Origin of the sequence: Occultella kanbiaonis, assembly GCF_009708215.1 — a bacterium.
In the GTDB taxonomy this organism is placed as follows: domain Bacteria; phylum Actinomycetota; class Actinomycetes; order Actinomycetales; family Beutenbergiaceae; genus Occultella; species Occultella kanbiaonis.
Map to the genome: position 1 here is coordinate 228,389 of NZ_CP046175.1, position 114,315 is coordinate 342,703.

Sequence of the window (114,315 nt, forward strand, 5' to 3'; positions counted from 1 at the left end):
CTGCACCGCAACGGCGAGCTCTACTCGATCCCGCTGGTGTGGGGTAAGTGGTCGGCGATGGACCTGTTCGTCTACAACCGGTCGTTGCTGGCCGCGAGTGGCTTCGATGCGGCGCCCACCACCTGGGGTGAGCTTGAGGAGATCGCCCGTGCGGTCACGGCCGACGGCGGCGGCCAAGTCTTCGGGATGGCGCCCGAGCAGGCCTCCGGCATCGTGCGCATGTCGCGCCAAGGCGTCCCTTACTCGATCCCCGGCGACGGCATCAACCTGATGACCGGCGAGCCGGACACCGCGAACCCGACGATGATCGAGGCCGTCGAACTGATGCGTCGCATGAACGCCGAAGGATCGTTGATCACCGGCTGGGAGAGCTGGGACAGTTCGCGCTCCTACACCGAGTTCGCCGCCGGCAGCTTCGCCATGTACACGGCCCAGTCGTGGCACATCGCCGAGATCCGCAACCTGAACCCCGACATCGAGATGGGCATCGTCGCTGTTCCGGTCCCGGACTCGGGACGCGCCTCCTACACGCCGATCACCCAGCAGTTCGACCCGCTGTGGTCGATGTCGTCGGAGACCGAGCATCCCGAGGAGGCCTGGCTGGTCCTGGACTTCCTCGCGTCCGCGGACTTCTACCGTGCCTACTACGAGGAGTTCGGGACCCTCACCGCCATGCAGAGCGTCTGGGAGGACGAGATCCAGGCCAACCCGGACCTGTCCGAGGTGTTCGGGGTCGCGGAGTCCACGATGCAGGTCGTCCCGAACCCGAAGCTCGCCAGCGAGGGTGGCGCCACCATCCTCAATGCCCGGGCCGAGCGACCCGAACTCCGCTTCACCGACTCGGCGCTGGAGTCGATGATCAAGAACGAGGACTTCGCGCCCAAGGCGGCCGCGCTCGACGAACAGCTGCGTACCTTCCTCGACGAGATCTTCGCCACCGGGGACGCGTCGGTCGAGGACATCAGTTTCCCCGACTGGGATCCGCTGCAGCCGTACGACGCAGCGAACTGAGGTCGACCACATGACCGCACGGACTCGGCGAACGGCGGCCAAGCGGCGGGAGCACCTCTGGTGCTACGTGCTGCTGCTGCCGCTGCTGGTGGCGTTCGGAGGGTTCACCCTGTGGCCCATCGTCGCCAGCTGGTGGTACTCGCTCTTCGACTGGGACGGCGTCGGCAATCCCACCGAGTGGGTCGGGTTGGCCAACTTCGTCGAAGTGCTGACCGCCCCGGACTTCTGGCGTGCCTTCTGGCACACGTTCCTGTTCTCGCTGGTCGCGATCCTGATCGAGCTCCCGCTTGCGCTCGCGTTCGCGATCCTGCTGAACAATGCCAGGCTCCGTGGCCGGAACCTTTACCGCCTCGCCCTGTTCGTGCCGGTCGTCACGACGACGGCGGTGGTCGGCATCGTCTTTGTCGCCCTCCTCGACCCGGTGCGGGGGGCCGTCAACGAGATCCTGCTCGCGGTCGGGCTCGTCGACGCCCCGATCAACTTCCTCGGATCGACGACGACGGCGCTGCCCACCCTGATGGGGATCGACCTCTGGAAGGGGTTCGGCATCTCGCTGATCTACTGGCTCGCGGCTCTGCAAACGGTGCCGAAGGACCTGATCGAGGCCGCACAGCTCGACGGCGCACGCCGGGCGAGCATCGTCCGCCACATCATGGTGCCGGTGATGGCGCCGATCGCGATCGTCATCATGTTGCTGCTGTTCCAGCGCAGCCTCGGCACCTTCGACCTCGTGCAGGCGATGACCGCCGGCGGGCCGGTCTATTCGACCGACGTCGTGCCGACCTACATCTACCGCTATGCGTTCTCACCCGAGATGCAGGCCCCACGGTACGGGTTCGCCTGCGCGGCCGGCGTGGTGTTCGGTCTGCTCACGCTGGTCCTCACCCTGCTTCAGGCGCCGGCGCTGCGATACCGAAAGCGAGTCGCCGTATGAGCACCACGGTCACGTCGGGCACCTCGGCCGCACCGGCGGATCCGACCCGCACCCCGGACGGGCTGCCGAAGCTGTACCACGGCAGGAAGTCCGGGTGGCGCTGGCGTCCGCAACTGTCGCACCTGTTCCTCGTCCCGTTCTGTCTGGTCTGGGTCTACCCCTTCATCTGGATGTTCTCGGCGGCCTTCAAGTCGCAGCGCGAGATGCTGCTCGGCGGACTGAGCCTCATTCCGGAGGAGCCCACCCTCGACAACTTCTCGCGGGCCTGGACGACCGCGAAGTTCGGTGAGTACACCGTCAACACGATCATCTTCACGGTGCTTGTCGTGGCCATCGTGCTCCTGGTGACATCGTTGGCCGGATACGCCCTGTCCCGCCCCGGGCTACCGTTCAAGAAACTGATCATCGGCATCCTGGTCGCGACCATGTTCATCCCGCACGGCTACACGATCATCCCCGTGTTCCTGCTCGTGAACGAGCTGGGACTGGGCAATAGTCTGCTGGGTGCCGCGCTGGCGCAGGCGGCGCCGGTCCATGTGGTCCCGGTGCTGCTGTTCATGGGCTTCTTCGGGGGCATGCCCTCGGAGCTGGAGGATGCGGCCAAGGTCGACGGTGCCGGGTTCTTCCGGACCTTCCTCTCGATCATGCTGCCGCTGGCCAAGCCGGTGATCGGGACGGTCGCGCTCATGAACTTCATCAGTGCGTGGAGCGCATTCTTCGTGCCGCTCGTGTTCACCCTCGGCAATCCGGGTCTGCGCACGCTCGGGGTCGGCATGTACAACTTCTTCGGCCAGGAGTCGACCGACTTCGCCGGTCTCGCCGCTGGCGCGACGATCAGCGTCCTGCCCACCATCGTCGTGTTTCTGCTCCTGCAGAAGACCTTCATCGAGGGCATTGCCGGTGCCGTCAAGAGCTGATCGGCCCGTGGTCGTCCATGAAGACGCACCGGCCGGCAACCTTGTTGGCCACGTGCGCGGCGGTCCTGATCACAGCAGCTCAGTCGCAACGAGGCGAGGAGATCACAGATGAGCACGACCCCGACCAGTCCCGGCCGCGCCGGCACCAGATCGGTGCCGCAGGGCCTGCGCGGCATGAGCCGCCGACACGCGATCGGCCTATTGCTGGGCAGCGCGGTGCTGCCGGCCGTGGTCGGCGCCGCCCCGGCATCGGCAACGGCCGATCCGGCAAGGCGGCGGGCCAGCACGGTCGACGATGCGCTGCGCCGTCTCGACCTGCCCGACCTGCGGTACCGCCGGCTGTTCCAGATCGCCAACGACCGATACCGGATGACGTTCGGCTGGGCACGCTGGCACGGCGGGCAGAGCGTCGTGCGCGATCTCGAGGTCCGCCGGGACGGGTCCTGGGTCGCCGCGACGCAGGCGCAGCGCCGGCTGGACGAACAGTGGATCGTTTACCGCCATGGCGCACCTGGCCACCCGCGGTCGACACCCGTCTGGGTCGCCTTCGACCAGGTCACCCAGGTCGGCAGCAACTCGGTCGAGCTGCGGGCCGGCGATCCGGACCTGTTCGAACTCGTCGTCCGGTGGTCCCTTGACGGGGACCATCCGGAGGCGCAGTTCGTCCTCACCGCCCACGAGGCGGGTGAGTACATCGTCGCCTATCAATCGGGTGACGTGACCGACCTCGATGGCGTGGACGAGGTGCTCTGCGGGGCGCAGCAGCACGCGAAGGTCGTACTCGAGGATCCGCAGCCACGTGGCGCCTGGGAGTTGTTCGCGCCGATGGCGCTCACCCAGCGAGAGGTCGGCGGCGGACCGCTCACCTCGGGGGTGTTCGTGCCGGCCGAGGTGCTGGAGTTCGAGCACGAGCAGGCGCTCGGTGGCGATGACCAGCCCTTCGGGATGAGTCTGCGCAACGACTCGCTCGACATCACGCCGACGATCTATGCGCCGCAGCCGGGACTGCGCGCCACTATGGCAGCCGGTGCGAGCCGTGGCTTCACGTTCGGCATCTGTGCCTACGAAGGCCCGCTCTACGACGCATTCGTCGGGCTCGCCCGGGATGCGTATGACTTCCGTGCGTACCGCAGCAATGTCTACGGCTCCTCGCTCACGGACACCGTCCACACCATGCTCGACCTCGCCGTGGTGGAGCCGGACGCTGACGACAGTGAGGACTTCGCACCGTCGTTCTCCGGCTGGTGGAGCCGTGCCAAGGGTTTCATGAACGTCGAGATCACCGACGACGTCCGGGTCGCGGTGGGCGGCGTGCTGCAGTCGGCACACCTGCTCACGTCGACCACCGACGATGCCCCCCTGTACGCCGACCGTGCGCGGCCCATGGTCGAGTATCAGCTCTCCCGCGGCAGCATCGCGTACTCGCCGCTGAGCAAGCCGGGACAGGTGGCGAACCAGCACCGGCTCGGCTACGTCGCCGGGGACGCGATCATGCTCAACGCGCTGTACGAGCTCAGCGGGCATCGCGCCGGCGGGATCCGACGGCTCGGCATCGCGAGCATCGCTGCGGACGAGGTCGGCAGGGACCGGCCACGCTTCGCCGTCGAGTTGGCCGCCTACCAACTCACCGGGGACGAGTCCCACATCACCGCAGCTCTGCGCCTGGCCCGGGACTACATCGAGCACGAGATCGACACCGCATACACGAACGTGCCCGCCGAGGCTGGCTTCGCCATCTCCTACAGCCGGTCCTGGCTGGACCTCGTCGTCCTGTACGAGGCGACCGGTGAGGCGGACATCCTGGCCGGCGCCTACCGCGAGGCGCAGCGCTTCGTCACGCAGACGACCCTGCGCCCTGTGCCCGTCGGCGGGACCGTCACGGTCGGGCAGCCGCCGGTGCGGACGCAGCAGTACGACTGGCCCTCGGACGGCTTGCCCGCCTACCCTCGGACCGCGGTCGACGTCGAGACCGTACCGTCCTGGTACGTCTCGACCACGGGCCTGACGTTCGAACAGCTGACCACGTACAAGGTGAGCACCTCGGCCAGCACGGCGGCGGGCGGCGGATTCGTCTTCAACCCGTGCTGGGCGGGTGCCCTGCTGCGGCTCGGGCACTACGCCGACGACGACCTGATCGTCGACCTCGCCCACAACATGGTGATCGGCCGGTACACGAACTACCCCGGCTACTACAGCCGTGACTTCCAGGTGATCCAGATGAAGCCGGACTTCCCGCTCCTGGGTCCGAGCGGCGTCACCGCGATCTACCCCCACCACATGCCGGCCCAGATCGGGATGACGATCGACTACCTGGTATCCGAGCACCTGGTGCGCTCGGGCGGGCAGATCGACTTCCCGGGGGTGCACGAGGCGGACTACGTGTACTTCCGGTACACGCTGTTCGGTCACGCACCCGGCCGGTTCTATGGCGAGGACGGCGTGTGGCCGTGGTTCCCACGTGGCATCGTCGAGGTCGACAACCCGGCGGTGAACTGGTTGACCGGTGTCGGCAACGGTTCGCTCTACCTCAGCCTCACGAACACCACCGGCGAAGCGCAGGTCGTCGTCGTCAGCCTTGCGACCGACCTCCTGGGGCTGCAGCCGAACGACAGTGTTGACGTCGAGGTGCTGAGCGACCCGTCGGGTTCGACGGCGTCCCTACCGGCGGGCGGATTCGAGGTCACCGTGCCGCCGTACGGCATCGTCGCGGTCGCCGCCCGCGCCATCGACGTCCGCGCACCCTGGCATGTGCCCGCGGTCGATGGCGATCACGGCGCCACGACCTTCCATGCTCGGCCGGCGGATGCCAACCTCGGGGTCGTCCGCGGGGTGCTGCTGCCACGGGCCGGCGGAGGCTCCGGCTACGACGCCTACGTGATGGTCGACAGTCTCGACCCGGTGACGCTCGAGCATCGGATCGACGAGGGTGCCTGGGTGCCGTCGCCGGTGAAGCCATACCCCTACGAGTGGACCATCGGCGTCGATGAGGTCACCGCATCCTTCGGCTATCGCGTCGTCACCGACACGGTCACGACCGACCCGGTGACGCTGAGGCTTCCCGCTGCGCAGACCGGAGGCCTCGGCGCGGACGTGCTGGTGGACCTCGACGCACCCAGCACCACCGTCGCCGGGGGCGATGTCACGGTCCGGGTGACCGTGCGGAACCTGACGTCGGCCACGCTGGTGAGCGCCACCGTCGACCTGGACCTGCCGAGTGGCTGGACGCCGGCGCCGGTTGCCGTGCCGACCGACCCGATCCCACCGGGCGGCACGGCGACCTGGACCTACGACGTCTCCGTGGCGGCCGGCGAGCCGTTCGGTTCTCCGGCGCTCGCGGCCACGGCGACCTGGACCGGTGGCACGGCCCGGTCGGAGCCGTTCCAGCTCGCGGTGCGCGACGCTCGGCGTCTGGTCGGGGTGGTCGCCGGCATCCAGCGCGTGACCGAGCCCAGGCAGCAGTTCACGGTGACCACGACGGTCAGCAATCCCGGTACCCAGGCGGTCGACATCCCGGTCACGATCTCCGGCCCGGGCGGCTGGTCGATCGACGTACCGACCGCACAGGTGAGCGTGCCCGCGGGGGATGTCGGGCGCCACGCGGTGACGGTGACCGCGCCGGCCGAACTGCCGTGGGGGACAAGCCCTCGTTTCACCGCGGCCCTGGACGGCATCTGGTCGGCGAACGTCGCTGTCGCGGTCGCCACCGAGCCGCAGGTGGTCCACGTGCAGAGCCCGTGGCCGCTGTACCAGGAGACCGGGCAGTGGCGCTTCAGCGGTCTCGCCGGCTGGGGTGGTACGCGCAGCCGCTACAACCTCGACGGTCTCACCGGTGGCACCGCGCGCTGGGCACCCGACATCCCAGCGGCAGGATCCTATGAGGTGTCGGTCTGGTATCCCGCCCACACCGTCTCGACCACCCAGGCAGCGTTCGTGATCCGGCACGGAGGCGGTGAGAACACCGTGGTGGTCGACCAGACGTCGGGCGGCGGCGAATGGCGATCGCTCGGGTACTTCGAGTTCGAGGCGGGCCGCACCGGCGACGTCTATCTCGAGGTCCTGGATGCGGGGACCCATCGCACCAGTGCGGTCCGGTTCCGCCCCACGACCGACGCGGATCTCCGGGCGAACCTGCACGTGAGCGCGGCTGACATCGCGACTCCAGGAGGAACGAGCAACGTGACCGTCAGCGTCTCGGCGGCGCCGGCGGCAGCCATCGCCGGCTGCCTCTCCATCGGCGTGCCCGCCGGCTGGCACGCAGAGCCGGGGGCCGTCGACGTCGAACTCGCAGCGGGAGACGAGCAGACGATCGAGGTGGACATCCAGGCGCCGGCGAGCGCCGCCGTCGGGGCACTGCACGAGGTGACCCTCACCTTCGGTGAGCTGACTACGACGGCGATCATCGCCGTCGGCGAGGTCGATCCCGGGAACCGGGTGGTTATCGACACCGGCAGCGGCGCGGGTAGCTACGGCGAGACCGGCGTGTGGGCGCAGTCCAACCTGCGTGGCTGGGACGGCGGCGTCACTCGGTGGATCGCGCCGGCGACCGCCGGGACCGCTGCCTGGACGCCGGCGCTCGGTGCGAGCGGACGCTACCGCGTCAGCGTCTGGTTCCCCGGTGAGATCAACAACAGTGCCCGCGCGGTCTATCGGGTCACCCATGCGGGCGGGCAGGCTGAGGTCGAGCTGGACCAGCGCCAGGGTTCGGCCTGGATCGAGCTCGGGATCTGGGACCTCGACGTGGCGACCGCGACGGTGGCGCTGGCGGGTCTGGACACGGGCAGACTTCGGGCCGACGCGGTCCGTACCGAGCGTTTGGTAACAGCGGAGAATGGGATGGAATGCGACACGTGAATCTTGACCACGACCAGGTGCGAGCCTCGGTGCGACGGGCCCTGGAACTGGTGAGCTCCCCGGAGCAGGTGCTGCGCTGGGAGAGCGCGGAGCTGTCCGGGCAGACCGAGGCGGGGTTCGCCGTCGACCAGGACGCGGACGCGACCCGGGTGAGCTACCACGCGCTGGCGGACGCGATGCGGGCAGCGCTCGCGCTCCGTGAGCAGCCGACGGCGATCCGCGCGAGGCGGGCACTGCGTCGACTGAGCGTGATGATCGACATGTCCCGTAACGCCGTCATGCGGGTCGAGACCGTGGAGCGGTACCTGGCCTGCGCCGCGCTCATGGGCTACTCGACGCTGTACCTCTACCTCGAGGACACCTACGAGGTGCCCGGTCAGCCGTACATCGGTCACGGGCGCGGTCGCTACAGTCAGGACGAGCTCCGGCGCATCGATGACATCGCGCACGGCTTCGGCGTCGAGGTCGTGCCGGTGATCCAGACCCTCGGGCACCTGCGGCAGATCCTGAAGTGGCCGCCGTTCCACGGGATCGGCGTCGCGCCGGAGGTGATCCGCATCGGGGACGACGGTGCGTCGGACCTGATCCGGGCGATGATCACCGCCGCGACGGCACCGTTCCGGTCGGCAAGGGTGCACCTCGGCCTGGATGAGGCCTACGGCTTCGCGGACAGGGCTCCCGACCCGACGGACCGGATGGGCCACTTCCTGCGGCACGTCGACGACGTCACCACGATCTGCCGCGAGCTGGACGTCGAGCCGATGATGTGGAGCGACATGCTCTTCGACGTCGAGCACGGCGCGAAGGACTACTACCGCACCGACCGTACGATCGCGACGCGGACGCTGGAGGCCCTTCCCGACGGCCTCACGCTGGTGTACTGGGACTATTTCCATCACACGGACGCCTACTACGAGCTGAAACTGCGCCAGCACCGACCGCTGCCCACGGTGATGGCCGGCGGATGCGCGAGCTGGGGACGTCTGTGGGCCCGACTGCCGGAGTCGATCACGGCCTGCACCGCCGCCGTCGGCGGGGCGATCGCCGCCGGTGTGGACGAGGCGATGATCACGATGTGGGGCAACGACGGCAACGAATGTGACTACTTCTCGTGCCTGCCGGCGCTCGCCCATGCCGGAGACCGTGCGTACGGTTTGACGGCCGAGCAGACCGACGCGGGTCTCGGGTCCCTCGGCGTGAGCCAGGAACTGTGGGTTGCGGCGTCCGCGATCGACGACCCCTTCGACGACACCGATCGCGCCGGTGCCATCGAGCCGCCGAACCCCAGCAAGTGGTTGCTGTGGCTGGACCCGCTGATCTCGTTCGGGGAGATCGGGCTCTCGGGCGAGGTCGCAGATCGGATGCGCGCGCTCGGCGAGCAGCTGATCCGCACCGAATCCGTCGACGGCCCGGATCGACGGCTCGGTGTGATCGCGCACCTGTGCCACGCCCTCGCGCTCAAGGCGGACCTTCACCTCGCGGTTCGTCCCGCCTACCTGGCCGGCGACCGGCTCGAGGCGAAGCGCCTGGCGACGGATCTCGTACCGGACGTCGAGGCTGCCGTCTCACGCCTGGCGCAAGCGCACCGCGATCGGTGGTTCGCGGACAACAAGGCCTTCGGCTGGGAGGTCCTCGAGCGCCGCTACGCCGGGCTGCTCTCGCGTCTGGCCAGCACCCGACATGCCTTGACCGAGTGGAGCGAGGGCCGCCTGGAAGAGATCGAGACGCTCGAGATCGAACCGCTGCGCGTCGCGCCGGACACCGTCAGTGCGACGGTCCCGTGGACGGTGTTCGCCACGCCGGCCGGGATGGCGTGAGCCGCTCCAGCGGGCTCGGGGAATCGTGGCCGTAGACACCCACGCCTCGCGGTGTAATCATGTAATCCTGTAATCAGAAGGGTGGAGACATGATGACCCGAGACGAGTACGACGAGACCCGCGAAGGACGCGAGCAGGCAGGCGGACGCTGGCGCGGTCGCGGACGAGGTGGTGGCACCGGCGGACGCGGACGTGGTGGCTGGCAGGTCGCCGATCTGCCGGCTGCCGACGACGCCGAGGACTGGTTCCGCGGTCGGCTGCCGAAGGCGTGGTTCAGCGAGGTCGAGGTGACGGTCGACCGCGAGGAGATCCTGGTGGTCGGCACCCTCGCCGAGGAGGCCGACGGCGCCGAGGCGGAGGGCCGGATCAGCCGGTTCCGCGCCGAGACCAGGGCCGAGCGGATCGAGATCGCCGAGGAGGCCCAGGCACGCTACCGGCGCAAGGTCTCGTGGGGTGCGCGACTCGGTGCGAACGGGGCGCTCTTCACCCATGTTGCGGCGCCAGTGATGACGCGCCTGCGTCAGCCCGAGCGGCGGGTGCTCGACACTCTCGTCGACGCCGGGGTTGCGCGGTCCCGCTCGGACGCGCTGGCCTGGTCGGTGCGGCTCGTCGGCGAGCACGCCGACGAGTGGCTCGGTCAGCTCCGGGAGGCGATGGCCGAGGTCGACAAGCTGCGCTCGGACGGGCCCACCGTCTGAGCTCCGCTCTCGGGCCGGTTCGGCCCGGTCCAGTCAGCGGACCCCGGTCACGCCGAGGGACGACGTGATCTGCTTCTGGAACACCAGGAACAGGATCACCAACGGGGCGAGCGCGATCGTGGTCGCGGCCATGACGAGCGTCCAGTTGCCGTTGTACTGGGTCTGCAGGGCGGCGGTGGCCACCGTGATGACGTTCCACTCCGGGGCCGGCGCGATGATCAGTGGCCACATGAAGTTGTTCCACTGGCTCACCACGGTGATCAGCAGCAGGGTCGCGAGGATCGGCTTGTTCATCGGCACCATGACCTGCCACAGCCGCCGCAGCACCCCGGCCCCGTCGATCTTCGCGGCGTCCAGCACGTCGGAGGGGGTGGACCGGAAGTTCTCCCGGAGCAGGAAGATCGCATAGGGGGAGCCGAACAGGAACGGCACCACGAGGCCGGCGAACGAGTTCTTCAGGCCGAGGGTCGTCATCATCGAGTACAGCGGGATGATCGTGACCACCGCGGGGATCATCAGCGTGGACAGGTACACCCAGAACAACGCGTCCCGGCCCGGGAAGTCCAGCTGGGCGAACGCGTACGCGGCCAGGATCGACGTGAGCATCTGACCGATCACGAGCACCAGGACCACCTGAGCGGTGACGGCGATCGGCACCACGAAGTTGTACTGCTCGGAGAACAGCGCCGTGAAGTTCTCGACCGTGGCCGGGTCCGGCAGCGTCAGCGGCCAGGTGGTGTTGAACTGCTTCGGGGTCTTCACCGCCGTCATCGCCGAGAACACGAACGGGCCGAGCATGAGCAGGCCCCCGGCGATGAGGAACGCGTAGGTGAGCACGTTCGCGAAGAGCCGGGACGTGCGCCAGGACGGCGCCCCGGGCCGGGACCCCGGCGTGCGGGGGCGGATGGTCTCGGTCATGACATGTCGTAGGTGATCCGGCGCTGGAAGTAGCGCTGCTGGACGAGCGTGACGCCGACGAGCACCACGAACAGCACCACGGCCATCGCGGCAGCCCGACCGAGCCGCAACCCCACGAACGCCTCGTCGTAGATGCGGGCGGCGATCACGTCGGTGCGGAACGCGGGGCCGCCACCGGTCATCGCGTAGATCGAGTCGAACACCTGGAACGAGGAGATCACCGAGGTGACGGTCACGAAGAACATCGTCGGTCGAAGCAGCGGCAGCGTCACCGAGACGAGCGTGCGGACGCTGCCGGCGCCGTCGAGCATCGCTGCCTCGTACACGGACCGCGGGATCTGCTGGAGCCCGGCCAGGAAGAACAGCGAGATGTACCCCACCGTGGACCAGACCTGCACGAACACCACGGCCGGCAGCGCCAGATCGGGGTCGGTGAGCCACTCGACCCGGCGCCCGATGATCGCGTTCAGCGCGCCGTTGGTGGGGTCGAAGATCCACTTCCACACCACGCCGAGGGCCAGCGGTGCGCAGACCCACGGCAGCACGTACAGCACCCGCAGCCAGCTCGTCCCGGGCAGGCCCCGGTTGATCGCGATCGCGAGCAGCAGACCGATGACGATCGAGGTCGGGATCGCCATCAGGACGAACAGGGCCGTGACCAGGAGCGAGTTCCCGAACCGGCCGGAGGTGAGGATGTAGGCGTAGTTCTCCAGGCCGATCCACTCGGGCGCACTGATCAGGTTCCACCGCATGAAGGACAGGGCCACCACGATCAGCACCGGCAGCAGCAGGAAGCCGATCACGCCGATCAGGCTCGGGAGCAGCATCGCGTACGCCGAACGCGCCTCGTGGCGCTGGCGTGCGTTCATGCGTTCACTCCCCGGCTGTCGTCTGGGAGCGAGCCTAGTCAGATCGTGCCGGTCGCCAGGTCAGACGCGGCGGCCGTCTCGAACCGTGAGGACGGCGCCGTCGCGGTGTCAGTGCAGCGCGACCTGGACGCCGAGGTAGACGAGCACGCCGAGCACGACCGCCCACGCCGCCACGGCCACGACGCCCCAGACGAAGACCCGCGCCTTCGGTGCGCCGAAGCCGACCATCGTGGCGGCGGTGACGTGGCTGGGGAGCAGCAGCGGCCCGAGGAAGCTCACCCCCGGGACGCCCCAACGGTCGAAGACCCGCCGCATGCGCTGCTTCTTGGGGTTCGCGTCCGGGCCCCGATTCCGGGTGACGCCGGCGCGCACGGCCGAGGTGACCGCGATGATCACGGCGAGCGCGATCGCGTTCCCGACCACGGCCGCCGGGATGGCGATCGCGGGGTGGATGCCCGCCACGATCCCGATGATCGAGGCACCCTCCGCCTCGACGTAGGGGATGAGCGCCGCGAGCAGAACGCCCACCCAGCGCAGCAGCGGGGGCAGGGACTCGGTGAACGCCTGGAGGTCGATGAGGAGGTCGGACATCGCGGGGAGCATGCCTTTCGATCGGGGTTGCTTCCAGCCTCCCGGTGGCGCGACGCCCACACCAGGGCGCTCCATCACCGGTTCCGTATGACAACTCTCATGTGGCGCCGTCGCGGTTCGCGCCCGCCCCCAGGTTGGGTGCCGCGACCTGGACGCCGACCACGACCCGCCCGCGAATCGGTCTAGGTTTGGCACCATGACCGTCAGCACGGAACCGCTCGAGGAGGTGCGGCGTGCCGCGGGCGCCCAGGCGTGGAGCGAGCGGGCCGCGGATCTCGCCGTGATGGCGCACGACGCCTCGCACTACCTGCTCCGACCGCAGGCGGTGCTCACCCCGGGCTCTCTGCCCGAGCTGGTCGCGGCCCTGGTGGCCGCGAACGACGCCGGGCAGAGCGTCACGTTCCGAGCCGGCGGCACGTCGCTGTCCGGGCAGGCCGGTGGCTCCGGGGTACTCATCGACGTGCGTCGTCACCTTGCCGAGGTGGAGGTGCTCGACGGCGGAGCCCGGGTCCGGTGTGGACCGGGGGCCGTACTGCGGCGCGTCAACGTGACGCTCGCCCGGTACGGGCGCAAGCTCGGCCCCGACCCCGCCAGCGAGATCGCCTGCACCATCGGCGGCGTGGTGGCGAACAACTCCTCCGGGATGACCAGCTCGCTCACGGCCACGGCCTACCGGACGCTGAGCTCGATGCAGTTCGTGCTGCCCTCCGGGACCACGATCGACACCGCCCGGCCGGACGCGGACGCGCGCCTGCGCGCCCTCGAGCCCGAGCTGCACGCCGGCCTGGTCCGGCTCCGGGACACCGTGCGCGCGGACCCGCGGCTGCGCGCCATCGTCACCCACCAGTTCTCGATGAAGAACACGATGGGCTACGGCCTGAACGCCCTGCTCGACCACGACCGGCCGGCCGACATCCTCGCGCATCTCATGATCGGCTCCGAGGGCACCCTCGGCTACGTCGCCTCCGTGGTGCTGGACACCGTCCCGGTCCTGGCCAGGGCCGCCACCAGCCTGCTCGTGTTCGACTCCATCGAGCGGGCCACCGACGCGCTGCCGGCGCTCCTCGGGGCCGGCGCCCGCGCCGTCGAGCTCATGGACGCGGCGTCGCTGCGGGTGGCGCAGACGGACCGCGGCGCCCCGGCCGCGATCGCGTCGATCCCCGTCGTGGACCACACGGCGCTGCTCGTGGAGTTCCAGGCGCCCGACGCCGCGGCGCTCGCCGAGCTCACCGGGCCGGCGGACCCGGTGATCCGGGGCCTCGACCTCAGCGCTCCGGCCGCCCTCACCCAGAACCCCACCGAGCGGGCCGGCCTGTGGGCCGTGCGCAAGGGCCTGTACGCGGCAGTCGCCGGGGCCCGGCCACAGGGCACCACGAACCTGCTCGAGGACGTCGCCGTGCCGGCGGAGGTCCTCACCGAGACGGTCCGTGGGCTCGGCGCCCTGCTCGCCCGGCACGGCTACGACGACGCGGTCACGTTCGGGCATGCCCGGGACGCGAACCTGCACTTCATGATCAACCCGCACCTGGACGACCCTCGCGAGCTCGCCACCTACGAGGCGTTCACCGAGGACCTCGTGGACCTCATCCTCGGCGCGAACGGCACCCTCAAGGCCGAGCACGGCACCGGGCGGATCATGTCCGCCTACGTACGCCGTCAGTACGGGGACGAGCTGTACGAGGTGATGACCGAGCTCAAGCGGCTCTGCGACCCGCGCGGGATCCTCAACCCCGGGGTGCTCCTGGACGACGACCCGCGCGCACACCTGGACAACCTGAAGACCGTGACGGGAGTCGACCCCGCCGTCGACTCCTGCGTGGAGTGCGGGTTCTGCGAGCCGGGTTGCCCGTCGCGCAACACCACGACCACCCCCCGGCAGCGGATCATCCTGATGCGGGAGATCGCCGCCGCCGGACCCGATCGCCGCGCCGAGCTCGAGGCAGCGTTCTCCTACGACGCGGTGCAGACCTGCGCCGCGGACTCCCTGTGCGTCACGGCCTGCCCGGTCAAGATCGACACCGGCAAAGTGATGAAGTCCGTCCGCGCCGCCGGCCACGGACCCGCCGCCCAGCGAGCGGGTGCTGCCGCGACTGGGGCCTGGGCCGCGGCAACATCCGGGCTGCGCCTTGGCCTGACCGTCGCGGGCGCCGTGCCGTCGTCGCTGCTCGCCGGCGCCACGACCGCCGCGCGGACCGTGCTGCCGCACGAACTCGTCCCGCAACTCGGCGCCGGCCTGCCCGGCCCGGGCTCGGCCCGGTCGAAGCTGGCGGACCTGCCCGCCGTGGGCGGCTCACCCGCCGGACGTGGTCCGAAAGCGGTCGACGGCGGCCCCTCGGTCTCCGGCTCGGCGCTCGCAGACCTGGTCTTCTTCCCGTCCTGTACCGGGGCGATGTTCGGTCCCGAGGGGCGTGGCGAGGGTGCCGCCGCGGCGTTCCTCACGTTGTGTGAGCGGGCGGGTCTTCGGGCCGTGCTGCCCGACGGCGTCGACGGCCTCTGCTGCGGCACCCCGTGGGAGTCGAAGGGCTTCGTCGACGGGCAGGCGGCCATGGCGGCGCGCGTGTTCGACGGCGTGTGGGCTGCGACCGACGACGGCCGTCGCCCGCTCGTCTGCGACGCGTCGTCCTGCACGCACGGCCTGGACGGCCTGGCCGCGCACCTGGACCCGATGCGAGCGGCACGCTGGGACACCCTCGAGCTGCTCGACACCGTCACCTACGCCCGCCGGGAGCTGCTGCCCCGGATCGAGGTGCCGGCCGGCCAGGAACTGGCAAGCCTCGCCGTGCACCCGACCTGCTCCACCGTGCATCTGGGTGCCACCGACGACCTCGTCGCCGTGGCGGGTGCGGTCGCCCGCGACGTGCGGGTCCCGGATGACTGGGGCTGCTGCGGCTTCGCCGGGGACCGCGGCCTCCTACACCCCGAACTCACCGCCGGTGCCACCGAGGCCGAGGCCGCCGAGATCAAGCGCCTCGAGGCCGCGAACGGGCCATTCGCCGGCTACGCCTCGTGCAACCGCACCTGCGAGATGGGCATGACCCGGGCGACCGGGCGGCCCTACCGGCACGTGCTGGAGCTCCTGGAAGAGGTCACCCGCCCGGTCGGTTCGCAGCCGATCACGTACGGTCGGCAGCGTCCGGTGCCCAGAGACTGAGGGCTCCGTGGTCCGAGTGGCGAGCGGGATGCCGCTACCCGGCGCACTTGGCCACCTCGCGACCGCCGTGCCCAGCATCCCGTACTCGTCGCGGGCGCCGCACGCGACACTGACCCATCCGCAGGAAGTTCGACAGGAGTCCAACGCTCGCCATCGGTGCTCGCCCACCAGGCCGCCGACGACGACCGAGGGCTCGACCTTCCAGGTGAGGGAGCCACTGGAGGGAGGCTCGAGCACCGAGCGGCCGATCTTGCACGGTGTACGCGCGGCCGTTGGCACGCTCCGGTCGTAGCGCGGTCATGGATCCCTTCACACGTGCCAGCTCAACGGGCTCGGGTGTCAGATCTGGCGCGGAGCGCTGCCTCGTTCAGTGTCGGTCGGCGCGGCAGAAACAGTGGTGACCGCGATGCTCTCGAGGACTCACTCGCGCGGCGGGACCGCTCGCCAGTGCCCTGCCTGTCTCCCGAGTGACTGCGCACCGGCGAGGTCTCCTCGTGCGGCGCGTCCCGAACCGCGATTGGATGCGTGTGGAAGGGAGAACGACATGGATACCTCGACGATCCTCTGGATCGTGGTTGCCGTGGTAGCAGTGCTTCTGATCATCGCGATCGTGTGGGGCCGCACAAGCCGCAGCCGCAAGGAGCGCGTGCTGGAGCATCAGCGCGAGCAGGCCGCTGACATGCGGCGTGAGGGCGAGGCTGCCGCGCTGGAGGCGCAACGCCGGGAGGCAGAGGTCTCGAGGGCTGCCGCCGACGCGAAGCAGCAGGATGCGAAAGCGGCCGCCGCGGAGGCGGACGCCGCCAGCGCGGTCGCGGATGCCGAGCGTGCCCGCGTCGACGCGGAGAACCGCCGGCGTGAGTCGCAGGTTCGTGACGCCGACGCCCACGCGGCACGTGCGGAGGCCGACGAACGCCTGCGTGAGGCCGACCTGGCCGACCCGGATGTGCCCGACGACCAGGGAACCCCGCCACGGACCGCGGACGAGCCGCGTCCGATGGATGCGCCGGACAGCCGGCCCCGCCGCACCGACGGACCACAGGTCTGAGGGCGCGCCTGGACGAACCACGGTGCCGGTGCAGCACCGGCACCGGTACGCACCGGGCGACCCCTCCAGTAGCGGACCTCCCGACCACGAGCGGTGGCTCGACCGAGGACGCGGGTCCGAACCAGGCAACTACCCTGGATCGATGCGGCGCACCCTTGGTGGTCTCGCGTATCTCGCGGGCCTGCTCTACCCCGTGGTCGAGGTGGTCGCGGCGAGCGCCTGGGCGAACGGCTACAGCTGGTCGTCCAACTTCATCAGCGACCTCGGCCTCACCCAGTGCGTGGACCTCGCACGGGGCCACGTGTGCTCGCCCCAGCACCTCGTGTTCAACACCGCATTCGTGCTCCTGGGCGTCCTTGTCGCGCTCGGTTCGATCGCCCTCGCGCCGATCCTCACGTCACGATGGCGGCGGCCGGTGCTCGCGGTCGCACTACTGCACGCGGCGGGGGTAGTAATGGTCGGCCTGTTCCCCGGGTCGGTCATCGAGGCGATCGGCGGAGATTCCCGCCAGATGGCGTTGCACTCGGCAGGTACCCTGGCCGCGATCGGCGGCGGGAACCTGCTGATGCTCCTCGCCGCCGTGGCGAGCTGGCACACCTGGAAGGGTTACGCCGTCGCCTCCGCATCGCTCCTCTGCGTGGGGCTGGTCGGCATCTCGCTCGACACGCTCGGGCTCGATACTCACGGCCCGGGCGCCGTACAACGCATCACGGCGTACCCAGTCCTCGCGTGGCTTGTTCTCACCGGAGCGGCGGTGCTCATCGGCCGGCCTCCGCTCCCCAGCACCTCGCGAGGCCGGGCGCGCGAGCGCTGATCAGCCCTCCCTTGGTCCAGCATCGCTTGGCTCGCCGTGCCTCCTCGCAGAGGCCGAGGTAGCGTGCAACAACCCGTCGTGAGCATCCGCGACCCCCTCAAGGAAGAGGCCTTCGCCGTGAACACTCCGACTCACCGTAGGCACGGCCCCGACCGCCGGACGTTCCTGCGCTATGCGGCCGGGGTCGGCACCGTCCTGCCGCTGACGGTGCTGACCGCCTGCGGGTCGGACAGCACCCAGGACCCGAACGTCATCCGGATCGCATACCAGCAGTTCGGATCCGGGACCCTGATGGAGGACTGGATCAATCGCACCGCGCAGACGTACACCCAGGAGCACCCCGAACGCACCGTCGAACTGGTGCCGATCGTGGCGGCGGAGAACGACTACTTCACCAAGAACGAGCTACTGATGTCCTCCCCACGCACCTCACCAGACCTGGTGTACGAGGACACCTTCATCCTGCTCTCCGACGTCGGTGCGGGCTATGTCCAGCCGATGACCGAACTGGCCGAACAGTGGGAGCACTGGGAAGACGTAGCACCCGCGTCGCGGGATGCGGTCACCGGTGAGGACGGGGAGATCTATGCGATACCAACACACACCGACACCCGGGCGATCTGGTACAACAAGGAGATCTTCGCCCAGGCGGGGCTGCCCGAGCCGTGGGAGCCGACCACCTGGGAGGAGATCCTCGAAGCGGCCCGCACCATCAAGGAGCAGGTGCCCGAGGTCGCGCCGTTCTTCATCTTCTCCGGCAAGGCCCAGGGCGAGAAGGCCTCGATGCAGGGCTTCGAGATGCTCCTTTACGGCACCGGCGAGGGTGTCGGCCTCTACGACGCCGACACGCAGAAGTGGGTCGTCGGATCCCAGGGCTTCTTGGACGCGCTCACGTTCCTACGAACGGTGTTCGAGGAGGAGTTGACGCTTCCGGTGTCGCGGCACCTCGACCCCAACATCGGTGAGTCCATCTACAGCACCGTGATGCCCGCGGGCGAGCTCGGGATCCTGCTGGACGGGTCCTGGATCTCCCAGAACTGGGTGGAGGACGCACCGAGCCCGTGGCCGGAGTGGACGGAGACGACGGGCCTGGCGCGGATGCCCACGCAGAACGGGGACGGCAACGGCTGGGTCACCCTCGCCGGCGGCTGGTCCTGGGTGCTACCCCAGTACTGCAGCGACACGGAGATCGCGTTCAGTTTCATCGAGGCGCTGCTGACCACGGAGAACTCCGTGCAGCGCGCCATCGATGACAACCACATCACGGTGCGCGCGGATGTCGCCGCGGTCGAGGAGTACCGCACCTACTCGCCTACTGCGGAGTTCTTCACCGAACTGCTCGAGGGTGCGCGATACCGACCGGCGCTGCCGAACTACCCGGAGGTGTCCGCCGCGATCCAGGACGCGATGGAGGTCGTGATGACCATGGCGCAGACGCCGGAGGAGGCTCAGGCGGCATACGACCAGGCCGTCATCGACATCGTCGGCGCCGACAACGTGCAGGAGGAGTCCTGATGAGCGCGACCGCGACGAGCGAGCGCACCGCGACGGCGGCCGCGCCCAAGAAGAAGGGCCGCACCCCGCTGGGCAACGGGCTGACCACGAGGCGGGCGATCCCGATGGCCCCAGCCCTCATCCTGCTGCTGCTGTTCATGGCCGGCCCGATCCTCTACTCCCTGTATCTCGCCTTCACCGACAACGCGATCCGCGGTGAAGGAGCGGCCGAGACCTCATTCGTCGGCTTCGACAACTTCGCCGAGGCGTTCGGTGACAGTGCATTCTGGAACTCGGTCGGGCTGACCATCGTGTTCACCGTGGTGTCCGCCGTGATCGGACAGAACTGCCTGGGCATGCTGCTGGCGCTGTTGATGGAGAAGTCCCACCGCGTCGTCACCTTCGTCGTGACCTCCATCGTGATCGCCGCGTGGATCCTCCCCGAGGTCGTGGCCGGCTACCTGCTCTACACCTTCTTCGCGGACGAGGGCAGCCTGAACGCGATCATCACCTCGCTGGGCCTGCCCCCGCAGGAGATGCTGTTCGCGTTGCCGATCCTCGCGGTGAGCTTCGCCAACGTATGGCGCGGTACGGCCTTCTCCATGCTGGTGTACTCGGCCGCCCTCGGCGCCATCCCCTCGGACATCTACGAATCGGCCGCCATCGACGGCGCCGGGCCGATACGACGGTTCTGGTCGGTGACGATCCCGCTGATGCGCCCGGCCATCGCGACCAACCTGATGCTCATCACCCTGCAGACGCTCTCGGTGTTCGGTCTCATCTTCATCATGACCGGCGGTGGTCCGGCCCAGCGCAGCCAGACGCTACCGCTGTACATGTACGAGCAGGCATTCTCCTACGGCCAGTTGGGCTACGGCACCGCCGTCGCCCTGTTGCTGCTGGGGATCGGGGCGCTCGCCTCCATCGGCTATCTGCGCCTGCTGCCCGAGGAGGAGAAGCGATGACCACCACGGCGTCCACCACGAGGACCGCTACCGCGAAGAGGGTGCCGGCTCGGGCATCCCGATCCGGCAGCGGACAGCGCAGGCGAGGGATGACCCTGGCCGCGACGGTCGTGATGATCGTCATCGGTCTCGCGTTCGTGATCCCACTGCTGTGGGTGGTCCTCGCCTCGTTCGACACCCAGGCCAGCCTCGCCGTGAGCTGGCCTGCCGAGTGGAGTCTGGGTAACTTCCAGGCGATCTGGAACTCCGAGACGACGTTCCGGCCGCTGACGAACTCGCTGATCCTGTGCGGCGGTGCGACCGTGGTGACGATGACGGCGGCCGTGCTGTGCGCTTACCCCTTCTCCCGGTACCGGTTCCGGGCGAAGAGGCCGCTCCTGCTGACGATCATCTTCGCCACCGGGCTGCCCATCACAGCGATCATGATCCCGGTCTACTCGCTGTTCGTCCGGGTGAACCTGATCGATTCGATGGTCGGCGCGATCCTGTTCCTGGGTGCCTCGGCACTGCCTTACGCGATCTTCCTCACCAAGGGATTCATCGATGCGGTGCCGATCCAGATCGAGGAGAGCGCATGGACGGAGGGCGCCGGGATGCTCCGCACCTTGTGGTCGGTCGTGATCCCGCTGATGCGCTCGGGCCTCGCGGTCGCCACCATCTTCACCTTCGTGGGCATGTGGGGGAACTTCTTCGTGCCGTTCATGTTGCTCCTGAGCCCGGACCAACTGCCTGCCGCCGTCACCCTCTACACGTTCTCGTCGCAGTACGGGCAGGTCGCCTACGGGCAACTCGCGGCCTTCTCGATCTTCTACTCCCTGCCGGTGGTCGTGCTGTACCTCTTCATGGGCCGCAGCCTGGGCACCGGCTTCGCCGCCGCCGGCGGCATCAAGGGGTGAGGTGGCGGTCAGTTCGCGCTACCCCCGAACCCGTACACCATGATCGGCGTCAGGGTGCCGGTCCGGATGGACTCAAGGACGGCCAGTTCGTGCGGCACCACGGGCTCGGGCAGCGCATCCAGCGGGAACCAGGCGAGCTCGGCGGCCTTGTCCGCCTCCATCAGCGACGGGTCGCCGGACCAGCTACGGCAGGAGAAGAAGAAGTCGACGCGCTCGTCGATCGCGCGGCCGTTCCCGTGCGTGCGGTGCATGGTGCACAGAGGTTCGAGGTCCGGCTCGGCGACCGTGATCCCGAGCTCCTCCCGGGCCTCCCTGATGGCGGCCGCGTGCACCGACTCATCCGCCTCGACGTGCCCCGCAGCCGCGTGGGCCCAGTGCTCGTCCATGTAGCCGGTGCCGCGTCGCAGGGACAGCAGCACCTCCTCACCGGTGGAAGTCTCGCGGCGGAGCAGGACGTAGGCGGCGGGCACCACCTGGAAGCGATCGGTCACGCGACCACCGTAGCGACGCGGCGCGGGGCCGGCGTCCCAGGTCACCTCTGCTTCGGTTCGATGAGCGGCACGAAGCGGTAGGTGCCGGGTGCCTGCTCGGCGGAAGGGACGCCGTCGGCCATCGTGACGATCGTCATCCGGCCTCGGACGGGAATGATCATCCGGCCACCGTCGGCGAGCTGCTCGGCCAGCGCGCGGGGGACCTTCCGCGCCTCCGCGGAGACCAGGATCCGGTCGTACGGCGCACGCCACGGCCAGCCGAGCACACCGTCGACAGCCACATGGACCTGGGCATGGGTGATGCCGGCCCGGGCCACGTTCTCCCGCCCGAACTCGGCCAGCTGCGGGCGCAGCTCCACGCCGTCGACCTGGCCGGTCGAGCCGACCAGGTGGGCCAGGAGCGCCGTCGTCCACCCGGACCCGCTGCCGACGTCCAGCACCCGCTGGCCCGGTACCACGGCGAGCAGCTCGAGCATGATCCGCACCGTCGTGGGCTGGGAGCAGGTCTGACCGTCGGCCAGGTGCAGTGGTTGGTCCAGGCCGGTGTTGCGGCGCTGGGCCGCGGGCAGGAAGTCCGCGCGCGAGACGGACCGCATCGCGGCGGCGACGACCGCGTGCGCCGAGCCATCCATCGCGCACCTGCTCCCGTTCGGGTCCGTCCAGACTAGCGCCGCACGTTCGCGTCCCGCCGTTGCCAGACGATCAGGTGCGCCGCGGAGAACCTGGGCGAGCACCGTCCACAGGCCAGGGCCCGGGTGGGGCGCCGGAACCGGGCGTGCTCGTGCCCGGCCGGGCAGATCCCGACCCAGGGTGCGGGCACCTCGCCGGCCCCGGCCGGCACCCGGCGATGCGCGGTGCACCCGATCGAGAGGGCGATCCGGCGCCAGTGCGGCCCGTGGCCGGCCCCGTGGCCCGCCATCGCATGGGCGATCTCGTGCAGCAGGGTGTCGCGCACCTGCGTGGGTTCGTGCACCGCGGTCAGGTACCGGCTGATCGTGATCCGACGGCGGTCGTAGCGGCAGGCACCGGCGCGGCGCTTGGCATTGTCGAACCCGAAGGTCCAACCGGTCAGGCCGTGCTCGGCCATGAGTTCGCGGCCGAGCGCGTCGGCATCGCTGAGATCCATTCGATCCTCACTGTCGTAGGAGGGGCAACTACGCACGACGCTAGATGGCGCGTCCGACACCCGCCGCGTTGGCCTGTGGATGGCGCGCGGGGCGCAGGTTCGGCGGGACAATGGTGTCGTGAAAAACCGCAGTTCGATGACCGAACACGCCCTGTCCTTCGACCGGGCGGCCGCGGTGTATGCGGCGACCCGGCCCTCCTATCCGTCGGCCGCCGTCGACTGGCTGGTGCCGGAGACCGCGGAGCGGGTCCTCGACCTGGCGGCGGGCACCGGCAAACTGACCCGGCTCCTGGTCGACCGCGGCGGCTTGGAAGTGGTGGCCGTGGACCCGTCGCCGAACATGCTCGGCGAGTTGCACGTGCACGTGCCCGGTGTGCCCACGTTCGTGGGGACCGCCGAGGACCTCCCGCTCCCGGACAACGCGGTGGACGCGGTGACCGTGGCGCAGGCCTGGCACTGGGTGGACCCGGCCGCCGCGGTACCCGAGATCGCGCGGGTGCTGCGGCCCGGCGGCACGCTCGGCCTGGTCTGGAACTCCCGCGACGAGTCGGTGGCGTGGGTGGCCGAGTTCGGCGACATCCTGGCCCGGCTGCACGAACGCGACGAGCAGGAGGTCGCACCGCACATCAGCGCCCCGTTCGGGCCCGTCGAGAGCCTCCGCATCCCGTGGCAGCAGACGCTGACCGCTGCAGGCCTCCTGGACCTGGTCCGCTCGCGCAGCTACTTCATCACCGCGACACCGGAGCAGCAGGCGGACGTCCTCGGCGCGGTCGGGGACCTGCTCGCGGGCCACCCGGAGCTCGCCGGCCGGGAGAACATCGAGCTGCCGTACCTGGCCGACTGCTTCCGCACCCGCCTGGCCGGCTGAACCGGTGGCCGGGTTGCCTGCGGAGGAAGCCACGGGAGTACGACTGGGCCGAGTGCGTGGAAACCCTCGTTCCATCGTGAGTTGACCGAGGGCTTCAGCGCGCTCGACGACTGGCGTGGGTGAGCCGGTGGGCCGGTGGGCCGGTGGGCCGGTGGGCCAGGGTGCTCAGGCGTCGGCGAGAGCCTTGCGGATCCGCTTGTCCGAGACGGTCATCGGTGTGCCGAGCTGCTGCGCGAAGTAGCTGACCCGCAGTTCCTCGAGCTGCCACCGGATCTCGGCGAGCCGGACCGCGCGGACCGGGTCGTGGGCCGCGGCCTGGGTGGTCGACCACCATGCCTCGTGCAGTTCGCCGAGGGTCCAGGCGCGATCGGCGTCCCGGTTCGGGTTCTCGGCCGCCTTCTCCAGGCGGACGACGGCGGCCCGTAGGTAGCGGGGCAGGTGCACCAGGTGCTCGGGTGGGGTGTCGCGCAGAAACCCCGGGTGGACCAGGGCGGCGTGCTGGTCTCGCACATCGGTGAGCACATTCAGCAGCGCCATCGACGTGGTGGCGCGGATCGTCGCGTCCAGCTCACGGGAGGCGGTCAGGATCCGCACCGTGAGCTCGGCGACGCGCAGCACCTCGTCCTCCAGGGCCGGCTTGATGCGGGCCAGCAGGGCCTCGAACGTGGCCCGGTCCCGGACCCCGGCGAGATCGGTGCCCGCCACCAGCGCCGAGATCGCGGCGATCTGGAGGTCGGCGACGAGGGCGTCGGTGTTCCTGTACGGGCTCGCCGCGAGGGTCAGCGACTGCGCGCCGCTCCACCGGGAGGTGATCCGCCCGCTCGCCAGGGCGGAGCCGAGGTAGAGCAGGCGCAGCACCCCGGCGCGGTGGCTGACCGCCTGGTCGGGGGCGTTCGCGAGCACCCGCAGCGCCACGTCGCCGCGCTCGTCCGCCAGGGCCGGGTAACCGCGGATCTCCAGTCCGGCCGCGCCCACGGAGGACACCGTGTCCGGGATCCGGCCACCGGGGAGGTCGGGCCAGGTGGCCAGGCCGGCCTGCTCGGCCAGGCCAGGGGTCAGCCCGCGGCCACCCGGGTCGCGAGGGGAACCGTCGCCGTCGGACCTGCCCGAGCCGCCGGCCCCACCGCGCGCACGAACCGGGCCGTGACCACCCGGGGCGCCGTGACCACCCGGGGTGCCTTGACCACCCGGGCGGCCCACGCCGTCGGCCACCGCGCCCTGGCCGCGACCACCCGAGGTGCCGTCGGCGCTCAGCCGGCCCTCGCCGTCGGGCCGCGCGCCCTGGCGCAGCGAGGCCGCCTGCGCCTCGGTGAGCGCCGTGCGGACCGCGGTGCGCACGGCGTCCCGGGACTCCCGGGCGAGCTGGCGCTGCAGGAGCACCAGGTCCTTGCCCTCGGCGAGCGTGGCGCCGCGGTCCGTCTGCACTCGGAACGTCATCCGCAGGTGCGGGGGCAGCCGGTCGGGCGCCCAGGAGTCGTCGTCGATCTCCACCTCTCGCAGCGCGCGGGCGGTGTTGGCGAACGCCTCGGCGAACGTGGGTGACCCGGCGGGCGCGGCCTCGGACCAGTCGGGCAGCCGGGCGACGATCTCCCGGGCGACGTCCGGTGCGGGCACGAGCTGGCGGCGCAGCGCCTTCGGCAGCGACCGGATCGTCGCCACCGCGAGCTCGGCGACGAGCCCGGGCACCATCCAGTCGAAGCCGTCCGGGCGGACCCGGTTCAGGACCGAGATCGGGATGTGCACGGTGACGCCGTCGGCCTCGGCGCCCGGCTCGAACTGGTAGGTGAGCGGCAGGGTCAGGTCGTCCTGGCGCCAGGTGTCCGGGAACGCGTTCGCGTCCAGGGCGTCCGCCTCCGGGACCAGCAACTGCGTGGTGAAACTCAGCAGGTCCGGCGTCTCGGTGCGGGCATCCTTCCACCAGGCGTCGAAGTGCCGGGCGGTGGTGACGTCCTCGGGGATCCGCTCGTCGTAGAAGTCGAACAGGCCCTCCTCGTCGATCACGAGGTCCCGACGGCGGGACCGGGCCTCGAGGGACTGAGCCTGCTCGAGGAGGCGGTTGTTCTCGGCGAAGAAGGCGTGGTGGGTGCGCCACTCGCCCTCGACGAGCGCGTGGCGCAGGAAGAGCTCCCGGGCGAGCGGACCATCCACCCGGGCCAGCGGGACGGCACGCTCGTTCACGATCGGCACCCCGTACAGGAGCACCTTCTCCTTGACCATGGCCGCGCCCTGCTTGCTGGACCAGTACGGCTCGGAGTACGTGCGCTTGACGAGGTGCCCGGCCAGCGGCTCGGCCCACTCGGGCTTGATCCGCGCGACCGTGCGCGCGAACAGCCGGGACGTCTCCACGAGCTCGCCGGCCATGATCCAGGCCGGGTTCTTCTTCGCCAGGTGCGAGCCCGGGAAGATCACGAAGCGGGTGCCGCGGGCGCCGGCGTAGTCGCGGCGGCGCTCGTCCCAGGAGCCCACGTGCGAGAGCAGCCCGGACAGGAGCGCCTGGTGCACCCGGTCCGGGTCGGTGGCGTCGCCACGGTGGTGGCTCTCCAGGCCGAGCGGCTTGGCCATCTGCCGTAGCTGGGTGTGCACGTCCTGCCACTCGCGCACCCGCAGGAAGTTCAGGTACTCGGAGCGGCACAGCCGCCGGAATGCCGAGGACCCCAGCTCGCCCTGCTGCTCCTTGAGGTAGTCCCAGAGCTTGAGCAGGGACAGGAAGTCCGAGGTCGGGTCGGCGAACCTGCGGTGCTTCTCGTCGGCCGCCTGCTGGTGTTCGCTGGGCCGCTCGCGCACGTCCTGGACCGACAGGCCGGCCACGATGACCATCACCTCGCGCACGCACCCGAGCCGTCCCGCCTCGACGAGCATCCGGCCAAGGCGCGGGTCGATCGGGAGCTGGGCCAGCGCACGCCCGACCTTCGTGAGCTGGTTGCTCGAGGTCGTGGCGGACTCCGCCTCGATCGCGTTCAGCTCGTGCAGGAGCTGCAGGCCGTCCTTGACGGCGCGCGAGTCGGGGGAGTCGAGGAAGTCGAACCGCGCGACGTCCCCGAGTCCGAGCGCGGTCATCTGCAGGATCACCGACGCCAGTGACGTGCGCAGGATCTCCGGCTCGGTGTACTCGGGTCGGCCCTCGTAGTCCCGCTGGGAGTACAGCCGGATGCAGATACCATCCGCGACGCGGCCACAGCGGCCCGCGCGCTGGTTCGCGCTGGCCTGGCTGACCGGCTCGATCGGCAGCCGCTGCACCTTGGTGCGGTTGGAGTAGCGCGAGATCCTGGCCGTGCCGGGGTCGATCACGTACCGGATGCCCGGCACCGTCAGCGAGGTCTCGGCGACGTTCGTGGCGAGCACGATCCGCCGGGTGGTGTGGCGCTCGAACACGCGGTGCTGCTCCGCGGCGGACAGGCGCGCGTACAAGGGGATGACCTCGACCGCGTTCGCCGCGTGCGCGGAGGCACGCGCACCGCCGGGCGCGACGTACCGCGGCCCGAGGTGCTCGGCGAGCGCGTCGGCGGCGTCCCGGATCTCCCGCTCGCCGGACAGGAACACCAGGATGTCCCCGCCGCCCTCGGCCATCAGCTCGTCGGCCGCCCGGCAGATCGCGGTGTTCTGGTCGATCGCCTCCTCGTCCGGCAGCGGTGGGGCATCCTCGTCCAGCGGGCCGTCGAGCTCGTCGCCCGAGTCCGCCAGCAGCGGCCGGTACCGCACCTCGACCGGGTAGGTCCGGCCGGACACCTCCACCACCGGCACGTCCGTGTGCTGGGGCTGGGCGAAGTACTGGGCGAACCGCTCCGAGTCGATCGTGGCGGAGGTGACGATGACCTTCAGGTCCGGGCGCTTGGGCAGCAGCTGGTGCAGGAACCCGAGCAGGAAGTCGATGTTCAGGGTCCGCTCGTGTGCCTCGTCCACGATGATCGTGTCGTAGCGGCGCAGCAACGGGTCGCGCTGGATCTCGGCGAGCAGGATGCCGTCCGTCATGATCTTGATCAGCGTGGTCTCGGAGACCTGATCGGTGAACCGCACCTGGTAGCCGACCGCACCACCGAGTTCGACGCCCAGCTCCTCGGCGATGCGTTCGGCGACGGTCCGCGCCGCGATCCGGCGGGGCTGGGTGTGCCCGATCGTGCCCGTGATGCCACGGCCCAGTTCCAGGCAGATCTTCGGGATCTGGGTGGTCTTGCCCGACCCGGTCTCGCCGGCCACGATGACGACCTGGTGGTCGCGGATCGCGTCGGCGATCTCCTCCCGGCGGGCGGAGACCGGCAGTTGCGCAGGGTAGGAGATCGTGGGCAGCGCCGCCCGGCGCTTCGCGAGCAACTCGGGGCTCGGCGCGCGGAAGGCGCCCGCGCGGCCACCGGACGTTCCGTGACCACGGCGAGGGCCGCCGTCGGGCCTTCTGCCGGAATTGCGGCCGCGGCCCGAGCGGCGAGCCTCGTCGTCGGAGGGCGGTGCGGTGCGCGGTTGCGCCCCGTCGTCCGTGCCGCCGCTCTCGAGCTTGCCGACGCCAGTGTTCGCAGGCGTGCTGCCTTGCTCGGCGGGTCGCCCTCCGGGGCGCCTCCGGCGGGGTCGCCGACGGCGGGGCGTGCGCCCCGTCTCGTCAGTCGCCTCGGTCACCGCCCCCATTCTCCCCGACTGCGCCAGTGCTTTCTCCAACGGGGACGGTGCAGGGATGCCGCCAGGTCGGCGCCTCGGTCGAGTCGTTCGCCGGTAGCGGCCAAGAACCGGCCTATACCTGCCCTACCGTCACTCCAGAGATGGTTCAGCGGCGTTGTGACTCAGGAGGATCTCCCATGGAACAGGACAGCGGTTCGAGTCAGGATGTGGTGACCTACGGCACGGTGACGCCGTACGTCGTGGTCAAGGATGCGCACGCATTCCTGGACTTCGTCATCGAGGCGTTCGGAGCGGTCGACCGCGGCCGGGTTCCCAACGATGACGGCACGGTCGGCCATGGTGAGGTCGCGATCGGGGATTCGATCGTCATGGCGTTCGAGTCGCGAGCGGGCTGGCCCGAGACTCCCGCGATGTTGTCGATGTATGTCGCCGATTGCGACACGGTCACCGAGCGTGCCGTTGCCGCCGGAGCTCGTCTGGTCACACCGCTGGGTACCAATCCCTGGGGTGACCGTGGGTGCCGCCTGGCGGACCCCTTCGGCAATCTGTGGTGGATCCAGACCCACGTCGAGGATGTCCCGGAGCCCGAGTTGTACGCGCGGATGGCGACCCACGAGTTCCAGGAGACGATGCGGGTCTCCACGACCACGATCGACGCATTCATGCGCGGCCTCGGATCCCGCCGCACCGAGGCGCGGCCCGGCTGACCCGTCGTCGAGGTCGTCACGGGCCGAGCCGCGGGGGGCGGGAAATCAAGTCGATCGCCACCGCGTCCGCCGCCACCATGGAGGGATGGACACCCCGACCCCGATCGACCTCGCGACCTGGCCCCGGCGCCAGCACTTCGAGCACTACCTCCACGCGGTGCCGTGCACGTACTCGATGACGGTCGAGCTCGACGTGACGGAGTTCGTCAGGGCGCTGCGGGACTCTCCCCGGAGGACGTACGTCGCCCAGATCTGGGCGCTCGGCACGATCGTCAACCGGCGTGAGGAGTTCCGGATGTGCCTGGCCGAGTCCGACGCTCCGGCGACCTGGCCGGTGCTGCACCCCTCGTTCACCATCTTCAACGCCGAGCGGGAGACGTTCTCCAGCGCCTGGGCCCCCTACGACGCGGACTTCGGCACCTTCCATGACGGCGCGGCAGATCTGCTCGACCGGTACCGCGACAGCACCGAGTTCTTCCCGCAGGGCGGGCAGCCGCCGAACACCTTCGACGTGTCGAGCCTGCCCTGGGCCTCGTTCACCGGCTTCAACCTGAACATCCGTGACGCCTGGCGACATCTCGCACCGATCTTCACGCTCGGGCGCTACCAGGAGGGTGACGGTCGCGTGTTCCTGCCGCTCTCGCTACAGGTCCACCACGCCGCTGCGGACGGCTTCCACTCGGCCAGGTTCGTGAACGAGCTGCAGGCGCTCCTCGCGGACCCGTCCTGGGTCGGCGGGGAGTAGCCCCGCGCGGCGGTCGGGTACGCAGCTGATGTGTCCACCAATCGGCTCAATGACCAGAAGCCTCAAGGTTCAGCCGCCACACCCGGGTCCGTGACTGCGAGCCCGACGTCGTCGCGATGACCACCACGGTTCGAGCGGCGCGGGCCTGTCCGGCCGTGAACACCTGGTCTGTACGCGCTCCGGGCGCAAGCGCGTCGATCGACCGGCTTGCATGTTCGGCGACGATCCTGATGTCGACCGGATTCTGCTCGAGCGACGTGACCTGGACCGTGACATTGCTCGTGTCCCGTTGCGAGTGACGCACCGCGGTCACACTGCAACGGACCGGTTCAGCGAACGTGTCCGGTTCCAGGCTGGTGACCTGCGTGGTCAGGTCACCCGAGTGAGGCACCCTGAGCAGGTGTTGCTCGCTGACACCTCCCACGAAGTACTTCCGCCCGGTGGGCTCGAGCGTGACCGGGATCGGCACACCCCACGAGATGAGCAGCGAGGTGTCGTTGCGCGTGATCATCACGCTCTCGGCCAGGACGGAGTGCTCTTCCCCGCGCAGTGCCGTCGTGCCGTCGGAGAAGGTCAGGACGTCCTCCTGGCGCAACGTGAGCGGCAGCACCTCCTGCGATGAACCAGCGCCGGTGACCCGCCGGGTCAGCCCACCGGCGAGGAACGTCGTCTCGGTCACGATCCCTGTCTGTGCTGAGATGAGCCGCTGCGTGAAGGTGCCCTCGTGGGCCGACAGCTCGTCCGGCTCGAGCCTGCCGCCGTCGGTGGTCGGGCCGTCGTAGTACGCCGCGTCGAGCCTCGACAGGGCCGGGTCGAGTCCACCGTCGCCGAGAGTGGTCCAGTGTCCGTCGGCGGTGTCGTTCAACGAGTGGATGAACATCCCTGCGCTGGGGTGCCATAGGAACCCGCTTCCGAGTCGCACCATGGACGGACCGCTGCCGGCGTCGCCCCGCTCGCCGGTCACGCCGCCCAGGTAGTACCCAGGTCGGCGCACGAACAGGAGGTTCTGATCGATCGTGCCCACGAGGTGCCGGGTGAAGGTCTCCAGACGCTGGTACGGCAGTGCGGCGAGGAGGGCCTGACGCTCGGAGGCCGTCACGTTGTCCGGTGCCAACGGCCCGTGCAGGAGCGACCGCGGTTCAGTGTTGCCCTTGCTCTTCGGGGTGACCGGCCGGGTGTCGCTCGCCCAGGCCTGCCGTGCTGCGTCCTTCTCCTCCTTCGAGACGAAGAACGTGCCGACCGCAGGAACCTGCGGGATGAAGTCCCGCGCCAGGCCGCTCGTGTCGCCGGCCTCGGACAGCGGGTCGGGCCGAGCGGAGCTGGCGATCCGTCCGCACGCGGATGAGAAGTAGTACGCACCACCGGAGTCCGGCTCGTAGATCAGCGAGAACGTGAGGAACTCGGTGAAGCGCTCGACCGCTGCGACGATCAGCGGATTCCCGGTGTCCCGATAGAGCAACGCGAGATCGGGGAACTGAGTGCCGATGCTGTACCGCTGGTCCAGTCCGAGTGGCTCGTGGAAGTAGCCGGCCGGCGCCTGCGCATGCTCGGCGAAGAGCGAGATTCCAGTGTCGAGGTCGGCGGCCAGGTCCGGAGCGGGGATCGTTCGGGCCGCGTCGGCGACGGCTGCCAGCGCACCGGCGATCTGGTTCGCGTAGCGGATCGGAAGGCTCCAGTGTGGGCGATCCAGATCCATGAGCCACCGAGCAGCGGGTACGGCGGCGGCTTCGATCTCCTGTCGGCGCGCGGGAAGGCGATCCTCGAGCCGGAGATTGCGCAGGGTCGCCAACAGGGCGGACAGGCCGAATCCCGTGGTTGCGAGGCTCTCCTCCTGATAGGTCACCGGCCAGGCCCCGCTGGGACCCTGCAGGGAGAGGTAGTACCCGATGGCGGCGTCGAGGCGGCGCTCGAGGGCATCGTCGAGGTAGTAGGGGTTCCACTCGCGGTCGTTGCAGAGGAACCAGGAGAGGGTCGCCACGTGCTCCATGATCCGAGAGTTGCGTGGATCGTTCGGCGTGCGCCACCAGCCGTCTTCCATCCACCCGAAGAGGTCCGGGTCGTCGTCCACGACGCTGTTCGCGAGCGGCGCGACGATCCCGACGAACTCTCCGAAGACCTGCTCATGTGGAGCGAACAGCTCACGATCGGGTAGCCCGCCAGGCAATGGGTCGACAAGAGGGAGCACCAGACCCGGCGACTCGGCGTGGGCAGGCATGCCCTGCAGGCTGAATCCGGCGCCGAAGCCACTCAACCCGAGCGCCCCCGTCGCGAGGAGCATCGTGCGCCTCGTCAACGCAGGTGTCTTGTCGAGCCGCCCCACCCGAGCCTGGGCTCCCGAAGGCGGCGGCACGTTCGGTGCCTGGGGCCGGACGTGCTCTGGCAGGTTCTGGGTCGTCATCGACTCTCTCCATCTGGCCACTGGGCGCGGGGGTGCGACCTGCGATGCAACGTCACATCATCGCCAGAATATTCGACCCGCCGCGTTGCCGTCAACCGACTCGAGACCGACGCCGACGCCCGGGCGGCTGCGACGCCGCTCGAACCGAGACCCCGAGGAGTGCTAGACGAACCGGATCGACGACCGCAACTGCGGGCGCAGGGCGAACATCGCCTCTTCGGACGGGCGCGGCACGGCGGGATGGCCGCCGGTGATCAGCCGAGCGAGGCCACGGGCCCGGACGGCCAGCCGCGGGGTGCCGCGCCGGCGGACCAGGACCCAGTCCGCGGCGTCGGCGAGCGCATCGTCGGGGAGTACCACCAGCAGCGCGTCGAAGCGGGTCCGCCACGACCTCGCGACCTTCGCCCGTCGCTCAAGCGATGCCATCGGGTGCTCACCGGCGGGCAGGCCGGTGCTGACCAGGTCACCGCGGCGCACCGTCACGGGGGCGCCCCAGTCCTCGGACTGGATCGCCCACAGCCCGGTCGGACCGAGCACGACATGATCGATCTTCGCGGGGTCCGTGGCCGGTGCGTCGGCGTCGCGGGCCCAGCCGCCGCTGCCGGCGCCGGTGGCCACGTCGTTCCAGACGGTGAAGGCGGAACTGAGGTCCCCGAGGGTGCGCGCGGTGCGCTCCTCAGCGAGCGCATCGGCCAGGGCGTGCTGGATCTCGCGTGGCGCCCGGGCCACCAGGTCCGCGGCGTACGGGTCGTCGATCGCGACGCCGCGCCCCACCCATTCCCGCAGCAGGGTGAGGTAGCGCTCGCGCGACCAGCCGCCGGGGTGGCCGTAGGTACGGGCCCGCGACGGCGCGTTCGTGCTGCCCCGGCTCGAGCCGGACGTCCAGACGGGTCCGCCACCGCCGTACACACCGCCCGGCGGGCCACCGGCGCCCGGGGTGCCGCCGGTGTGGGACCAGCCGCCGGTTTGCGGGCCGGTGCCGGCGGGCCGGGAGGAGGCGGGTCCCGACGGATGCGATCCGTTCGATCCCGTGCCACGAGCCGGGGCGCCGCTCGGCGGGTTCGCGCGGTCGTACCGGGCCCGGTGCGCGGGCGTGCCGATCTGCTCCCACGCCGTCTGCACCTCGTGGAAGAGGTCCGGGTCCCCGCCGACATCCGGGTGGGACTCGCGCAACCGCCGCCGGTAGGCGCGCCGCAGTTCCTCGGTGGACGCACCGGCGTCAACACCGAGCACCTCGTAGGGCGTGGCCCCGAGGGAGCGTTCGGTCATCAGGGCCTTCGGCGGGTGGGTGGTTGCTGCGCTCAAGACTAGCTCGCGCCGCTGGGAGTCCCCTGGGAGTCGGGTGTGCGAACCTGAACCGCGTGAACTGGCACCAGGTGGACCGGGCGACACTCCTCGCGCGCAGCGGGTACGACCCGTACGTCCGGTGGGCGATCCCCGCGGACGTGATCGCCGCGACCGGCGAGCACGGCTGGGCGTGCGTGGCGCCCTGGCGCCCGAGCGGGCACTGGGGCGGCGCCGCGGTCGTCGCGCCCGACGCTCCCGCCGCCGCGGAGTCCGAGGCGCTCGAGTTCCTCGCGGCAAGCGCGCGCGAACGCGGCGCGCAGATCGACTGGTTCTCGACGGCGGCCGGTCGCGAACTGCGAGCGCCGGCACCGCTGACCGTGGTCGGGTCCGGCCGATGGGACTTCCTGTGGACCGAGGTGCCGCCCGTCGAGTCGCCGAGCTCCGCCGTCGACCTCCTCGAACTCGACGACACCGCGGACGCCGCCCGGATCGAGGTGTTCGCCCGCCTGCACAACCCCGGGTTCGAAGGCTTCCCGGGCCGTGGCTTCGCCACCCTCTGGCTCGGGGTCGCCGACGACCAGGGCGACCTGATCGCGGTCGGCTCACTCCATGAGCTCGCCTCCGGCGCACCACACCTGGCCGGCATCGTCGTCCACACCGACCACCGCGGCCGCGGCCTCGGGCGAGCGCTCACGGCCTCGCTGACCCGCCGCGCGATCCAGACCGCGGGCGTCGCCACCCTTGGCGTCTACACCGACAACGCCGTTGCCCTGGCCGTCTACGCCGGGCTCGGGTATCGCACCGGGCGCCGGTTCGAGACGCGCTCGCTGGTGACGCCGGACAGAGTGCGGTAGGACGGGAGCGGGGTAGTCGGCGCGCATCACGACCGGCGTATTCGTCGCGTCAGAAGGTCGGTTCGTCGGGGAAGGTGAGGGGTGGTCCGGTGGCGTCGGGGTCGGGTGCTCGGGTCGGGGTGGGGTTGTCGCGGTGGGCGCGTTCGCGGATCGCGGCCCGGATGTCGTGGAGGGTGTCGGCTCCGTCGGATCGGTCGGGTAGGTAGCCGGCCCGGTAGGACACGCGCCGGTGGTGGCGCTCCCAGGGTGGGAGTTCGTCGAGGAGGCTCTCGAGGGCTCTGGCGACCTCTGTCGCGGTGAGTCCGGGGATGGGTTTGTCGGGTTCGCGGCGGTAGGTGTGCCCGGTGGCGGTGGAGGTCCAGACGGAGGTGCCGGTCTCGGGTTCGCGGTGCACGGTCCACAGTCCGCGGGTCTTGAGCTGGTGGTGGTGTTTGCAGCGAGCGCTGAGGTTGAGGTCGGTGGTCTGGGCCCACGCGGGCAGGGTGGGGTCGAAGGCGATGATGTGATCGATCTCGCCGCGCCATGAGGGCATCGCGCAGCTGGGGAACTGGCAGGTCCGGTCTCGTTCGAGGATGAGCCGGCGTAGTTCGGCTGAGGGTGCGTAGGAGTCTGCGGCGATGATGCCGAGTTCCTCGCGCAGGAGGGTGACGGGGCTACGGCCGTCGGCCGGTTGCGCGCTGACCCAGCGAATCAGGTCGAGCGGGTTGGCGAGATCCAGCCCCTCGACGGAATGCAGACCCGGCACCGGCACGGGCACGGGCACCGGTGCGGGTGCTGTGTCGGTACTTGAGGGCACGCCGACATCTGCCACGGTGCCGGCCTGGCGGTCGGTCAGGTCGGCCGGGTCGGTCGGGTTCGCCGGCTCGGCTGGGCCGGCTGGGCCGGCTGGGTCGGTGGGGCTCGCAGGCTCGGCTGATGGGTCGGCGGGTGCGGGCTCGGTCCGCGCTGGGACAGGTGGGTTCACGGTCTCCGATCGTCGTTCGACTTCGGCTGACACCGACTGCGAGGAACCAGCGTCGCGGCCGCCGGTGCCGCCGTCGCCGTCGGGCTCGTCGTCGTCGCCGTCGCGGGGCTCGCCGCCGTTGCCGCCGCCGTCGTCATCGTGGTCGCCGGGCCGGTCGTCGTCGCCGTCGCGGGGCTCGCCATTGCCGCCGGGCTCGTCATCGCCGCCGTCGCCGGGTTCGCCATTGTCGCCGGGCTCGCCAGTGCAGCTGGGCCTGTCGTCGTTGCTGGGTTCGTCGTGGTCGCTCGGTCCGGCGTGCGGTAGGTGCCCGGTGGCTGGTGACATCCGTTGGGGGTCGGCGCCACCGGTGTAGGTGCCGGTGTCGGGGTCGGTGGCGATGGTGCTGGAGGTTGCCTGGGAGGCGATCGCGCGGGCGACGGCGGCAGGGATCGGGCCGTAGCCCCCGAGTTGTGCGGCGTTGTCGTCGTCGCCGTCGAGGGTCGATTGCGCGACGGTGATGAACAGGTGTGGTCGGGCGCCCTGGCGGGTTGGCAGGGCGTTGCCGTCGGGGGTGTGGCCGGTGGCCAGGATCTCGCGGGCGAGGTCGGTCAGGGCGTCGGCGCGGCGGGCACCGATCGTGCGGTCGTCCCCGGGGGCCTGGGTGCCGGCGATCTGGTCGAGGGCGGTGAAGATCGTGATCGCGTCGTCGGCCGGTAGATAAGCCGAGAGCCAGGCCATGGCGTCGGCGTCGGCCTTGACGAGCACCTGCCGGTCCTTGCGGGCCTTGGTGTGGCGCTGCTCGGCCTGGGGTCCGTCGATCTCGATCACGGCCCGCTTGGCGCGGGTCTCGATCTGACGCCAGGTCAGGTGGCCGGCGCCGGGTAGCACGGCCCGGTGCACGCCGCGGGCGCGCAGGTGGTCCAGGGTGATGGTGGCATCGATGAGGACGTCGGCGCGGCGGGAGTCGATCTGCCCGGTCGCGAGGGCGTCGAAGACCTCGGGGGCCTGTTCGAGGTTCTGGGCGCGGGCGACCATGGCCTGCGCGGCGGTGTTGGTGACTGCGAGCCGGGCCGAGACCTCGACACCGAGCTCGTTGCGTTCGAGGTGGTGCATGGCTCGACGTCGGGCGAGTTCGTTGATCGCGGCGGCCTGGCGGGCGGTGGCCCAGGACTTCATCCGCTCGGTCGCGGCGACGACCTCGATCAACTCCTCGTCGAGCAGATCGTCGGTCCCGAGCTCGTCCAACAGCGCTGCGAGATGCGCCCCGGCGGGAGTGATCTCCAGGGCGTGGGCCTCTTCGGACCACTGATACGGCATCGGCGCCGGCCCGATGAACTGGCCACCGATCAGTTTCGGGTCGCCAGGGATCTGCCACGGCTCGAGCTCCAGCGTCGACCCCCGCCGCCTGCGTCTGCGGACCGGGAACGGCGCCATCGCGAGGAACGGCACGTCACAGCCGGGGCGTGAATGCATCCCCTCACCCTGCGCACCCTCACCGGTCATGAAACAAACGTACGACAAACCACCGACACTCGCTGAGACGACGACACCACTGTGGATAACCGGAGACGGCCTCGCGTGGCCCCGCTCACCAGGCGTCGAGGTGCCGGTGGTGCGCCCCCTCGGGAGGGGTGTAGTCGGCGTGCGGGCCGGGCGAGAGGTAGGTGCGGGCGAACTTCAGCGACGCGGCCACGTCCTCGTAGCGTTCCGCGGCCGAGTTCGCGCGGCGGGTCGAGATCTCCACGCAGACGTCCCCCGACCAGCCGCTGCTGACCAGGTCCGAGAGGAGCTCCCGGGCTGGCTGGGTGCCTCGGCCGGGCACCAGATGCTCGTCCATCATCGAGGCGGTGCCGTCGGCGAGGTGGATGTGCCGCAGCCGCGGGCCGAACTGCCGGGCGAGGGCGCGGCTGTCCTGGCGGGCGACGGCGGCGTGGGACAGGTCAAGGGTGACGTGGTCGTAGTCGTGCTCGGTGGGGTCCCAGCCGGGCAGGTAGGCGCGCACCATCTCGCGCTTACGGTTGCGCCAGGGGTACATGTTCTCGACGGCGACGACCACGCCGGTCGCCTCGGACAGTGCCCGGACGTGATCGACGAACCCACGGGAGTAGCGGCGCTGCCAGCGGAACGGCGGGTGCACCACCACGACCTCCGCGCCGACCTCGAGGGCGAGATCCACGGAGCGTTCGAGCTTCGGACCCGGCAGCCGGCCCCAGATGCCCTGGCTGAGCACGAGGGACGGTGCGTGGATGCTCGTCACCGGTTGCCCGTGATCGGCCGCGAGCCGGTTCAGGGCCCTCGCGTCCTTGGTGGTCGTATCGGGCAGCACCATGATCTCGAGGCCGTCGTAGCCGAGTTCGGCCGCGATCTCGAACGCGAACGGCGCCTTGCGCGGGTACACGCTGATGTTGGAGAGGGTGACCCGGATCCGTGGTTCCTTCGCGCCTCCGGCACCCGCCGGCTCGGTCACGGTCGCCTCGCCCATGAGCAGCAGCGTAGGCCTTGCGGCTGGGCGTCGCCTGAGATGCCCCTGGCTCAGCCCGGCGGCGCCCACGCCTCGGCATCGCCGAGCCGGCGCCGCGCAGCCTCGCCGCCGATCCGTTCGATCTCCGCGCGCGGCCCGGCCACCACGAGCAGGCTGCGCGCCCGCGACAGGCCGGTGTAGAGCATCGAGCGGGCGCGCTCGGAGTCCCGGAACCCGTTCGCCGCGAGCACCACGACCGGTCGCTCCAGACCTTTGAAGTTGAGCACGTGGCCGTAGAAGACGTCGGTCCCGTCGAAGAAGTCGTCCCAGTAGGCGTCATGCCCGACGGCGGCGATCCGGTTCACCTGTTCCGGATGCCTTGTCCTGGTGGTCAGCAGGGCGACGTCGCCCGGGTCCCAGCCCTCCTCGAGGAGGGCCTCGACCGCGTCGTCCGCGGCCTCGACGGCGTCCTCGGCCGGCACGTCGATGAGCCGCACCGGGGCGCCCGTGCCGCCGCGCGGGGTGATCCGCCGCTCGCTCACGGAGCCGCTCAGCTGAGCGATCGGTTTCGTCGAGCGCACGTTCTCGTCCAGCTCGAACGGAGGCAGATCGATGGGGGAAGCGCCGTCGCGTGCGAACACCCGCTGCCCCGCGTCCCCGAACAGGAACAGCCCGCCGCGCGCCGGGTCCTTCAGACAGCGAAGCAGCGAGGTCCACCAGAGGTCCCCGAAGTCCTGGGCCTCGTCCACGACCACGGAGTCGAAGAGTTCCGACGGCGGCTGCCGGGTCGCGAGGTCGGCGAGCTCGAGCGGTAGGCGCCGCTCCCAGTAGTCGGCGTCGTCGTCGGTGCCGGTCGCGGCGCCCCAGCCCAGCGGCAGGTCGTGGAACAGCCCCACGTAGGCCGGGCGCTGGCCGCGCGGCCACGTGTTCGTAACCCGCTGGAGGTACCGGCCGAGCCCACGCGAGTAGCACAGCAGGGCGACGCGCTCGCCCGCACGCGCACGCCGTCGGGCCTGTTCCAGAGCCAGCCACGTCTTGCCGCACCCGGCCCCACCGACGACCTGGAACCGCTGGTGCCCGGCGACGACGCGCAGGATGCCGACCTGCTCCTGCGTGAGCAGGTCCAGCCGGTCGATCTCGGCGCGCGCCTCCCCGAGGACGTCGACCTGGGCGCCCAGCTGCCCGGCGAGCACGTCGTAGAGATCCCGGGCGTCCACCTCGTCGAGGCCTCGCACGCCCTGTCCGTGGGTGACGATCGCGCGGTGGACCCGCGCGGCGACGCCGGCGACGTCATCCCGGTCGATGATCATCGACCGGGGGCAGTCGCTGGTCTCGAAGTCCTGCGCGAACCGCGTGTGCGGGAACGCGACCAGATGCGCGGTCCGAGCCTGCCCGGCGCCGACCCCACGCCGGCGCAGCTTCTCCTGCAGCACGTGCCGGGCGTCCTGCACCTGACGCACCGGGTTCATCCGGTGGGAGTCGGTGGCCGAGCCCTGGTGCCAGCCCTGCTCGTTGTGCCAGACGGTGCCGCCCTTGACCTCGATCGCGGCGATGCCGACGCCGGGCCAGAGCACGAGCAGGTCGATCTCCCGCTCGGTGCTCTCCTCGAGCAGGTTCACCGAGTGCAGCAGCGTCGCGTCCTCGGGCAACTGCTCCGCGAGCGCGCGCCAGAGCACTTCCTCAGCCGTGTTCCGCCCGAAGTCCGGCTCGGTGGGCCACAGGATCGCCATGGGTTCAGTTCTATCGCCAGACCGACGGCGCCGCTGGCGGAACCGTGGGGCGTCCTTGGGGTAGGAATGGACCATGACCGACGACATCCAGGCCCGCCTCGCCGCGATCGAGCGCCACATCGACGTGCTCTACAACCAGGCCGGCCTGCAGGCGCCCTACTCCCTGCAGGGCTGGGGTGCGGGCGGCGGTCTCACCCCGCGAGTGGCGGAGCTGTTGGCCCGCGGCAGGAAGATCGAGGCCATCAAGGTCTACCGCGAGGAGACCGGTGTCGGCCTCAAGGAGGCGAAGGACGCCGTCGAGCGCTTCGAACGCTGACGCGTCCCGAGGGCGGTGATGTCCGAATACCGCTAGACGGCGCCGGGCGCGTCGGTCAGGCTCGACGGATGGGTCTGGCCTCGCCTTCCGTCGGACGTCACGATCCGGCCTTCGCCGAGCGCTATCGTGCGATCGCCGCACGCGATGCTCGATTCGACGGCCTCTTCATCACGGCCGTGAGCAGCACCGGTATCTACTGTCGCCCTTCCTGCCCCGCCCGCACGCCGAAGCCTGAGAACGTCACGTTCTATCTCACGTCGGCGGCCGCGCAGGAGGCCGGATACCGCGCCTGCCGACGATGCCTACCGGAGGCGGCGCCGGGCACGCCTGAATGGAACCTGCGCGGCGACCTGGTGGGCCGGTCCATGCGACTGGTGGCGGACGGCGTCGTCGACCGGGAAGGGGTCAGCGGGCTCGCGTCGCGTCTGGGCTACAGCAGCAGGCAGGTCCAGCGGCTCCTCGTCGCCGAGTTGGGCGCCGGTCCCCTCGCCCTCGCTCGCGCCCAGCGTGCCCAGAGCGCTCGTGCGCTGCTCACCGGCACGGATCTGCGCCTCTCGGACGTCGCGTTCGCGGCGGGCTTCGGCAGCGTCCGCCAGTTCAACGACACGATCAACGAGGTGTTCGGAACCAGGCCGCGAGACCTTCGGCTCCGGGGCAGGCGTGCGACCGGAGACCGTGGTGGCGCACCGGTCGGCACAGCGATCCGGCTCTCGCTCACCCTGCCGGTCCGCGCCCCGTTCGACGCCGCGGGCATCGTCGGATTCCTCGCGTCCCGAGCGATCGAAGGGGTCGAGGTCGCCCGCCTCGACGGGCCGGAGCTGGTGTACGCCCGAACGCTCGAGCTCCCTCATGGTCCGGGGGCCGCTCAGGTCACCTGCACGCCGACCGGGACGGGCGCATGGCAAGTGGACCTGGTGCTGGAGCTCGCCGCGTTGTCCGATGTTGCCGTTGCCGTCGCGCGGGTTCGACGGCTCCTCGACCTCGACGCGGACCCGACCGCGGTTGATGCCGCCCTTGCGGCGGACCACGGGCTCGCGCAGTCCGTGGCCTCGACCCCGGGCATCCGGGTACCCGGCGCCGTGGATCCGCATGAGGTCGTGCTTCGTGCCATCATCGGCGAACGGGCGTCCGTCGCGGCCGCGCGGACCCAGCTCTCCCGGCTGGCGTCGTCGGGAGAGCCCTATCGGTCCTCGATCCCGGGACTCACCCGGGTGTTCCCCACGACGCGCCGGATCACCGAGGACGGCTTACGACAGGACCTGGGGGCCCGGAAGCGGCAGGCGGTCCTCGAGGCCGCCCGCGCCCTCGCCGTCTGTGATCTGGTCGTCGACGTCGGGCAGGACCCGGTCGAGCTGCGCCGAACGCTGCAGGCACGCAGCGGCATCCGGCCATCGACGGCCTCGTACGTCGCGATGAGGGTGCTCGGTGATACCGACGCCTGGCTTGACGGCGACACCGCCCTGGTGGCCGGGGCCACGGTTCTCGGCATGCTCGGTGACGTTCCCCAGGCCCGACGATCGCGCGACCTCGCGGTGCGCGCGCTCGCGTGGTCGCCGTGGCGCTCGTACGCGCAGATGCACTTGTGGGGCGCGGCTGAGACCCTCGTGTCCCGCTGATCGGCCACCATGTCGCATACCCGCCAGTAATACGGGAGTCGGCTTCCTACGATTTCTGCATGGGTACCGAACGCGAGCCGACGGCAGCCACGCCGCCTCGAATCCGCCGTCACGCCGTCGTGTTCATGGCGCTCGCAGCGGCACTCGGGACGTCGACCATCTATCCGATGCAGCCGGCCGTGGCCGACGTGGCCGAGTCGTTGGGGACCGAGATCAGCACGGTCGGGATCGCCCTCGCATGCGGACCCGTCGGGTACCTGCTCGGCCTCGCGCTGCTGGTCCCGCTCGTCGACCGATATCCCCCTGGACGGGTGCTGGGGCTTCAGTTCGGCGTCCTCGGCTCAGCGCTCGCAGTCAGCGCCGCCGTGGAGAACGTCATCATATTGGGACTGGTGATCGGCGTGGTCGGCGCCTGCTCGGCGGCGGGTGCTGGACTCAGTTCGGTCGCCGGACGTCTCGCCCGCCCCCAACGACGGGCGACGACACTGGGAGTCGTCACCGCCGGAATCTCGGTCGGAATCCTTGCGGGAAGAATCGTCGGCGGCTGGCTCACGGAAGAGATCGGTTGGCGCGCGATGCTCCTCGTGTTCGCCGCCGGATGTGGACTGGTCGCCGTGTGCTGCCTCGTGCTGTTGCCATCGGCGCCCGGTGCATCGACCGGGTCGACCCTGTCCACAGTGCGTTCGCTTCCCGGCCTGTTCGGCCGGTACCTGACGCTTCGCGTTGCCGCCCTTCGTGGCGCCTTGTGGTTCTTCGCGTTCTGCGCGGTGTGGGCGGGGCTCGCGATCGCCCTTTCCCAACCTCCGCACTCCTACTCGGCCGAGCAGATCGGCCTCCTTGCCCTCGCGGGCCTGTCAGGCGTGCTGGCCACCCCGGTCGCGGGCGCGTGGACCGACCGCGTCGGTGCCGGCCGCGTGATCCTCCCAGGGCTCGCCCTGGCCGGGGCGGCTGCCTGCGTCGCGGGCTTCAACCTTGCGAACACTGCGGTGCTGCTGGTCTGCCTGGCAGTCTTCGACGCGGGCCTCTTCGCTGCTCAGGTCGCCAATCAGAGCACGGTCCTCGCGGTCGAGCCCGCGGCACCGGCGCGCTTCAACAGTGCGTACATGCTGGTCTACTTCGTGGGTGGCAGCCTCGGGACCGCGTTCGGTGCCGCGGCGGTCGACTGGTTCGGCTGGTCGGCGACCGCCATCGTGAGCACGGCCGTCATCGCCCTTGCGCTGGTCATCACCGTGTCCGGCCGCGACTCCGGCTCACGTGGGACCAACGACCGAGGGGCGCCGGCGAGGCAGGCTTCGATGAGCTCGTGATCGGCGGCGGTCGGCGGGTGGGTGGCGTGCGCGACTCTGCCTCAGAGCAGTCCGGCGCCTCCCGCGACCGCCAGCGCCTCCGCACGGCTGGACGCGCCCAGCTTCTGGTAGGCCGCACGCAGGTGCGTCTTGACCGTGTTGAGCGACAGGTACATGGCGTCGGCGAGCTCCTTCTGGGACTGGAAGGACGCGAGCCCACGCAGCATCAGCAACTCCTGGTTGGTCAGGCGCACGACGGCGACCTCGCCCGGGAACATGGGCCGCTCCAGGTGGTGACGCTCGGCCGTGCCGGCCGCCGCTCCGACCAGAGTGTGCAGAGCCTGTCGGAGGGACTCGGCAAGGCCGGCCAGCGGGATGCGTGCTCCCGTCGACCGCGTGCTCTCCTGTACCAGCAGGAACGCCTCGTGCGCGGCACGGGTTCTGCCGCTGCGCATGGCTGCGGCGGCCTGCACCACGAGTCCCTCCAGTCGCACCCGGGAGGTGTGGGTGACGTCGGCGACCTCGGCGGCGAGCCGCGCGGCCTCGTCAGGGAGCCCTGCGAGCAGTTCGAGGCGGGCCCGTGCGACCGTCAGGATCGGGTCCGGGGCGGTGCGGTTGAGCCGGGCCAGGGCCTGATCGCCTCGACCGACGGAGAGCAGCAGATCGACCTCGGCCGCGGCGAGCAACGGCCCCATGGTGCTCGCCGGCCCGAGCCGCTGCGCGTAGCGCTCGGTATCGCGGTGCAGCCAGGACAGCGTTCGGAACCGGTCGCCCCAGACCAGACCGTGGCGTGCCCGCAGGAAGGTGACCACCGGCCCCCAGCTCTGCTCGACGTTGACGCCCTGCTCCAGTCGTGACAGTGCCTCTTCCGCACCGCCCTGGTCCAGCGTCTCGATCGAGATCAGGGCCCGGGCGAGGTCGCCGGTGAACAGGACCCGCTCGGTGTGCGGAGACGCGACAGACGGGATCTCGGCGTGACGCGCCAGCCACCGATCTGCGATGTCGATGTCACCGCTGATCGCGTGGAACAACGCGAGGTTCGCGGCGGCACCCTTGGCCACGTACTCGGAGCGACCGTACGGGGCACGCTCGTAGGCACTCTGCAGCAACGGAAGGGCGCCGGGGATGTCGGAGGCGAGGGCGCGGGTGATGCCCGCCTGCAGCAGGGCGAGCGGCTGGCGGACGCGTCGCGCCGCGGGGACCGTCGTCTCGACGAGGTGACTGAGGGTCTCCACCCGACGCGCGTGCTCGAGTGCCTCGGCATGTCGGCCGCCCATCCGCGCGGCGATCATGTGGGCGCACGCGAGCGCGAGGTCGTTCAACGACTGGTGGCGGACGTCGGAGTTCATCAACGAATCAGCGAACTCCATCGCGGGAGTCGGTGCCTGCGCCGGCACGACATGCTGTCGTTCGATGCTGGTGGCCAGCCAGATCTCACGAACCGCCGCGACGCCACCTGCCGTGCGCAACGACTCGACCGGAAGCAGCTGGAAGGCGGCGTCGAGATCCGCAGGGAACTCCTCGATCAGCATGCCCCAGGTGGTGCTGATGACCCGTGCGGCCTCGGACCACCGCTCCGCGGCGAGAGCCTCCCGGAGCACGGTGACAGGATTGCCCGCGCGAAGCGCGGTCTGCGATACCGCAGACGACGGCGCGGCGCTGAGAGGTTGGGCGGGTGGATCGGACAAAGACATGCTGCCCCCTAGGCAAGCCCGTGCGGTCGATCGTTGGTCGGGGGGCGCCTCCAGGTGGCCGTACGCGGCGTTGAATCGAGTGCCGCGCGGATGACGCCAGTCGCGCTCCGTGCTCCGAGACTGAGGCTAGGGCATACACCGAGAGAGGCCCCGCTCACGTCCACGACGTGAGCGGGGCCTCTCGGGCAGATCAGCGGGGGAGCACCTCATCCGCTGCGCGCCTGCTGTGACGAAGGAACACGAGGGCTCCTCCCATCAGCAGCAGCACAACGGCGGTAAGCGCGAACACCCACGCGGCCGGGCTGCCCGTCGTCGGGAGGGCCGCGCCCGGCTGCTCCGATCCGGACTCGGCGGTCGAGGGATCCGACGTGATCGGGTCGCCACCACCGTCGCCGTCGCCGGGCGGCGTGGCGGTTGCCGTTGCCGTGTTCGACAGCGAGGCACCCGTCAGATCCGCCTCCTGCACCGTGTACGTCGCCGTGCAGACGACCTCCTCACCGGGGAGCACCGAGTCCTGCGGGCAGACCACCTCGGACACGTCGCCCGCGCCGGAGAAGGTCCCCTCCGTGATGACCACCCCGGTGAGCGTCACATTCCCTATGTTGGTCGCCAGGAAGCTGTACGTCACGACCTGGCCCACCGTGGTGACCGTCTGCACGTCCGAGGTCTTGACCAGGGTCAGGCCCGGCGCGTGCGGTGCGTCGATGTCCACCTGCGACGGCGGCGAGTCCACCGGCGGGACATCGACCCCGGGCGGGGTACCGACCGCGGTGGCCGCGTTGCTCAGCAGTCCGGCATCGACATCCGCCTGCGTGACGACGTAGGCCGCCTCGCATGTGACCGACTCCGCCGGCGCCAGCACGTCCGCGGGGCAGACGATCTCGCCGAGCTCGCCGGTGCCGGAGAAGTCGCTGTCCGCGATCGAGAGGTCGCCGAGGGTGACGTTACCGGTGTTCGTGACCAGGAAGCTGAACAGCACCTGGTCTCCGGCATTCGCGATCCGGTCGACGTCGGCGGTCTTGACGAGGGTGAGGCCCGGCGCGGCCGGGACGTCCACCTCGATCTCCGACGGCGGAGCCTCCACCGGAGTGCCGCCGCCCGTGGTCGTGTCGGGCGGACTGGCCGTGGCTGTCGCCACGTTGGTCACACCGCCGGCGTCCACGTCCTCCTGCGTGACCTCATACGTCGCCGTGCAGGTGACGTCCTCCCCGGGGGCCAGGGTGTTGGTCGGGCACTCGATCTCGGACAGCTCCCCGGTCCCGGAGAACTCGCCCTCGACCGGCACGACGTCCGACAGCGTCACGTTCCCGGTGTTCGTCACCAGGAAGCCGTACGTGATCACGTCGCCCGCTGCGGCCACCGAGGCCGGGCTCGAGGTCTTCACGATGCTCAGCCCGGGGGCGGGATCGCTGCCGACCGTGGTCTCGGACGGCGGGGACGTCACCGGCACGTCGGAGCCCGGCGGGGTGCCGGTCGCCGTCGCGACGTTCGTGATGCCACCGGCATCGACGTCCGCCTGGGTCAGTGTGTACGTCGCCGTGCACGTGGTCTCCGCCGCGGGAGCCAGCGTGGTTGCTGGGCAGACGACCTCGGACAGGTCACCGCTGCCGGTGAAGTCCTGCTCCTGCACGGCGATGCCGTCGAGTGTCACGTTGCCGGTGTTGATCACCCGGAAGCTGTAGGTGACCTCCTCACCCGCGTTGTCGACCGAGGTCGGGTCCGCGGTCTTCACCACGCTCAGCGAGGGGTTCGCCGGCAGGTCCACGTCCACCTCGGAGGGCGGCGAGGTGACGTCGCCGTCCGAAGGGGTGTTGCCGGTGCCGGTGGCGGCGTTGTGCAGTTCGCCGTTGTCGACGTCGGCCTGCGTCAGCGTGTAGCTCGCCGTGCAGGTCGTGCTGGCGGTGGGCGCGAGCGCCGTGACGGGGCAGGTGATGGCCGAGAGGTCACCGGAGCCGGTGAATTCGTCATCGACGATCTCGAGCCCGTCGACCGTCACGTTGCCGGTGTTGGTCACGAGGAACGAGTACGTCACGGTGTTCCCGGCCGCCGCACCGACGGGGGCAGCGGTCTTGGTCACCGTCAATGACGGGTCCTCCGGCGCGTCGACCGTGACGGTCGACGGCGGGGTCTCGGTGACGCCGCCGCCCGGAGGCGTGCCGCCGCCGATCGCGGTGTTCGTCACCCCGCCGCTGTCGATGTCGGCCTGGGTCAGTGTGTAGGTCGCCGTGCAGGTCGTGGCGGCGCCCGGAGCCAGGGTGGTCGTGGGGCAAGTGATCGCGGAGATCTCACCCGAGCCGGAGAACGCGGTCTCGTCGACGTGAACGCCGGTGAGTGTGACGTTGCCGGTGTTGGTCAGCGTGAAGCCGTACGCGATCGTGTCGCCGACGGCGGATGCCTCGGTCGGGTCCGCCGACTTCACCAGGGTCATCGCCGGCGAGTCCGGCGTCTGCACGGTCACCGAGGACGGCGGTGAGCCGATCGGGTCGCCGCCGGGCGGGGTGGCGGTGGCGGTGGCGGTGTTGGTGACGCCGGCCGCGTCGACGTCGGCCTGGGGGTGAGCACGTAGGTCGCGGTGCAGGTCGTCGTGGCGCCGGGGGCCAGCGTCGTAGCCGGGCACTCGATCACGGACACGTCGCCGGAGCCGCTGAAGTCGCCCTCGTCGATGGCCACGCCCGTGAGGGTGGTCCCGCCGGTGTTGGTGACGGCGAACCGGTAGGTGATCTGCTGCCCGACCGTGCCGCTGGAGGCGGGGGTTGCGGTCTTGACGACCGTCAGTGCGCCGTCCGCCTCGTCCTCGTAGTCGAAGGTCGACGGGACCGACGTGATCGGCGGGGTCAGCGGTGGGGTGCCGGTGGCCGAGGCGGTGTTGGTGACGCCGCCGGCGTCGACGTCGGCCTGCGTGAGCGTGTAGTCCGCGGTGCAGGTCGTGGACGCTCCCGATGCCAGCGTCGTGGTCGGGCAGCTGATCTCGCCCAGCTCACCGGTGCCGGTGAAGTCGCCCTCATCGATCGTGATCGCGGTGAGGTCCGTGTTGCCGGTGTTCGTGACGAGGAAGCTGTACTCGAGCGTGCTGCCCTCGGCGAAGACCACACCGTCGTCGAGCGCGGCCGACTTGACCACGGAGACGCCCGGCGCGTAGTCCGGCGTGGTCGTGACCGTCGCGGTGTTGTTGTCCAGATTCGGGTCGTTCTCGTTACCCCAGACCGTCACGGTGTTCGTGATCGGGTCGATGCTGTTCGGCGCCGTTGCAGTGACCTCGTAGTTGCGTTGCTCCCCTGGTGGCATCATGCCGTATGCGCACGTCATGAGGTTGCCGACGAACGAGCACTCGGTGTTCGGGCTGGACGGGTTTGTGAGTGAGGCCGGCAGCTCGTCCTGGAAGTAGTGGCCGGACGACGCGACTGCACTGTTGTTGGTGACGTGGATGCCGAAGGTGATGGTGCCGCCTGGCGTGTGGGCACTGCGCACGGTCTTCTGGATCGCGAGGTCGACGTCGGGTCCGGGGTTGCTTGTCGCGTCGTTGTTCGAGTTCGGCGTCGGGCCGTTGACCGTCGAGAGGATCGTGAAGGTGGGGTTCGCCGAGGTCGCGTTCGTGATGCCGAGCTGGATCACGTCGCCCGAGTCGTTGGCGGAGAGCCCGAGGTTCCCGTTGCCGTAGACCCACTGCCCGCCGTAGGTGACCGCAGGCACGTTCGTCTCCCAGGACCCAGCTGCTCCGGAGTCGAGATCCACCCGCCAGATCCGGCTGTCGTTGCCCATCCCCCAGAGGTAGCCCTCCAGGACCACGAGGTCGGAGGTGTTCGGTACCTCTTCGCTGAGCGTGATCGGGGTGGCCACGCGCGTGGCGAGGTTGATCGCGTAGACCGTGCCGAGGTCGAGCGTGCCACGCACGTACAGCGTGTTCGCGCTGTCGCCGGCGCCGAACGTTCCCTGCTGGTAGTACGAGTCGACGTTCAGGCCGGTGATCGCACCCAGGTCCGTTGCGGCACCGCCCTGGCCGATACGCAGGAGTCGCTGGGTGTCCTGTTGCACGCCGTAGAGGTAGTTGTCCGCGGTGTTGTAGCCGATGGCGTTGTAGGGCACGGTCGCCGTGCCCTCGGCCACGAAGGTGAGGTCGGCACCGACCTGCTCCGCCCGATAGAGCGTCGTCGGTCGGTCCTGCGCCAGGAAGACCGCCGCCACATCAGGGTCGAACGGGTCGCCGTCCGCCGCACTGGCTACGTTGGTCGTCGTGAGCGCTCCTGCCGCCGTCAATGCGGTCGCGGCCAGCGCGACGGCGAGCGCTCCGTGCACCAGACGGGACAGAACACCCCGGCCGGGCCCTCGAGACCTCCGCATCGGCGCCGCGGTCCTGCGATGCCCGTCGCGCGCTGAACGCACACGTGTGTTACTCATGGATGTGTCCTCCCCGTTACTCCAATGGACGAAGACGCCGATGGCTCGCTCCAGGCGGCTCGACACGACGTCCACGCCAGCGAATCGGTTCGAGCAGGGCGCGAGCAATCGTTCCGGGGGGATCTCACCCGCGATCTCACCCTTGGCGTGGATGCGAGGGTGGCCGAACTATCTGGGCCCGTTCGTGGGCGTCGTCGAGCGAGTCCTACTCGCGTGTCGTGATCAGGACCATGGTCGGGAGCCGATCGGGTTCAGGAGGCGTCGAGCAGGGACATGACCGCGTCGCCGACCTGCTCGACCTCGTCGGCGCCGCCGGTCAGGTCCGGCTTGACCAGTAGGACCGAGCTGAAGGTGCCCTCGATGCACCCCTGAGCCGTGATCGCCTGTGGGTCGGCGGCGCTGGGGACGATCTTCACGGTGAAGTTCTCGCCTTCGGGCTGCCCGTCGGCGACCAGCATCAGCGAGAACATCTCGCACGCTCGGGTGGAATCGATCTCCTCGCCGGCCTCGATCGCAGCAGTGATGTCCTCGATGTTCGCGAGTTCGTCCTCCGACAGCGTCTCGGCCAGCTGCGGCTGTGCGAGCAGTTGCTCGAAGATCGCCGGCAGCTGGGTCGCCCAGCGCTCGGCGCCGACCAGGATGACCTGCACGCCGGTCCCGTTGAGGTTGCCCCAGACGCAGGCCGGGACCCCGCTGACCTCATGGAGGTGCGGTTCCAGCTCGACCCCGGCCAGGGCCGCGATCACTTCGGCATCGGGCTGCGCACACGGGTCCGGGGCACCCGCGGCCGGCTCCACCGTTGCGCCCTCCGGCGACTCGGCCGACTCGGATTCAGGGCTCTGCGTCGCGGCAGGCTCTACCCCGGCGGCGTTCGACCGCGTCGAGGTCAGATCGGGCTCGGGCTGCGCGCAGCCCGCCAACGCCAACATGAGCAGACAGACGGTTGCGACGCTCACCCGAGCACGATTCATGCGCGGATCTGAGCACCCCGGGCATCCTGCCGTCAAGGTCTGGTGGCAGATGACAGGATGATCGGATGGGACGGGGTGCGGCCGAGGAGTTCGTGCTCGACTTCGATGAGCCCGACCAGGCTGGCGAGCCGGACGCAGCCGCGCCGCCCCATCGGCGCCGGGACGGCCCCGACCTGCCTCGCCCGGTGGCGCTCTGGGCCGGTGTCGCGGTCCTCCTCGTGGTGACCGGGATCCTGATCGCGCCCCCGCCGCCCGGCCCGAGCTGGGGCGTCGGCCCAGGCTGGACGGACGCTCCCGTGCTGCAGTGGTCGGTGCCGCTGTCGGCCCCCGTCCGAGGCCAGACGTGGCTGACCGTCCAGGACGATCACGTGCTCGTGATCGGTGAGGACCGGATCGACGCCTACGACCGCGCCGACGGCACGCACCGCTGGTCCGTCGCCGATGTGGAGCGGTGCGAGCTCGGGGACGGGATCCCCGTGTGCGTGTCCGGACCGGGCGCCGACGCGGTGGTCTCGATCGTCGCTGAGGACGGCGGGGTTCTCGAGGTGCCGTTCCCCGGGGCGGTCACGGCCACGCTCCACCGCGGTGACCTCGTGGTGCTCGCCGAGGGTGCGGCCGACGACTTCGACCTCACCGTCCACGTCGGCACCGATCGGGATGCGGTGCGCTGGGGCGCTCTGATCGAGTATCGCCGCGAGGAGTTCGGCGACGCCGCACCGCGCGTCTGGGCACGGGACGACCTTGTGCTCGTCTCCACCGGGTCGCTGTATCGCGCTCGGAGCGGGGAAGAGATCCCGGGCTCGTGGTCCTGGCCGTGGTTCGACGGCAGTCCACTCATCACATGGGGGGAGGGCGGGGGTCAGGTGATCCTGCCCGGTACCGCGCAGGTGGTGGACCTGCCCGGGCTCGGCGTACCGGCCATGATCGACGACGGCTCACGGCCACCGGTGACGATCGTGCAGTCCGACGACTACATCTCCATGGATGCGGTGGCCGAGGACGGGGAGGTGCTCTGGCAGGCGGAGTCGGGATGGCCGGTGGTCCGCTTCGGCGATGCCATCATCATGGGCGATGCGGACAGTGGTGCGCGCGACGTCCGCACCGGGGAGTGGCTCTGGTCGATCCCGGGCTATGTCTCGTGCTCTTGCCGGGGAAATCCCTCCGGGCTCCTGGTGTCGATCTACGACCTCGAACCCGATGGCGCTCCGACGAATCGTCGGCTGATCGGTCTGCGCGTCGCTGACGGCACGATCCTCTGGGAACTGCCGGTGGCTGACAACGCTCTCGTGGTCGACACCGACGAGGCGCTCGCCATCCTCGTCGACGAGCAACTCACGCTGTACTCGCGGACCTGATTCGAAGCTCGCGAACGTGGTCCCGTCGGCGCCTCAGATGGCGACCGGTACCCCGAGGTCCCGTGCGGCCCGGGCGAGCGCGTCATCGAACGTGGCGATGGCGACGCCATGCGACTTCGCGAGGCTCAAGGCGCAGCAGTCGGGCATCGGCGACGTGCTCTGGGAGCTCCCCGTCGACGACGGCGCCCGCGTGGCGGACACCGACGAGGCCATCGCCGTCCTCGTTGACGGGCAGCTCACGCTGTACTCGCGGACCTGACCTCGGACACCGGCCCGTCGGTAGCGGGTCTGTCAGTCCGTGTGGAACACCTCGGGAATCTCCAGCCACTGCCCGGCCGGTAGCCCGTCCATCGGCTGCTGCAGCGGGCTCACCACGGACCACCACTCCTGCGTGGTCGGGTCGGCGGCGATCGCGGCGAGGTCCGCCTCGTAGTCCTCACCGCGGTACTCGTAGTAGGAGAACAGCGTGTTGCCGAACCGGTAGATCGAGTAGTTGTGCACGTGTGCGCGGGCCAGGGCCGCGAGCACGCCGGGCCAGACGGCGGCGTGGTGCCGTTCGTAGGCCTCGATGTGTTCGGGTGCGACGCCGATCACGGACGCGACACGCTTGATCGGCGCTTGGTTGGTCTCCACGCCCGGCATCGTAGCGGCGGCCTCACGGAGCGAGGCGCCGCGGCCTGGCCAGCTCGGTGATCTCCCGCCGCACCCACCACGCGCCGGTGCGCCGGCGCTCCGTGGGCGTCGAGTACCGGTACGCGAACACCCGCGCGCGCACCCAGGCCGGCCGTTCGCCGTCGAACGGGTCGTCCTTCAGCAGCCGCAGCGTGGCGGGGTCGGCGGCGAGCAGCCGGTCCAGGAAGGGGTCGAACCACGCGTACTGGGAGGTGGAACCGAGCCCGAGGAACCACATGCCCCAGTCCAGCCGCAGGTGGTACGGCGCGAACTGCCGCGGCCGTCGATCGACCGGCCCCGGCTTGCCCGCGAAGACGTACTCGCGCCAGTCGGACGCACCGGGGTCGGCCGCCGTCGTGCCCTCCACCACGATCTCGTGGCGCCGCCGGGTGATCGACCCGAACGCCCCGTACGCACCGACCAGATGCCAGCGGTTGAACGAGGCGTTCATGCGCTGGTGTCTCGAGATCAGGTTCCGTACCGGCCAGTAGCTGAGCACCAGCGTCAGCAGGCCGACAATCGCAACGACGACGGCGAACGCGGCCGGGGTTGGCCGGGTCGCCCCGGTCGGGGCGAGGGTCGGGATCAGGGCCGAGAGCACGCCGTCGTCCACAGCGGAGAACGCGATCAGCATGGTGAGCCAGTTCAGCCAGGCGAAGTTCCCGGAGACCACCAGCCACGCCTGGGTCAGAATGACGGCCGCCGCGGCCCACGTCGCAACCGGCTGGGGTGCGAACAACAGGAACGGGACGACGAGCTGGACGACATGGTTGGCGGCCACCTCCACCTTGTGCAGCGGCTTCGGCAGGTGGTGGAAGTGCCAGCTGAACGGCCCCGGCATCGGCTGGGTCTCGTGGTGGTAGTAGAGCGCGGTCAGGTCCCGCCAGACCGAGTCGCCACGGATCTTGATCAGGCCCGCGCCGAACTCCACCCGGAACGCGAGCCACCGGAACGCGAAGATCACGATGATCGGGGTCGGCACCTGGTCCGAGCCGAGGAACGCCGCCAGGAACCCGGCCTCCAGCAGGAGCGACTCCCAGCCGAACCCGTAGAACACCTGGCCCACCGTGGCGATGGAGAGATAGAGCACGTACATGCCGCCGAACGCGATCATCGGCAGCCACGGCGGTCCCGCCTGCGGCAGGCCGACGACCACGGTCGCCGCGAGCGCGATGCCCACCCAGCACATCAGGCGCAGCCGGCGGTCGCTGTAGCCGAACCGGAACAGCGTGGGCACGGCCTTGCCCGGCACCCGACCCAGCAGGCGCGGCACGGGCAGCAGCCCGCGCTCGCCGAGCAGTGCCGGGAACTGCCGCAGCGCGGTGACGAACGCGACCAGGTAGATCGCCGCGATCCCGCGCTGCAGCACGAACCGGGCGGCGTCGTAGTCCTCGGAGCCGAACCAGCCGAGCGACCCGCCGGTGGCTAGCCAGGCGTCCATCTGCCAAGCCTGCTCGTCCGTGGGGTCCAGTGCCAGTGCGGGCGCGGCCGAGATCGTCCCGGTTGCCCCCTTGACAGTCGCGCCATCGATGATGCAACCTTGCATCCGATCGATGATGGCAACGTTGCATCAGCCGGTCGATCCCTTTCGTGCAATGCCGCAGAGGAGAGGTCTCCATGTCCCAGCGTCAGTCGTTCGGCGCCACAGCACTCCCGCCGCTGTCCCGGCGCGGCTTCCTCGGCATCGGCGCCGCCACGATCGCGGCCCTCGGCGCGGACGCCCTGTCCGCCCCTGGCGCCCTGGCCACCTCGGAAGGGACCGTGCTGCCGCTCGTCGACGCGCTGCCGGACGGCGCCCCGGACCGGACCGCCTTCGCACCGAACGAGCAGGTGTTCGGCCAGTACCTGCTCATCCTCGCGCCGCTCGCGAACAGCGTGGTCGATGACGACCCCGAACTGTTCGGCTGGATGGAGGACGGCTGGTGGCGCACCCCGAACCACCCGCGCAACTCCCGGATCATGGAGCACGTCGCGACCCTGTCCTGGTTCCTCGTGAACGAACGCCCGTGGAACCCCTACTACCTCGACCCCAACCTCGAGGCGCGGCTCGACGCGGCGATCGGCTACTACCTCGGCCTGCAGGGGCCGCGCGGCGCGTGGCCGGTCACCTACGAGGAGGAGAGCCTCGCGACCACCGGGTTCGGGCTGGTCTCCCTCGGGAACCTGCAGCGCGACCTCAAGTCCGAGAACCTGCTCCCGGACCGCCAGGTCGAGCTCGAGGCCTCCATGCGCCACGCCGCGCAGTGGCTGATGGACACCTCGCTGCGCCACTGGGCCACGCCGCTGCAGCTCACCAACCAGCTCGTCGGCGGGCTCGCCGGGGTCGGGCACGCCTCGGTCGTCATCGGTGACCCGCAGTTGGCGGCCGACCTCGATGACCGGATCGCGCTGCTCGCCGCCCAGGGGCAGGCCCCGGCAGGCTATTTCCACGACCCGCTCATCTACGACAACGGCTACAACAGTGACGTGATGATGCCGGACCTGGCCGACCTCTACCAGCTCACCGGCAACCCCCAACTGGTCGACATGGCGCGCAAGTGGGCCGACTTCGCCCAGTACGTGATGCTGCCAGAGCCCGGGGCGCCCGGCTGGGTGAACTTCGCGGCGGCGTCGGCCCGCAACTCCACGAGCACCCGCACGCTCTACCCCGACGACGCCCGCGACCGCTACGCCCTCGCTCGCGCCTTCGTGCCGGAGGTGCCGGGACTCGGCCTGTACTCCTCATCGCGCGAGGACAAGGCGGCATCCCGGGCGGAGTGGGCCGCGAGCACCGAGCCGATCCCGCCGTTGGTCAAGCCGAACGCCTCGCCGCGGCTGTACATGCACGTGCCGATGGCGCCGGAGAACCTGGGCCGGGCCGAGCTCGACGCCCTCACCGCACAGCTGCGGCCGGTCGCCGAGGAGACCTTCACCGAGTACCGCGAGGGCACCGCCGACCAGCAGCTGCTGTTCGTACGTCGGCCCGGCTACTACCTCGCGAACCTGCTCGGGCGGCGCTACAACGACCGGATCCGGTCCGGCACCGGACTGCTCTGGCACCCGACCGCCGGCACGGTGGTGCTGTCGCTGAACAACGTGGCCGACGACCACTGGACCACGATGACGGCGTCCGGCGCCGACTCCGCCCTGACCGACCTCGTGGCGACGTTCCACGACGGCGTGGATGCGGGCGCACCTCAGCTCGACCCCGCGGACCTCGCCGACGCACTCGGGCCGTTCACGGCCCGGTACGTCAGCGTCGCCGGGGCCGTGACCACGGACGTGCTGCACCGGCACGACGGCATCGTGCGCACGGTCGCCACCGGTGGTGCGGCCACCGAGGTGGTGCCGCTGCTGGTTCAGGCCGGCGACGTGCTGGAGTTCTCCGACGGGACGGTGGTCGAGGCCGGCGGGGCCGCGGACGTCACGGCGTCCTGGTTCTCGCTCACCCGCGGTGACCTGCGTTTCCTGTTCTCCTGGGGCACCGATCGCGCCGCAGGAGTCGAGACCACGCAACGGGCCTACTTCCCTGGCGGCACCCACACCCACACGCTGCTGCGGGTCGCCCACGAAGGCGACCTCGCCATGGCGATCACGACGATCGGGGTGGCGCAGACGACCGGCCCGGTCGCCTTCTCCGGTACCGCCCAGACCTGGACGGCCGACGGCACGCAGCACGCCGCGGTGCACGCCGTCAACCTCGACACCGCACCGGTCGACCTGCGCATCGTCACCTCGGCCGGCACCCGGCTGGTCCGCGACGTCGCGCCCGGCGCCAGCGCCTACGAGCTCTTCTCGGCGGCCCGGCGCGTGCGTGCCGTGAGCGTCATCGCCACCACCCGTGACAGCGGCCCGCCGCGCGTCCACGTGCACCGGATCGATACCGCATGACGGCTACCGCCCGGCTGAGTCCAGATCCGCAACCCACCAGGACATCGCCTGACTGAAAGACCACCCGACTGAGCCACCCCACGACAGAATCCTGACCGCCGGCTCCGCGGCTACCCTCCGCCGAGCCGACCCACTTCCCCGACATCTGGAGAACCCGTGCCCCACCCCTCACCCGGCCGACCCCGCCGGATCCTGCTCCGCTCCTCCTGGGCCACCGCCAACATCGGCGACGTGGCCCACTCGCCCGGCGCGATCGGCGTGCTGCGCGCCCTCGGCGAGGACGTGCAGGTGACCCTGTGGCCGCGTCGGCTCGAGGAGCGGGAACGCCGGATGTTCGCCGAGCGGCAGCCCTGGGTGCGGATCGTCGACGGCGAGCTGGATACCGCCGGGAACCCGACCACCCCGGAACTCGCGCAGGCCTGGGCGGAGGCCGACATCCTGGTGCATGGCTCGGCGGCCGGTCTCGTGGCCGGCGACGACATGCGCGCCTGGCAGGCGACCGGTCGCCCCTACGGGTTCTTCGGGATCACGCACGACCCGTTCGGCCCGGAGACCCCGAGCACGCTCGCCCAGGCCGCCGCCCAGATCGAGGCACTGCCGGCCGACTACCTGTCCGAGAGGGACCGGGACCTGTTCGCCGGCGCCGAGTTCCTCTACTGCCGGGACAGCCTCACCCTCGCCTACCTGACCCGCCAGCAGGTCACCGGGCCGCTGCTCGAATGGGGACCGGACGCCACGTTCGCCCACGACCTTCTCGACGAGCAGGCCGCGACCGCGCTGCTGGCCGAACACCGGCTGACTCCCGGGGAGTTCCTGGTGGCCGTGCCGCGGTCCCGGTTCGCGCCCTACCACCGGATCCACGACATCCCGGCGTCCCGGTCCCACCACTACCGGGACGCCGTCAATGCCGCACACGACCCGGACGATCTCGCGGTCCTGGCCGGGGCGATCACGCACTGGGTGCGCAGCACCGGCAGCCCGTTGCTCGTCGGACCCGAGATGAGCTACGCCGTCGACCTGGCCGCGGAGTACTTCCCCCGGATCCTCCCGGACGACGTGGCCCCGCACGTGCGGGTGCTGGCCGACTACTGGGACCTGCCCACCGCCACGGCCGTCTACGCCCGGGCTGCGGGCGTGCTGACGATGGACTGCCACTCCCCGATCCTGGCCACCACCGTCGGGACCCCCGCGGTCTACCTGCGCCAGCCCACCGAGACGATCAAGGGCCGGATGTATGCCGATCTCGGGGTGGGCGAGACGGTCGTCGAGATCGAGGCCAAGGACGCCGCGGAGCGGCTGACCGGGCTGCTCGACGAGATCGCCGCAACCCGCGGCACCCGCCCGGCTGAGCGGGTCGTGGCGACCCACGCCGCGGCCATCGAACGCCTCGCGCAGATGGCGCGCACCGCCGTCGGGCGTGTCGAGACCGACGGCGGCGCGGCTGCCGACATCGGCGAGGCGATGTCCGAAGTACCCGTCGGAGGTGTGTAGATGACCGAGACCATCAAGGACCGGGCGAAGGCGTCCGGACCGAACCGGACGCGGGGACCGGGCTCGCCAGAGTCCGCGAAGGGCAAGCCCAAGCGGCCGTCGGCCAGTGCGAACCGGACCGCCCTGGCCCGGATCAAGCGGGACCGGATGCTGCTCCTGCTCGCGCTGCCGGGAATGGCGGTGGTGGCGATCTTCCACTACTTCCCGCTGCTCGGAAACGTCATCGCGTTCCAGAACTTCCAACCGTTCCTCGGGATCTCCCAGAGCGAGTGGGTCGGACTCGACAACTTCGCGGTCATCTTCAACGGCGATCCGCGGTTCCTGAACGCGCTCGCGAACACCCTCATCATCACGCTGATCCAGGTCGTGTTCGTGTTCCCGCTGCCCCTCGCGCTGGCGCTGCTGCTGAACTCCGTGCTCAGCGAGCGGGTCAAACGGGGCGTCCAGTCGGTGCTCTACCTGCCGCACTTCCTGTCCTGGGTGATCGTGGTGGCGCTGTTCCAGCAGGTCCTCGGCAATGCCGGGATGCTGAACACGTTCTTCCGGGAACATGACATGGCGACGTTCTCGATCATCGGGGTGCCGGAACTGTTCAAGCTCCTGATCACCTCCCAGGTCATCTGGAAGGACACCGGCTGGGGCACGATCATCTTCCTCGCGGCGCTCTCACGCGTCGACATGAACCTCTACGAGGCAGCCGCCATGGACGGTGCCGGTGCCTGGCGCCGGACCTGGCACATCACCCTGCCGGCGGTACGCAGCGTCTTCATCCTGCTGCTCATCCTGCGCCTCGGTGACGCCCTCACGGTCGGCTTCGAGCAGATCATCCTGCAGCAGGGTGCCGTCGGAAAGGCGGCCAGCGAGGTCCTCGACACCTACGTCTACAACAACGGCATCGTCGGCGGGAACTGGGGCACCTCGGCCGCCGTCGGCCTCGTGAAGGGGGTGGTGGGCGTGGTCCTTGTGCTCGGCGCCAACAAACTCGCCCATGTGTTCGGGGAGCGGGGGGTGTACTCGAGATGAGCGACATCACCGTGACCCGCTCGAACCTGGTCTTCGGCCGGCCGAGCCTGATCGCCCGCGGCGGGCGGGCAGTGGTCCTCGCCGTGGCCTGCCTGGCGGTGATCCTGCCGTTCATCGCAGTCATCTCGACGTCCCTGGCCAGCCAGGAGGAGATCTCCCGGGCCGGCGGCTTCGTGTTCTGGGTGACCGACCCGACCCTCGACGCCTACCGGGCCGTGCTCTCCGGGGGCGTCGTGACCCGCTCGGTGATCGTCAGCCTCGGCATCGCGGGGGTGGGCACCGCACTGTCGGTGCTGTGCACCATCGGGCTCGCGTACGCGCTCAGCCGCACCTCGATGTACGCGCAGAAGCCGATGCTGCTCGCCGTGCTGTTCACGCTGCTGTTCAGCCCCGGGATGATCCCGATGTACCTGGTGGTCAAGCAGCTCGGGCTGATCGACAGCTACTGGGCGCTGATCCTGCCGGTGCTGATCAACGCGTTCAACGTGATCGTGATGCGGGAGTTCTTCCTCGACCTGCCCGCTGAACTGATGGAGAGCGCGAAGATCGACGGCGCCGGCGAGTTCCTGGTGCTGACCCGGATCGTGCTGCCGCTGTCCAAGGCCGTGATCGCCGTCATCGCGCTGTTCTACGCCGTCGCCTACTGGAACAGCTTCTTCAACGCGCTGCTCTACATCAACTCGCCGGAGAAGTGGCCGCTCCAGCTGGTGCTGCGCACCTACGTGGTCAACGAGACCCCGATGGGGGTGGACGACCTCGTCATGGAGGGGTCGGCCCTGCCGCCACAGGTCGCGATCCAGATGGCGATCCTGCTCATCTCGGTGCTGCCGATGCTCATCGTCTACCCGTTCATCCAGAAGCACTTCACCAAGGGCCTGCTCATCGGCGGCGTGAAGGGCTGACCCGCTCCACCTACCCCCAGCTCCACCAACCCCCAACCCCCTGCAGCACCGTTGTCACAGAGAGGTGAAACGACAATGAAGATCGATCGACGGAGTTTCCTCGGCCTTACCGCACTCGCCGGCGTCGGCGCCCTGAGCGCCTGCGGCCCCGACGGCTCGACCCCGCCCCAGGGCGGCGGCTCGGGCGATGGTGCCACCCCCGACGCCTCGACCGTGCTCCCCACCTACAAGGCGTTCGAGGTGGCCGCACCGGACCTGCCCTCCGACTCGGAGTTCTCCCTGCCGGGCTACTACACGTACCCGGCCAGCCCGGTCGCGGCGACCACCGAGACCCCCGGGTCCGGCGGATCGATCACGACGATGACGTACACCTACGACCCGATCGCCCCGGAGCTGTCGAACAACCAGCACTGGCAGAACATCAACTCCCTGCTCGGTGTGGACCTCGGCATCACCTACAGCCCCTCCGCCGACTACGACGCGAAGTTCGCCACCACGATCGCCGGCGGTGACCTGCCGGACATGATCAACATCCGTACGGTCCAGCAGCAGATGCCGGCGATGCTCGCGGCCACGTTCGCGGACCTCACCGAGCACCTCTCCGGCGACGCGGTGCTGGACTACCCGGCGCTCGCCGCCATCCCGGAGGGCACCTGGCGCACCGCGATCTTCGAGAACGCGATCTGGGGCGTGCCGATCCCGCGCTCACCGATCGGCGGCGTGCTCTACACCCGCAACGACCTGCTCATCGAGCGCGGCGCGAACACCGAGCCGGCCAGCTACGAGGAGTTCGTGGAGATGGCGACCACGCTCACGGACGCGAGCAAGAGCCAGTGGGCGTTCGGCGACCCCGGCGGCATCCTCTCCCACGTGGCCCAGATGAACGGGGTCGGGAACGCCTGGGTCGAGGAGAACGGCGAGTTCTCCTACGCCCAGGCCTCGCCGGCATACGAGCAGGCGCTCGCGGACACGGTCGCCATGATCGAGGCCGGCCTGTTCCACCCCGACTCGGGGGCCGTGCAGAACACCGAACGCAACGAGTGGGTCAACAACGGCACCACCTGCTTCGCGTACGGCGGGTACGCCGGCTGGTCGAAGTTCTTCGTGGCCGGAGCCGGCATCGAGGGCTTCCAGATGACCGGCCAGGTGGCCCCGGGCCGGGACGGGGGCGACAGCGTCCGTGGCGGCAGCGGCTTCTCGGCCGGGTTCATGGCGTTCAGGCCGACCGACGACCCGGAGCGGATCGCCGAGCTCCTGCGGGTCCTGAACTGGCTCGCATCCCCGTTCGGAAGCACCGAGTTCCTGGCCCGCAAGTTCGGCGTCGAGGGTGTCAACTACACGCTCGAGGGATCGGACCCGGTCCTGACCAGCCTCGGCGCGTCCGAGACCACGCTCCCGCTGCGCTACCTCTCCGAGCCGCCGTCGGTGCTGTACGAACCGGGCAACCCGGACGCCGTCGACCAGCAGTTCGAGTTCATGGCGAAGGCCTCACCGCTGATCGTCCCGGACCCGACCACCGGGCTGTACTCGGAGACCGCGGTCACGGCCGGCGCCTCCGCCGGCACCGCCCTCGGCGACGCCCGTGACGAGATCCTGGCCGGTCGGCAGCCGGTCAGCTCCTGGTCGACGGCGGTTGAGGACTACATGCTCGAGGTGGGCAACAGCCTCAAGGACGAGTACGAGGCGGCATTCGCCGCGCAGGCCTGACCGGCAGCCTAGGATCCGAAGATGGCAACGGTGAAGTCGATCGCGGCGGCCGTGGGCGTGTCCCCGTCCGTGGTCTCCGCGGTCCTGCACGGCAGCAAGCACGTGCGGGTCTCCGAGTCCACCCGCGAGCGGGTGCAGCGGGCGGTCGACGAAGCCGGGTACGTGCCCAATCACGCCGCCCGTGCGCTGCGCCTGCAGCGCACGGGCGTGCTCGCGATGGTCCTGCCGAAACTGGAGAATCCCGTCTACCACCGGCTCGTCGACGGCATCTATGACGCCGCGGACGCGCACGGGTACAGCGTGCTGCTCGGCGACGGGATCCGGGTGACCTCCGGTTCGCTGATGCTGCAGCGGCTCGTCGGCGGCGGCCAGGTGGACGGCACCCTGATCCGGCCGGCAAGCACGATGAGCCCGGGGCTGCTCGCGGAGATCCGCGCGGGCGGTGCACCGATCGTCATCCTGGACGGGGTCTCGGAACGGGACCACTGGGTCGCGGTCCAGGACGAGCTCGGCGCCCATGTGGCGACCAGGCACCTCATCGACAAGGGCCACGAGCGGATCGCCTATCTCGGCCAGACGCGCTACCAGCAGGAGCGGGTCGACGGATACCGCAGGGCGCTGCGCGAGGCGGGTCTGCCGACGCCCGACGCCTACGTCTTCCACAGCCAGCAGGGCCCGCACGACGGGTACGAGGTGTTCGGGGCGCTGCTCGCGCTCGACCCGCGCCCGACGGCCGTGCTCGTGAACAACTCGACCACCGCCGTCGGGGTCCTCGCCGCGGTGAGCGACGCCGGGCTCAGGATGCCGGACGACCTGGCCATGATCGGGTTCCACGAGATCGCGATCGCCGCGGACCTTCGGCCGAGCCTGACCACGCTGGAGATGCCGCTGTACGAGCTGGGCCGGGTGGGGGTCGAGCTCATGCACGCCGCCCTGACCGGCGAGCCCGTCGAGTCCCGCAGGATCACGGAGCCGCTGCCGCGGGTGATCGAGCGCCAGTCCACCGCCTGATTGAAGCGTCCGGATCGTGGGACGGTACCCGGCGCGGGAACAAACACCCCGCGCGGCCCCGTTGGCTCCTCCATGACCCTCCCCGCGCCAACCCGCGAGCGGATCAGTGCTTCGTTCGTGCTGCTGCTGGCCGCGCTGACGGCCATCGGCCCGCTCACCATCGATCTCTACCTCGCTGCGTTCCCCCAGATCGTGACCGAGCTCGGCACCACCGACGCGCGGGTGCAGCTGACCATGACCGCGACCCTCGCCGGCCTCGCGGTCGGTCAGCTGCTGCTCGGCTCGCTCTCGGACGCCTATGGGCGACGGCGGCCGCTGCTGATCGCACTGGCGGTGTACGTCGTGACGTCGGTCGCCATCATCGGGATCGGCTCGATCGAGCTGCTCACCGTGGCGCGCGTGGTGCAGGGGCTCAGCGGCGCCGCGGGCATGGTGCTCGCCATGGCCGTGGTGCGTGACTCCTACTCCGGGATCGGGATGAGCCGAGTGATCTCCCGGCTGATGCTCGTGGTGGGCGTGGCGCCGATCCTCGCGCCAACGATCGGCGCGCAGATCCTGCGGTTCGGGTCCTGGCGCACGATGTTCGGCGTGCTCGCCCTGTTCGGGGTGATGCTGTTCGTGCTCGCCGCGTTCTTCCTGAAGGAGACCCTGCCCCGCGCGGCCCGCCGCACGGGCGGGACCCGTGCCGCGCTGGCGTCCTACCGGTCCCTCGTCACCGACTGGTCCTTCATCGGCGTGGTGCTGATGGGTGCGTTCTACATGGGTGCGATGTTCGCCTACGTGGCGTCCTCGACGTTCGTGTTCCAGGAGGGCTTCCAGCTGAGCGCGAGCGAGTTCGGGTACATCTTCGGCGCCGGCGCGCTCGCCGTCACGATCGGGTCGCAGATCAACGGCGCCCTGGTCTCCCGGTTCCGCCCGGAACGGATCGTGACGACGGCGATCGCTGTCGGTTGGGTGCTCTCGATCGCCCTGTTCGTGGTGGCCTCGACCGTCTCCGCGCACGGTTCCGGCCTGCTCCCGCTCGTCGCGCTGCTCGTCCCGACGCTGGGCACCGTCGGGTTCGTGATGCCGTCCGTGCCCGCGATCGTGCTGGAGCACAACGGTCACCGGGCCGGCTCCGCGGCGGCCCTGAACGGCGCGATGGGCTTCGTGATGGGTGCGCTGATCTCGCCCGTGAGCAGCCTCTTCGGGGGAGGCCCGACGGCGATGGCCGGGGTGATGTTCGGCGTGATCACCATCTCCGGGGTGCTGCTGCTCGCGGTCCGCCGCGGATGGGCGAGCACGAGCACCGCCGCCGTGCCGGCGCCGGTCCTCGCCGAGCTCGACGACCTCGACGAGCAGGTGGAGCCCGCACGACCCTGAGCCGGGCCGTCGCCTCCGCACCGCGCTGAGGGCGGCCGAGCAGTCCGGCGCCGCCGTCGCCGGGCAGGTGGCGCAGTGATTGGTCGGGTCGCGTGAAGGTCTGTGGGCCATCGACCCATTCGCGCCCGTTGGCCCCTAGCCGTGGCCGATCATCGAGCCATGCGCATACTCGGGTGGATCGCCGTCGCCCTCCTCACGGTCGCGGTCGCCGCGACCCTTGACCCGGCGCGGCTCGGCGCAGCCGGGATGAATCTGTCCACGGTGAACGGTGCGACCCAGTTCATCGCCCTGCGACCGTGGCTCGTCCTGGGGTTCGCGGTCGCCGCGGTCCCGACCGGCCTGCTCGCGGCCGGGGTCCACCGCTGGCGCGGGGGTGCGCCGAGGCTGATCAGCGTCGTCGTCGTCTTCGCGCTGGCGGCCGCGGGGCATGGCGCCGTGCTGGCCTCGCGCGGGCTGAGCGCCGGTGACGTCCCGGCGTCCGCGACCGAGGCCGCGGACGAGATCACGATCCTGAACCTGAACGTCCGTGGTGGAGCCGCGAACACGACCGACCTCGTGGCCCTCGTCCGTGCGGCGGCCGTGGACGTGCTGGTCCTGCCCGAGTCCGGGGCGGACGTGCTCGAGGAGATCGCGGCGGCGCTCGCGGCCGAGGGGGACCGGTTCGAGGTGTTCGCGGGCACCCGCGAGCTGTCCCAGCCGGACGGCACGGGCATCCTCGTCAGCGAGCGGTTGGGCGAGTACGCGGAGGTCGCCTCCACGGAGCGCAGCGTGGTGCGGATCGTCCCGGTGAACGGTGACGGCCCGGCCATCACGGCAGTGCACCCGCGGTCCCCGCCCGGGATCCGTTCCGCGTTCGCCCGGCCGCAGTCGCTGCAGACGTGGCGCGACGAGGTGGCCGACGTCGCACCGTTGTGCGCGCAGACGCCCGGCGGCATCGTCGCGGGTGACTTCAACGCCACCCTCGACCACGCCTCGATGCGTGCCATCGCGCCCTGCGTGGACGCCTCGGTGCTCGCCGGGATCGGCGGTGTGTCCACCTACCCGGTGCGGATGCCGGCCCTGCTCGGCACCACGATCGATCACGTCCTGATCGATCCGGCCGACTTCGAGGTGACGGCGGGCGCCGTCGTGGAGGTCCCGGGTACCGACCACCGGGGCGTGCTGATCCGGCTGCTCCCGTTGGACTGACTCCGACCACTCCCGCGGGGGAGGCGCCGCGGGGGGTGGCCCTGCCAGACTCGAGTCCATGGGACACGTGCGACTGCTGGCGGAGACGACCGCCCGGCGGGCCGTGTTCTGCGTCATCGGCGGCCTGATGTTCGGCGCCTACGCGGTGCTCGTCACGGGGTTCATGCAGATGCTCGGCGACCCTAGCCTGCCGCCGGTGATCATCTGGATCCTTGTGGCCGTGGCGGCAGTGATCGCGCTGAGCCCACCCGTGCTGCTCGGCGTCCGGACCCTGGAGATCCAGGCCGTGCGCGCGTTCCTGGACGTGGACGTGCCGCTGCCGGTCGGCCCGGTGTCCAACGAGGCCCGCTGGCGGGGCGCGCTCTGGTACACGGCCCACCTGCTCGTGGGGGCCGCCGCCACCATGGTGCTGCTCTCCGCCGTGCCCGTGGGCATCGTCCTGATCCTGCGGACCTCCGCCGATGGCCTCGTGATGGGCCAGCTGCTCGGCATCTTCGCCGACGTGCCCTGGCCGTTCGCCATCGTCATCGGGGTACTCATGCTGGCGGCCGCCGGCGCGGCCTACTACCTGGGTGGTGCGGTGCTGCGCGTCCTGGCGCCGCGGCTGCTGGGCCCGTCCGCCGCGGAGCGGATCGCGACCCTCGAGCTCGAGGCGCGGACCCTCGCCGAACGCAACCGGCTCGCACGCGACCTGCACGACTCGGTCGGGCACGCGCTGACCATCACCACGCTCCAGGCCGCCGCCGCCGCTCGGGCGCTCGACCGGGACCCGGTCGGCGGCACCGAGGTCGCGCGCACGGCGCTCGCCGCGATCGAGGAGACCGGCCGGGCCGCCGTCGCCGACCTGGACCGGGTGCTCGGCCTGCTCCGTACGGATGCCGACGACGCTCGTGAGCGAGCACCCGTGCCCACCCTGGCCGGGGCCGCGGAACTCGTCGAGCGGGCCCGGCTGACCGGGCGGGACGTCCGCCTGGACCTGCCCCAGGCGCTCGACGGCATACCGCTCGTGGTCGGCCGGGAGGCGTACGCCGTCATCCGCGAAGGACTCACGAACGCCCTTCGGCACGGCGCGGACCCGGTGACGATCGCCGTCACCCGCCCGGGCGAGGAGGTCCGGGTCGAGATCACGAACCGCGTGACCAGCACCGTCCCGGACCCGGGCGGCCGCGCCGGTGGTCGTGGGCTCGCCGGCCTGCGCGAGGGCCTCACCCTCGTCGGCGGCACCCTGCGCGCCGGCCCTGCCCCGAAAGAGCCCGGGCCCGACCGTACGGGCACCGGGGTCGTGACCCACGGAACCTGGCGCCTCATCGCAGCACTGCCGTTGACCGACCCACCTCTGGAGCACGCCGATGACTGAACCGCCCGACCCGACCCGCGTCCTGATCGTCGACGACGAGGCCCTCGTGCGCACCGGCCTGCGCATCATCGTCGACGGCGAGGACGACCTGACCGTCGTCGCCGAGGCGGGCGACGGCGCCGACGTGCCGGACGCCGTCGCCCGTCATGCCCCGGACGTGGTCCTGATGGACGTGCGGATGCCGCGCGTGAACGGTATCGACGCGACCCGGGCGGTCGTCGAACGCGGTGAGCGCGCGGGCGGCGGGCCGCGCGTGATCGTCGTGACCACGTTCGAGAACGACGACTACGTCTTCGACGCGCTCCTCGCCGGGGCGAGTGGCTTCCTGCTCAAGCGGGCCCGGCCGGAGGAGGTCCTGGATGCGATCCGGGTGGTCGCGCGCGGGGAGTCGGTGCTGTTCCCGCGGGCGCTGCGCCGGCTGGCGCGCGGCCGGCAGAGCCCGACGGCGGACGGCCTGTCCGGAGCGGGCCTCACCGACCGTGAGGGCGAGGTGCTGCGGCTGATGGCCGCCGGCAGGTCCAACGCGGAGATCGCCGGCGAGCTCTATCTCGGTGTCGAGACGGTCAAGACCCACGTGGGCAACGTGCTCGCCAAGCTCGGCGTCCGGGACCGCACCCAGGCCGTGGTCGTCGCGTTCACCTCGGGGTTCGTGCCGGCGGCGGAGTAGCCTCGCCGGACGCGAGCGCGAGGACGGGGGATCGAGGAGCACATCGCGCAGGTACTAAGCGCCCGCGGGCACGCCGAACTCCGGCGCCTCGACCGGGCGGAGCCAGGGGTCAGAACGGCGGCCACGGGACCGCGGGCATCTCCCCACTCGGTGCGGGGAAGTGGGCCTGCGCCAGCAGGGCGTCGCACCGCTGCACGGTCGCTTCCACCTCCTCGGGGGTGAGCAGCTCGCCGAGGAGGGCGCCGAGGTCGCCGGCCAGGCTCGCGCGGACGCGTTCGACACCGGCCACCTCGTCGGGATCGAGGCCCTTGCCGAGCCAGCCCCACAGGACGGTGCGGAGCTTGTGCTCGGTGTGGAAGGTGAGCCCGTGGTCCACGCCGTACCGGTGGCCGGCCGCCGTCGGGAGGATGTGACCGCCCTTGCGGTCAGCGTTGTTCGCGACGATGTCGAAGACCGCCATCCGGCGCAGTGCCGCCGAGTCCTCGTGGATCAGGGACACGATGCGGTCATCGGCGTCAAGGCCGTCGAAGACGTGGAGCCACCCCTCGGGGACCGCGTCGGCCGGGACCAGGTCCACCGGGTCCTGCGCAGGGTCGGGCTCGCACCACACCTGCACCATCCCGTGCCCGAGCGGGCCGTCGCGCAGCCAGGTCCTGGGGACCACGTCCCACCCGAACGACTCCGACAACGCGTGGGCGGCCACCTCGCGCCGCGCCAGCGTGCCGTCGGGGAAGTCCCAGAGCGGGCGCTCGCCGGCGACGGGCTTGTAGACGACACGCACGCCCTCGATCCGGCCGACGAACGTGGCGTTCGAGGCCTGCCGGATCCGGCCGACGAGTTCGAGCTCGCCGTCCGCGAGCCTGCCGACGTCGGCCTCGCCGGTGGACACCTCGCTCATGTGAAGGAGTCGGGCAGGGTGCAGACGTGCTCGTCGCCCTCGATCGGGGCTCCGCAGAGCGGGCAGATCGGCCGGCCGGCGCCGACCATCTCCCGGGCCCGGGACGCGAACACCCGAGCCGATCCGACGGGGATCCGGACCTGGAGGACCTCCTCGGGCTCGAAGTCCTCGGGGTCGAACTCCTCGAGGGCCTCCTCGTCCTCGGAGCCGGCCAGCGGGAGCGCCTCGATCACGATCTGGGCGGTGGTCGGGTCCCAGCCGAGGCTCATCGTGCCGACGCGGAACCGCTCCTCGACCGGCTCGTCCAGGGGCTCGTGGTCGAGGAGGCCCTCCGGAGCCTTCTCGGGCACGCTGAACGGGTTGCCGTCCTCGGCCATCAGCCGGTCCAGCACCTCATCGATCTTGAGGGCGAGCGCGGCGGACTGTTCCTTCTCGAGCGCCACGCTGACGAGTTGCGACCCCGCGCGGGCCTGCAGGTAGAACGTGCGCGCGCCGGGCTGGCCGACGGTGCCCACGACGAAGCGGTCGGGCCAGTCGAATCCGTGGACGAGAGGAGTCATGACTCCATGCTACGAGCGTGTCGAGGTGGAGTGGCCGGAGCCCGCGTCCGTACCTGCGCCACCACCGACCGCAGCCTCGGCCGCGGTCGTGGTGCTGGACTTCGCGAGCCAGGCCAGATCGCCGCCGTCGGTGTTGACGGCGACCACGTTCGGACGGGTCGGGGTGTACTGCACGATCGACACGGAGGCGGGCCCGACGTTGATCCGCTGGAACAGGTCGAGGTGCATGCCGAGGGCATCGGCGAGGACGGACTTGATGAGGTCCCCGTGGCTCACGGCCACCCAGACCGCCCCCGGGCCGTGCTCCGCCTCGAACGCGGCGTCGCGCTGCCGGACTGCGGTGACGGCGCGTGCCTGCATGGCCGCCATGGACTCCCCGCCGGGGAAGGTCACCGCGGACGGCTGCCGCTGCACGATCGGCCACAGGTCGTCCTTGACGAGGTCCTTCAGCGTCAGGCCCTGCCACTGCCCGTAGTCGCACTCGGTCAGGGCCGCGTCGGTCCACACCCCCGGGTTCGACGACCGCGCGTCGAGGATCGCCTGGGTGGTCTGCTCGCAGCGCAGCATCGGGCTGGTGACGACGCCGACGAGTGGCACCGGAGCCAGCCGCTCCCCGGTGCTGCGGGCCTGGGCACGGCCGGTCTCGTCGAGCTCGACGCCGGGCGTCCTGCCCGCGAGCACACCGCTCGCGTTCGCAGTGGTGCGGCCGTGACGAACGAGGAGGAGGGTGGCCATGGTCGTAGAGCCTACGGTGCGGAGCCGACGGTGAAGCCGTCCGGGCATCGGCGTGGGTGTTGACCGGCTCAGGCTCCGGCGACCATCGCGCGTACCGCGGTGCCGTCCACCTCGGAGAGCGACGCGTGCTGCCAGCGCGGCTGGTGGTCCTTGTCGACCAGCACGGCCCGGACACCCTCGACGAAGTCCGGAGCGGCGGTGATCGCGGTCGCGACGCGGAGGTCCTGGGCGAGCACCTCGGTGACCGAGCCGAGTTCGGCTGCCCCTCTGATCGCCGCCAGCGTCACCGCGACGGACAGCGGGGACCGCGTGGCCAGGACGTCACCGGCCTCGCGGGCGGCGGGTTCGGGAGCCCCGCGGAGTGCCTCGAGGATCGCGACCGGGTCGTCCCCGGCGTAGCAGCGGTCGATCCAGCCCCGCTCGGCCGTCGAGGGAGCGGCCGGCGCGTTCTGGCCGACGGTTGCCTCGAGGTCCTCGCCGGAGGCAAGCCGGGCGACGATCGTCGGCCACGACCCGGAGTCGACGAGGGTGTCGGCGAACCCGACCGCGATCGCGTCCGCGCCACCGGCCTGGCTGCCGGTGAGCGCACAGTGGGTGCCGAGCTCGCCCGGCGCCCGGGACAGGAGGAACAACGAACCGACGTCCGGGAACAGGCCGATCCCGGTCTCGGGCATCGCGATCCGGGTGCGTTCGGTGACCAGCCGCAACGAGCCGTGTGCCGACACCCCGATGCCGCCGCCCATCACGATCCCGTCCATGAACGCCACGTACGGCTTGGGATAGTCGGAGATCAGCGCGTTGAGGGCGTACTCCGCGCGGAAGAAGCCGGCGGCGTCCAGGGTGCCGTCGAGCAGGCCGGCGCGGATCGCGCGGACGTCCGCGCCGGAACACAGTCCGCGGTCCCCGGCGCCCTCGAGGGCGACCGCGGTGATCCGCTCGTCGCCGGCCCAGTCCTCCAGCAGATTCGTGAGCGTGCAGATCATGCCCGGCGTCAGGGCGTTGATCGCGCGCGGCCGGTTCAGGCGGAGCCGACCGAGCGAGCCCTCGACTGCGACGAGCACCTCGTCGGAATCATCACGCGCTGCACGAAACTCCATGATGTTCCACCCTCCGTCGGCCGCGCCCCGATGCTACTTGGGGTCCGCGCGGGGCACCCTCGCGGGTATCGTCCTCAGGCGGCCGGCTCACTCGGGTCGCGGCCCGACGTAGGCCGACTCCGGTCGCAGCCGCAGCGGCTTATGGCCGTACTCGTCCACCACGTGCGCGAGCCACCCGGCCGTTCGGGCGACGGCGAAGATCGCCTGCCCGGCGTCGTCGCCCATCTCCGCTCCCACGGCCAGGACCGCCAACGCCAGATCGACGTTGACGGGCCGGCCGGTGCGCGGCCCGACCATCGCGACCAGCTCTCGTGCCGCTCGGATCGCGGCGGCGTAACGGTTCATGGTCGACATCCGGCCCAGTAGGTACGCCGCCCTCGGATCGGTGTGGCGGTACAGCACATGTCCGAAGCCCGGGATGCCGCGACCGCGGGCGGCCTGCCCGGCGATCGCTCGGTCCGGCGGACCCTCGGCCGCATCCCGGAGCATCTGGGTCGCCGCGGACGGAGCAGACCCGTGCATGGCGCTGTCGAACGCGGACAGGGCGCAGGCGATCGCGGCGTAGGGATGCGCACGGGCGGAGGCCGCGACGCGCGCGGCGAGCGTCGCCGTGGCCAGGTCGTGGTCCAGGCACAGGACGAGCGTCGCGTCCAGGAGAGCCAGATCGGCCGGGGTGCTGGTCGAGGCCGTCAGTTTCGGCCAGAGTCGCTGCGCCAGTGACGCCGAACCGGGGGCGGCCGGTCCGAGGTCGGGAAGGGCGTCGACCATCGTGGCGATGAGGCGCCGCCCGGCGGAGTGGACGGCGTCCGGCGCGAGGTCGGTGCGGAGCGGGTCGTGCGAGCCGGCGATCACCACGCTCAGCTGCATCCGGTCGATCAGCCGGGCTGCCGGCCCGAGGAGGTCGCCGGCGGCACGGGCCGGGCCGATCACCTCGGCACCGGCGTGGCAGCCCCGGCCGCCGGCCGTAGCCGCGGTCTGCGCCCAGAGGAGGTCGATCGCGGCCTCGAGACCGACGGTCCTGGCAAGGTCCGTCGCCCTGCGTCCGCGGTAGTACAGCTCGTCGTCCTCGATGAGGGTGAGCGGGGAGTCGAGGACCATCAGCGGGCGACCGCGGCCGTGATCGGGAGCCGCACCCTCCCGTCCGCGCCGCCTCGTCGCGGCCAGTTGCTCCACGTCGAGCGCATCGAACGTCGAGCCGCCACCGGTCTCCGCCCGGGTGCTCCCGATGAGCCCGCGCGAGACGTAGGCGTAGAGGGTCGTCGGCTTCACGCCCAGGCGTGCGGCGGCCTGCGCCGTGGTCAGGCGCGGCAGCGGCTCGGACACGATGCCTCCGCGATATTGATGCGATCAACATTGATTGGTCAGTGATCAATGCCTGTGGTCTCGTGAGGCTACCCGATCGTCACAGGAGGAACCGATGCAGTCACCGTCACGCATGGACAATGCCCCGATCACCGTCCCTCGGGGGCTCACGAACGTCGTCGTCACCGAGACCGGACTCAGTGACGTGCGTGGCCACGAGGGCTTCTATCACTACCGCCAGTACTCGGCCACGGAGCTCGCCGGGTCCCGTCCCGTCGAGGACGTCTGGAAGCTCCTGCTCGACGGCGAGCTCCCCGACGCCGCGGCGGGTGACGCGTTCGCTGCCGAGGTGGCCGCCGAGGCACCGGTGCGACCGGACCTCGCCGAGCTGCTTCCCGCCATCGCGCGGGCGGCCGGACCGGCCGACCCGCTCGCGGGCCTGCGGGCCGCACTCGCCCTCGAGGGATCCCAGCGCGGCCTGCGACCGCTCTACGACCTCACCCGGGCGCAGCGCCGCGATGACCTGATCGGCCTCGCCGCGCGGGTACCCACGATCGTCGCCGCGCTCGCCAGGCTTCGGGCCGGGGACCGGCCGGTCGAGCCCCGACCGGACCTCGGCCTGGTGGCGAACTACCTGTACATGCTGCGCGGCGAGCAGGCCGAGCAGGCACACGTCGCAGCGCTGTCCGCCTATCTGGTGGCGGCCATCGACCACGGCTTCAACGCCTCCACCTTCACCGCCAGGGTGATCGCCTCGACCGGTGCCGACGCCGCGTCCTGCCTCGTCGGGGCGCTCGGCGCACTGTCCGGACCGCTGCACGGCGGCGCTCCCAGCCGGGCGCTGGACAGCCTCGACGAGATCGGCACCCCCGAGCGCATCGACGACTGGGTGAGCGAGCAGCTACGGGCCGGGAGACGGATCATGGGGTTCGGGCACCCGGTGTATCGCACCGAGGACCCGCGCTCGGCCCTGCTGAAGCGGGTCGCCAAGGGCTTCGGAGGACCACGCATCGACTTCGCGGTCGCCGTCGAGGAGCGGATCCCCGAACTCCTCGAACGGCACAAGCCGGGCCGCGCCCTGCACACGAACCTCGAGTGGTATGCGGGCGCCGTGATGGAACATCTCGGGTTCGAGCGCGCCCTGTTCACTCCGACCTTCGCCGCCGCGCGGGTGCTCGGCTGGACCGCCAACATCCTGGAACAGAGCGAGGACTCCAAGATCATCCGCCCGTCCTCGCGCTACGTCGGCCCGCCGGCGCCGCAACCGGTGCCGGACCGGGTCTGACCAGCTCAGTGCCCCCGGTCGATCCACTCCTGCCGGTGCGGGGCCTCGGAGCCGATCGTCGTGTCATCGCCGTGGCCGGTGTGCACCACCGTGGTGGGCGGCAGGGTCAGGAGCTGGTCGGTGATCGAGTCGATGATCGTCGGGAAGTGCGAGAAGGACCGCCCGGTCGCGCCGGGACCGCCCTGGAACAGCGTGTCTCCGGTGAACACCGCGCCGAGGTCCGGGCTGTGGAAGCTGCACGAGCCGGGGGAGTGACCCGGCGTGTGCAGCACCTCGAGGCTGACGTCGCCGATGGTGAACGTGTCGCCGTCGGTCAGGTCGGAGTCGGGGCCGACGCCCGGGTGGGTCCGGTCCCAGAGTTCGCGGTCCGCCGGATGCAGGTAGGTGTGGGTGCCGAAGTCGCCGGCGAGCTGGCAGGCAACCCCGATGTGGTCGTCGTGGGCGTGGGTGAGCAGGATGCCTCGCACCTGGCGCCCGGCCACGGCGTCGATGATGGCGTCGGCGTCGTGGGCGGCGTCGATCAGGACGCACTCGGTGTCGTCGCCGACCACCCAGACGTTGTTGTCGACGGCCCAGGTGCCGCCGTCGAGCGAGAACGTGCCCGAGGTGACCACCTTGTCGACGCGCGTGCCGGTGGGGTTGTCGTTCGTCGCACTCATGCGGTCGCTCCTTCCAGCACCACGACGCTGCGCAGTACGGCGCCGTCGTGCATCTTCGTGAATGCGGCCTCGATGTCGCCCAGCCCGATCCGTTCGGACACGAACGCGTCGAGGTCGAGCCGGCCCTGCAGGTACAGGTCGATCAGCATCGGGAAGTCCCTGCTCGGCAGGCAGTCGCCGTACCAGGAGGACTTCAGGGCGCCACCGCGGCCGAACACGTCGGCGAGTGGCAGCTCGAGCGTCATCGTCGGGTTCGGCACGCCGACCAGTACCACGACGCCGGCCAGGTCCCTGGCGTAGAACGCCTGCTTGTACGTCTCCGGGCGGCCGACGGCGTCGATGACCACATCCGCGCCGAAGCCGCCGGTCAGCTCGCGGATCGCCTCGACCGGGTCGGTGCTCGAGGAGTTCACCGTGTGGGTGGCGCCGGCACCCTTGGCCCACTCGAGCTTGGTGTCCTCGACATCGACGGCGATGATCGTGCCCGCGCCGGCCAGCGCGGCGCCCATGATCGCGGCGTCCCCGACGCCGCCGCAGCCGAACACCGCGACGGTGTCGCCACGGGTCACGCCGCCGGTGTTGATGGCGGCCCCGATGCCTGCCATCACGCCGCAGCCGAGCAGCCCGGCCGCCTCCGGGGCAGCCGCGGGGTCCACCTTGGTGCACTGCCCGGCGGCGACCAGGGTCTTCTCCGCGAACGCGCCGATGCCGAGCGCGGGGGAGAGCTCGGTCCCGTCCTCGAGGGTCATCCGCTGGGTGGCGTTGTGGGTCGCGAAGCAGTACCACGGCCGGCCCCGCAGGCAGGCCCGGCACTGGCCGCACACGGCCCGCCAGTTCAGGATCACGTAGTCGCCCGGTGCCACCTCGGTGACCCCCGGTCCGACCTCCTCGACGATCCCGGCCGCCTCGTGGCCGAGCAGGAACGGGAACTCGTCGTTGATGCCGCCGTTGCGGTAGTGCAGGTCGGTGTGGCAGACGCCGCATGCCTGGATCCGCACGACCGCCTCCCCGACGCCGGGATCGGGGATCACGATCGTCGTCAGTTCGACGGGGGCATCCTTGGCGCGGGCGATGACGCCCTGGACCTTCTGGGGCACGGTTGATCCTCAGGTTTCGGGTTCGGGGGTTCGCGGCCAGCCTAACCAGCGCCCCGCCCGGTTGGGCGGACCTCAGGGAGTCCGTCGCCGCAGGGTGGCGGACCCGAGCGCGAGCATCCCGACGATGAAGGCCACCAGCACGGCCAACGGAGGAGCCAGGTCGGGTGCGGACTCGCGGGCCACCTCGTTCATCGCGTCGACGGCGTAGGAGAGCGGAAGGACGTTGGAGACGACCTCCAGGAACCGGGGCAGCTCGGCGCGCGGGACCAGCAGCCCGCACAGCAGTACCTGGGGGAGCACGATCGCCGGCATGAACTGGACGGCCTGGAACTCGGTGTTCGCGAACGCGCTCACGAACAGGCCGAGGGCCACACCGAGGAGGGAGTCGAGCACCGCGATCAGCACCAGGAGCGCCCACGGCCCCTGTACCTCGAGGCCGAGCGGGCCGAGCATGAGCGCCGAGGCGAGCAGCGCCTGCGCGGTGGCCATCACGCCGAACGCCAGGGCGTAGCCGCCGAGGAAGGAGAGCTTCGACAGCGGCAGGGTGAGCAGCCGCTCCAGGGTGCCCGACCGGCGCTCGCGAAGCGTCGCGATCGAGGTGATGAGGAACATGATGATCATCGGGAACAGGGCGAGCAGCGCGGGGCCGATGCTCGTGAACGTCGGGCCGCCGTCGTAGATCCACCAGAGCAGGGTGAGCAGCACGCACGGGACGACGAGGATCATCGCGACGGTGCGTGGGTCATGCCGCAACTGGCGCAGCACCCGGGCGGCGGTGGCGATCACGGCGCCCGGCCCTCCCGCACGAGGGCGAGGAAGGCCTGCTCCGCGGAGTCCGTGCCGGTCCGGGTCAGCAGGTCGGCCGGGGTGCCCTGCGCGAGGACGCGTCCCTCGCGCAGCAGCACCAGGCGATCGCAGCGGATCGCCTCGTCCATGACATGCGAGGAGACGAGCACGGCGGTACCGCTCGCGGCGATGTCGGCGAAGGTGTGCCACAGGGAGTCCCGGAGCACCGGGTCAAGGCCGACGGTCGGCTCGTCGAGCACCACCAGTCGCGGCCGGCCGAGCAGCGCAGCGGCAAGATTCACCCGGGAGGCCTGGCCGCCGGAGAGCGTGCCGGTCAGCTGGCCACGCTGCGGGCTCAGGTCCACCACGTCCAGCACCCGGTCGGTGTCGGCGCGTGCGTCGTTGACGCCGAGCACCCGGGCGAAGTACCGCAGGTTCTCCGCCACCGTGAGGTCGGGATAGACGCTCGGCGCCTGCGTGACGTAGCCGACCTCGCGCCGCAGCGGCGCACTGCCGGCCGGATGGCCGAGCACCGTCACGGAACCGGCCGTGGTCACCTGCACGCCGAGGATCGACCGGATCAGCGTGGTCTTGCCCGAGCCCGACGGGCCGAGCAGTCCGGTGATGAGGCCCTCGGCGACGTCCACGTCCACGCCGTCCAGGGCCGTGGTGGCGCCGCGGATCACCCGCAGTCCGCGCACCTGCACGGCGGCTCCGGTGGTGTTCGCCATGAGATGCATGATCCTCCCGGGACGCGGCGGCGGTGCTCAGGCGCCGATCAGATCCTCCAGCGCGTCGAGGTCGTCCAGCAGTGCCATCTCCCGGGCGTCCAGACCGCCGGCGCCGGCGCGCATCCGCAGGTCGTCCTCGTCGCAGGTCCCGGCGATGCGGCCGAGCACGGCGTCCCGCTCTGCCCGGGCGGCGGCCAGGCTCAGTTCTTCACGCAACTGGGCGATTCGTCCGTTCATCCCTCGCGCTCCCTCCCGCCGGCGACCGGAGGCCGGGCCGCCGGTGACCCGGCGGCGGTGACCCGGCTGACTCCGCTGACCCGGCCCTGACTCGGCGTTGTTCCCGACTATGCACCCGCCGGCCGACATCGTGGTCGAGGTGCGCGGGCGCGCCGCGATCACAGCATCCGGTCGAGCAGCCGGTCCCGGTCCAGAAACTGGTGCTTGAGCACCAGGCCGACGTGGGCGATCAGGGCCAGGAGGAACACGACGTGTGTCGCGAGGTGCACGATCAGCCCGGCGTCGTCGTCGACGACGGGCAGCGGTGCGGGCCACTCGTAGGGGCCGACATCCCACTCGGAGTCGGTCCCGAACAGCAGGGCGAGGCCGGTGAGCGGGATCGCGAACATCGCCACGTACAGGGTGCGCTCGACCGCGGTCGCGACGCGGCGCTCGGCTCCGGAGAGCCCGGGCGCCCAGTCCGGCAGGCCGCCCACGCGGCGCCACCACACGCGCACGCACGCGAGCAGGAGGATCACCGTGCCGAGCACGGCGTGCGGCACGATCCACCACTCGTCCTCACCACCGAAGAACAGGTCGGCTGCCCACTCGAGCAGGTCGTCGAACCGGTCGATCGAGTAGCCGAGGACGAACTGGATGCCCATGGCCGCGGCCATCGTCCAGTGCAACACCTTCGTGACCGTGCCGTAGCCGGTCGAGGCACCGTTCGCGCTCATGCCCGAGCATCCTCCTCCAGGTGGGCCGGTCCGGCGAGGCGGGGCGTCGTGGCACGCCCGGGTGGGGTGGAGCGTCAGCCGGATGAATCTCAGTCGGTGAAACGCTCGCGGCATTGCGGGTCGGCCGGGTACCATCGAAGCCAATCACCATCCAGAGCGGTCGAGAGTCCTGGCTCGTCGACGCCGCAGCAACCCCCCAACGGAAGCCTCCCGAGGGGAAGGGTGCTAAAGCCAGGGTCGATGGAGTTCACATGAAGGCAACACCAGCGCACGAGGCGTTGCGATGAGCACGGCGAGTCTGTACCGGGCGCCTGGCGAGCGCCCCACGATCTCGTTCGAGTTGTACCCACCCCGCACCCCCAAGGGTGAGGTCTCGCTGCAGCGGACGGTCCTGGACCTGGCCCAGATCGGGCCGGACTACTTCTCGGTGACCTACGGCGCCTCCGGGGCGACCCGGCAGACGTCGCGTGACCTCATCTGCACCATCCTGCGGGACACGCCCGTGACCCCGATAGCGCACCTGACCTGCGTCGGGGCGTCCGAGGCGGACCTGACCGAGTACATCAGCGGGCTGCTCGACGAGGGCGTCCGGGACTTCCTCGCCCTGCGTGGGGACCCGCCGGCCGGCCAGGAGGACTGGCAGCCGCACCCGGACGGTCTGACCCGGGCGAGTCAGCTCGTCGCCCTGCTGCGGAGTGTCGTCGCAGCGCGTCTCGGGCCGGCGGACCTGGTCAGCATCTCGGTGGCGGCCTACCCCGGCGGCGACTACGGGCCGGACGGGCAGGCCGTGGTGGACCCGAGCGACGTGGCCGCGCTGCTGGAGAAGCAGGATGCCGGCGCCGACTTCGCGATCACCCAGGTCTTCTTCGACCCGGCGCACTACGCCGAACTGGTGTCCGCAGCGCGGGCCGGTGGCGTCCGGATCCCGATCATCCCCGGGCTCATCCCGCTCACCGACCCGAAGCGGCTGCGCCGCCTGGAGGAGCTCACCGGGGTCCGGGTCCCGGAGCAGCTCCTGGACTCCCTCGACTCCGCCGCGAGCCCCGACGAGGCGTACCAGCGGGGTCTGACCGCGAGCGTGGACCTGATCGACGGCGTCCTCGCGGCCGGTGCTCCCGGACTGCACCTGTACACGTTCAACTCGTCGAAGGCCGCGCTCGATCTCCTCGACCGGGCCGGACTCGCCCCAACAGTTGCCCTGGGGGGCACCTCCCCCCAGTGACCGCACCGGCCTGACCCGGTGTGCGCCGCGACGGCGGGCGCACCGGGCCGGCCCGGCACTCGAGACAACCGATCGGCCCACGCGGCCGACGGGGGTCGTTTCACCCTGCTCGAACCGCAATCCTGGACAGAAGGAGCACCACCATGTCAGTGCACGAAGGCGTCCCCGCGTTCCCGGCCGCCACCATCCTCGGCTACCCCCGGATCGGGCCGCGCCGCGAGCTCAAGCGCGCCGTCGAGTCGTTCTGGGCCGGCCGCAGCACGGCGCCGGAGCTCGGCGCGGTGGCCCGGGACCTGCGCGAGCGCACTCGGACGAACCTGGCCGGACTCGGCCTCGGCACCGAGGACGCCTCCATCCCGTCCGACTTCACCTTCTACGATCAGGTGCTCTCCGTGGCCGCGCACCTGGGCGCGATCCCGGAACGGTTCGCGCACCTGCGCGGCCCCGACGGCGCCCTCGACCTCGCCGGCATGTTCACCCTCGCGCGGGGCGAGGGTGACCTGGCCCCGCTGGAGATGACCAAGTGGTTCGACTCCAACTACCACTACCTCGTCCCGGAGATCGGACCGGACACCGAGTTCCGCCTCGTCGAGACCCCGAGCGTGGCGGCGTTCGCAGCCGCCCTGGCCGACGGCGTGGTGACCCGGCCCGTGCTGGTCGGCCCGGTCACGTTCCTGCTGCTGGCCAAGCCGAGCGAGTCGGCGCCCGAGGGATTCTCCCCGCTGTCCCGGCTCGACGACCTGCTCGTCGCGTACGCCGACTGGCTCCGCGCGTTCGCCGAGGCGGGCGCCACCTGGGTGCAGCTCGACGAACCGGCCCTGGTGAGCGACACCTGGGCGGAGCCGTCCGCGCAGGTGAGCGCCGCCGTCGGGCGTGCCTACCAGGCACTCTCGGTGGACCTGGCCCGCCCGGAGCGGCCGGCCCTGTTCGTGGCCACGCCCTACGGCCCGCTCGGCGAGCGGTTCGCGGACCTCGCGGCCACCGGCGTCGAAGCCATCGGGCTGGACCTCGTGCGCGGCGAGGCACCCGCGATCGACGACGCGGTCCGTACCGCCCTCTCGGGCCGGACCGTCGTGGCGGGTGTCGTCGACGGGCACAACATCTGGCGCACCGACCTGGACGCCGCGGCCGCGGCCGTGGCCCAGCTGCGCGCGGACCTCGGAGCGGACGTCGACGTCGCCGTGTCCACCTCGACGTCGCTGTTCCACGTGCCGCACACCACCTCCGACGAGCCCGACCTGCCGCAGCGACTGCTGTCCTGGCTCGCGTTCGCCGACGAGAAGGTCGGCGAGGTGCTCGCGCTGGCCGCCGGGCCGGACGCGGCGGGCGAGGCGTTCGCGCACTCCCGCGAGGTCGCCGCGGACCGGGCCGGTGCACCCGGGGTCGTGGTGCCGGAGGTCCGGGACCGCGCCGCCGGCCTCACCGACGCCGACTTCCACCGCGGCGCCTACGACGCACGGGTCGCCGCCCAGGACGCGGTGCTGGACCTGCCGCCCCTGCCGACGACCACGATCGGGTCGTTCCCGCAGACGTCCGAGCTCCGCGTCGCCCGGGCCAGCCTGCGCAAGGGCGAGATCACCGCCGAGCAGTACGCGGAGGCGATGCGCGCCGAGATCGCCCACGTGATCGAGCTGCAGGAGAAGCTCGGCCTGGACGTGCTCGTGCACGGCGAGCCCGAGCGCAACGACATGGTCCAGTACTTCGCGGAGAACCTCGACGGGTTCGCCGTCACGCAGAACGGCTGGGTCCAGTCCTACGGGTCGCGCTGCACCCGCCCGTCCATCCTCTGGGGCGACGTCTCCCGGCCCGCGCCGATCACGGTGGACTGGTCCCGGCACGCCGCCTCGCTCACGAGCCACCCTGTCAAGGGCATGCTCACCGGCCCGGTGACGATCCTCGCGTGGTCCTTCGTGCGCGACGACCAGCCGCTCGCGGACACCGCGAACCAGGTCGCGCTTGCCCTCCGGGACGAGATCGCCGACCTCGAGGCGGCCGGCATCCAGGTGGTCCAGGTCGACGAGCCGGCGCTGCGGGAGCTGCTGCCGCTGCGCCGCGCCGCGCAGGGTGCGTACCTGGACTGGTCGGTGGCCTCGTTCCGGCTCGCGACCGCGGGTGCGGCGGACGCCACCCAGATCCACACCCACCTGTGCTACTCGGAGTTCGGCGAGGTCATCGGCGCGATCGACGGCCTCGACGCGGACGTGACGTCCATCGAGGCCGCGCGGTCGAAGATGGAGATCCTGCCGGACATCAACTCCTCCGGGTTCGCCCGCGGCATCGGCCCCGGCGTGTACGACATCCACTCCCCGCGGGTGCCGAGCACGGCCGAGATCACCGACCTGCTGACGGCGGCACTGGCCTCGGTCGGGGAGCGCAAGCTCTGGGTGAACCCCGACTGCGGCCTGAAGACCCGCGGCTACCCGGAGACGATCGCCTCGCTGGAGAACCTCGTCGCCGCGACCCGCTCGGTCCGGGAACGGCTCGGCGCCCCGGTCAACGGCTGAGGCGACCACACGCCCGACGGCGGCCACGCACCCAGGTGCGCGGCCGCCGTCGGGCGTTGCTCACCGACGTCGTCGACCTGCGAGACTTGGGCGATGAATCCGATGACTCGCGGCCTGGTCCTCACCGCCATGCTCTCCGGAGCGCTCATCGTCGCAGCCGTGTTGCTCTGGGTGAGCGAGGTGATCGGGTTGCCGCTGTTCCTCGGCGCGGTCGTCCTGATCTCGATCGGCCAGATGGGTATCACGATGCGGATCCTGGCCGAGCAGAAGCGGGCCTGGCGGGACAACGCGGCGGCACGGGATGACCGGTCACCCGGCGACGGCTTCGACCCGATGAGGAAGTACCGCTAGAACGCCGCCGCCGTCGCGTCGGGCCGCGTCTGCGCCGGCCCGGGCGGGCCGCCCGGCTCGATACCGAGCACGTCCTCGGCGAGCCGGAGGTTGCCCGCCGTCAGACCGCCGTCGACCATGATCGTGGTGCCGGTGATCCAGGACGCCTCGTCGGAGGCGACGAACGCGGTCAGGGCGGCGATGTCCTCCGGTGTTCCGAGACGGCGCATGGGATACCAGGACCTGAGCCGGTCCACGATGTCCGGGTCGCGCTCCAGGCGTGCGTCCCAGGCGCCCGGGGTGAGCACGGTCCCGATCCCGAGCGCGAGCGCGCGAACGCCGTCGGGTCCGTAGCGCACCGCGATGCTGCGGGTGAGCGACTCGACGCCCGCCTTGGCCGCGCTGTACGCCTCGTTGCCGAAGTACTGGTGGGCGTTCACCGACGCCATGTTCACGATGACGCCCCGGCCGCGCCGACGCATCCCCGGCAGGACCGCCCGGCTGCACAGGAAGACCGACCGCAGCGCGATCGCGACCTGTTCGTCCCACCGCGCGGGCGTGGTCCCGAGCAGGTCGTCGTCGTAGGCGTAGGCAGCGTTGTTGACGAGGACGTCGACGGCGCCCCACCGGTCCTGCACCCGGGTCACCAGGGCGTCGACCGCGTCGTCCTCGGTGATGTCGACCGTCTCGGTGAGGATCGTCGGCGGATCGTCGAGGTCCTGCGCGAGCGCGGCCAGGCCGTCGGCGTTGCGGTCCACGAGGACGAGGCCGGTGCGCCCGTCCGCGAACCGGCGGGTGAGGGCGCGGCCGATCCCGCCCGCGGCGCCGGTGATCAGGACCACCCGGGCCACGCCGTCCGCGGGCGCACCCCGGTCGGCGGGTGCGCTCATCCGCGCTGCGCCGCGACGACGTCGATCTCGACGAGGATGTCCATGAGGTCGGAGCCGACGGTGGTGCGGACCGGGCGGTGGTCGCCGAACCGCTCGGCATAGACACCGTTGAAGGCGGCGAAGTCGCGCTTGAGGTGCTCCAGGTGCACGGTCGCCTTGATGACGTCGCTCAGGTCGAGGCCGACCACGGCGAGGGCTCGCTCGACATTGTCGAGGGTCGCCGCGGTCTGTGCCTCGACCCCGTCCGGGACGGTGCCGGTGGCCGGGTCCTGAGGTCCGAAGCCCGCGGTCCAGACCAGTCCGGCGGCGGTGCCGACGTGGGAGTAGGGGCCGGCGGGGGTGGGTAGGGCGTCGCTGATCTGCATCTCGGGCACGGGGATCATCCTTCGGGGTGGGAGGTGGGAATCGGGTCAGTCTTGCCAGGTCAGGGCGGAGCCGGGACGGGACTCGGTGAGCTCGCCGTCGCGGAGCACGCGCACCCCGCCGACCCAGACGTCGCCGATGCCGGTGGCGAGGCGTTGCGGCTCGGCGTAGGTCGCCGTGTCCGTGACCGTGCGTGGGTCGAGCAGCACGAGGTCGGCGGGTGCGCCGGGCCGGATGCGGCCACGACCGCCGAGCCCGAACCTGGCCCCGGGTGCGGCGGCCAGGTGCACGGCGGCCTCCGCCCAGGTCCAGTCGCCGAGATCGCGGACGTGCCGGGCCAGGTATCGGGCGAACGTTCCCCAGGCCCGTGGGTGCGGATGGCCGCCGACGAAGATGCCGTCCGACCCACCCATGTGGCCCCGATGGCGCAGCAGTGCCCGGACGTCGTCCTCGGTGCTCGTGGCGGGTTGCTGGAACACCGCGGTCACCGCGCCGGCCGTGTCGGCGATCAGGTCCAGGACCATCGCCGGGGCGTCCAGGCCGAGCGACTCGGCGGCCGCGCGGAGCGTGAGCCCTTCCAGGGCTGGCCTCCCTGGGACGCCGGCGAGAGTGATCCGGTCCAGTTCCTGCCCGACGGCGTCGCGCCAGCCGGGTGGCATGCACGCGAGCGCTCCGGGTCGGGACAGGCGGTCCACCAGGTCCTCCGGGGCCAGCCTGAGCAGGTCCCAGGGCAGCAGCGGCACGCTCAGCAGGCTGAACCCGGACAGGTACGGGTAGGAGTCGAAGGTCAGGTCCAGCCCGTCCCCGGCGGCGCGTTCGATCGTGGCCAGGATCTCCTGCGCCGGTCCGTGCAGGTGGGAGATGTGGGCGCCGACGCCGCTGCGCCGGGCGATCGCCAGCACCTCGTCGAGGCCGACCGCGGACTCGGCCTCGTAGCCGCGCATGTGGGTCACGTAGGGCCGGCCGGCCGCGGCGAGCGGGCCGGCGAGCACGACGAACTCGTCGACGTCGGCGTGCACACCCGGGAGGTAGTGCAGCCCGGCCGAGAGCCCGACGGCGCCGTCGGCGAGCCCGGCCTCGACGTCGTCCCGCAGCGTGGCGACCTCGCTGGCGTCGAGGCGCTCGCGCAGTCCGGCCCGCTGGTACCGCATCGACCCGTGCGGGAGCAGATGGGCAGTGTTGACGCGCAGCGCGCCCGCGAGTGTGGCGCGATACTCGGCCAGCGTCCCGGCCGGCTCGGCCGTGCCGTTGATGCCGGCGAAGTACCGCGAGCCCCAGGCCCCGCCGTCGGCGCCCGCGCCCGCGTGCGAGACGCCGTCCTGGCCGGTGATGGCGGTCGTCACACCCTGGCGCAGCAACGCGTGCTGCACGTGCTCCTGCCCGATGACGGCATCGGTGTGGGAGTGCGTGTCGATGAAGCCGGGCAGGAGCAACGACCCGGGCGCCGACACGACCTCGGCGGCCGTGGCGCCGGCGAGGTGCCCCACCGCCGCGATCACACCGTCGACGACCGCCACATCGGCGCGCACCGGCGCGCCGCCCGAGCCATCGACGACGCTCGCGCCGCGCACCAGCAGGTCCGCGATCATGGCGCACCGTCGATGATCGCGCGGATCTCGGGGAGCCGGTCGAGCAGGGCGGCCAACGGCGTGCGGTAGCGGACGGCGCTGATGCTGATGGCCCCGGTCGGCTCGGTGCCCGGCCCCCACCAGACCGGCACGGCGAGGCATGCGATGCCCAGCTCGTTCTCCTCGTCCTCGACGGCGTAGCCCTGCTCGCTGACGCGAGCGAGCTCGGTGGCGAAGGCAGCCGGCGCCACGATCGTCGAGTCGGTGCGGGCATCGAGGTCGCCGTCGGCCAGCCAGGCCCGGACCTGCGCCTCACCGGTCAGGCGATGGGCGAGCAGCGCCTTCCCGACGGCGGTGCAGTGGGCGGGGTTGCGGCCGCCGATCACCGAGGTGAGCCGGACCGCACGATCGGGCGGGTCGACCTTGCCGCGGTAGACCACGTCGCGGCCGTCGAGCACCGCGTAGTGCGCGGTCTCGCCGAACCGCTGCGCCAGAGCCGTCAGGATCGGCTGCGCCCGCAGGTGGTCGGTCTGCTGCTCGTGGTAGGTGAAGGCGAGTCGCAGGAACTGGTCGCCGAGACTGTAGCGGCCTCGTTCGTCGCGGCGCGCGAAGCCGATCCGGCACAGCAGGGCGAGCCCGCGGTGGATGGTGGGCTTTGAGCCGTCGACGACGGCCGCGAGCTCGTCCAGCGTCGCCCCCTGGCCGTGCTCGGCGAGGGCGCGGAGCAGGACGAGGACGCGTTCCGCGCCGACGACCTGCGCCTTCTCACCCATGCCCGACAGGATAGGGGTATTCAGGTTGTTGGCGCACTCTTCAGATAGTTGAGACAAGTGGGTCGAGGTGAGGAGCTCGGTCGACGGTCGAACCACCGTCAGTGACGGCGGCTTCGGCGCTCGCGGGCGTCGCTGCAGAGCGTGATGAACGCGCCGAGCGCGCTCAGCTCGTTCGGGTCCCACGGCAGGTGCCGGGTCAGGCCGGGCGAGCGGATCACGATCGCCGCCCACTTGCCCCGGGAGATCGCCACGTTCAGCCGGTTGCGGGAGAGCACGAAGCCGAGCCCGCGCGGGGCGTCGTCCGCGCTGGACGCGGCCAGACTGAGCAGCACGACGGCGGCCTCCTGGCCCTGGAACTTGTCCACGGTGCCGACCCGGACCGCCTCAAGGCCCGCCTCGGCGAGGTCGTGCCGGATGCGCTGCACCTGGGCGTTGTAGGCGGCGACCACGAGCACGTCCGCCGGTGCCAAGGGGCGTGACTCGGCACCACCAGCACTGTCGGCACCGGCACCACCGGCACCACCGGCACCACCGGCACCACCAGCACTGTCGGTACCACCGGCGCTGCCTGCACCACCGGTACCACCGGCACCACCCGCGCTGTCCATCCAGGGCTTGCCGAGTAGCGCCTGGATCTGCGCGACGACCTCCGCGGACTCCTCCGGGGAGTCCACGACGTTGCCGCGGTGCGGCACCCGCACCACGTGCACACCGGGGTCGAGGCCCTCGAGGTGCCGCTGCGCGGTCCGCGGATGACTGTGCAGCTGGTGGTCATAGGCGAGCGTCGAGACCGCCTCGCACAGTTCCGGGTGCAGGCGCCACGTCCGGTCCAGGAAGTAGCCGCGGCTCGGCGGCAGGGTGGCGTGACCTTCCGTGAGCCAGCCGAGAGCCGAGATGTCGACGGGGGCGTCATGGGTGCCCAGGCTGACCTGCGGCAGCTGCTGCGGATCGCCGAGCAGCAGCAGCCGGCGGGCCGCCGTGGCGACGGCGATCGTGTTCGCGAGCGAGAACTGGCCCGCCTCGTCGATCACGAGCACGTCGAGGTCGCCGAGGGCGAACCGGCGCCGATTCGTGAAGTCCCAGGCGGTACCGCCGATCACGGCGCCGGCGCTGCCGTGGCGTTCGAGGAACTCCTGGTGCTGGTAGGTGTCCAGGCGTACCCACGGCGGCGCGCTCCGGTCATGCTCGACGGCCGGACGGAAGTCGGTCGGGATGCTCGCGTCGATGCTGCCGCCGCGCTTGCCGACCTGTGTGCCCGGGACACCGGCCTCGATCACGCCGCGCAGGAAGTGTTCGACGACCGCGTGCGACTGCGCGACCACGCCGACCCGCCACCCGAACCGCCGCACGAGTGCGGCGATCACCCGGGTGCCCAGGTAGGTCTTGCCGGTGCCGGGAGGGCCCTGGACCGCGACGTAGGAGGCGTCGGCACCGAGCACGGCGTCCGTGACGGCGCTGATGTGGTCCGCGCCGATGTGGTCCGCGCCGCAGTGGCCGCCGGCCACCTGGTCGACGCCGGCGCCCAGCTCGGGCACGCTGACCGCGGCGTGGGGGAGTGGGCCGCCGTGACGCTGCCGAGGCGGCACCCGACGCAGCACGTCGAGTGCCGCCTGAGCCGGCAACGGCCGCGTATCAGGACCGGCCGGGAGTCCGGGTGGGCCCAGTGGAACATCCATCGCGCGATCCGAGCGGGCACCGATGGCGGGCCCGTCGTCGGCCACGGCCTGAGCGACCAGCTCGATGGCGGACCGGAGCGAGGCGGCGGACGGCGGTGCGCCCGGGGTGATCAGGACCGGCAGGGCGTCGTGCTCGGCGAGGTCCCGGGCGAGCACCTCCGCGATGACGAGGACGTCCTCGCCGTCGGCGTTCTCGCCGCGACTGATCACGCGGGCGCCCGAGGTGGCGCGCTCGTGCCCCTCGGGCACCCGCATCCCGTCGGGCACCGGCGGGGGGTAGACGCAGTACACCTCGGAGCCGGCGCCGACGATGCTGCCGGTGCCGAGTGAGCCGGTGAGCTCGAGGACCCGCGTGGGTCGTCGACCCTCCGGTCCGGCCCAGTCCTCGACCACCCTGGCCCCGTGCACGTCGAGCACGTCCCGAGCGTCCACCCAGTCCCTGCGTGGCGCGTCGAGCCGCTCGAAGTGAGCCCGCCAGAACGGCTCGTCCTCGCGACGGTGGTACTCCAGCGCGGCAGCGAGGAGCGGCGCGGCCGGGTCCGACGTCCGGGCCAGCATCGCGCGGGCGAGACTCTGTGCGGTCGTCTCCTCGGCCTCCTCAGTCTCGTCCTCGACGGCTGCGGCAGGCTCGGGCGCGATCCCGGCGGTACCCGGCTCCGGGGGCTCAGCCGGGCCGGCACCAGCACCGACGGCGCCGACGGCCAGCGCGGCCTCACGCAGCACGGCGTGCGTTCGGTCCCGCTGCTCGAGCAGCCAGTCCCGCAGCCGGAGCGTGGAGACGCAGTCGTACCGGTTGTAGTCGGCGAGCTCGGCGAGGCGCGCGGAATAGCCGGTGTCGTCCCCGGCGGCGCGCATCGCCATGGCCTCCTCATACGCGACCACCGAGTCCCCACCACTGGTGACGCCTGACGCGTCCCGCAGTTCGGCGCCCATGTACAAGGGCTCGAGCTTCTTCAGGGAGTACGAGCGCTGGGAGATCCGGACACCGTCCTTGACGGTCTTGTACAGGTCGACGAGGACCCCGTCGGTGATGAGGCCCTCGACCTCGTCCGCGCCGAACCCGTGGCGTTGCGCGAGGTTGCGCAGCGCGGACTGCTCGTAGGCCGCGTAGTGGTAGATGTGCAGCCCCGGATGCGCGGCGCGGCGCTGCGCCACGTACGCCAGAAAGTCTCGGAGCGCACCCGCCTCCTCGGCACGGTCGTGCGCCCAGAACGTCACATAGCGCTCCTCTGGGCCGGCCTCGACGAGACCGAAGAGGTACTCCAGACCCCACTGCGTCCGGTCGGAGTCGACCCACATCGGATCGCCCTCGAAGTCGAAGAAGATGTCGCCGGCATCGGGTGCGGGCAGGGCCTCGAGGGCCGTCACCGTGTGCACCTCGCTGAAGACCGTGGGCGTGGCTGCCGGGGTGGAGCCGCCGGCGCGCGAGTGCCCGGTCCCGGCGTGGGCAGCCTGTGTGACGGCCGCGGCGCCTTGGGACGCCCGGGCCTCCGCCTCCTCCTGCCGCCGTTGCAGCCGTGCCTGTCCGCGCAGCCGGTCGAGGATGGCCGGCCGGATCTTCGGTATCGGGCCGGTGCTGGCTGCGAGGTCGTCGATCGTGGTGATGCCCGCCGCCCGAAGGGCGTTCCGGTTCCCGCTACGCACGCCCCAGACGAGTTTGACGTCGCGGGCCGGCTCGAGCTCGGCCGCACAGTAGTCACACCACAGGCAGGCCCGGTACCGCTCATCGCCCCAGACGACCGGCCCGTCGTCGAGGCGATGTTCGTCGAGGAGGCGCTGGACCTGCTCGCGCTGCTCGCGCAGGACGGCGACGCCGTCGGCCATCGGGTGCGACGTGACGACGTCGTCGCCGAGGTGCAGGTGGGTGTACTCGGCCACGTCGATCCCGGCCCGGAGCAACTGGTCCGCGTACGCGGCGACCTGCATCACGGCCGGTGACTTCGCCGATCGGGTCAGCTTCGCGTCGACGACGGCGTACCTCGGCCGCCCGTCGACGTCGCCCTCGCGCACCAGGAAGTCCGCTCGCCCGTGGAACCGCCCGTCGAAGAAGCCGGCCTGGGCCACCACGTCCGCGCCCGCGTGGAGTGCCGCGATGGTGCGTGCATGCTGCTCCTCGAGCGCCGCCCGGGTGTATTCGGTGGGCGGGCCGATCTCCACGACGCCGGCGCCGAACCGCTGCCGGTACTGCTCGAGCACCCGCTCCTCGTGCTCGTTGCCCAACCGGGCGGCCCGGTCCAGGAACGCGTTCGCCACCTCGAGCTTCGGCACCCGGCCGAGGCGTTCGTCGAGCTTGCGCAGCGCAGCGAACTCGCAGCCGACGGCGGTCGACAGGTCACTGGCGGAGTAGACGAGCACGTCATCGAGCAGGAACACGCCCGCCTCCCTCCACTTGTTCGACCGAGGTCGCTCTGACGAAGCCTGGTACGACCCAGCCCTGTTCGACCGTGCGCGGCCGCTCGATGTGAGCGGCGGGGCTCGTCCGACCCAGGTCCCGTGAGGCTATCGCGGCCCGCCGACATCCCAGCCCTGGCCGTCGTCCCGGCGATGCCCGGCACCCGCACTCCGGCTGACATCCCGGACGTCGGCGCCCCCGGACACTCCTGCGCCAGCACCTGAGCCAGAGCACCGAACTCCGCGCCACTGACGCCCAGCCCGTACGTAGCCTTCACCCGGATCTGCTGAACGGCGTAGGCGCAGTGGAACCCGGCGTTCGGCGGGAGCCAGTCCGCGGCGTCGTCGGCGCCCTTGTCCTGATTGGCTGGGCCGTCCACGGCGATCAGATTGCCGGGGTCGTTCGCGAACGCGAGGGCGCGCTCCGGTGGCCACCGGGATGCGCCCTTACGCCAGGCGTCGGCGAGGGCGACCACGTGGTCGATCTGCACCTCGGCGCTGGTGCTCGGTCCCCGCACGAAGGGCACGAGGTGACCGGTGTAGGGGTCGGCCAGGGTCCCCGAGACCACCAGGCACGGCTTCAACGGGTCGAGCACGACGTCGTCGAGCCAGACCGCGAGGACGTCGTTGCGGGTGTCGCACCCGTTCCGGTCCACGTCGGCCCAGGCCTCCCCGAAGAACTCGCGCTCGTAGTCGGCCAGGCCGAGCGGCTCCACGACCGCCAGCCCCGCCAGGTCCGCCCGGGCGGCAGCCACCAGGTCGGCCGGCACCGGATACGGCGGCGGCGCCCGAACCTGCGCCCACCACTGCGGCACCACCAGCGCAAGGGCGAGTGCGAGCAGCCCCAGCACGGCGACGGTCGCAAGCGGTCGCGCCCGCGACGTCTCCTCGGGTTCGGGCAGCATGGGCCGAGCGTGTCTCAAGGAGGCGACCCTGCGCCGTCGGGCATGGTGCGTCTGTGGACGCGAGGACGTGACAGAACGCGCTGTGGACGGCGGCGCGTTCGTGGGTGCTGGACCGGCCCCTGGCGGACACCGGGCGGGTTCATCCCCCCGGAGTTACCCAGGCCCGGCGTCCGCGGCGCCTCGATGGGGCGCGAGGGTCGAGGGGAGTGGAGGCCACGCCCTCTCGACGATCACCACATTCACCGGTGAGTCTGAACCGATGGGGCGCGGCGGGTGAACGTGGGGTGAACCACTGATGAAGGCTGGTGGCGAATCCGTGCGGAGCTCTCGCGCCGCTGCGCTCAACCGTGGTGGACTGGCAGGTCCCACGCCCGTACGACGTGCCGGTGCCCCGTCGGCGAGGCGTCGGATCAGGCCGGCGCAGGCTCCGTGACCAGCGGGTAGACGCCGTTCTCGTCGTGAACCTCGCGCCCGGTCACCGGCGGGTTGAAAACGCACACGGTGCGCATCTGGGTCCGGGGCCGGACCTGGTGCTTGTCGTGGTCGTTCAGCAGGTACAGCGAGCCCGGGCCGAGCTGGTGGGTCGCGCCGGTGGCCAGGTCCGTGATCTCGCCCTCGCCCTCGACGATGAACACGGCCTCGATGTGGTTGGCGTACCAGAAGTCGTTCACGGTGCCGGCGTAGAGGGTGGTCTCGTGGACCGAGAAGCCGACACCCTCCTTGGCCAGGATGATGCGCTTGCTGCGCCAGTTCTCGGTCTTGATATCGGCGTCGGTGTCGGTGATCTCGGCGATGGTGCGGACTAGCATGTGGGCAACTCCTATGGGTCTGGGAAGCGGGAGATGGGGGCGTGCTCAGGAACGTCCGAGCACCGCGTCGACGGACTCGTCGATGATCCGCAGACCGCGGTTCAGCTCGTCGTCGGTGAGGGTCAGCGGCGGGAGGATCTTCATGACCTCGTCCTCGGGTCCGGAGGTCTCCATGAGCAGGCCACGCTCGTACGCCGCAGCGCAGACCCGGCCGGCGAGCTCTGCGGTGCCGAACTGCAGGCCGCGAGCGAGCCCGCGCCCCTTGCTGATCAGCTCGTGCTCGGGGTACTTGGCGACGAGCTGGTTGAAGCGGCTCTCCACGTGGGCACCCTTGGTCTGGGTGGACCGCTCGAGGGCGTCGTCCGCCCAGAACGTGCGGATCGCCTCGGCCGCCGTCGCGAATGCTGGGCTGAAGCCCCGGAACGTGCCGTTGTGCTCGCCCGGCTCCCAGATGTCGAGTTCCGGACGGACCAGCGTGAGCGCCATCGGCATCCCGTAGCCGCTGATGGACTTGGACAGGCAGATGATGTCCGGGACGATCCCGGCCTCCTCGAAGCTGAAGAAGCCCCCGGTTCGGCCGCAACCCATCTGGATGTCGTCGAGGATCAGCAGGATGTCGTACTTCTTGCAGAGGTCGGCGAGAGCACGCAGCCACTCGGCGCGGGCGGCATTGATCCCGCCCTCGCCCTGGACGGACTCCACGATCACTGCGGCCGGGTGGTTCAGGCCGCTGCCGGAGTCCCCGAGCATGCGCTCGAAGTACATGAAGTCCGGAACGTCGCCGTCGAAGTAGTCGTCGTACGGCATCGGGGTCGCGTGCACCAGGGGGATCCCGGCGCCGCCCCGCTTCAGGGAGTTCCCGGTCACGGAGAGAGCGCCGAGCGTCATCCCGTGGAAGGCGTTCGTGAAGTTCACGATCGACTCCCGGCCGGTGACCTTCCGCGCCAGCTTGAGGGCTGCCTCGACCGCGTTCGCACCGCCGGGCCCGGGGAAGGCCACGCGGTGGTCGAGGCCGCGGGGCTTGAGGATCATCTCGGAGAATGTCTGCAGGAAATCACCGCGGGCGGTCGTGAACATGTCCAGGGAATGCACCAGCTGGTCACTCCGGAAATAGTCCAGGACCACTTCCTTCAGGCGCGGGTGATTATGCCCGTAGTTCAGCGCGCCGGCGCCGGCGAAGAAGTCCAGATATGGCGTGCCGTCCTCGTCCCAGACCGTGCTGCCGACGGCTCGTGAGAACACCGCCGGCCAGTTCCGGGAATAGCTCCGGACCCCGGATTCCAGGGCGACGGTGTCGATCGTGGGCGCAGTCATATGAATTCCTTCATCGATTGGTTCGAATGGGGACGTGCTGGGCCGGAAGCCGATCGACGATGCCGAACGGCGCCGAGCCCGACGGGCCTTGCGTCAGCGAGCCAGTCCGCTGATCGTGAGCAACGGTTCGGCCTCGTGTGCGTCGGGGAAGTCCCCGGCCGCGAAGAGCGGCGACTCGCAGATCCGGGCGTCATGGCGGTCCGCGAACTTCCCGAAGAGCCGGCGCGAGGAGTCGTTGGTCTGCGTCACGGTGGTCTCCACGGCGACGACGTCGACCAGATCTCGGACCAGAGCATCCAACAGGAGACCGCCGATGTTGCGGCCCCTGAAGGCCGGATCCACGGCGATCTGCCACACGAACAGCGTGGTCGGCGCGTCGGGTCGGCGGTAGCCGGTGACGAAACCAACTGCTTGTTCCGCGACCGTCGCGACGCGACAGGTGTCGCGGAAGTCTCGCGCGAGGAGGGCGTAGGCGTACGCGGTGTTCACGTCGAGCTCGCCACTGTCGGAGGCGATCCGCCACATGTGCGCGCCGTCCGCGATGGTCGGGCGGCGGACGGTCGGGGCCGGGTCGACGGCGGTTCGGGCGGGCGTCGGCGTGACGCCGGCGGTCCCGGCGGATTCGTCGTCGTCGGGATTGCCGGACTCGTCGGGACGGGGCCCCGGTTCGGCATTCTGAGCGAGCACGCTCGGTGGATTGTGCGACGCTGGGGCGGACGCGTCAGAATGGTGGTGGCGGGCGTTGGATAACTCTGTGGACGTCGGCATACCGGTATCCACCGTAGGGTGTCCGGAGCGGTGCGTTGAAGGCTTGCGGACGCGAATCGGGGCGATTCCGACCTGGGCCGATCTGCTCTCAGGCCTCAGACCATGCGGCAAACTCCCGATCGCGGACGTCCGCAAAACTGGTGCCACATCGAGTCCATATGGCGAGACGGTACTGAGGAACCCTCAGCGGTTCCCGACGGCGTTCGGGTCGCCGGGTGGCCGACCTCACCTCGTGTGGTGGCGGCATGGGTCGCACCCACTGCCCGAGCAGCGCAAGCCGGGCGACCGCGAGCGGCAACTGGAAGACTCTCGCTCATGCCGACCGCACAATCGGGGACCGGAGCACCTCCGCCGTCGCCCGCGGACGTGCGCCGCTGGCGCCGTTACCTTGCCGAGGAGCGCGCCGAGGCGGCGCTCTACACGCGGCTCGCGGCGAAGCGGCAGGGCGAGGAACGCGAGATCCTGCTCGCGCTGGCCGAGGCGGAGGGACGGCACGCCGCGCACTGGGTCGGCCTCCTCGGCGACGACGTCGGCCGGCCGCTGCGACCGTCCGCGCGATCGAGCCTGCTGATCCGGCTCGCCGGGCGGTTCGGTTCCGTGTTCGTGCTCGCTCTGGCCCAACGTGCGGAAGCGCGGTCGGCGTATGCGGACGACGAGCACGCGACGGCGGCGATGGCGGCGGACGAGCGGATCCACGAGGAGGTGGTGCGGTCGCTTGCGGAGCGCGGCCGGGCACGGATGTCCGGGACGTTCCGGGCCGCGGTGTTCGGGATGAACGACGGCCTCGTGTCGAACCTCGCGCTGGTGCTCGGCATCGGCGCCTCCGGCGTCGACAATGCGACGATCCTGCTCACCGGCATTGCGGGTCTGCTCGCCGGGGCACTCTCGATGGGTGCCGGCGAGTTCGTGTCGGTGCGGTCCCAGCGGGAGCTGCTGGAGGCCTCCAATCCGAGCCCGACGGCGCACACGGCGCTCCCGGACCTGGACGTGAACGCGAACGAGCTGGCTCTCGTCTACCGAGCGCGTGGAATGCCGGAGGACGAGGCGCGGGCGAAGGCCGAGGAGCGGATCGCCACCTACTCCGGTGACCGGTCCTCGGACCGGGCGGACGTGCGCGACCACGAGGAGATCGGCTCGGCCTGGGGCGCGGCACTGTCGAGCTTCTGCTTCTTCGCCTCCGGTGCCATCATCCCGGTGCTGCCGTACCTGCTCGGACTCACCGGGCTGGCGGCCGTGGTGGTAGCGGCGGCTCTCGTCGGGATCGCGCTCATGCTGACGGGGGCCACGGTGGGGATCCTGTCCGGGGCTGCGCCGCTGAGCCGGGCGCTGCGGCAGTTGGCGATCGGTTGGGGCGCCGCCGCGGCGACCTACGTCCTCGGTCTGCTGTTCGGGACGACGGTGGGCTGAGCGGCGGGCGAGTAGATTCCCGCCATGGGGATCAGGGGGAGACTGGGCATTCTCGGCCTGGCGGGGTTGCTGCTGGCCGGGTGCACGGACGCGGGTGGCGATCCGGGCCAGAGCGCGTCTGTCACCGAGGACCATGGCGACGGCACCACCGGCCCCGCGGTCGAGACGACCCCGCCCGGCGAGACGACCCCGCCCGGCGAGACGACCGAGCCGGTCACCGCAGACCCCGGCACCGGTCGATGCAGCGATCCGATCGCGTCCGTACCGAACCGGGCCGTGGGCGAGGCGCCGCTCCTGCTCCAGTTCACGGGGCTGGTCGCGGTCGGGGGTCAGGGCGCGAGTCGGTGGGTGGACGTGGTCGTCTATGCCGATGGGACCGCCGCCCGCTACAACGGCGGGTTCGCCGATCCGTGGAAGTACGCGTCGCAGCGCCAGTTGGCCACCGAGCTGTCCGAGCACGAGGATCTCGGGGCCGAGGTTGCCTTCGGTGGCTACCTGGACTGCGACCTGGACGGGCTGCTGGCCGCGCTCGCAGGCTTCGAGCGCGACAACGCTGTGTTCGGTGCGCCACTGGTGCCCGATGCGGCCAACACCGAGATGGTGCTGTTCGGTGACGACGGCGCCGAGGAGTTCGTCTGGGACGTCTACTCCCTCGGGCTCGAGCGCGACGCCGCCGGCGTGGTCGTGGACGGCCGCGATGCCGACCAGGTCGCGGCTCGGGATGCTCTGTCCGCGTTCGGGTCGATGCTGCTCAACTCCGTGGTGGACGCCGAGAACCTGACCGTCGATCGGATCGAGGTGCTCGCCCCGTACGCGATCACCGATGCCGAGGTGACCTGGCCGGGGCCGCCGATCACGGACGTCCTCCACGACGGCTGCGGCGTGCTCGAGGGCGCGGACGCCGAGCGGATCTGGGATCAGGTCCAGGCCGAGACCCCCATCGCCGACCCGAACGCCGGCGTGTTCCTGCGGGTCCTCACCCCCCGCAGGTCGAGCCCTGCGTGGTGCACCAGTGACGGCCGCGGATCCCGGGTCGCGTCAGAGCGCGCCGCGCCCCAGGTGGTGCGTGATCGTCGCGACGACCTCGTCCAGCAGCGCGTCCACCTGGGCCTGGTCGTAGCCCTCCCGCCACTTCGTGGTGGAGAACCGCACCGAGGTGACCTCGTCCGGCCGCAGCGGGTTGCCGGTCTGCTGACCAGTCTCGGCCTGCCGGAGTGTGGTGACGATCCGGTCGAGGAAGTCGTCCACCTCATCCTGGTCGTAGCCCTGGGAGAACCGCGTCGGCTTGAACCGGGAATTGAGGACCTGCTCCGCGCTGATCAATCCGACCTCCGATGGGTGGTTGCTCCTCGGGCCGTCGGCGACCGAGTCATCACCGTCCCGAGGGTACTGGTGCTACTGCCCTGTGCTTCCCGCAGGTTGCCGGCGTCGGACCCGTGCCTTTCCGGACAGGGTGAGGGAGACTGGGAGTGGTGGTGAGAGCCGCCACCGCAGTGGCGTGGGAGGTCGTCATGAAGGCGGCAGTGGGTGACAGGGTGGTCGTCGCGTCGTCACACACCGACGTGGCCGCGCGCGAGGGCGAGGTGATCGAGGTCGCCGCAACGGACGGTAGCCCGCCGTGGCGCGTTCGTTGGGTCGACGACGAGCACGAGTCGTTGTTCTGCCCCGGGCCGGATGTGTACGTCGAACGGCGCGTGGAGCGATTCCAGGTACTGCTCGGCGAGTAGTGGTCCAGTCGGGCAATGCCCGACGGCGGCGCTCGGCTCGGTCCGAGCGTGCCGAGTTCGGTCGACGGGTGGGTTGGCCCCGCCGTGCTCGCCGGGCAGGGGTGGACCGGCACTGACGGCGCCGGTGGGCCGAGTCGAACGCGGCTGTGGCCGGTCGCACCGGTCCCAAGACGGGTCGCCGACACAAGGTCGTGGGGCCTACTCCGGTCACGTTGGTGACGGGGACCACCTCCGGTCACGTTGGTGACGGGCCCTACCTCCGGTCACCTTGGTGACGGGCCCTACCTCCGGTCACCCTGGTGACGGGCCCTACCTCCGGTCACCTTGGTGCAGGGCCGCCCTGAGCTTGGGCGCGAGCGACGCGCCGTCCCCACCGGCGACCTCGGCCGCGGCGCCGGCCCGACGCGCGGTACCGACCTCCTGGACCGCGACCGGTGAACCGTGCGCGAGGACCTGCTCGCCCGGCGTCAGCTCCCGGATCGCGATCACCGCGACCCGCGACGGGAACTCCTGCGCGAACTCACGGTAGAGGTACGGGTCGTGCTGGCCGTCGTCGCCCACCAGGACCCAGCGGATGTGCGGGAACTCGGCGGTGAGGCGCCGGAGCGCGTGGCGCTTGTGCTCCTGGCCGGAGCGGAACCAGCCGGAGTTGGTCGGGCCCCAGTCCGTCATCAGCATCGTCCCGGCCGGGAATCGGTGCCCGCGCAGGAACTGCACGAGCGTCGGCATGATGTTCCAGGCGCCGGTCGAGAGGTAGAAGATCGGGGCGCCAGGATGCTCGGCGAGGAGGTCGCGGTACATCTGCGCCATCCCCGGCACCACCTTGCGGGCACTGCCGTGGCGGATGAACGTGTTCCAGACGGCGATGAACGGTCGCGGAACGAGGGTCACCAACGCGGTGTCGTCGATGTCGCTGATGATGCCGAAGCGGGCGCCGGCATCGATGATCTGGACCCGCTCGGTCACCGGCGCCGTCGCCTTGGCGGTGATCGTCACGTCATGCCAGCCCGGCGCGAGCCCATGATCGGAGACGACCAGATCGAGATAGCCGCCACGATCGGCGGTGCCCGGAAAGTCACGGTCGCCGACCCGGACAGTGACCGGCATGTAGCCGACGGAAGCTGTCACGAACGAGCGCCAGCCGCGGCGTGAGATCAGATCCTCCTCGACCGGCTGATCGGCGGCGGTCAGGGGCTCGTGCCCGCGGGTCAGGATCACTCGGCCAAGAACTCGGACGAAGTCCTGGTTGCCGTAGCCGATGTAGGGAAGTGTCCGCGGGTGCCATCCCCGAGCCCGCAGAATCGGCACCAGTCTGCGGTTGATGCCGTTCTCGATCGCCGCGGCGAGGTGTGTTTCGGGCATAGAGACAGGCTAGGGGAAAGGATCGAAGTCGGCGGCCTGACGCCGCCGACCTCGACCTGCTGCGCCCCATTGCGCAGGCTCCGACTTGTGGGTCCGAGTGGTCCCTATCGTGGCCCACGTCACATGCTCCCGGGGACCTTGAACCCATTCAGATTGACAACGATTCGGTCACGATGCCACCTGCGGACGGTTATGGATCCCTCTCCCGGATGGTGGGCCCACCGGTGCTTGACGACGAGATGAGAAGGTGTCAATGTATCGACTCATTGATACATAATCTGGTGAGGGTGGTGCGGCATGTCTGGTCTCGTGACGATCTCGGTCCTGGTGGTCTTCTCGCTGCTCGTGGTCGGCCTCACGGTCGTGATCGGCGGGGCGCTGCTCGGCGCAATCGGACGCTCCGCCCGACCCGAAGACACCCCCGTCGCGACCCTGGTTGCGGCGCGGCGCCACGCACTGTGGACGGCGACGATGGCGATCACGCTCGCCGTGGTCGCGCTCGTCGGTACCCTCGCCGTGGATGCGGCGGGTGTTGCCCTGCTCGAGATCCCGGCGGCGCCGCCGGGCCTCGCGTTCGGTCTCACGTTCCTGGTCGCCGGCCTCGCCTATGTCCTGACCCTCTGGGTGGGCGAGGTCACCTGGCCACGGCCCGAGGGCTCCGTGCGCACCGCCGCCCTGGTTCGACGAACGACGGTCGACGTCTCGCCGCGACTGCCCTGGGTGATGTTGTTGGTGTGGTGTGGGCTGCTGGCAGGGAGCGTCGTGGTGCTCGGCCTCATCGCGGATGGCACCAGTTTCACCGTGGTGTACGACCCGCCCCGCGCCGACGGCCTCGTCAGCTCCTCTGCGGGTCCGTTCCCCGGGTGGCCCTACGGCGTGCCGATCCTCGCGGTCGCGCTGCTCCTTGCGGGGGTGACGCAGCTCGTGCTCCGCCAGGTTGCGAGGCGTCCAGCGGTGGCGGGGGTGGCTCCTGCCGCCGACCTCGCGCTTCGACGCACCAGTGCTGCCCGGCTCCTGCGCGGCGCACAGCTGGCCGTCGGAGCGACCCTGGCCGGGGTATTGGTGGTCGCGGGTCCGCCGATCGGAATCGTGACCGAGTCTGCCCTGGGGGTTCCGGTCATGATCGCGGGAGGCCTCGTCTTCCTCGGGGCGATTGTCGCCGCCGCCTTGCCGACTCCGGCCCGGCGCGCCCGTCTGGACGGGGCGGCACGGGAGCCCAGGCCGGGACCGGGGGCATCAGGGACGAATGCGGGTCCGTGGTCCGGTGACTGGGCGGGACCTGGCGGTGGGTCCGGTGACGGCGCGAACCCTGGCACCACGGCGGCCGTGCGGGCGCGGGACGTTCGACCATGACCCTGCAGGTGCGTGTGGATCTCGCTCTCGGGGTGCCGCCGTACGAGCAGATCCGCAGCCAGATCGCCGGCCACGTGGGAGCCGGCAACCTGCACCCAGGCGACCGGCTGCCGACGGTGCGTGACCTCGCAGCCGACCTCGGCGTGGCCGTGGGCACGGTGGCGCGCGCCTATCGCGAGCTCGAGCAGTCCGGGCTGGTCCAGACCCGCCGACGGCTGGGTACCGTGGTCGCCGTCGGAGCTGGTCGAGAGGCCGCCGGTGAGAGCCTGCAACGCTCCGCTGCCGCGCTGGTCCGCGCCGCGCGCGCCGAAGGACTCAGCGATGACGCCGTGCTGGATCTCGTCCGTGGCACCCTGATGGCGCCCGGATCCGCCAGTCACCCGAGTCCGTGAGCGCACGGAAGGTGGTTCGTCATCCTGTCGGGACCATCCCTCCATGACTGGCCCGACGCTCGCCGAGCCACACGCGATCGGATGACGCTTTCACCAGCACGGCCTCGCTTGAACCGCGTCAGTTCCAGGGCGGGTTGGTGGGGTGGATTTCGGTGCCGTCTGGTCGGTAGAAGTGCCATTTTCCGTTGTGTCGGGTCATGGTGATGTTGTGGGTGTGGATCCAGTGGTGGTGGTGGTAGCAGGCGAGGCCGGCGTCGTGGAGGTCGGTGTTGCCGCCGTCGGCCCAGTGTTTGGTGCCGTGGTGGGTTTCGCAGCGTTCGGGTGGGGCGGTGCAGTTGTGGTAGACGCAGTGGCGGTCGCGGGCGATGATGGCGCGGCGTTGGGCGGCGGTGTAGAGGCGGTGGGCTCGGCCGTGGTTGAGGATTTCGTTGTCGGGTCCGAAGATGATGCGGTAGGTCTCGCCGGAGCAGCCGATGATGCGGTCGAGCAGGTCGCGGGGGACGGGTCCGGTGTTGTCGGTGAAGGTGGCAGGTCCCGCGGCGAGTAACGCGGCCCAGTCCCGCCCGCCACCGGGTACGGCGATGCTGGGCACGGCGATGCTGGGCAGGGCCGTGCTGTTGGTGCCGGGCAGGGCAGTGCTGTTGGTGTCGGGCGTAGCGGTGCCGTTGGGGTCGGTGGTGGGTTGGCCGAGTGCTCCGACGACCCGCGATTGGCAGTCGGGCAGACCGGTGGCCTCCGACGTGGGCGAGGGGGCGGGTGCTTGCGCGGAAGCGCCGGGCTCGCCTACCGGGGTGGCCGGGTCCGCCGGGGTGGGTGCTTGCGCGGAAGCGCCGGGCTCGCCTGCCGGGGTGGCCGGGTTCGCCGGGGTGGGCAGTTCCTCGGAAGCACCGGGCTCGCGCGCTGAGTCGCACGGGGTGGTCGTGCTCGCCGGGGTGGGTGCTTCCGCGGGCGTGCCGGCCTCGTTCGCCGGACGGGCTGCCGTGTCCGTTGCGGTCGGGCCGGTCGGGTTGGCGTTGCTGCGCGGGCTGTGGTCGGCCGGGTCATCGGTCGGGTCGGTGGTGGTGTCCAGGCCGGGTAGGGGTTCGGTGATCGGTCGCGGGGGCGGCGTCGGGCTGGCTGCCTCGGCTGCGTCGGGCGCCTCGCCGGTCGCCGAGTCTTCGGCTCCGGCTGCTTCCTCGGTCCCGGGGGCTTCCTCGGTTCCGGATCCACTGGTGGTCTGGGTGGTTTCGGTGGTGGTGATGATGTCGAGGAATTCGGGGTAGTTGATGAGGACGCCGAGGTGGGGGCGGACGGATCCGGAGGTGCCGACTTTGCCGTGGTCCAGGGCGGTGTGGGCGAGGTCGCTGAGGGCTTGGGCGCGGCGTTGGGAGGAGGTGCGGGTCTCTCCGGCGGCGGGCTTGCCCATGATCGCTTCGAGTGCGGTGCGTACGTATTGGCCGTGTTCGAGGGTGAGGAATCCGGCGAGGTGGTAGCCGTCCATGGTGCGGTCGATGTTGAGGTATTCGCGGTCGGAGGCGGCGTGGTGGGCCTTGTCGGTGGCGTCGGGGTCGGCGATCGCGACGAAGTGATCGACCAAACCTGCGCAGGTCCTCCGGCGAGCGGGTGGCGGCGTTGGCGAGGAGGAACTCCTCGACCGTCTGCACCCGACCAGCACCAGCAGCGGCGCCTGCGGCGTCGGGGGCCGCTGTGGCGTCAGCGTCGGGGGTCGCGGTGGGGTCGGCCTCGTCGCTGGCGTCGGCGCTGCCTGTCGTGGCGTCGGTGGCCTCGACGGACTCGGTGGCGTCGGCGCCCTCGGTGGGGTCGCTGGCCGCGGTCACGTCCGTGCCATCGCTGCCGTCGGTGCTGGTGCTGCCGTCGGTGCTCGCCTCGGCTGTGTTGGGGTTGGTGGGGGTGGCGGGGTATTGCAGGCCGTCGACGGCGGCTTGGGTGGTGGTGGCCTTGAGCAGGATCTGGGCCTGGTCGATGCCGATCTTCCCGGTCCGCAACCAGGTCCGGGTCGCGGGCAGACTGTTGCGTAGCCCGGTGGCCAGGGTCGACATCCGGCGGGCGCTGGCACCGCTGATGCCGTAGGTCTTGGCCACATAATGGGGGTAGGTGCGGAACCCCTTGCTGGTGTCCCAGGTCCCGGCCTCGGACTCCAGGCCCATCCAGTCCAGCTGGGCACCGGTCAACGCCTGCGTGATCAGGTGCGTCCGCAACGCCGCGTGGCCCAGGAACCGGGACCCGTACCGGTCGGACTCGGTGACCGGATCCGCGGTCGCGATGCCCTGGGTGAGGGCCTCGATCGCGATCAACTGATCATCCAACGACCCCGCCATCAAGTCCGCCAGAGACAGGTGCATCCGGGACGCGAGCGCCACACCCGGCCCCGACACGCCAGCACCGGAAGTGGTGGTGGTGTCGTCCATGTGTGCTCACCTCCCCGTCGACGTCGAGTGGTCCGAAACGCCTGCTGGTTTCGTACGTCTGTTTGACTGCTTGGGCTCCACTCTAGGACGTCTTACCGACAGTGCAAGGACCCCGATTTCCGTTGTGGATACAGGGACATCAGCCGATCCAACCGACCCACAACCAGCCGCCGAGACACCCCGATGACCCCCCATCCACAGGGCACACGGACGGCTTGCCGAATTGACAGTGGGAGGGCTTACAGCAGAGCGGCCGAGAGCTCGAAGTGGCCCAGCTGATGTTGAACGCGGTGGATCAGAGGGTACGGACGCGCGCCCACTGATAGCGGTGACCGTGCCAGTGGTCCCAGGTGTCGAACGCCTCGACCTCGCCGAGCGGGCTGAGGGCCGCGCGAAGCCCTCCGTCGCTACGACGGTTGAAGTAGCGGCCGTGCTCGTCGAAGGACGCGAGCGGCGGCTCGTGCCCCCAGACGGCCACCTCGACCATGCCGCCGGAGCGGACCACGCGTCCGATCTCGGTGAGGGCACCCGAGAACTGGTCGTCGGTGAGGTGCATCAGGGTGCTCATCGACCAGGCGGCATCGATGCTGTCGTCCTCGAAGGGCAGGTCGGTGACGTTCGCAACCCGGGCGTCGAGGCCGAGTTCCCGGCAGATCCGGACGCCTTCGGGGGAGAGGTCGACGCCGATGTACGTGGCGCCGGTGGCAGCGAGGATCACGCCGTCACGGCCCGCGCCACAGCCGATCTCGAGGACCGTGTCTGTGGGCGTGAGGTCGTCCGCGAACGCCTCCACGTGCGCGGTGCGCTCCTGGCCGAGTGGCCGGTCGGCGCGCTGCGCCATCTCGTCTGCGTAGTACTGGAGGAGGCGTGCGGCGATCTCTTCGGGGGTGCTCATCGGCCCGGGCTTGCCCGAATCGCGTCGGCTATCTCTCGATCCATGGGATGCCACAGTATTCAAGGATGGCGGCGTCTCACCAGGGGGTCGGCAGATCGGGTGCCGACGTCCACTCGTTGGGGCGCAGGCATCGGTCGCCGACGTCCGCTCTGGTGGCCGACCATCAGCCGCCGACATCCACTCGTTGGCGCTGGCATCGGGTGCCAACCACTCGCGGAGGGCGCGTGCGCGGAGCAGCGGCAGTCTCAAAGACGCAGTCGACAACTGCGGTGCGGGCCATTGATCGGGCAGGGTAGGCACATGAGATACGTGGTGATCGGAGCGGGCGCAATCGGGGCGGGCGTCGGTGGGCTGCTGGATGATTCGGGATCCGAGGTGCTGCTGGTGGCACGCGGTGAGCACCTGGCGGCGATGCGCGAGCACGGCCTGACCGTGCGCATGCCCGACGGCGTCATCACCCGCCGACCCGACGTCGCGGCCTCGCCCGAGGAGGTCGAGCTCCGAACCGACGATGTGCTGGTGCTCGCCACGAAGACCCACCAGGCGGCCGCCGCGCTCGCCACCTGGGTGGACGCGCCGGTGCACGACGGCGGCCAGGTGGTCGGCACGGCGGGCGAACGGCTGCCTCTGCTGACAGCCCTCAACGGCGTCGCGAGCGAGGAGATCGCGCTGCGGTGGTTCGCACGTGTCTACGGGGTCTGCGTATGGATGCCCGCCGTGCTCGCCCGGCCAGGCGAGATCATCGTGCGCTGCGCCCCGGTCCGGGCCATCCTCCACGCCGCCCGCTACCCGGCCGTCCTCGCGGACGACGGCGACGCCGCCTTCCTGAGGCAGCTCGCCGAGGACTGGGGCCGAGCGGGCATCCAGGTTCCGACGCCCGACGACGTCATGCCCTGGAAGTACCGCAAGCTGCTCGGCAATCTCGGCAACGCCGTGCAGGCGCTCCTCGGCGACGGCGGCCTGGGCCAGGACATCACAGAGGCCGCCCGCACCGAGGCCGCGGCGATCTACGAGGCCGCGGGCATCACCATGAACTCGGACGAGTCCGAGCGGCACTCGCGCGACCAGCTCACGGCGGCCCCGGTGGCCGGTGCGCCCGAACGCATGGGTGGCTCGACCTGGCAGTCGCTGCACCGCGGCAGCGGATCCGCCGAGACCGACTACCTCAACGGCGAGATCGTGGCGATCGCCCACCGCCTCGGCCGGACCGCGCCGGTGAACGCTGCCCTTGCGGAGCTGGTGCGTCATGCCGCTGCCCAGCGCACGAAACCGGGCGTCATGACGCCCGACGAGCTCGGGCAGCGGGTGCTGGGCCAGCGCCCGGAGTCGATTGGCTGACGCACAAGGCGGCCGCACGGGCATGAGCGCGCATCGTCACAGCGGCGATGCGGGAGAGTGTTCCGCGTGAACCTCTTCGGTGGACTCGGCGCATTTCCGCTCACGCCGGTCGGGCCGGCCGGGATCGACGAGGACGCGTTCGTGGGGTTGGTGCGCCGGCTCGTGGCGGGAGGCGTCGACATGGTCTGCCCGCTCGGTTCGACGGGTGGGTACCCGTACCTGACGCGCGCCGAGCGGGCCCGGGTCGCGCGGCTGGCCGTCGATGCCGCGGGCGGGATCCCGGTGGTCATCGGGATCGGTGCCCTGGCCACCCGGGAGGTGCTCGAGCTGAGCGCCGACGCGCAGGCGGCCGGGGCATCCGCGGTACTGCTGGCGCCGGTGTCCTACCAGCCGCTGACCGAGGACGAGGTGTTCGGTCTACGAGGACGTCACCGCCGAACTCTCGGTGCCGCTCTGTGTCTACGACAACCCGAGGACCACCCAGTTCACGTTCGCCGACGAGCTCTACGGGCGCGTGTCCCGGTTGCCACAGGTCGGCTCGATCAAGATCCCCGGGGTGCCTGACGGGACCGACGCGGCCGCCGCGCACGTGCAGCGGCTGCGTGCGGCGGTGCCCGAGCACGTGACCATCGGCATCAGCGGCGACCCGATGGCCGCCACCGGTCTGCTGGCCGGCTGCGACGCGTGGTACTCGGTGGTCGGCGGGGTCCTTCCGGAACGGGCCCTGGCGATCACCAGAGCTGCGCGGGCCGGGGACCGCAACGGCGCGCTGGCGTTGTCGGGGGCGCTGGAGACGGTGTGGGAGCTGATGCGTCGGCACGGCAGCATGCGGGTGGCGTCAGCGCTCGCCGAGGAGCTCGGGCTGGTCGGTACGCCGAACCTGCCGAAGCCGCTGCGAGCGCTCGACGCGGACGTTCGCGTCGGGCTCCGCGACTGGGTGAGGTCGGCCGGGCTCGTCGGCTGAGCGCGCCGTGATCTCGCCCGCCCTACGCGATGCCCGCCTCGCGCGCGAGGATCGCGGCCTGCACCCGTGAGGAGCAGCCGAGCTTCGCCAGCAGGTGCGAGACGTGCGTCTTCGTGGTCGCCTCGGTGATGTGCAGGCCGGTCGAGATCTGCCCGTTGGACAGGCCCCGCGCCAGGGCCCCGAGCACCTCCAGCTCGCGCGCGGTCAGCCCGGCGCGCTCGACGGTGTCCGCCGCGCCGCCGTCGGCCCCGGCCGGCGTGTGCCCCTGCTCCGGGGACCCCGACCCGCCCGGCCGCGACGTCGCGAAGGCGTCGAGCAGGGTCCGGGTGACCTCCGGCGCGACGACGCCCTCCCCGGCTGCCACCCGCCGCACCGCGTCGAGCAGGGCGGCCGCGCTGGTGGACTTCAGCAGGAAGCCCGCCGCGCCCGCACGCAGTGCCCCGAACACGTACTCGTCCAGATCGAACGTGGTCAGCACGAGCACGTCCGCCAGGCCCTCGCCCACGATCGTCCTGGTCGCCTCGATGCCGTCCATCCGGGGCATCCGGATGTCCATCAGCACCACGTCCGGACGCAGGGTCCGAGCGTTGCGCACGGCGACCTCCCCGTCCGCCGCCTCACCCACCACCTCGACGTCGGGGTCGCCGCCGAGCATCAGCCCCAGGCCGGCGCGGATCGCGGCATGGTCGTCGGCGATCAGGACCCGGATCGTCATGGGTGCTCCCTGCTGGTGTGGTCACCGTTGCGAAGGCCCGACGGCGTCGGCTCGCCCGGCGTGGTCGCGGCGAGCGGGCGGTCGGCCGGCTCGGCCCCCGCGGCAGGCAACCGTGCCTGCACGACCCAGCGTCCGCCGTCGGGCCCGGCCCGGCACGAGCCGCCGACGGCGGTGGCGCGTTCGGCCATGATCTCGAGCCCATAGCCGGGCGCGTCGCCGCGGCGAACCGGCCCGACGGCGTTGCTCACCTCGATCACAAGGGTGCCGTCGTCGTCGGTCAGCCGGGCCTCGACACGACCTGCGCCATGTTTGGTCGCGTTCGTCAGCGCCTCCTGCAGGATCCGGAAGCCGGCCTGATCGAAGGCGGCGGGCAGGCCGTCGGCGCCGAACCGCGCCGGCAGCGTCAGGTCCAGGCCGTGCGCCACGCCGAGCCCGGCGAGCTCGACCGGGTCGCTGAGCCGGGCGGGCGCCAGCTCGGGCTCGTCGCCGGCCCGCAGGAGCGTGATCATCGAGCGCATCTCCGCCAGGGCCGCCACCGACGACCTACGGGCGGCGAGCAGCGCGGCCCGGTCCGCTCCGCCGTCGGGCCTTGCCAGTGCCGCCTCGGTGGTGATCGCGATCGCGGACAGGTTCCCCGAGATCGCGTCATGCAGGTCGCGGGCCATCCGCTCGCGCTCGTCGCGCAGGCGCTCGGCCTGGCGCAGCGCGGTGAGCCCTTCGAGGTCGGCCGCTCGTGCGTGGGCGAGATCGGCCAGATCCTTCTGCGCGCGCACCGAGGTGCCCCACCAGATCGGCGTCGCGTAGAGCGCGAATGACTGCAGCCCGTAGGCGAGCCCCGCCCGGAAGTCACCGCTGGCCAGCCAGACCACGAGGAACGTCACCACGATGACGGCCACGGTGATCGCGAGGATGATCTGGACCGCGCGCTTCGAGGCATACAGGGCGGCGGAATGGAGCAGGTCCCAGAACACGAGGACCACGGCGAGGCTGCCGCCGATCGCGGCGTCGCCGGCCAGGACCACGACGCCGCCCAGCAGCGCGGCGATCGGGTGTCGCCGCTTGACCAGCATGATCGCGGCGCCGATCACGAGCGGGACGAGGTGCCACCAGGGTTCGGGCCGCGCCCATGGCATCGAGTAGAGCCAGCCGGTCAGGTCCGTCGCGAGCAGCAACAGACCGACGACCACCACGCCGATGGCGTCGCTGACGTCCCGACGGCGCGGCGTCGCCCGCAACCAGCGCCAGAGTTCGATCAGGAGTGCCACCCGGCCATCCCAGCACACGCCGGCCGCGCGAGGATCAGTCGAAGGATGGAGCTAGTGGATGCCGGCCATCATCTTGGTGATCCACTTGTTCATCGCCGCCACGATCACCCCGGCCAGGATCGACACGCCACCGAGGACCAGGAAGTACGGGGTCTCGTTGTCCGCGTCGTAGAACGTGGCGAGCGCCCCGGCCGCCGCCGAGCCGACCGCGATCGACATGAAGAACAGCGCGATCATCTGCGTGTGGAACGCGTCGGGCGCCAGCTTCGTGGACAGCGACTGGCCCACCGGCGACAGGCACAGCTCGGCGACCGTGAACAGGAACAGGATCAGCACCAGCCACAGCAGCGGCGTGCTGTTCGGGCCGCCGCCCGCGAACGGGATGAACAGCAGGAACGCGATCCCCATCACGACCGTGCCGATCGCGAACTTCCAGGGCGAGGACGGCTGCCGCGGTCCCATCCGCTGCCACATCGCCGCGAACACGCCCGCGAAGATGATGATGAAGATCGGGTTGATCGACTGGATCCAGCTCGGCGGCATCACCCAGCCGAAGACCTCACGGTTCAGCCGCTCGTCCGAGTACACGGCCACCACGGTGAACTGCTGCTGGAACAGGGACCAGAACGCCGCGCTCGCGACGAACATCGGGATGAAGGAGATCACCCGGCTGCGTTCGACGTCGCTGAGCCGCGACGAGCTCAGAATGATCGCGAACAGGGCGATCGTGGCGGCCAGGGTCACCACGACCACGATCGTGGACAGGTTGCCGGCCGTGATCGCACCGACCAGCGCCAGGATGGCGATGACGACGACCGCGCCGATCGCGATGCCGAGGTACCGGATCCGGCCCCGGCCGTCCAGCGGGTTCGTCACCACCTTGCCCGCGTCACCGATCGTGGACCGGCGCAGCAGCAGGTACTGGATCAGGCCGGCCGCCATGCCGAGCGCGGCGAGCCCGAACCCCCAGTGGAAGCCCTGCATCTTCCAGACGAGCCCGGTCAGCAGCGGCCCGACGAGCGCGCCCAGGTTGACGCCCATGTAGTAGATGGAGAATCCGGCGTCGCGGCGCGTGTCATCCTTGGTGTACATGTCGCCGAGCACCGAGCTGGTGGTCGCTTTCAACGTGCCCGATCCGAGCGCGATGCAGACCAGGCCGATGCCCACGCCGATGAACTCCGGCACCACCGCCAGCGCGATGTGCCCGCACATGATCAGCACGGCGGCGCTGAGCAGGGTGCGTTCGGCGCCGAGGAGCCGGTCCGCGACCCAGGCGCCGAGGATCGAGGAGAGGTAGACGAGGCCGCCGTACGCACCCACGATCGAGGTCGCCTCGGCCTGGGTGAGCCCGAGGCCGCCCTCGGTCGCCGAGTAGTACAGGTAGTAGACGAGGATGCCCTGCATCCCGTAGAAGCTGAACCGCTCCCACATCTCGACGCCGGCCAGGTTCGCCAAGCCCCAGGGGTGTCCGAAGAAGGTACGCGTCGGTGCGGCGGCCGGCTCCGTGGCGGTGTCCCCATGAGTCATCCGTCGAGCGTGGCACTGATGGGGATGGGTCGCACTCCGGGGAATCTCCATCGAAGGGCTGAGGTCACGGACCTGCCTTTGCCCGATGTGGCCGCGCCGGACGGGCGTCAGGGTGATGCCCATGTCACTTTCCCTGCTCGGTCCGCTCGCGGTCCTCGCACTCATCGACTCCACGAGTTTCGGCACCCTGCTCATCCCGATCTGGCTGATGCTCGCGCCAGGCCGGCTGCGTGCGCAGCGGGTGCTCGTGTTCCTCGCGACGGTCGCGGTGTTCTACTTCGGCGTCGGTCTGGCGCTGCTCGCCGGCGCGACCGGGCTCGCCTCGATCATGGAGTCGGACTCGCCGGTGCTGCTGTGGGTGCAGCTGGCCGTCGGGGTGGCGTTGTTCGTGGGCTCGTTCTTCGTCGGGCGCAAGAAGAAGGTGCCCGACGGCGGCGCTGCGGCCGGGGCGGACGGGGTCACCGTGGGTGGTCGGTCGGCAGGTGCCGCCGCGAGCGGCGCCGGTGTGAGTGGCGCCGGTGTGAGCGAGGTCGGCGGGGGCGGTGTCGGCGGAGGTGTGGCGGCCGGTGGCGGGGGAGCCGGCGCGGATGGCAGCGCCCGGCCCGCCGCTGCTGCCTCCGGTGCGACACCGGATGCCGGCACCGCGCGGGCGACCCCGGCACTGACCGGCCGGCTGGCTCGCTGGCGCGAGCGGACCGTGGCCACCGAGGGCGGGGGCGGCTACCTGGCCCTGATGGGGCTCGCGCTCGGCGCCGCGGTGCTCGAGGTCGCGACGATGCTGCCCTACCTCGGCGCGATCGGTCTCATCACCGGGGCCGACCTGGCCGGGCCCGAGCGGGTCCTGGTGCTCGCGGGCTACTGCCTCGTCATGATCGTGCCCGCGCTGGTGCTTCTCGCCGGGCGGGTCCTGGCCCGGCGCGCGGTCGAGCCGGTGCTGCAGCGAATCTCGGACTGGATGGCGAGGTCCGCGGGGGAGACCATGGCCTGGATCATGGGCATCCTCGGCTTCCTGGTCGCCAGGGACGCCGCGTTCCAGCTCGACCTGTTCGCGCTGATCGACGCCTGGTCCGACACCCAGGGCTGAGGTGAACGCCCCACACCAGGGTGTCCGCATGGTGAGATCTCGACTAACCTGGGGGCTGGCGTCGAGGCGAGGAGGCGGGCGTGCCGGAGGTGGTCACCTGGGAGTTGCGGGCGGCGTTCGCACGCAGTCTCTCCGACATGTACGGCCGCGAGGTCCCCGCGTACACGACCCTGCTGGACGTCGCCCATGAGGTGAACTCCGACGTGATGGCGGCCGATCCCGCCGCAGCCCAGCGACTGGGCAGCATCGACCGGGTCACCGCGGAGCGGCACGGCGCGATCCGGCTCGGCACCCCGGCCGAACTCAGCGAGGTGGCGCGGGTGTTCGGCGCCATCGGCATGTACCCGGTCGGCTTCTACGACCTGCGCGACGCCGGGTCCAGCGCCATCCCGGTGGTGTCGACCGCGTTCCGGCCGGTCGACGCCGACGAGCTCGCGCGCAACCCGTTCCGGGTGTTCACCTCCGTGCTGACCCCGGGCGACCGGCGGTTCTTCTCGGCCGACCTGCAGGCCCGGCTCGAGGAGTTCCTGGGCCGTCGGCGCATCTTCTCCCCGGACCTGCTCGCGCTCGCAGACCGTGCCGAGGCGGACGGTGGACTCGACCGCGCGGACGCCGAGGAGTTCGGCCACCTGGCCACCGCGACGTTCGAACTCTCGCCCGAGCCGGTGGACCGCGCCTGGTACACCGAGCTGGAACGGGTCTCGGCCGTCGCCGCGGACATCGGTGGCGTCGCCAGCACCCACATCAACCACCTCACACCGCGGGTGCTCGACATCGACGCCCTCTACGAGCGGATGTCCGCCCGAGGCATCACGATGATCGACGACATCCAGGGGCCGCCTCGGTGGGACGGGCCGGACCTGCTGCTGCGCCAGACCTCGTTCCGGGCGCTCGCGGAGCCGCGCGCGTTCCGGATGCCCGACGGCGAGATCGTCACCGACGCGCTGCGGGTCCGGTTCGGGGAGGTCGAGGCGCGCGGCATCGCGCTCACCCGCGCAGGGCGGGCGCGCTACGACGCTGCGATCGTCGAGGCCCGCGAACGCGCCGAGGCGGGCGGCCAACCCGACGCGGTGGCCGGGGCGCCGAGCGGTGCCGGTTCAGGGGCCGGCGGCTCGGCGGGTGGCGGCGCGGCGGGCGGCGGCTCGGTGGGCGGCGCCACCACCGCGGGCGGCCCCGTGGGCGCCGCGGGTAGCGCCGCGGCCGTCCGACGTCAGGAGATCCTTCGCGAGATCTGGGCGCGCGACTTCCCGCGCACCGAGGCCGAGCTCGACGCCGCGGGCCTCGCCTACTTCACCTACGACGCGACCGGCGCGCGCACCCCGATCGTCTACGAGGACTTCCTACCCGCCTCCGCCGCCGGGATCTTCGCCTCCAACCTCAGCGACCGCGGGGCCAAGGACAGCACCCAGGAGGCTGCGACACTCGACGCGGACTGGCTCGCCGGGGCGCTCGGTCGCGACCTGTACGACCCGTTCGAGCTCTACGCCGCCCAGAGCGCGGCCTCCCGCGCGGCGACCACCTGACCCTCACGCCGACTACGAACGGCGGGCTCCGCCGTCGGGCCCTGAGTTGCCGTCCCGAGCGGCCGAGCCGCCGGAGTCAGCCGGGGCTGGGCGGACCGCCCTGTTCGCGCAGTCGCCCCAACGCGGCCGCGTACGCCTGGGTCGCGGCGTCGAGGTAGCGCTGCAGTCCGGCACGCTCGACCTCGCTCATGGCCGCGATGACCGTTCCGATGGGTTCGCGAACCGCGTCGAGCGTCTCGGTCAGGCGCTCCGGCACCCGGCCGGTGTGCTCGACGAGGACCCGGCGTCGGTCGCCCGGGTCGGCGACCCGCCGGACGAAGCCCGCGTCGACGAGGCGGTCGATCAGACGGGTTGTGGCGCCCGCGCTCAGCCCCAGGCGTCGGGAGAGCTCACCGCTCGTGAGCGGGCCGTCGAGGTCCAGGATGCTGTTCGCCTGGTAGTCGCTGCCGGTAAGACCGATGTCCTCGGCGGCGGCGAGGTGGAACAGCACGAGCGAGGCGAGGTAGCGCCGGTAGGCGGCATCGGGCCTCGGGTCGTAGGCATCGCCCGGCATCGATCCCCTTGTGACGTAGTTGCACCCATGCAATGATTGCTTGTACACAAGTAACGTACCAGAGGAGGCAGGACATGAGCCAGACATGCCACACGAACGCCGAACCGGACCTCGCGGGTCTCGACGAATACTTCGCCGACCTGCGCGAGGCTTGGGCGAGCGGCGACGCCCGGCGCTACGCCGACCTGTTCACGCAGGACGCCACCTATGTGATCTTCGCCGGCATCGCCTCGGTGGGGCGTGATGCGATCGCCAGGGACCACGAGCCCGTACTCACGAAATGGCAGCGCGGCACCAGGATGTCGATGAACGTGCTCGAGCTCCGCCTGTTGGCTCCGGGCGTCGTGAGCGTGCTCACCGAGGGCGGGATCGGAAAGGGGGCTCGCCTGCCGCTCGACAAGCTGCAGACGTTCACCCTCGTGCGCACCGCCGACGGCTGGCGTTGCGCCGCCTTCCAGAACACGAAGCGGAACCGGCTGTTCGTCGCCATGAACGCGCGCGCCATGCGCAAGCTCAAGAGCCGCGGCTAGGGGAGCACCGGACCCGCTTTGCCCACTGCGCTGCCCGGTACCGCCCTGGGGTGCCACACTGCGATATGACCATTAACGCCACCCCGACCGCCGAGCCCGTCGACCTGCCGGACCCGCGCGACCAGGCCCTCGAGGCGCTGCGCCGGCTCGGCGCGCACCTGCCGTCGACGCCCGACGGCGAAGCCTCCTTCACGCCGACGTCACCGGTGTCCGGGCGGGCCCTGTTCTCCCTCCCGGTGACGTCGCCCACGCAGGTGGACGCCGCCGTCGAGGCCGCGCACGAGGCGTTCACGACCTGGCGGATGGTGCCCGCCCCGGCCAGGGGCGCGCTCGTGCACCGGTTCGGTGACCTGCTCCGCGAGCACAAGGCGGACCTGGCCACCCTGGTCACGCTCGAGGCGGGCAAGATCACCGCCGAGGCGCTCGGCGAGGTGCAGGAGATGATCGACATCTGCGACCTCGCCGTCGGGCTGTCCCGCCAGCTCGAGGGTCGCACCATGCCGTCCGAACGGCCCGGCCACCGGCTGATGGAGACCTGGCACCCGCTCGGCGTGGTCGGCATCATCAGCGCGTTCAACTTCCCGGCGGCCGTGTGGGCGTGGAACACGGCGGTGGCGCTCGTGTGCGGGGACCCGGTGGTGTGGAAGCCGTCCGAGACCGCGCCGTTGACGGCGCTCGGGGCGACGGCCCTGCTCCGACGCGCCGCCGCCGAGCACGGCGCGCCGGAGGACCTCGCCACCGTGATCCTCGGCGGGCGCGAGACCGGTGCGGCGCTCGTCGCGCACCCGAGGGTGGCGCTGCTCTCCGCGACCGGGTCGGAGCGGATGGGCACCGAGGTGGCGCCGGTCGTCGCGGCCCGGATGGGACGCACGCTGCTGGAACTCGGCGGCAACAACGCGGCGATCGTGACGCCGTCGGCGGACCTGGACCTGACCGTGCGCGGGGTGGTGTTCTCCGCCGTCGGGACCGCGGGGCAGCGGTGCACGTCGCTGCGGCGGCTGATCGTGCACACGTCGGTCGTCGACGAGGTGCTCGAGCGGCTCGCGAGCGCCTACCGCGGCCTGCCGATCGGGGACCCGCGCGAGGCCGGCACGCTCGTCGGGCCGCTGATCTCGGTGGCCGCGCGGGACCGCATGCTCGCGGCGCTGCAGCGGGCCCGGGCCGAGGGCGGCACGGTCGTCACCGGCGGCGAGGCCCACGACGTCGCGGCCGCACCCGACGCCGCCTTCGTCACTCCGGCCCTGGTGCGGATGCCCGCGCAGTCGGCGATCGTGCACACCGAGACGTTCGCGCCGATCCTGTACGTGCTCACCTACACGGACCTGGACGAGGCCATCGCGATGCACAACGCGGTGCCGCAGGGACTCTCCTCGTCGATCTTCACCCTGGATCAGCGTGAGGCCGAGCGGTTCCTCGGGGCCGACGGTTCGGACTGCGGCATCGCGAACGTCAACATCGGCACCTCCGGCGCGGAGATCGGCGGCGCGTTCGGCGGCGAGAAGAGCACCGGCGGCGGGCGGGAGTCCGGCTCCGACGCCTGGCGGGCCTACATGCGCCGCGCCACGAACACGATCAACTACTCCACCGACCTCCCGCTGGCCCAGGGCATCGACTTCGGGTGACCGGCCGGCGGTGAGCACCGGGGCCGATGCCTACCGCAGGACCTCGGTTACCGCAGCACCTCGGCTACCGCAGCACCTCGACGAGCATCGCCCAGGCGGCGACCATCGACGCGACCACCACCAGCACGACACCGGCCGCGATCCCGAGCAGACCAGCGGCGCGTCCGGTCACGAGCAATCCGGCGCCCACGAGGAACGGTGCGAACTGCGCCACAGCGAGCCCGCCGACCGCGACCAGCACCCACGGGGCCACGCCGCTGCCACGCCGGCGCGCCTCCCGCAGCGCGGTGACGATCGAGGCGACCTGCAGCACGAGCGGCGGGACCAGGGCGATCCACAACTCCACCCCGACGGCCGTCGTCGACTGCTCCGGGATCAGCAGCACCAGGCACGCCACGAGGGCGAGCACCATCGCACCGATCGTGGCGCTCGCACCTCGCGTCGCCACCTTGGAGGCGAGGATGTCCTTGACATTGACGGAGATCGCAACGATCAGCAGGCCGGCCAGGGCGGCCCTGACCGAACCAACGTCTAGCATCGGCTACCGAGGTGAGGGAGCGGCGATGGGCGAGCATGGGTGAGGTCGGTCAGCGGTCCGAGGTGTCCGGTTCGGAGGACCCGGACGAGCGCGTGGAGGTCATCGCGGTCGTCGCCGTGATCTCGATCATCGCGGTCCTCATCGCGGCCGTCCCGCTGCTTCTGCTCGATCCGCAGGGAGCCGACGGCGTCGGGCCGATCGGCGCGATCTTCGGCGTCCCGATGGTGGCGTCGGCCATCGTCATCGAGGTCGTGGTGCGGGCGCATCAGCGCAGCCGGCCGCTGAACCGGCGGATGCTCTGGTGGGTGCTCGGTGTGATGCCGGTGGCCATCGTGGCCTGCGCTATCCCGGCGGTCCTGGACGATCCGGAGTACTTCGCCTACGAGACTCCGCTGGGAGCGGTCGGGACGCTCGCCGGGATGCTCGTCCTGGCCTACGTCGGGATCCTCATGGGTGCCCTGCTGTGGTTCTTCGTGGTGTTCCCGCTCGCGCACCTCGTGATGGCGCTCATCGCCCGGGCACGGGGCGACAAGGAGGGCGGCAGGATCGGGGTCGGTTCCTTCTTCCTGCTGGCATTGGCCGCGGTGATCATCATCGGGGCGCTCTCCCTGGACGGCCTGGCGGCCGGACGCGCGGGCTGGGGCCAGATCATCGCGGCCCTGTTCGGAATCCCGGGTTCCTACGAGGTGGTCTGGCCGGCGGGCCTGTGGATCGTCCGCGGGATCGTGGTCGGGCTGGTGCTGACGTTCGGTGGCTGGCAGGCGATCATGCGGCGCTCGCGACGGCGCCCCTAGCCGACCGGCTCCGGCGGGCTCGGGTGGTCACAGGGCCTCGGCGATGGCGCTGAGCACCACGACCGGGCTGAGCAGGTGTTCGTCGGGAACGGGGGACCGGCCGGTCTCGATCGCGCCGATGAACGCGGCCAGGGCCGGCGCGTTGTAGTCGCCGTCCAACACGAGCTCGCGGGCGACGACGCCGTTGGTCCGCACGGCGGTGGCGTGGAACGGCACCCGGGTGGCATCGCCGGGAACCACGAACGTGAACGTGACCTCGGTCTCGCCGAGGCGCACGACGGCGGTGGTCGTGTCGCCGTGCCGGCGCACCACGGGCGTGACCTCGCCGGGCGCGAGGACCGGATTGCCGAGGATCTCCAGGGCGGCCTCCACGTGGTGGATCCCGTAGAAGGCCAGGCCCGAGTACGGGCTGTCCGGATCGGCCGGCCCCACCACGTGCAGGTGACGCAGCGGGCCGAGCTCGGCGGCGCCGTCGCGCAGCTGCGCAACCTGCGGCACGTAGCGCAGCGCCGAACCGGAGAACACCGGCACCGCGGCGGCACGGGCGGCGGCCAGGATGGCGGCGGCGTCCGACGTGGTGGTGGCGAGCGGCTTGTCGACCAGCACCGGGATGCCGGCCGCCAGGAGCGGCTC

The 114,315-nt window shown here is 71.0% G+C and carries 94 protein-coding genes, 2 pseudogenes and 1 riboswitch (2 of these 97 only partly in view); of the genes and pseudogenes, 48 read left to right on the top strand and 48 right to left on the bottom strand.

Annotated features, from left to right (window positions below; all coding sequences use genetic code 11):
* From GKS42_RS01015 to GKS42_RS01040, 6 genes are all read left to right on the top strand, one after another.
* Positions 1–1,011 carry the 3' portion of an ABC transporter substrate-binding protein gene (locus GKS42_RS01015; RefSeq protein ID WP_168217690.1) on the top strand. It extends 453 nt beyond the left edge of the window, so only the last 1,011 of its 1,464 coding nucleotides appear in the window; the start codon falls outside the window, past its left edge; its stop codon occupies positions 1,009–1,011.
* Positions 1,012–1,021: 10 nt separating this feature from the next.
* Complete coding sequence (locus GKS42_RS01020; protein WP_154792154.1) at positions 1,022–1,945, top strand: carbohydrate ABC transporter permease; 924 nt, start codon at positions 1,022–1,024, stop codon at positions 1,943–1,945.
* A complete protein-coding gene (locus GKS42_RS01025) occupies positions 1,942–2,862 on the top strand; it encodes a carbohydrate ABC transporter permease (protein WP_154792155.1) in 921 nt (306 codons plus the stop codon). The genes GKS42_RS01020 and GKS42_RS01025 overlap by 4 nt, the downstream gene beginning before the upstream one ends.
* A gap of 108 nt (positions 2,863–2,970) precedes the next feature.
* The gene (locus tag GKS42_RS01030) at positions 2,971–7,713 is read left to right on the top strand and encodes a golvesin C-terminal-like domain-containing protein (protein ID WP_154792156.1); all 4,743 of its coding nucleotides are present in this window, start codon (positions 2,971–2,973) and stop codon (positions 7,711–7,713) included.
* Entirely contained in the window at positions 7,710–9,530 is a 1,821-nt protein-coding gene (locus GKS42_RS01035; RefSeq protein WP_154792157.1) for a beta-N-acetylhexosaminidase, read from the top strand. The genes GKS42_RS01030 and GKS42_RS01035 overlap by 4 nt, the downstream gene beginning before the upstream one ends.
* Before the next feature lie 89 nt (positions 9,531–9,619).
* The gene (locus tag GKS42_RS01040; protein ID WP_290368041.1) at positions 9,620–10,228 is read left to right on the top strand and encodes a hypothetical protein; all 609 of its coding nucleotides are present in this window, start codon (positions 9,620–9,622) and stop codon (positions 10,226–10,228) included.
* Between the two features lie 33 nt (positions 10,229–10,261).
* Here the strand turns inward: GKS42_RS01040 and GKS42_RS01045 are convergent, their stop codons facing one another.
* The 3 genes from GKS42_RS01045 to GKS42_RS01055 all read right to left on the bottom strand — a co-directional run bounded on the left by GKS42_RS01045 (position 10,262) and on the right by GKS42_RS01055 (position 12,606).
* Entirely contained in the window at positions 10,262–11,146 is an 885-nt protein-coding gene (locus GKS42_RS01045) for a carbohydrate ABC transporter permease (RefSeq protein WP_154792158.1), read from the bottom strand.
* Positions 11,143–12,015, bottom strand: coding sequence for a carbohydrate ABC transporter permease (locus tag GKS42_RS01050; RefSeq protein WP_154792159.1), 873 nt, complete (start codon positions 12,013–12,015; stop codon positions 11,143–11,145). Before GKS42_RS01050 ends, GKS42_RS01045 begins: the two co-directional genes overlap by 4 nt.
* A 108-nt stretch (positions 12,016–12,123) precedes the next feature.
* On the bottom strand, positions 12,124–12,606 hold the full coding sequence (locus GKS42_RS01055; protein WP_154792160.1) for a hypothetical protein: 483 nt from the start codon (positions 12,604–12,606) through the stop codon (positions 12,124–12,126).
* Between the two features lie 196 nt (positions 12,607–12,802).
* On the opposite strand from GKS42_RS01055, the gene GKS42_RS01060 reads away from it, so the two are divergent.
* From GKS42_RS01060 to GKS42_RS01080, 6 genes are all read left to right on the top strand, one after another.
* Positions 12,803–15,757, top strand: coding sequence for an FAD-binding and (Fe-S)-binding domain-containing protein (locus tag GKS42_RS01060; RefSeq protein ID WP_154792161.1), 2,955 nt, complete (start codon positions 12,803–12,805; stop codon positions 15,755–15,757).
* 544 nt (positions 15,758–16,301) lie between these two features.
* Positions 16,302–16,802, top strand: coding sequence for a hypothetical protein (locus GKS42_RS25900; RefSeq protein ID WP_168217691.1), 501 nt, complete (start codon positions 16,302–16,304; stop codon positions 16,800–16,802).
* 142 nt (positions 16,803–16,944) lie between these two features.
* Positions 16,945–17,616, top strand: coding sequence for a DUF998 domain-containing protein (locus tag GKS42_RS25905; RefSeq protein ID WP_168217692.1), 672 nt, complete (start codon positions 16,945–16,947; stop codon positions 17,614–17,616).
* Positions 17,617–17,694: 78 nt separating this feature from the next.
* The gene (locus GKS42_RS01070; protein ID WP_232847867.1) at positions 17,695–19,131 is read left to right on the top strand and encodes an extracellular solute-binding protein; all 1,437 of its coding nucleotides are present in this window, start codon (positions 17,695–17,697) and stop codon (positions 19,129–19,131) included.
* A complete protein-coding gene (locus tag GKS42_RS01075; RefSeq protein ID WP_154792163.1) occupies positions 19,131–20,075 on the top strand; it encodes a carbohydrate ABC transporter permease in 945 nt (314 codons plus the stop codon). Before GKS42_RS01070 ends, GKS42_RS01075 begins: the two co-directional genes overlap by 1 nt.
* 89 nt (positions 20,076–20,164) lie before the next feature.
* Positions 20,165–20,971 carry a carbohydrate ABC transporter permease gene (locus GKS42_RS01080; RefSeq protein WP_232848148.1) on the top strand — a complete coding sequence of 269 codons (807 nt, stop codon included), beginning with the start codon at positions 20,165–20,167 and terminating at the stop codon, positions 20,969–20,971.
* Between the two features lie 8 nt (positions 20,972–20,979).
* Here GKS42_RS01080 and GKS42_RS01085 read toward each other — a convergent pair whose 3' ends face one another.
* From GKS42_RS01085 to GKS42_RS01095, 3 genes are read right to left on the bottom strand one after another with little or no spacing between them, the layout of a single operon-like run.
* Positions 20,980–21,462 (bottom strand): NUDIX hydrolase, encoded by a 483-nt coding sequence (locus tag GKS42_RS01085; protein ID WP_154792165.1) that lies wholly within the window; start codon positions 21,460–21,462, stop codon positions 20,980–20,982.
* A gap of 41 nt (positions 21,463–21,503) precedes the next feature.
* Entirely contained in the window at positions 21,504–22,094 is a 591-nt protein-coding gene (locus GKS42_RS01090) for a protein-L-isoaspartate O-methyltransferase family protein (RefSeq protein WP_154792166.1), read from the bottom strand.
* A 32-nt stretch (positions 22,095–22,126) separates the two neighbouring features.
* Positions 22,127–22,588: a SprT-like domain-containing protein gene (locus GKS42_RS01095; RefSeq protein WP_154792167.1), complete on the bottom strand. Its 462-nt coding sequence runs from the start codon at positions 22,586–22,588 to the stop codon at positions 22,127–22,129.
* Between the two features lie 118 nt (positions 22,589–22,706).
* Between GKS42_RS01095 and GKS42_RS01100 the strand changes: the two genes are divergently transcribed.
* Positions 22,707–23,456: a class I SAM-dependent methyltransferase gene (locus GKS42_RS01100; protein ID WP_232847868.1), complete on the top strand. Its 750-nt coding sequence runs from the start codon at positions 22,707–22,709 to the stop codon at positions 23,454–23,456.
* Positions 23,457–23,621: 165 nt separating this feature from the next.
* On the opposite strand, the gene hrpA is transcribed toward GKS42_RS01100, so the two are convergent.
* On the bottom strand, positions 23,622–28,070 hold the full coding sequence (gene hrpA / locus GKS42_RS01105; protein WP_154792168.1) for an ATP-dependent RNA helicase HrpA: 4,449 nt from the start codon (positions 28,068–28,070) through the stop codon (positions 23,622–23,624).
* 167 nt (positions 28,071–28,237) lie between these two features.
* Here hrpA and GKS42_RS01110 point away from each other — a divergent pair, with 167 nt between their 5' ends.
* Both GKS42_RS01110 and catA read left to right on the top strand, forming a co-directional pair.
* A complete protein-coding gene (locus tag GKS42_RS01110; RefSeq protein WP_154792169.1) occupies positions 28,238–28,768 on the top strand; it encodes a VOC family protein in 531 nt (176 codons plus the stop codon).
* A gap of 85 nt (positions 28,769–28,853) precedes the next feature.
* The gene (catA, locus tag GKS42_RS01115) at positions 28,854–29,513 is read left to right on the top strand and encodes a type A chloramphenicol O-acetyltransferase (protein WP_154792170.1); all 660 of its coding nucleotides are present in this window, start codon (positions 28,854–28,856) and stop codon (positions 29,511–29,513) included.
* Between the two features lie 46 nt (positions 29,514–29,559).
* Here the strand turns inward: catA and GKS42_RS01120 are convergent, their stop codons facing one another.
* Positions 29,560–31,911: a hypothetical protein gene (locus GKS42_RS01120; RefSeq protein ID WP_154792171.1), complete on the bottom strand. Its 2,352-nt coding sequence runs from the start codon at positions 31,909–31,911 to the stop codon at positions 29,560–29,562.
* A gap of 162 nt (positions 31,912–32,073) precedes the next feature.
* The gene (locus GKS42_RS26160) at positions 32,074–33,216 is read right to left on the bottom strand and encodes a DnaJ domain-containing protein (protein WP_232847869.1); all 1,143 of its coding nucleotides are present in this window, start codon (positions 33,214–33,216) and stop codon (positions 32,074–32,076) included.
* A 56-nt stretch (positions 33,217–33,272) separates the two neighbouring features.
* On the opposite strand from GKS42_RS26160, the gene GKS42_RS01130 reads away from it, so the two are divergent.
* Positions 33,273–34,052 (top strand): GNAT family N-acetyltransferase, encoded by a 780-nt coding sequence (locus GKS42_RS01130; RefSeq protein WP_168217693.1) that lies wholly within the window; start codon positions 33,273–33,275, stop codon positions 34,050–34,052.
* Between the two features lie 49 nt (positions 34,053–34,101).
* On the opposite strand, the gene GKS42_RS01135 is transcribed toward GKS42_RS01130, so the two are convergent.
* From GKS42_RS01135 to GKS42_RS01145, 3 genes are all read right to left on the bottom strand, one after another.
* Positions 34,102–36,498 carry an HNH endonuclease signature motif containing protein gene (locus GKS42_RS01135; protein ID WP_154792173.1) on the bottom strand — a complete coding sequence of 799 codons (2,397 nt, stop codon included), beginning with the start codon at positions 36,496–36,498 and terminating at the stop codon, positions 34,102–34,104.
* Positions 36,499–36,583: 85 nt separating this feature from the next.
* On the bottom strand, positions 36,584–37,477 hold the full coding sequence (locus GKS42_RS01140; protein ID WP_154792174.1) for a sugar phosphate isomerase/epimerase family protein: 894 nt from the start codon (positions 37,475–37,477) through the stop codon (positions 36,584–36,586).
* Between the two features lie 50 nt (positions 37,478–37,527).
* Entirely contained in the window at positions 37,528–39,186 is a 1,659-nt protein-coding gene (locus GKS42_RS01145; protein WP_154792175.1) for a nuclease-related domain-containing DEAD/DEAH box helicase, read from the bottom strand.
* Positions 39,187–39,259: 73 nt separating this feature from the next.
* Between GKS42_RS01145 and GKS42_RS01150 the strand changes: the two genes are divergently transcribed.
* From GKS42_RS01150 to GKS42_RS01160, 3 genes are all read left to right on the top strand, one after another.
* On the top strand, positions 39,260–39,502 hold the full coding sequence (locus GKS42_RS01150; RefSeq protein ID WP_154792176.1) for a ribosomal protein L7/L12: 243 nt from the start codon (positions 39,260–39,262) through the stop codon (positions 39,500–39,502).
* Positions 39,503–39,570: 68 nt separating this feature from the next.
* Positions 39,571–41,118 carry a DNA-3-methyladenine glycosylase 2 family protein gene (locus tag GKS42_RS01155; RefSeq protein WP_154792177.1) on the top strand — a complete coding sequence of 516 codons (1,548 nt, stop codon included), beginning with the start codon at positions 39,571–39,573 and terminating at the stop codon, positions 41,116–41,118.
* Between the two features lie 59 nt (positions 41,119–41,177).
* Positions 41,178–42,425 (top strand): MFS transporter, encoded by a 1,248-nt coding sequence (locus GKS42_RS01160; RefSeq protein WP_210769280.1) that lies wholly within the window; start codon positions 41,178–41,180, stop codon positions 42,423–42,425.
* A gap of 41 nt (positions 42,426–42,466) precedes the next feature.
* On the opposite strand, the gene GKS42_RS01165 is transcribed toward GKS42_RS01160, so the two are convergent.
* The 4 genes from GKS42_RS01165 to GKS42_RS01180 all read right to left on the bottom strand — a co-directional run bounded on the left by GKS42_RS01165 (position 42,467) and on the right by GKS42_RS01180 (position 49,449).
* Positions 42,467–44,005, bottom strand: coding sequence for a helix-turn-helix transcriptional regulator (locus GKS42_RS01165; protein ID WP_168217694.1), 1,539 nt, complete (start codon positions 44,003–44,005; stop codon positions 42,467–42,469).
* A gap of 283 nt (positions 44,006–44,288) precedes the next feature.
* Positions 44,289–46,526 carry a DUF11 domain-containing protein gene (locus GKS42_RS26335; protein ID WP_232848149.1) on the bottom strand — a complete coding sequence of 746 codons (2,238 nt, stop codon included), beginning with the start codon at positions 46,524–46,526 and terminating at the stop codon, positions 44,289–44,291.
* 26 nt (positions 46,527–46,552) lie between these two features.
* Entirely contained in the window at positions 46,553–48,493 is a 1,941-nt protein-coding gene (locus tag GKS42_RS01175) for a DUF11 domain-containing protein (protein WP_168217695.1), read from the bottom strand.
* A 251-nt stretch (positions 48,494–48,744) separates the two neighbouring features.
* Positions 48,745–49,449 (bottom strand): DUF3558 domain-containing protein, encoded by a 705-nt coding sequence (locus GKS42_RS01180; protein ID WP_154792181.1) that lies wholly within the window; start codon positions 49,447–49,449, stop codon positions 48,745–48,747.
* A gap of 80 nt (positions 49,450–49,529) precedes the next feature.
* Between GKS42_RS01180 and GKS42_RS01185 the strand changes: the two genes are divergently transcribed.
* Both GKS42_RS01185 and GKS42_RS01190 read left to right on the top strand, forming a co-directional pair.
* Positions 49,530–50,819: a hypothetical protein gene (locus GKS42_RS01185; protein ID WP_154792182.1), complete on the top strand. Its 1,290-nt coding sequence runs from the start codon at positions 49,530–49,532 to the stop codon at positions 50,817–50,819.
* Between the two features lie 97 nt (positions 50,820–50,916).
* On the top strand, positions 50,917–51,078 hold the full coding sequence (locus GKS42_RS01190) for a hypothetical protein (RefSeq protein WP_168217696.1): 162 nt from the start codon (positions 50,917–50,919) through the stop codon (positions 51,076–51,078).
* A gap of 32 nt (positions 51,079–51,110) precedes the next feature.
* Here GKS42_RS01190 and GKS42_RS01195 read toward each other — a convergent pair whose 3' ends face one another.
* Both GKS42_RS01195 and GKS42_RS01200 read right to left on the bottom strand, forming a co-directional pair.
* A complete protein-coding gene (locus GKS42_RS01195) occupies positions 51,111–51,452 on the bottom strand; it encodes an L-rhamnose mutarotase (protein WP_232847870.1) in 342 nt (113 codons plus the stop codon).
* Positions 51,453–51,474: 22 nt separating this feature from the next.
* Entirely contained in the window at positions 51,475–52,932 is a 1,458-nt protein-coding gene (locus GKS42_RS01200) for a lipase maturation factor family protein (RefSeq protein WP_154796470.1), read from the bottom strand.
* Positions 52,933–53,108: 176 nt separating this feature from the next.
* Between GKS42_RS01200 and GKS42_RS01205 the strand changes: the two genes are divergently transcribed.
* The 10 genes from GKS42_RS01205 to GKS42_RS01250 all read left to right on the top strand — a co-directional run bounded on the left by GKS42_RS01205 (position 53,109) and on the right by GKS42_RS01250 (position 66,069).
* Positions 53,109–55,361, top strand: coding sequence for a hypothetical protein (locus GKS42_RS01205; RefSeq protein ID WP_154792184.1), 2,253 nt, complete (start codon positions 53,109–53,111; stop codon positions 55,359–55,361).
* A 156-nt stretch (positions 55,362–55,517) separates the two neighbouring features.
* The gene (locus tag GKS42_RS01210) at positions 55,518–56,852 is read left to right on the top strand and encodes a polysaccharide pyruvyl transferase family protein (protein ID WP_154792185.1); all 1,335 of its coding nucleotides are present in this window, start codon (positions 55,518–55,520) and stop codon (positions 56,850–56,852) included.
* On the top strand, positions 56,853–57,875 hold the full coding sequence (locus GKS42_RS01215; protein WP_207632361.1) for an ABC transporter permease: 1,023 nt from the start codon (positions 56,853–56,855) through the stop codon (positions 57,873–57,875). It abuts the gene before it with no gap.
* On the top strand, positions 57,872–58,777 hold the full coding sequence (locus GKS42_RS01220) for a carbohydrate ABC transporter permease (protein ID WP_154792186.1): 906 nt from the start codon (positions 57,872–57,874) through the stop codon (positions 58,775–58,777). The genes GKS42_RS01215 and GKS42_RS01220 overlap by 4 nt, the downstream gene beginning before the upstream one ends.
* A gap of 75 nt (positions 58,778–58,852) precedes the next feature.
* The gene (locus tag GKS42_RS01225) at positions 58,853–60,484 is read left to right on the top strand and encodes an extracellular solute-binding protein (protein ID WP_154792187.1); all 1,632 of its coding nucleotides are present in this window, start codon (positions 58,853–58,855) and stop codon (positions 60,482–60,484) included.
* Positions 60,485–60,505: 21 nt separating this feature from the next.
* The gene (locus GKS42_RS01230; RefSeq protein ID WP_154792188.1) at positions 60,506–61,495 is read left to right on the top strand and encodes a LacI family DNA-binding transcriptional regulator; all 990 of its coding nucleotides are present in this window, start codon (positions 60,506–60,508) and stop codon (positions 61,493–61,495) included.
* A gap of 72 nt (positions 61,496–61,567) precedes the next feature.
* Entirely contained in the window at positions 61,568–62,857 is a 1,290-nt protein-coding gene (locus GKS42_RS01235; protein WP_154792189.1) for a multidrug effflux MFS transporter, read from the top strand.
* A gap of 159 nt (positions 62,858–63,016) precedes the next feature.
* A complete protein-coding gene (locus tag GKS42_RS01240) occupies positions 63,017–64,045 on the top strand; it encodes an endonuclease/exonuclease/phosphatase family protein (protein WP_154792190.1) in 1,029 nt (342 codons plus the stop codon).
* 58 nt (positions 64,046–64,103) lie between these two features.
* Positions 64,104–65,402 carry a sensor histidine kinase gene (locus tag GKS42_RS01245; RefSeq protein WP_154792191.1) on the top strand — a complete coding sequence of 433 codons (1,299 nt, stop codon included), beginning with the start codon at positions 64,104–64,106 and terminating at the stop codon, positions 65,400–65,402.
* Positions 65,395–66,069: a response regulator gene (locus GKS42_RS01250; protein ID WP_154792192.1), complete on the top strand. Its 675-nt coding sequence runs from the start codon at positions 65,395–65,397 to the stop codon at positions 66,067–66,069. Before GKS42_RS01245 ends, GKS42_RS01250 begins: the two co-directional genes overlap by 8 nt.
* A 109-nt stretch (positions 66,070–66,178) precedes the next feature.
* Here the strand turns inward: GKS42_RS01250 and GKS42_RS01255 are convergent, their stop codons facing one another.
* From GKS42_RS01255 to GKS42_RS01275, 5 genes are all read right to left on the bottom strand, one after another.
* A complete protein-coding gene (locus GKS42_RS01255; protein ID WP_154792193.1) occupies positions 66,179–66,967 on the bottom strand; it encodes an SCO1664 family protein in 789 nt (262 codons plus the stop codon).
* Positions 66,964–67,527 carry a DUF3090 domain-containing protein gene (locus GKS42_RS01260; protein WP_154792194.1) on the bottom strand — a complete coding sequence of 188 codons (564 nt, stop codon included), beginning with the start codon at positions 67,525–67,527 and terminating at the stop codon, positions 66,964–66,966. Before GKS42_RS01260 ends, GKS42_RS01255 begins: the two co-directional genes overlap by 4 nt.
* Before the next feature lie 9 nt (positions 67,528–67,536).
* Complete coding sequence (locus GKS42_RS01265) at positions 67,537–68,262, bottom strand: histidine phosphatase family protein (protein ID WP_154792195.1); 726 nt, start codon at positions 68,260–68,262, stop codon at positions 67,537–67,539.
* A 68-nt stretch (positions 68,263–68,330) separates the two neighbouring features.
* Entirely contained in the window at positions 68,331–69,359 is a 1,029-nt protein-coding gene (locus GKS42_RS01270) for a 3-hydroxyisobutyryl-CoA hydrolase (RefSeq protein ID WP_154792196.1), read from the bottom strand.
* Between the two features lie 87 nt (positions 69,360–69,446).
* On the bottom strand, positions 69,447–70,682 hold the full coding sequence (locus GKS42_RS01275; protein WP_154792197.1) for a citrate synthase: 1,236 nt from the start codon (positions 70,680–70,682) through the stop codon (positions 69,447–69,449).
* Between the two features lie 94 nt (positions 70,683–70,776).
* Between GKS42_RS01275 and GKS42_RS01280 the strand changes: the two genes are divergently transcribed.
* Positions 70,777–71,946, top strand: a complete 1,170-nt coding sequence (locus GKS42_RS01280) for a citrate synthase (protein WP_154792198.1) — start codon at positions 70,777–70,779, stop codon at positions 71,944–71,946.
* Positions 71,947–71,951: 5 nt separating this feature from the next.
* Here the strand turns inward: GKS42_RS01280 and GKS42_RS01285 are convergent, their stop codons facing one another.
* The 6 genes from GKS42_RS01285 to GKS42_RS01310 form a co-directional block, all read right to left on the bottom strand.
* Positions 71,952–72,605: an MBL fold metallo-hydrolase gene (locus GKS42_RS01285; RefSeq protein ID WP_154792199.1), complete on the bottom strand. Its 654-nt coding sequence runs from the start codon at positions 72,603–72,605 to the stop codon at positions 71,952–71,954.
* Complete coding sequence (locus GKS42_RS01290; protein ID WP_154792200.1) at positions 72,602–73,702, bottom strand: S-(hydroxymethyl)mycothiol dehydrogenase; 1,101 nt, start codon at positions 73,700–73,702, stop codon at positions 72,602–72,604. Before GKS42_RS01290 ends, GKS42_RS01285 begins: the two co-directional genes overlap by 4 nt.
* A gap of 72 nt (positions 73,703–73,774) precedes the next feature.
* Positions 73,775–74,488, bottom strand: coding sequence for an ABC transporter permease (locus GKS42_RS01295; protein ID WP_154792201.1), 714 nt, complete (start codon positions 74,486–74,488; stop codon positions 73,775–73,777).
* Entirely contained in the window at positions 74,485–75,219 is a 735-nt protein-coding gene (locus GKS42_RS01300; protein ID WP_154792202.1) for an ABC transporter ATP-binding protein, read from the bottom strand. The genes GKS42_RS01295 and GKS42_RS01300 overlap by 4 nt, the downstream gene beginning before the upstream one ends.
* Positions 75,220–75,255: 36 nt before the next feature.
* Positions 75,256–75,456, bottom strand: coding sequence for a hypothetical protein (locus GKS42_RS01305; protein ID WP_154792203.1), 201 nt, complete (start codon positions 75,454–75,456; stop codon positions 75,256–75,258).
* Between the two features lie 158 nt (positions 75,457–75,614).
* Positions 75,615–76,172 (bottom strand): cytochrome b, encoded by a 558-nt coding sequence (locus GKS42_RS01310; RefSeq protein ID WP_168217697.1) that lies wholly within the window; start codon positions 76,170–76,172, stop codon positions 75,615–75,617.
* Between the two features lie 144 nt (positions 76,173–76,316).
* Positions 76,317–76,419, top strand: a riboswitch (SAM riboswitch).
* 36 nt (positions 76,420–76,455) lie between these two features.
* Here GKS42_RS01310 and GKS42_RS01315 point away from each other — a divergent pair.
* The 3 genes from GKS42_RS01315 (at position 76,456) to GKS42_RS01325 (ending at position 80,249) form a co-directional block, all read left to right on the top strand.
* Positions 76,456–77,394 (top strand): methylenetetrahydrofolate reductase, encoded by a 939-nt coding sequence (locus GKS42_RS01315; RefSeq protein WP_154792205.1) that lies wholly within the window; start codon positions 76,456–76,458, stop codon positions 77,392–77,394.
* Between the two features lie 143 nt (positions 77,395–77,537).
* Entirely contained in the window at positions 77,538–79,898 is a 2,361-nt protein-coding gene (gene metE, locus GKS42_RS01320; RefSeq protein WP_154792206.1) for a 5-methyltetrahydropteroyltriglutamate--homocysteine S-methyltransferase, read from the top strand.
* 93 nt (positions 79,899–79,991) lie between these two features.
* Positions 79,992–80,249 carry a hypothetical protein gene (locus GKS42_RS01325; protein WP_154792207.1) on the top strand — a complete coding sequence of 86 codons (258 nt, stop codon included), beginning with the start codon at positions 79,992–79,994 and terminating at the stop codon, positions 80,247–80,249.
* On the opposite strand, the gene GKS42_RS01330 is transcribed toward GKS42_RS01325, so the two are convergent.
* From GKS42_RS01330 to ectA, 9 genes and pseudogenes are all read right to left on the bottom strand, one after another.
* On the bottom strand, positions 80,246–81,118 hold the full coding sequence (locus GKS42_RS01330; RefSeq protein WP_154792208.1) for an SDR family NAD(P)-dependent oxidoreductase: 873 nt from the start codon (positions 81,116–81,118) through the stop codon (positions 80,246–80,248). The genes GKS42_RS01325 and GKS42_RS01330 overlap by 4 nt on opposite strands.
* On the bottom strand, positions 81,115–81,483 hold the full coding sequence (locus tag GKS42_RS01335) for a RidA family protein (protein ID WP_232848050.1): 369 nt from the start codon (positions 81,481–81,483) through the stop codon (positions 81,115–81,117). The genes GKS42_RS01330 and GKS42_RS01335 overlap by 4 nt, the downstream gene beginning before the upstream one ends.
* Before the next feature lie 45 nt (positions 81,484–81,528).
* A complete protein-coding gene (locus tag GKS42_RS01340; protein ID WP_154792210.1) occupies positions 81,529–83,070 on the bottom strand; it encodes an N-acyl-D-amino-acid deacylase family protein in 1,542 nt (513 codons plus the stop codon).
* Positions 83,067–83,822: an IclR family transcriptional regulator gene (locus GKS42_RS01345; RefSeq protein WP_154792211.1), complete on the bottom strand. Its 756-nt coding sequence runs from the start codon at positions 83,820–83,822 to the stop codon at positions 83,067–83,069. Before GKS42_RS01345 ends, GKS42_RS01340 begins: the two co-directional genes overlap by 4 nt.
* Positions 83,823–83,920: 98 nt before the next feature.
* Positions 83,921–87,871 carry a TM0106 family RecB-like putative nuclease gene (locus GKS42_RS01350; RefSeq protein WP_154792212.1) on the bottom strand — a complete coding sequence of 1,317 codons (3,951 nt, stop codon included), beginning with the start codon at positions 87,869–87,871 and terminating at the stop codon, positions 83,921–83,923.
* Between the two features lie 281 nt (positions 87,872–88,152).
* Positions 88,153–88,794: pseudogene (locus tag GKS42_RS01355) on the bottom strand (HNH endonuclease family protein); the annotation flags it as partial.
* Between the two features lie 410 nt (positions 88,795–89,204).
* Positions 89,205–89,603, bottom strand: a complete 399-nt coding sequence (locus GKS42_RS01360; RefSeq protein ID WP_154792213.1) for an ectoine synthase — start codon at positions 89,601–89,603, stop codon at positions 89,205–89,207.
* A gap of 45 nt (positions 89,604–89,648) precedes the next feature.
* Positions 89,649–90,917, bottom strand: coding sequence for a diaminobutyrate--2-oxoglutarate transaminase (gene ectB / locus GKS42_RS01365; protein ID WP_154792214.1), 1,269 nt, complete (start codon positions 90,915–90,917; stop codon positions 89,649–89,651).
* A 93-nt stretch (positions 90,918–91,010) separates the two neighbouring features.
* The gene (gene ectA / locus GKS42_RS01370) at positions 91,011–91,604 is read right to left on the bottom strand and encodes a diaminobutyrate acetyltransferase (protein ID WP_232847871.1); all 594 of its coding nucleotides are present in this window, start codon (positions 91,602–91,604) and stop codon (positions 91,011–91,013) included.
* 396 nt (positions 91,605–92,000) lie between these two features.
* Here ectA and GKS42_RS01375 point away from each other — a divergent pair, with 396 nt between their 5' ends.
* On the top strand, positions 92,001–93,092 hold the full coding sequence (locus GKS42_RS01375) for a VIT1/CCC1 transporter family protein (protein WP_154792216.1): 1,092 nt from the start codon (positions 92,001–92,003) through the stop codon (positions 93,090–93,092).
* A 1,206-nt stretch (positions 93,093–94,298) separates the two neighbouring features.
* Here the strand turns inward: GKS42_RS01375 and GKS42_RS26340 are convergent.
* Positions 94,299–94,415, bottom strand: a pseudogene (locus GKS42_RS26340) (DivIVA domain-containing protein); the annotation flags it as partial.
* 188 nt (positions 94,416–94,603) lie between these two features.
* On the opposite strand from GKS42_RS26340, the gene GKS42_RS01385 reads away from it, so the two are divergent.
* Positions 94,604–94,819, top strand: coding sequence for a DUF1918 domain-containing protein (locus tag GKS42_RS01385; RefSeq protein ID WP_154792218.1), 216 nt, complete (start codon positions 94,604–94,606; stop codon positions 94,817–94,819).
* Positions 94,820–95,128: 309 nt separating this feature from the next.
* Here GKS42_RS01385 and GKS42_RS01390 read toward each other — a convergent pair whose 3' ends face one another.
* Positions 95,129–96,181: an App1 family protein phosphatidate phosphatase gene (locus GKS42_RS01390; protein WP_154792219.1), complete on the bottom strand. Its 1,053-nt coding sequence runs from the start codon at positions 96,179–96,181 to the stop codon at positions 95,129–95,131.
* Positions 96,182–96,478: 297 nt separating this feature from the next.
* Between GKS42_RS01390 and GKS42_RS01395 the strand changes: the two genes are divergently transcribed.
* Together GKS42_RS01395 and GKS42_RS01400 are read left to right on the top strand one after the other, a co-directional pair.
* Entirely contained in the window at positions 96,479–97,534 is a 1,056-nt protein-coding gene (locus GKS42_RS01395) for a hypothetical protein (RefSeq protein ID WP_154792220.1), read from the top strand.
* Entirely contained in the window at positions 97,531–97,926 is a 396-nt protein-coding gene (locus GKS42_RS01400; protein ID WP_154792221.1) for a GntR family transcriptional regulator, read from the top strand. The genes GKS42_RS01395 and GKS42_RS01400 overlap by 4 nt, the downstream gene beginning before the upstream one ends.
* Positions 97,927–98,044: 118 nt before the next feature.
* Here the strand turns inward: GKS42_RS01400 and GKS42_RS01405 are convergent, their stop codons facing one another.
* Positions 98,045–99,580 carry an HNH endonuclease gene (locus GKS42_RS01405; protein ID WP_290368042.1) on the bottom strand — a complete coding sequence of 512 codons (1,536 nt, stop codon included), beginning with the start codon at positions 99,578–99,580 and terminating at the stop codon, positions 98,045–98,047.
* A gap of 104 nt (positions 99,581–99,684) precedes the next feature.
* On the opposite strand from GKS42_RS01405, the gene GKS42_RS25925 reads away from it, so the two are divergent.
* Complete coding sequence (locus tag GKS42_RS25925; RefSeq protein WP_168217672.1) at positions 99,685–99,996, top strand: hypothetical protein; 312 nt, start codon at positions 99,685–99,687, stop codon at positions 99,994–99,996.
* A gap of 633 nt (positions 99,997–100,629) precedes the next feature.
* Here GKS42_RS25925 and GKS42_RS01415 read toward each other — a convergent pair.
* Positions 100,630–101,229: a class I SAM-dependent methyltransferase gene (locus GKS42_RS01415; RefSeq protein WP_168217699.1), complete on the bottom strand. Its 600-nt coding sequence runs from the start codon at positions 101,227–101,229 to the stop codon at positions 100,630–100,632.
* 300 nt (positions 101,230–101,529) lie between these two features.
* Between GKS42_RS01415 and GKS42_RS01420 the strand changes: the two genes are divergently transcribed.
* From GKS42_RS01420 to GKS42_RS26860, 3 genes are all read left to right on the top strand, one after another.
* Entirely contained in the window at positions 101,530–102,567 is a 1,038-nt protein-coding gene (locus GKS42_RS01420; protein ID WP_168217700.1) for a ketopantoate reductase family protein, read from the top strand.
* Between the two features lie 66 nt (positions 102,568–102,633).
* Positions 102,634–103,131: a dihydrodipicolinate synthase family protein gene (locus tag GKS42_RS26855; RefSeq protein WP_354002693.1), complete on the top strand. Its 498-nt coding sequence runs from the start codon at positions 102,634–102,636 to the stop codon at positions 103,129–103,131.
* Positions 103,013–103,531 (top strand): dihydrodipicolinate synthase family protein, encoded by a 519-nt coding sequence (locus tag GKS42_RS26860; protein ID WP_354002694.1) that lies wholly within the window; start codon positions 103,013–103,015, stop codon positions 103,529–103,531. The genes GKS42_RS26855 and GKS42_RS26860 overlap by 119 nt, the downstream gene beginning before the upstream one ends.
* Positions 103,532–103,553: 22 nt before the next feature.
* Here the strand turns inward: GKS42_RS26860 and GKS42_RS01430 are convergent, their stop codons facing one another.
* Genes GKS42_RS01430 through GKS42_RS01440 form a run of 3 tightly spaced genes read right to left on the bottom strand, consistent with a single transcriptional unit; the run spans position 103,554 to position 107,038 of the window.
* The gene (locus tag GKS42_RS01430) at positions 103,554–104,246 is read right to left on the bottom strand and encodes a response regulator (RefSeq protein WP_154792226.1); all 693 of its coding nucleotides are present in this window, start codon (positions 104,244–104,246) and stop codon (positions 103,554–103,556) included.
* Entirely contained in the window at positions 104,243–105,511 is a 1,269-nt protein-coding gene (locus GKS42_RS01435; RefSeq protein WP_154792227.1) for a sensor histidine kinase, read from the bottom strand. The genes GKS42_RS01430 and GKS42_RS01435 overlap by 4 nt, the downstream gene beginning before the upstream one ends.
* Before the next feature lie 51 nt (positions 105,512–105,562).
* Positions 105,563–107,038 (bottom strand): peptide MFS transporter, encoded by a 1,476-nt coding sequence (locus tag GKS42_RS01440; RefSeq protein ID WP_154792228.1) that lies wholly within the window; start codon positions 107,036–107,038, stop codon positions 105,563–105,565.
* Positions 107,039–107,159: 121 nt separating this feature from the next.
* On the opposite strand from GKS42_RS01440, the gene GKS42_RS01445 reads away from it, so the two are divergent.
* Together GKS42_RS01445 and GKS42_RS01450 are read left to right on the top strand one after the other, a co-directional pair.
* A complete protein-coding gene (locus tag GKS42_RS01445) occupies positions 107,160–108,122 on the top strand; it encodes a GAP family protein (protein WP_154792229.1) in 963 nt (320 codons plus the stop codon).
* 80 nt (positions 108,123–108,202) lie between these two features.
* Entirely contained in the window at positions 108,203–109,645 is a 1,443-nt protein-coding gene (locus tag GKS42_RS01450; RefSeq protein WP_210769281.1) for a VOC family protein, read from the top strand.
* A 76-nt stretch (positions 109,646–109,721) separates the two neighbouring features.
* Here GKS42_RS01450 and GKS42_RS01455 read toward each other — a convergent pair whose 3' ends face one another.
* A complete protein-coding gene (locus GKS42_RS01455) occupies positions 109,722–110,198 on the bottom strand; it encodes a MarR family winged helix-turn-helix transcriptional regulator (RefSeq protein WP_154792230.1) in 477 nt (158 codons plus the stop codon).
* Between the two features lie 74 nt (positions 110,199–110,272).
* Between GKS42_RS01455 and GKS42_RS01460 the strand changes: the two genes are divergently transcribed.
* Both GKS42_RS01460 and amaB read left to right on the top strand, forming a co-directional pair.
* On the top strand, positions 110,273–110,728 hold the full coding sequence (locus GKS42_RS01460) for an SgcJ/EcaC family oxidoreductase (protein WP_154792231.1): 456 nt from the start codon (positions 110,273–110,275) through the stop codon (positions 110,726–110,728).
* Between the two features lie 65 nt (positions 110,729–110,793).
* Positions 110,794–112,350, top strand: a complete 1,557-nt coding sequence (gene amaB / locus GKS42_RS01465; protein ID WP_154792232.1) for an L-piperidine-6-carboxylate dehydrogenase — start codon at positions 110,794–110,796, stop codon at positions 112,348–112,350.
* A gap of 64 nt (positions 112,351–112,414) precedes the next feature.
* Here the strand turns inward: amaB and GKS42_RS01470 are convergent, their stop codons facing one another.
* Positions 112,415–112,888, bottom strand: coding sequence for a hypothetical protein (locus tag GKS42_RS01470; protein ID WP_154792233.1), 474 nt, complete (start codon positions 112,886–112,888; stop codon positions 112,415–112,417).
* A gap of 35 nt (positions 112,889–112,923) precedes the next feature.
* On the opposite strand from GKS42_RS01470, the gene GKS42_RS01475 reads away from it, so the two are divergent.
* Positions 112,924–113,682 carry a hypothetical protein gene (locus GKS42_RS01475; RefSeq protein ID WP_154792234.1) on the top strand — a complete coding sequence of 253 codons (759 nt, stop codon included), beginning with the start codon at positions 112,924–112,926 and terminating at the stop codon, positions 113,680–113,682.
* A gap of 27 nt (positions 113,683–113,709) precedes the next feature.
* On the opposite strand, the gene GKS42_RS01480 is transcribed toward GKS42_RS01475, so the two are convergent.
* On the bottom strand, positions 113,710–114,315 hold the 3' portion of the coding sequence (locus GKS42_RS01480; protein WP_168217701.1) for a Gfo/Idh/MocA family protein. Its footprint extends 249 nt past the window's final position; the window shows 606 of its 855 coding nt (coding positions 250–855); its start codon lies beyond the right edge, outside the window; the stop codon is at positions 113,710–113,712.

What these genes read in the sequence shown, in the direction of transcription:
- GKS42_RS01310 (WP_168217697.1), bottom strand. Translation starts at nt 76,172, where the DNA reads ATGAGCGCGAACGGTGCCTCGACCGGCTACGGCACGGTCACGAAGGTG.
- GKS42_RS01235 (WP_154792189.1), top strand. Translation starts at nt 61,568, where the DNA reads ATGACCCTCCCCGCGCCAACCCGCGAGCGGATCAGTGCTTCGTTCGTG.
- catA (WP_154792170.1), top strand. Translation starts at nt 28,854, where the DNA reads ATGGACACCCCGACCCCGATCGACCTCGCGACCTGGCCCCGGCGCCAG.
- GKS42_RS01470 (WP_154792233.1), bottom strand. Translation starts at nt 112,888, where the DNA reads ATGCTAGACGTTGGTTCGGTCAGGGCCGCCCTGGCCGGCCTGCTGATC.
- GKS42_RS25900 (WP_168217691.1), top strand. Translation starts at nt 16,302, where the DNA reads ATGGATACCTCGACGATCCTCTGGATCGTGGTTGCCGTGGTAGCAGTG.
- GKS42_RS01090 (WP_154792166.1), bottom strand. Translation starts at nt 22,094, where the DNA reads ATGGATGGCTCGGCGCACGCGGTCGTCGCCGCCGCGATGCGGTCCGTC.
- GKS42_RS01330 (WP_154792208.1), bottom strand. Translation starts at nt 81,118, where the DNA reads ATGAGCGCACCCGCCGACCGGGGTGCGCCCGCGGACGGCGTGGCCCGG.
- GKS42_RS01055 (WP_154792160.1), bottom strand. Translation starts at nt 12,606, where the DNA reads ATGTCCGACCTCCTCATCGACCTCCAGGCGTTCACCGAGTCCCTGCCC.
- GKS42_RS01345 (WP_154792211.1), bottom strand. Translation starts at nt 83,822, where the DNA reads ATGGGTGAGAAGGCGCAGGTCGTCGGCGCGGAACGCGTCCTCGTCCTG.
- GKS42_RS01390 (WP_154792219.1), bottom strand. Translation starts at nt 96,181, where the DNA reads ATGCCCGAAACACACCTCGCCGCGGCGATCGAGAACGGCATCAACCGC.
- GKS42_RS01230 (WP_154792188.1), top strand. Translation starts at nt 60,506, where the DNA reads ATGGCAACGGTGAAGTCGATCGCGGCGGCCGTGGGCGTGTCCCCGTCC.
- GKS42_RS01415 (WP_168217699.1), bottom strand. Translation starts at nt 101,229, where the DNA reads ATGAGCACCCCCGAAGAGATCGCCGCACGCCTCCTCCAGTACTACGCA.
- GKS42_RS01265 (WP_154792195.1), bottom strand. Translation starts at nt 68,262, where the DNA reads ATGGCCACCCTCCTCCTCGTTCGTCACGGCCGCACCACTGCGAACGCG.
- GKS42_RS01315 (WP_154792205.1), top strand. Translation starts at nt 76,456, where the DNA reads ATGAGCACGGCGAGTCTGTACCGGGCGCCTGGCGAGCGCCCCACGATC.
- GKS42_RS01190 (WP_168217696.1), top strand. Translation starts at nt 50,917, where the DNA reads ATGGCGACGCCATGCGACTTCGCGAGGCTCAAGGCGCAGCAGTCGGGC.
- GKS42_RS01430 (WP_154792226.1), bottom strand. Translation starts at nt 104,246, where the DNA reads ATGACGATCCGGGTCCTGATCGCCGACGACCATGCCGCGATCCGCGCC.
- hrpA (WP_154792168.1), bottom strand. Translation starts at nt 28,070, where the DNA reads ATGGGGGCGGTGACCGAGGCGACTGACGAGACGGGGCGCACGCCCCGC.
- GKS42_RS01375 (WP_154792216.1), top strand. Translation starts at nt 92,001, where the DNA reads ATGCCGACCGCACAATCGGGGACCGGAGCACCTCCGCCGTCGCCCGCG.
- GKS42_RS01175 (WP_168217695.1), bottom strand. Translation starts at nt 48,493, where the DNA reads ATGAGTAACACACGTGTGCGTTCAGCGCGCGACGGGCATCGCAGGACC.
- GKS42_RS01360 (WP_154792213.1), bottom strand. Translation starts at nt 89,603, where the DNA reads ATGCTAGTCCGCACCATCGCCGAGATCACCGACACCGACGCCGATATC.
- GKS42_RS01255 (WP_154792193.1), bottom strand. Translation starts at nt 66,967, where the DNA reads ATGAGCGAGGTGTCCACCGGCGAGGCCGACGTCGGCAGGCTCGCGGAC.
- GKS42_RS01145 (WP_154792175.1), bottom strand. Translation starts at nt 39,186, where the DNA reads ATGGCGATCCTGTGGCCCACCGAGCCGGACTTCGGGCGGAACACGGCT.
- GKS42_RS01395 (WP_154792220.1), top strand. Translation starts at nt 96,479, where the DNA reads ATGTCTGGTCTCGTGACGATCTCGGTCCTGGTGGTCTTCTCGCTGCTC.
- GKS42_RS01280 (WP_154792198.1), top strand. Translation starts at nt 70,777, where the DNA reads ATGCAGTCACCGTCACGCATGGACAATGCCCCGATCACCGTCCCTCGG.
- GKS42_RS01305 (WP_154792203.1), bottom strand. Translation starts at nt 75,456, where the DNA reads ATGAACGGACGAATCGCCCAGTTGCGTGAAGAACTGAGCCTGGCCGCC.
- GKS42_RS01045 (WP_154792158.1), bottom strand. Translation starts at nt 11,146, where the DNA reads ATGACCGAGACCATCCGCCCCCGCACGCCGGGGTCCCGGCCCGGGGCG.
- GKS42_RS01250 (WP_154792192.1), top strand. Translation starts at nt 65,395, where the DNA reads ATGACTGAACCGCCCGACCCGACCCGCGTCCTGATCGTCGACGACGAG.
- GKS42_RS01185 (WP_154792182.1), top strand. Translation starts at nt 49,530, where the DNA reads ATGGGACGGGGTGCGGCCGAGGAGTTCGTGCTCGACTTCGATGAGCCC.
- GKS42_RS01335 (WP_232848050.1), bottom strand. Translation starts at nt 81,483, where the DNA reads ATGCAGATCAGCGACGCCCTACCCACCCCCGCCGGCCCCTACTCCCAC.
- GKS42_RS01155 (WP_154792177.1), top strand. Translation starts at nt 39,571, where the DNA reads ATGGGTCTGGCCTCGCCTTCCGTCGGACGTCACGATCCGGCCTTCGCC.
- GKS42_RS01460 (WP_154792231.1), top strand. Translation starts at nt 110,273, where the DNA reads ATGAGCCAGACATGCCACACGAACGCCGAACCGGACCTCGCGGGTCTC.
- amaB (WP_154792232.1), top strand. Translation starts at nt 110,794, where the DNA reads ATGACCATTAACGCCACCCCGACCGCCGAGCCCGTCGACCTGCCGGAC.
- GKS42_RS01140 (WP_154792174.1), bottom strand. Translation starts at nt 37,477, where the DNA reads ATGGGCGAGGCGACCGTGACCGAGCCGGCGGGTGCCGGAGGCGCGAAG.
- GKS42_RS01050 (WP_154792159.1), bottom strand. Translation starts at nt 12,015, where the DNA reads ATGAACGCACGCCAGCGCCACGAGGCGCGTTCGGCGTACGCGATGCTG.
- GKS42_RS01300 (WP_154792202.1), bottom strand. Translation starts at nt 75,219, where the DNA reads ATGGCGAACACCACCGGAGCCGCCGTGCAGGTGCGCGGACTGCGGGTG.
- GKS42_RS01385 (WP_154792218.1), top strand. Translation starts at nt 94,604, where the DNA reads ATGAAGGCGGCAGTGGGTGACAGGGTGGTCGTCGCGTCGTCACACACC.
- GKS42_RS01225 (WP_154792187.1), top strand. Translation starts at nt 58,853, where the DNA reads ATGAAGATCGATCGACGGAGTTTCCTCGGCCTTACCGCACTCGCCGGC.
- GKS42_RS01200 (WP_154796470.1), bottom strand. Translation starts at nt 52,932, where the DNA reads ATGGACGCCTGGCTAGCCACCGGCGGGTCGCTCGGCTGGTTCGGCTCC.
- GKS42_RS01245 (WP_154792191.1), top strand. Translation starts at nt 64,104, where the DNA reads ATGGGACACGTGCGACTGCTGGCGGAGACGACCGCCCGGCGGGCCGTG.
- GKS42_RS01060 (WP_154792161.1), top strand. Translation starts at nt 12,803, where the DNA reads ATGACCGTCAGCACGGAACCGCTCGAGGAGGTGCGGCGTGCCGCGGGC.
- GKS42_RS01160 (WP_210769280.1), top strand. Translation starts at nt 41,178, where the DNA reads ATGGGTACCGAACGCGAGCCGACGGCAGCCACGCCGCCTCGAATCCGC.
- GKS42_RS01075 (WP_154792163.1), top strand. Translation starts at nt 19,131, where the DNA reads ATGAGCGCGACCGCGACGAGCGAGCGCACCGCGACGGCGGCCGCGCCC.
- ectB (WP_154792214.1), bottom strand. Translation starts at nt 90,917, where the DNA reads ATGACTGCGCCCACGATCGACACCGTCGCCCTGGAATCCGGGGTCCGG.
- GKS42_RS01325 (WP_154792207.1), top strand. Translation starts at nt 79,992, where the DNA reads ATGAATCCGATGACTCGCGGCCTGGTCCTCACCGCCATGCTCTCCGGA.
- GKS42_RS01220 (WP_154792186.1), top strand. Translation starts at nt 57,872, where the DNA reads ATGAGCGACATCACCGTGACCCGCTCGAACCTGGTCTTCGGCCGGCCG.
- GKS42_RS01215 (WP_207632361.1), top strand. Translation starts at nt 56,853, where the DNA reads ATGACCGAGACCATCAAGGACCGGGCGAAGGCGTCCGGACCGAACCGG.
- GKS42_RS01420 (WP_168217700.1), top strand. Translation starts at nt 101,530, where the DNA reads ATGAGATACGTGGTGATCGGAGCGGGCGCAATCGGGGCGGGCGTCGGT.
- GKS42_RS01020 (WP_154792154.1), top strand. Translation starts at nt 1,022, where the DNA reads ATGACCGCACGGACTCGGCGAACGGCGGCCAAGCGGCGGGAGCACCTC.
- GKS42_RS01440 (WP_154792228.1), bottom strand. Translation starts at nt 107,038, where the DNA reads ATGACTCATGGGGACACCGCCACGGAGCCGGCCGCCGCACCGACGCGT.
- GKS42_RS01205 (WP_154792184.1), top strand. Translation starts at nt 53,109, where the DNA reads ATGTCCCAGCGTCAGTCGTTCGGCGCCACAGCACTCCCGCCGCTGTCC.
- GKS42_RS01455 (WP_154792230.1), bottom strand. Translation starts at nt 110,198, where the DNA reads ATGCCGGGCGATGCCTACGACCCGAGGCCCGATGCCGCCTACCGGCGC.
- GKS42_RS01135 (WP_154792173.1), bottom strand. Translation starts at nt 36,498, where the DNA reads ATGACCGGTGAGGGTGCGCAGGGTGAGGGGATGCATTCACGCCCCGGC.
- GKS42_RS01120 (WP_154792171.1), bottom strand. Translation starts at nt 31,911, where the DNA reads ATGACGACCCAGAACCTGCCAGAGCACGTCCGGCCCCAGGCACCGAAC.
- GKS42_RS25905 (WP_168217692.1), top strand. Translation starts at nt 16,945, where the DNA reads ATGCGGCGCACCCTTGGTGGTCTCGCGTATCTCGCGGGCCTGCTCTAC.
- GKS42_RS01285 (WP_154792199.1), bottom strand. Translation starts at nt 72,605, where the DNA reads ATGAGTGCGACGAACGACAACCCCACCGGCACGCGCGTCGACAAGGTG.
- GKS42_RS01445 (WP_154792229.1), top strand. Translation starts at nt 107,160, where the DNA reads ATGTCACTTTCCCTGCTCGGTCCGCTCGCGGTCCTCGCACTCATCGAC.
- GKS42_RS01025 (WP_154792155.1), top strand. Translation starts at nt 1,942, where the DNA reads ATGAGCACCACGGTCACGTCGGGCACCTCGGCCGCACCGGCGGATCCG.
- GKS42_RS01340 (WP_154792210.1), bottom strand. Translation starts at nt 83,070, where the DNA reads ATGATCGCGGACCTGCTGGTGCGCGGCGCGAGCGTCGTCGATGGCTCG.
- GKS42_RS01240 (WP_154792190.1), top strand. Translation starts at nt 63,017, where the DNA reads ATGCGCATACTCGGGTGGATCGCCGTCGCCCTCCTCACGGTCGCGGTC.
- GKS42_RS01040 (WP_290368041.1), top strand. Translation starts at nt 9,620, where the DNA reads ATGATGACCCGAGACGAGTACGACGAGACCCGCGAAGGACGCGAGCAG.
- metE (WP_154792206.1), top strand. Translation starts at nt 77,538, where the DNA reads ATGTCAGTGCACGAAGGCGTCCCCGCGTTCCCGGCCGCCACCATCCTC.
- GKS42_RS01095 (WP_154792167.1), bottom strand. Translation starts at nt 22,588, where the DNA reads ATGGATCTCAGCGATGCCGACGCGCTCGGCCGCGAACTCATGGCCGAG.
- GKS42_RS01080 (WP_232848148.1), top strand. Translation starts at nt 20,165, where the DNA reads ATGACCCTGGCCGCGACGGTCGTGATGATCGTCATCGGTCTCGCGTTC.
- GKS42_RS01475 (WP_154792234.1), top strand. Translation starts at nt 112,924, where the DNA reads ATGGGTGAGGTCGGTCAGCGGTCCGAGGTGTCCGGTTCGGAGGACCCG.
- GKS42_RS01150 (WP_154792176.1), top strand. Translation starts at nt 39,260, where the DNA reads ATGACCGACGACATCCAGGCCCGCCTCGCCGCGATCGAGCGCCACATC.
- GKS42_RS01110 (WP_154792169.1), top strand. Translation starts at nt 28,238, where the DNA reads ATGGAACAGGACAGCGGTTCGAGTCAGGATGTGGTGACCTACGGCACG.
- GKS42_RS01270 (WP_154792196.1), bottom strand. Translation starts at nt 69,359, where the DNA reads ATGGAGTTTCGTGCAGCGCGTGATGATTCCGACGAGGTGCTCGTCGCA.
- GKS42_RS01400 (WP_154792221.1), top strand. Translation starts at nt 97,531, where the DNA reads ATGACCCTGCAGGTGCGTGTGGATCTCGCTCTCGGGGTGCCGCCGTAC.
- GKS42_RS26335 (WP_232848149.1), bottom strand. Translation starts at nt 46,526, where the DNA reads ATGACCCTGGTGAAGTCGGCGGACCCGACCGAGGCATCCGCCGTCGGC.
- GKS42_RS01260 (WP_154792194.1), bottom strand. Translation starts at nt 67,527, where the DNA reads ATGACTCCTCTCGTCCACGGATTCGACTGGCCCGACCGCTTCGTCGTG.
- GKS42_RS01030 (WP_154792156.1), top strand. Translation starts at nt 2,971, where the DNA reads ATGAGCACGACCCCGACCAGTCCCGGCCGCGCCGGCACCAGATCGGTG.